At 41.3% G+C, this 97,324-nt stretch carries 91 protein-coding genes, 2 rRNA genes and 2 riboswitches (1 of these 95 only partly in view); of the genes, 72 read left to right on the top strand and 21 right to left on the bottom strand.

The annotated features are described in order from the left end of the window. The 16 genes from I5J82_RS18590 to purD all read left to right on the top strand — a co-directional run. A 23S ribosomal RNA gene (locus I5J82_RS18590) occupies positions 1–188 on the top strand; the annotation flags it as partial. Positions 189–276: 88 nt separating this feature from the next. Beyond that, positions 277–392, top strand: a 5S ribosomal RNA gene (rrf, locus tag I5J82_RS18585). A 571-nt stretch (positions 393–963) separates the two neighbouring features. Beyond that, positions 964–1,491 carry a DUF2179 domain-containing protein gene (locus I5J82_RS18580; RefSeq protein WP_066390813.1) on the top strand — a complete coding sequence of 176 codons (528 nt, stop codon included), beginning with the start codon at positions 964–966 and terminating at the stop codon, positions 1,489–1,491. A gap of 3 nt (positions 1,492–1,494) precedes the next feature. Continuing rightward, positions 1,495–1,698 carry an NETI motif-containing protein gene (locus tag I5J82_RS18575; RefSeq protein ID WP_198769272.1) on the top strand — a complete coding sequence of 68 codons (204 nt, stop codon included), beginning with the start codon at positions 1,495–1,497 and terminating at the stop codon, positions 1,696–1,698. Between the two features lie 83 nt (positions 1,699–1,781). Next, positions 1,782–1,884: riboswitch (purine riboswitch) on the top strand. A gap of 105 nt (positions 1,885–1,989) precedes the next feature. Further along, positions 1,990–2,475: a 5-(carboxyamino)imidazole ribonucleotide mutase gene (purE, locus tag I5J82_RS18570; RefSeq protein ID WP_066390815.1), complete on the top strand. Its 486-nt coding sequence runs from the start codon at positions 1,990–1,992 to the stop codon at positions 2,473–2,475. Next, the gene (gene purK, locus I5J82_RS18565; RefSeq protein ID WP_233096682.1) at positions 2,468–3,622 is read left to right on the top strand and encodes a 5-(carboxyamino)imidazole ribonucleotide synthase; all 1,155 of its coding nucleotides are present in this window, start codon (positions 2,468–2,470) and stop codon (positions 3,620–3,622) included. Before purE ends, purK begins: the two co-directional genes overlap by 8 nt. After that, on the top strand, positions 3,619–4,911 hold the full coding sequence (gene purB, locus I5J82_RS18560) for an adenylosuccinate lyase (protein ID WP_198769270.1): 1,293 nt from the start codon (positions 3,619–3,621) through the stop codon (positions 4,909–4,911). Before purK ends, purB begins: the two co-directional genes overlap by 4 nt. Before the next feature lie 324 nt (positions 4,912–5,235). Next, on the top strand, positions 5,236–5,958 hold the full coding sequence (gene purC, locus I5J82_RS18555) for a phosphoribosylaminoimidazolesuccinocarboxamide synthase (protein ID WP_198769269.1): 723 nt from the start codon (positions 5,236–5,238) through the stop codon (positions 5,956–5,958). Beyond that, entirely contained in the window at positions 5,946–6,200 is a 255-nt protein-coding gene (purS, locus tag I5J82_RS18550; protein ID WP_137791366.1) for a phosphoribosylformylglycinamidine synthase subunit PurS, read from the top strand. The genes purC and purS overlap by 13 nt, the downstream gene beginning before the upstream one ends. Then, positions 6,197–6,880, top strand: coding sequence for a phosphoribosylformylglycinamidine synthase subunit PurQ (purQ, locus tag I5J82_RS18545; protein WP_066390821.1), 684 nt, complete (start codon positions 6,197–6,199; stop codon positions 6,878–6,880). The genes purS and purQ overlap by 4 nt, the downstream gene beginning before the upstream one ends. Next, on the top strand, positions 6,864–9,095 hold the full coding sequence (purL, locus tag I5J82_RS18540) for a phosphoribosylformylglycinamidine synthase subunit PurL (protein WP_198769268.1): 2,232 nt from the start codon (positions 6,864–6,866) through the stop codon (positions 9,093–9,095). Before purQ ends, purL begins: the two co-directional genes overlap by 17 nt. Beyond that, entirely contained in the window at positions 9,071–10,489 is a 1,419-nt protein-coding gene (gene purF / locus I5J82_RS18535) for an amidophosphoribosyltransferase (protein WP_066399607.1), read from the top strand. The genes purL and purF overlap by 25 nt, the downstream gene beginning before the upstream one ends. Positions 10,490–10,503: 14 nt before the next feature. Continuing rightward, positions 10,504–11,544: a phosphoribosylformylglycinamidine cyclo-ligase gene (purM, locus tag I5J82_RS18530; RefSeq protein WP_198769267.1), complete on the top strand. Its 1,041-nt coding sequence runs from the start codon at positions 10,504–10,506 to the stop codon at positions 11,542–11,544. Further along, the gene (gene purN, locus I5J82_RS18525) at positions 11,541–12,131 is read left to right on the top strand and encodes a phosphoribosylglycinamide formyltransferase (protein ID WP_066390824.1); all 591 of its coding nucleotides are present in this window, start codon (positions 11,541–11,543) and stop codon (positions 12,129–12,131) included. Before purM ends, purN begins: the two co-directional genes overlap by 4 nt. Next, positions 12,128–13,666 (top strand): bifunctional phosphoribosylaminoimidazolecarboxamide formyltransferase/IMP cyclohydrolase, encoded by a 1,539-nt coding sequence (gene purH / locus I5J82_RS18520; RefSeq protein WP_198769266.1) that lies wholly within the window; start codon positions 12,128–12,130, stop codon positions 13,664–13,666. The genes purN and purH overlap by 4 nt, the downstream gene beginning before the upstream one ends. Positions 13,667–13,941: 275 nt before the next feature. Further along, entirely contained in the window at positions 13,942–15,210 is a 1,269-nt protein-coding gene (gene purD / locus I5J82_RS18515; protein WP_198769265.1) for a phosphoribosylamine--glycine ligase, read from the top strand. On the opposite strand, the gene I5J82_RS20635 is transcribed toward purD, so the two are convergent. From I5J82_RS20635 to I5J82_RS18505, 3 genes are all read right to left on the bottom strand, one after another. Then, on the bottom strand, positions 15,188–15,292 hold the full coding sequence (locus I5J82_RS20635; RefSeq protein ID WP_328086095.1) for an EYxxD motif small membrane protein: 105 nt from the start codon (positions 15,290–15,292) through the stop codon (positions 15,188–15,190). The genes purD and I5J82_RS20635 overlap by 23 nt on opposite strands. A 66-nt stretch (positions 15,293–15,358) precedes the next feature. Continuing rightward, complete coding sequence (locus tag I5J82_RS18510; RefSeq protein ID WP_198769264.1) at positions 15,359–16,630, bottom strand: MFS transporter; 1,272 nt, start codon at positions 16,628–16,630, stop codon at positions 15,359–15,361. Between the two features lie 18 nt (positions 16,631–16,648). Beyond that, positions 16,649–16,909: a YgaP family membrane protein gene (locus tag I5J82_RS18505; RefSeq protein WP_082861228.1), complete on the bottom strand. Its 261-nt coding sequence runs from the start codon at positions 16,907–16,909 to the stop codon at positions 16,649–16,651. Between the two features lie 92 nt (positions 16,910–17,001). Here I5J82_RS18505 and I5J82_RS18500 point away from each other — a divergent pair, with 92 nt between their 5' ends. The 5 genes from I5J82_RS18500 to I5J82_RS18480 all read left to right on the top strand — a co-directional run bounded on the left by I5J82_RS18500 (position 17,002) and on the right by I5J82_RS18480 (position 21,747). Beyond that, a complete protein-coding gene (locus I5J82_RS18500) occupies positions 17,002–18,750 on the top strand; it encodes an adenine deaminase C-terminal domain-containing protein (RefSeq protein ID WP_198769263.1) in 1,749 nt (582 codons plus the stop codon). A gap of 49 nt (positions 18,751–18,799) precedes the next feature. Next, complete coding sequence (locus I5J82_RS18495) at positions 18,800–19,816, top strand: DUF3048 domain-containing protein (RefSeq protein ID WP_198769262.1); 1,017 nt, start codon at positions 18,800–18,802, stop codon at positions 19,814–19,816. A 17-nt stretch (positions 19,817–19,833) separates the two neighbouring features. Further along, a complete protein-coding gene (locus I5J82_RS18490) occupies positions 19,834–20,139 on the top strand; it encodes a YerC/YecD family TrpR-related protein (RefSeq protein ID WP_066242834.1) in 306 nt (101 codons plus the stop codon). Between the two features lie 354 nt (positions 20,140–20,493). After that, positions 20,494–20,916 carry a MarR family winged helix-turn-helix transcriptional regulator gene (locus tag I5J82_RS18485; protein WP_198769261.1) on the top strand — a complete coding sequence of 141 codons (423 nt, stop codon included), beginning with the start codon at positions 20,494–20,496 and terminating at the stop codon, positions 20,914–20,916. A 300-nt stretch (positions 20,917–21,216) separates the two neighbouring features. Further along, positions 21,217–21,747: an NAD(P)H-dependent oxidoreductase gene (locus I5J82_RS18480; protein WP_198769260.1), complete on the top strand. Its 531-nt coding sequence runs from the start codon at positions 21,217–21,219 to the stop codon at positions 21,745–21,747. Here I5J82_RS18480 and I5J82_RS18475 read toward each other — a convergent pair. Then, positions 21,744–22,283: a GNAT family N-acetyltransferase gene (locus I5J82_RS18475; RefSeq protein ID WP_198769259.1), complete on the bottom strand. Its 540-nt coding sequence runs from the start codon at positions 22,281–22,283 to the stop codon at positions 21,744–21,746. The two genes, I5J82_RS18480 and I5J82_RS18475, sit on opposite strands and share 4 nt — an antisense overlap. A 154-nt stretch (positions 22,284–22,437) precedes the next feature. Between I5J82_RS18475 and pcrB the strand changes: the two genes are divergently transcribed. The 10 genes from pcrB (at position 22,438) to gatB (ending at position 35,295) form a co-directional block, all read left to right on the top strand. Continuing rightward, positions 22,438–23,121: a heptaprenylglyceryl phosphate synthase gene (pcrB, locus tag I5J82_RS18470; RefSeq protein ID WP_198769258.1), complete on the top strand. Its 684-nt coding sequence runs from the start codon at positions 22,438–22,440 to the stop codon at positions 23,119–23,121. 74 nt (positions 23,122–23,195) lie between these two features. Then, positions 23,196–25,436 carry a DNA helicase PcrA gene (gene pcrA, locus I5J82_RS18465; protein WP_198769288.1) on the top strand — a complete coding sequence of 747 codons (2,241 nt, stop codon included), beginning with the start codon at positions 23,196–23,198 and terminating at the stop codon, positions 25,434–25,436. A 21-nt stretch (positions 25,437–25,457) separates the two neighbouring features. Then, the gene (gene ligA / locus I5J82_RS18460; RefSeq protein ID WP_198769257.1) at positions 25,458–27,464 is read left to right on the top strand and encodes an NAD-dependent DNA ligase LigA; all 2,007 of its coding nucleotides are present in this window, start codon (positions 25,458–25,460) and stop codon (positions 27,462–27,464) included. 42 nt (positions 27,465–27,506) lie between these two features. Continuing rightward, positions 27,507–28,718: a CamS family sex pheromone protein gene (locus I5J82_RS18455; protein ID WP_198769256.1), complete on the top strand. Its 1,212-nt coding sequence runs from the start codon at positions 27,507–27,509 to the stop codon at positions 28,716–28,718. Between the two features lie 563 nt (positions 28,719–29,281). Next, a complete protein-coding gene (pruA, locus tag I5J82_RS18450; protein ID WP_198769255.1) occupies positions 29,282–30,829 on the top strand; it encodes an L-glutamate gamma-semialdehyde dehydrogenase in 1,548 nt (515 codons plus the stop codon). 234 nt (positions 30,830–31,063) lie between these two features. Beyond that, on the top strand, positions 31,064–31,420 hold the full coding sequence (locus I5J82_RS18445; protein ID WP_198769254.1) for a DUF3905 domain-containing protein: 357 nt from the start codon (positions 31,064–31,066) through the stop codon (positions 31,418–31,420). Positions 31,421–31,509: 89 nt separating this feature from the next. Beyond that, entirely contained in the window at positions 31,510–31,764 is a 255-nt protein-coding gene (locus I5J82_RS18440) for a YciI family protein (protein ID WP_198769253.1), read from the top strand. Between the two features lie 324 nt (positions 31,765–32,088). After that, a complete protein-coding gene (gatC, locus tag I5J82_RS18435) occupies positions 32,089–32,379 on the top strand; it encodes an Asp-tRNA(Asn)/Glu-tRNA(Gln) amidotransferase subunit GatC (RefSeq protein WP_137791385.1) in 291 nt (96 codons plus the stop codon). A gap of 15 nt (positions 32,380–32,394) precedes the next feature. Then, positions 32,395–33,852, top strand: a complete 1,458-nt coding sequence (gatA, locus tag I5J82_RS18430; protein WP_198769252.1) for an Asp-tRNA(Asn)/Glu-tRNA(Gln) amidotransferase subunit GatA — start codon at positions 32,395–32,397, stop codon at positions 33,850–33,852. Between the two features lie 12 nt (positions 33,853–33,864). Continuing rightward, on the top strand, positions 33,865–35,295 hold the full coding sequence (gene gatB, locus I5J82_RS18425) for an Asp-tRNA(Asn)/Glu-tRNA(Gln) amidotransferase subunit GatB (protein ID WP_198769251.1): 1,431 nt from the start codon (positions 33,865–33,867) through the stop codon (positions 35,293–35,295). Positions 35,296–35,525: 230 nt separating this feature from the next. Here gatB and I5J82_RS18420 read toward each other — a convergent pair whose 3' ends face one another. Continuing rightward, positions 35,526–36,362, bottom strand: coding sequence for a TetR/AcrR family transcriptional regulator (locus tag I5J82_RS18420; RefSeq protein WP_198769250.1), 837 nt, complete (start codon positions 36,360–36,362; stop codon positions 35,526–35,528). 93 nt (positions 36,363–36,455) lie between these two features. Here I5J82_RS18420 and I5J82_RS18415 point away from each other — a divergent pair, with 93 nt between their 5' ends. After that, entirely contained in the window at positions 36,456–39,539 is a 3,084-nt protein-coding gene (locus I5J82_RS18415; RefSeq protein WP_198769249.1) for an efflux RND transporter permease subunit, read from the top strand. 73 nt (positions 39,540–39,612) lie between these two features. On the opposite strand, the gene I5J82_RS18410 is transcribed toward I5J82_RS18415, so the two are convergent. After that, on the bottom strand, positions 39,613–40,575 hold the full coding sequence (locus tag I5J82_RS18410; protein WP_198769248.1) for a glycine-rich domain-containing protein: 963 nt from the start codon (positions 40,573–40,575) through the stop codon (positions 39,613–39,615). Positions 40,576–40,677: 102 nt separating this feature from the next. Between I5J82_RS18410 and I5J82_RS18405 the strand changes: the two genes are divergently transcribed. Next, on the top strand, positions 40,678–41,172 hold the full coding sequence (locus tag I5J82_RS18405; protein ID WP_198769247.1) for a hypothetical protein: 495 nt from the start codon (positions 40,678–40,680) through the stop codon (positions 41,170–41,172). A 55-nt stretch (positions 41,173–41,227) separates the two neighbouring features. Here the strand turns inward: I5J82_RS18405 and I5J82_RS18400 are convergent, their stop codons facing one another. From I5J82_RS18400 to I5J82_RS18375, 6 genes are all read right to left on the bottom strand, one after another. After that, positions 41,228–42,157: an ABC transporter ATP-binding protein gene (locus I5J82_RS18400; RefSeq protein WP_198769246.1), complete on the bottom strand. Its 930-nt coding sequence runs from the start codon at positions 42,155–42,157 to the stop codon at positions 41,228–41,230. Next, on the bottom strand, positions 42,150–43,130 hold the full coding sequence (locus I5J82_RS18395; RefSeq protein WP_198769245.1) for an ABC transporter ATP-binding protein: 981 nt from the start codon (positions 43,128–43,130) through the stop codon (positions 42,150–42,152). The genes I5J82_RS18400 and I5J82_RS18395 overlap by 8 nt, the downstream gene beginning before the upstream one ends. A 14-nt stretch (positions 43,131–43,144) precedes the next feature. After that, on the bottom strand, positions 43,145–44,065 hold the full coding sequence (locus tag I5J82_RS18390) for a hypothetical protein (protein WP_198769244.1): 921 nt from the start codon (positions 44,063–44,065) through the stop codon (positions 43,145–43,147). Beyond that, complete coding sequence (locus I5J82_RS18385; RefSeq protein WP_198769243.1) at positions 44,062–44,880, bottom strand: ABC transporter permease subunit; 819 nt, start codon at positions 44,878–44,880, stop codon at positions 44,062–44,064. The genes I5J82_RS18390 and I5J82_RS18385 overlap by 4 nt, the downstream gene beginning before the upstream one ends. A 172-nt stretch (positions 44,881–45,052) precedes the next feature. After that, on the bottom strand, positions 45,053–45,895 hold the full coding sequence (locus tag I5J82_RS18380) for a TIM barrel protein (RefSeq protein ID WP_198769242.1): 843 nt from the start codon (positions 45,893–45,895) through the stop codon (positions 45,053–45,055). 47 nt (positions 45,896–45,942) lie between these two features. Continuing rightward, positions 45,943–46,155 (bottom strand): hypothetical protein, encoded by a 213-nt coding sequence (locus tag I5J82_RS18375; protein WP_198769241.1) that lies wholly within the window; start codon positions 46,153–46,155, stop codon positions 45,943–45,945. 365 nt (positions 46,156–46,520) lie between these two features. Here I5J82_RS18375 and I5J82_RS18370 point away from each other — a divergent pair, with 365 nt between their 5' ends. The 19 genes from I5J82_RS18370 to I5J82_RS18280 all read left to right on the top strand — a co-directional run bounded on the left by I5J82_RS18370 (position 46,521) and on the right by I5J82_RS18280 (position 69,959). Then, on the top strand, positions 46,521–47,426 hold the full coding sequence (locus I5J82_RS18370; RefSeq protein WP_198769240.1) for a diacylglycerol kinase: 906 nt from the start codon (positions 46,521–46,523) through the stop codon (positions 47,424–47,426). Between the two features lie 136 nt (positions 47,427–47,562). After that, a complete protein-coding gene (gene rlmD, locus I5J82_RS18365; RefSeq protein WP_198769239.1) occupies positions 47,563–48,939 on the top strand; it encodes a 23S rRNA (uracil(1939)-C(5))-methyltransferase RlmD in 1,377 nt (458 codons plus the stop codon). 624 nt (positions 48,940–49,563) lie between these two features. Beyond that, positions 49,564–49,812 carry a phosphopantetheine-binding protein gene (locus I5J82_RS18360; protein WP_198769238.1) on the top strand — a complete coding sequence of 83 codons (249 nt, stop codon included), beginning with the start codon at positions 49,564–49,566 and terminating at the stop codon, positions 49,810–49,812. Then, entirely contained in the window at positions 49,805–51,199 is a 1,395-nt protein-coding gene (locus I5J82_RS18355; RefSeq protein WP_198769237.1) for an AMP-binding protein, read from the top strand. Before I5J82_RS18360 ends, I5J82_RS18355 begins: the two co-directional genes overlap by 8 nt. A 112-nt stretch (positions 51,200–51,311) precedes the next feature. Further along, positions 51,312–52,763 (top strand): MBOAT family O-acyltransferase, encoded by a 1,452-nt coding sequence (locus I5J82_RS18350; protein WP_198769236.1) that lies wholly within the window; start codon positions 51,312–51,314, stop codon positions 52,761–52,763. A 72-nt stretch (positions 52,764–52,835) separates the two neighbouring features. After that, positions 52,836–53,741 (top strand): hypothetical protein, encoded by a 906-nt coding sequence (locus tag I5J82_RS18345; protein WP_198769235.1) that lies wholly within the window; start codon positions 52,836–52,838, stop codon positions 53,739–53,741. Between the two features lie 202 nt (positions 53,742–53,943). Further along, positions 53,944–54,900 (top strand): tRNA dihydrouridine synthase, encoded by a 957-nt coding sequence (locus I5J82_RS18340; RefSeq protein WP_198769234.1) that lies wholly within the window; start codon positions 53,944–53,946, stop codon positions 54,898–54,900. 158 nt (positions 54,901–55,058) lie between these two features. Beyond that, positions 55,059–55,736: a Type 1 glutamine amidotransferase-like domain-containing protein gene (locus I5J82_RS18335; RefSeq protein ID WP_198769233.1), complete on the top strand. Its 678-nt coding sequence runs from the start codon at positions 55,059–55,061 to the stop codon at positions 55,734–55,736. Positions 55,737–56,036: 300 nt separating this feature from the next. Continuing rightward, positions 56,037–57,704: a M4 family metallopeptidase gene (locus I5J82_RS18330; RefSeq protein ID WP_198769232.1), complete on the top strand. Its 1,668-nt coding sequence runs from the start codon at positions 56,037–56,039 to the stop codon at positions 57,702–57,704. A 296-nt stretch (positions 57,705–58,000) separates the two neighbouring features. Then, positions 58,001–59,239 (top strand): serine/threonine transporter SstT, encoded by a 1,239-nt coding sequence (gene sstT, locus I5J82_RS18325; protein ID WP_198769231.1) that lies wholly within the window; start codon positions 58,001–58,003, stop codon positions 59,237–59,239. Between the two features lie 134 nt (positions 59,240–59,373). Next, on the top strand, positions 59,374–59,769 hold the full coding sequence (locus tag I5J82_RS18320; protein WP_198769230.1) for a VOC family protein: 396 nt from the start codon (positions 59,374–59,376) through the stop codon (positions 59,767–59,769). A 175-nt stretch (positions 59,770–59,944) separates the two neighbouring features. Then, positions 59,945–61,048: a sugar ABC transporter substrate-binding protein gene (locus I5J82_RS18315; protein WP_066390871.1), complete on the top strand. Its 1,104-nt coding sequence runs from the start codon at positions 59,945–59,947 to the stop codon at positions 61,046–61,048. Between the two features lie 89 nt (positions 61,049–61,137). Continuing rightward, positions 61,138–62,658: a sugar ABC transporter ATP-binding protein gene (locus I5J82_RS18310; protein WP_198769229.1), complete on the top strand. Its 1,521-nt coding sequence runs from the start codon at positions 61,138–61,140 to the stop codon at positions 62,656–62,658. A gap of 12 nt (positions 62,659–62,670) precedes the next feature. Next, entirely contained in the window at positions 62,671–63,846 is a 1,176-nt protein-coding gene (locus I5J82_RS18305; RefSeq protein ID WP_198769228.1) for a sugar ABC transporter permease, read from the top strand. A 216-nt stretch (positions 63,847–64,062) separates the two neighbouring features. Continuing rightward, positions 64,063–65,040, top strand: a complete 978-nt coding sequence (locus I5J82_RS18300; RefSeq protein WP_198769227.1) for a sugar ABC transporter substrate-binding protein — start codon at positions 64,063–64,065, stop codon at positions 65,038–65,040. Beyond that, positions 65,037–66,500 carry a sensor histidine kinase gene (locus I5J82_RS18295; RefSeq protein WP_198769226.1) on the top strand — a complete coding sequence of 488 codons (1,464 nt, stop codon included), beginning with the start codon at positions 65,037–65,039 and terminating at the stop codon, positions 66,498–66,500. Before I5J82_RS18300 ends, I5J82_RS18295 begins: the two co-directional genes overlap by 4 nt. Next, positions 66,478–67,998, top strand: coding sequence for a response regulator (locus I5J82_RS18290; RefSeq protein WP_198769225.1), 1,521 nt, complete (start codon positions 66,478–66,480; stop codon positions 67,996–67,998). Before I5J82_RS18295 ends, I5J82_RS18290 begins: the two co-directional genes overlap by 23 nt. Positions 67,999–68,021: 23 nt before the next feature. Continuing rightward, on the top strand, positions 68,022–69,116 hold the full coding sequence (gene xylF / locus I5J82_RS18285) for a D-xylose ABC transporter substrate-binding protein (protein WP_198769224.1): 1,095 nt from the start codon (positions 68,022–68,024) through the stop codon (positions 69,114–69,116). Between the two features lie 129 nt (positions 69,117–69,245). Continuing rightward, on the top strand, positions 69,246–69,959 hold the full coding sequence (locus I5J82_RS18280) for a VCBS repeat-containing protein (protein WP_198769223.1): 714 nt from the start codon (positions 69,246–69,248) through the stop codon (positions 69,957–69,959). A gap of 55 nt (positions 69,960–70,014) precedes the next feature. Here I5J82_RS18280 and I5J82_RS18275 read toward each other — a convergent pair whose 3' ends face one another. Next, the gene (locus I5J82_RS18275) at positions 70,015–70,473 is read right to left on the bottom strand and encodes a TspO/MBR family protein (protein WP_198769222.1); all 459 of its coding nucleotides are present in this window, start codon (positions 70,471–70,473) and stop codon (positions 70,015–70,017) included. A 412-nt stretch (positions 70,474–70,885) separates the two neighbouring features. On the opposite strand from I5J82_RS18275, the gene I5J82_RS18270 reads away from it, so the two are divergent. The 3 genes from I5J82_RS18270 to I5J82_RS18260 all read left to right on the top strand — a co-directional run bounded on the left by I5J82_RS18270 (position 70,886) and on the right by I5J82_RS18260 (position 74,134). Continuing rightward, positions 70,886–72,004, top strand: coding sequence for an NADH-dependent flavin oxidoreductase (locus I5J82_RS18270; protein ID WP_198769221.1), 1,119 nt, complete (start codon positions 70,886–70,888; stop codon positions 72,002–72,004). A 119-nt stretch (positions 72,005–72,123) separates the two neighbouring features. Beyond that, positions 72,124–72,909 carry an SDR family oxidoreductase gene (locus I5J82_RS18265; protein WP_198769220.1) on the top strand — a complete coding sequence of 262 codons (786 nt, stop codon included), beginning with the start codon at positions 72,124–72,126 and terminating at the stop codon, positions 72,907–72,909. Between the two features lie 112 nt (positions 72,910–73,021). Continuing rightward, the gene (locus I5J82_RS18260) at positions 73,022–74,134 is read left to right on the top strand and encodes an NAD(P)/FAD-dependent oxidoreductase (RefSeq protein ID WP_198769219.1); all 1,113 of its coding nucleotides are present in this window, start codon (positions 73,022–73,024) and stop codon (positions 74,132–74,134) included. 43 nt (positions 74,135–74,177) lie between these two features. Here I5J82_RS18260 and I5J82_RS18255 read toward each other — a convergent pair whose 3' ends face one another. After that, positions 74,178–74,678: a hypothetical protein gene (locus tag I5J82_RS18255; protein WP_198769218.1), complete on the bottom strand. Its 501-nt coding sequence runs from the start codon at positions 74,676–74,678 to the stop codon at positions 74,178–74,180. Positions 74,679–74,775: 97 nt separating this feature from the next. Here I5J82_RS18255 and I5J82_RS18250 point away from each other — a divergent pair, with 97 nt between their 5' ends. The 6 genes from I5J82_RS18250 (at position 74,776) to I5J82_RS18225 (ending at position 79,327) form a co-directional block, all read left to right on the top strand. Then, the gene (locus I5J82_RS18250) at positions 74,776–75,360 is read left to right on the top strand and encodes a vWA domain-containing protein (RefSeq protein WP_198769217.1); all 585 of its coding nucleotides are present in this window, start codon (positions 74,776–74,778) and stop codon (positions 75,358–75,360) included. A gap of 136 nt (positions 75,361–75,496) precedes the next feature. Next, entirely contained in the window at positions 75,497–75,883 is a 387-nt protein-coding gene (locus I5J82_RS18245) for a GntR family transcriptional regulator (protein ID WP_198769216.1), read from the top strand. After that, positions 75,880–76,782, top strand: coding sequence for an ABC transporter ATP-binding protein (locus I5J82_RS18240; protein WP_198769215.1), 903 nt, complete (start codon positions 75,880–75,882; stop codon positions 76,780–76,782). Before I5J82_RS18245 ends, I5J82_RS18240 begins: the two co-directional genes overlap by 4 nt. Beyond that, positions 76,763–77,506, top strand: a complete 744-nt coding sequence (locus tag I5J82_RS18235; RefSeq protein ID WP_198769214.1) for a hypothetical protein — start codon at positions 76,763–76,765, stop codon at positions 77,504–77,506. The genes I5J82_RS18240 and I5J82_RS18235 overlap by 20 nt, the downstream gene beginning before the upstream one ends. Beyond that, positions 77,503–78,210 (top strand): hypothetical protein, encoded by a 708-nt coding sequence (locus tag I5J82_RS18230; RefSeq protein WP_198769213.1) that lies wholly within the window; start codon positions 77,503–77,505, stop codon positions 78,208–78,210. Before I5J82_RS18235 ends, I5J82_RS18230 begins: the two co-directional genes overlap by 4 nt. A 16-nt stretch (positions 78,211–78,226) precedes the next feature. Beyond that, the gene (locus tag I5J82_RS18225) at positions 78,227–79,327 is read left to right on the top strand and encodes a threonine aldolase family protein (RefSeq protein ID WP_233096692.1); all 1,101 of its coding nucleotides are present in this window, start codon (positions 78,227–78,229) and stop codon (positions 79,325–79,327) included. A gap of 71 nt (positions 79,328–79,398) precedes the next feature. Here I5J82_RS18225 and I5J82_RS18220 read toward each other — a convergent pair whose 3' ends face one another. The 3 genes from I5J82_RS18220 to I5J82_RS18210 form a co-directional block, all read right to left on the bottom strand. Continuing rightward, positions 79,399–80,013 carry a TasA family protein gene (locus I5J82_RS18220; RefSeq protein ID WP_198769211.1) on the bottom strand — a complete coding sequence of 205 codons (615 nt, stop codon included), beginning with the start codon at positions 80,011–80,013 and terminating at the stop codon, positions 79,399–79,401. An 81-nt stretch (positions 80,014–80,094) separates the two neighbouring features. Beyond that, positions 80,095–80,640, bottom strand: a complete 546-nt coding sequence (gene sipW, locus I5J82_RS18215) for a signal peptidase I SipW (protein WP_233096681.1) — start codon at positions 80,638–80,640, stop codon at positions 80,095–80,097. Further along, complete coding sequence (locus tag I5J82_RS18210; RefSeq protein ID WP_198769210.1) at positions 80,609–81,271, bottom strand: DUF4047 domain-containing protein; 663 nt, start codon at positions 81,269–81,271, stop codon at positions 80,609–80,611. Before I5J82_RS18210 ends, sipW begins: the two co-directional genes overlap by 32 nt. A gap of 226 nt (positions 81,272–81,497) precedes the next feature. Between I5J82_RS18210 and I5J82_RS18205 the strand changes: the two genes are divergently transcribed. From I5J82_RS18205 to I5J82_RS18170, 8 genes are all read left to right on the top strand, one after another. Continuing rightward, entirely contained in the window at positions 81,498–83,243 is a 1,746-nt protein-coding gene (locus tag I5J82_RS18205; protein ID WP_233096680.1) for a M4 family metallopeptidase, read from the top strand. A gap of 151 nt (positions 83,244–83,394) precedes the next feature. Further along, entirely contained in the window at positions 83,395–84,636 is a 1,242-nt protein-coding gene (locus I5J82_RS18200; RefSeq protein WP_198769209.1) for a helix-turn-helix domain-containing protein, read from the top strand. Between the two features lie 141 nt (positions 84,637–84,777). Beyond that, complete coding sequence (locus I5J82_RS18195) at positions 84,778–85,788, top strand: LacI family DNA-binding transcriptional regulator (protein ID WP_198769208.1); 1,011 nt, start codon at positions 84,778–84,780, stop codon at positions 85,786–85,788. 103 nt (positions 85,789–85,891) lie between these two features. Next, complete coding sequence (locus tag I5J82_RS18190) at positions 85,892–87,202, top strand: ABC transporter substrate-binding protein (protein ID WP_198769207.1); 1,311 nt, start codon at positions 85,892–85,894, stop codon at positions 87,200–87,202. Between the two features lie 66 nt (positions 87,203–87,268). Continuing rightward, positions 87,269–88,168, top strand: coding sequence for a carbohydrate ABC transporter permease (locus I5J82_RS18185; protein ID WP_197222921.1), 900 nt, complete (start codon positions 87,269–87,271; stop codon positions 88,166–88,168). A gap of 129 nt (positions 88,169–88,297) precedes the next feature. Further along, the gene (locus tag I5J82_RS18180) at positions 88,298–89,074 is read left to right on the top strand and encodes a carbohydrate ABC transporter permease (RefSeq protein WP_231607552.1); all 777 of its coding nucleotides are present in this window, start codon (positions 88,298–88,300) and stop codon (positions 89,072–89,074) included. 15 nt (positions 89,075–89,089) lie between these two features. Then, on the top strand, positions 89,090–90,457 hold the full coding sequence (locus I5J82_RS18175; RefSeq protein ID WP_198769206.1) for a GH1 family beta-glucosidase: 1,368 nt from the start codon (positions 89,090–89,092) through the stop codon (positions 90,455–90,457). A 115-nt stretch (positions 90,458–90,572) separates the two neighbouring features. Beyond that, positions 90,573–90,782 (top strand): hypothetical protein, encoded by a 210-nt coding sequence (locus tag I5J82_RS18170; RefSeq protein ID WP_198769205.1) that lies wholly within the window; start codon positions 90,573–90,575, stop codon positions 90,780–90,782. Between the two features lie 358 nt (positions 90,783–91,140). Here I5J82_RS18170 and I5J82_RS18165 read toward each other — a convergent pair whose 3' ends face one another. Continuing rightward, the gene (locus I5J82_RS18165) at positions 91,141–92,268 is read right to left on the bottom strand and encodes an MGDG synthase family glycosyltransferase (protein WP_198769204.1); all 1,128 of its coding nucleotides are present in this window, start codon (positions 92,266–92,268) and stop codon (positions 91,141–91,143) included. Between the two features lie 126 nt (positions 92,269–92,394). Further along, positions 92,395–92,574, top strand: a riboswitch (cobalamin riboswitch). Positions 92,575–92,730: 156 nt separating this feature from the next. Here I5J82_RS18165 and I5J82_RS18160 point away from each other — a divergent pair. Together I5J82_RS18160 and I5J82_RS18155 are read left to right on the top strand one after the other, a co-directional pair. Further along, positions 92,731–93,213, top strand: coding sequence for an acyl-CoA thioesterase (locus I5J82_RS18160; protein ID WP_198769203.1), 483 nt, complete (start codon positions 92,731–92,733; stop codon positions 93,211–93,213). Positions 93,214–93,235: 22 nt separating this feature from the next. Next, positions 93,236–93,601 (top strand): YbaN family protein, encoded by a 366-nt coding sequence (locus I5J82_RS18155; protein ID WP_198769202.1) that lies wholly within the window; start codon positions 93,236–93,238, stop codon positions 93,599–93,601. A 45-nt stretch (positions 93,602–93,646) separates the two neighbouring features. Here I5J82_RS18155 and I5J82_RS18150 read toward each other — a convergent pair whose 3' ends face one another. Beyond that, positions 93,647–94,324 carry a peroxiredoxin gene (locus tag I5J82_RS18150; protein WP_198769201.1) on the bottom strand — a complete coding sequence of 226 codons (678 nt, stop codon included), beginning with the start codon at positions 94,322–94,324 and terminating at the stop codon, positions 93,647–93,649. Positions 94,325–94,336: 12 nt separating this feature from the next. Next, complete coding sequence (locus tag I5J82_RS18145) at positions 94,337–95,098, bottom strand: ferritin-like domain-containing protein (RefSeq protein ID WP_198769200.1); 762 nt, start codon at positions 95,096–95,098, stop codon at positions 94,337–94,339. A 142-nt stretch (positions 95,099–95,240) separates the two neighbouring features. Between I5J82_RS18145 and I5J82_RS18140 the strand changes: the two genes are divergently transcribed. Next, positions 95,241–96,224, top strand: coding sequence for a spermidine synthase (locus I5J82_RS18140; protein WP_198769199.1), 984 nt, complete (start codon positions 95,241–95,243; stop codon positions 96,222–96,224). Between the two features lie 75 nt (positions 96,225–96,299). Here the strand turns inward: I5J82_RS18140 and I5J82_RS18135 are convergent, their stop codons facing one another. After that, positions 96,300–97,324, bottom strand: the 3' portion of a protein-coding gene (locus tag I5J82_RS18135; RefSeq protein ID WP_198769198.1) for a sodium:solute symporter family protein. It continues 478 nt past the right edge of the window; 1,025 of the gene's 1,503 nt are visible here — the last part of the coding sequence; the start codon falls outside the window, past its right edge; the stop codon is at positions 96,300–96,302.

Genomic DNA, 97,324 nt, shown 5'->3' with positions numbered 1-97,324 from the left:
TAGCTGGGTAGCTACGTGTGGACGGGATAAGTGCTGAAAGCATCTAAGCATGAAGCCCCCCTCAAGATGAGATTTCCCATCACGCAAGTGAGTAAGACCCCTTAGAGATGATGAGGTTGATAGGTCTGGTGTGGAAGCGTGGTGACACGTGGAGCTGACAGATACTAATCGGTCGAGGGCTTATCCTTAAAAAGCATAACGTTTGGAAACGTCGTATCTAGTTTTGAGAGAACATACTCTCTAATTTAATAGATCATGGTGAAAGTCATGGTTAGGTCTAGTGATGATGGCAAAGAGGTCACACCCGTTCCCATACCGAACACGGAAGTTAAGCTCTTTAGCGCCGATGGTAGTTGGGGGTTTCCCCCTGTTAGAGTAGGACGTTGCTAGGCAAAGAAGGTGGGACGAACTTTATGTTCGTTCCATCTTTTTTTGTATTAAAAAGGCTGCTTTTCTTTACCCTTTTATTATTAAATAGCTAGAAATATAAACTTTGGAATCATTTGAAAGTTGAAAACAGTACATTCGGGATATAAATAAAGAGTTTTTATGAAAGAAGAAAGGTCTAACTTACTTGCCTTCATATTTATAAGTCCTCAAATGAATTTATAAGTCTTCAAAAAATTTTATAAGTCTTCACCAAAGTTTATAAGTCCTCAAAAATATTTATAAGTCTTCACCAAATTCCCACCTCTAACCCGGAGCTTAAAACCATCTAAAAAGGAAACTTGGCATCTGCCAAGCTTTAATTCAATTTATAAAGGAAGCTCGGCATTACGCCGAGCCTCGTATTCAAACCCCAAACCCAAAAAGGAAACTTTGGCATCCGCCAAGCATCCGCCAAACTTCCTACTAAACTCCTCTAAAATCTACAACTGTTTTTGCATCAATTCTCCAGTTTCCAACTTGTCCAAAAAGTGTTATCCTTAACGAAGTATTTTTCACCTTGGGAGGCTTGCCATCATGTTAGATAATGCGTTCGTCATGGTTGGGATCATTTTATTGATCAATATTGTATATGTATCGTTTTTTACGATCAGGATGATCCTGACGTTGAAAGGACAAAGGTACTTGGCTGCCTTTATTAGTGTGTTCGAGGTTATTATCTATGTGGTCGGCCTCGGGCTTGTTCTTGATAACTTAAATGAGATTCAAAACTTAATTGCATATGCGGTTGGTTATGGAATTGGTGTTTTAGTAGGAATGAAGATTGAAGAAAAGCTTGCACTTGGATATACTACTGTTAACGTAATTACGACAAATCTCGAAGGCGGTTTGCCGAACGAGCTTCGCAACAAAGGCTATGGTGTTACAAACTGGCTTGCAGAAGGTCGTGAAGGACAGCGTTTGATGATGGAAATCTTAACATCACGTAAATCAGAAATGAACCTATATAATACGGTAAAGGATTTAGATCCGAAGGCGTTTATTATTTCACATGAACCAAAAGCGTTTCATGGTGGATTTTGGGTTAAGGGTATCAGGAGGTAACAGATGGAGAAGAAACCTTCTAAAAAGAAGTTTGCTGTTGAAGTAGGAGAAACGATCTCGGATTGTCTGGATCGTATGGCCGATGAGGGCTATACACCGGTACGACGTATGGAAGAGCCCGTTTTCCATGAAGTGAAACGCAACGGCAGAATGGAACCAGAAGTAAAGGAACAACGAATTGTATTTGAAGGCAAACTCCTTCAATAATGACCAAAACACGAACATTAAATGTAATATACAACTTAATGTTCGATTTTTGTTGACAAAACAAAACAATCATTGCTACAATAAAACCAGAAGAATAAAGCCCTCATATAATTTCGGGGATATGGCCCGTAAGTCTCTACCTGATGACCGTTATTTCATCAGACTATGAGGGAAAGCATCTTTCTGTCTATTTTTATCGGATACGTATGTCCAGTTGGCTGCTTTCTCTCATATTAGGGAGAAGCATACCAACTGGACTTTTTTATATTTTCTGACAATAAGGAGGCTACCATGGCTAAAGTTGGCGTGATCATGGGAAGTGTTTCAGATTGGGAAACAATGAAAGAAGCGTGTGACCTATTAGATGAACTAGAAGTAGCTTACGAGAAGAAGGTGGTTTCGGCACACCGTACACCGGATCTCATGTTTCAATACGCAGAAGAAGCAGAGCATAGAGGAATTGAAGTGATCATTGCTGGAGCAGGCGGAGCAGCTCACTTGCCAGGTATGGTCGCAGCAAAAACGATCCTGCCTGTAATCGGTGTTCCGGTTCAATCCAAAGCGCTTAACGGCATGGATTCACTGTTATCCATCGTTCAGATGCCAAAGGGTGTTCCTGTCGCGACAGTTGCGATCGGGAAGGCTGGTGCAGCGAATGCTGGGCTCTTAGCCGCACAGATGGTAGCCGTACATGATGAAGGAGTCAAACAACGTTTAAAACAACGCCGTGCTACAGCACAACAACTGGCGATCGAAAGTAGTGAGCTTCTTGTTTAAGACGATAAAACCACAACAAACACTTGGTATACTTGGCGGAGGTCAGCTTGGCCGCATGATGGCGTTGAGCGCTCGTGAGATGGGATTGAACGTTGTTGTTTTAGAGCCAGGTGAGAATTCACCATGCGGGCAAGTTGCGGATCAACAGATCACAACAGCTTATGACGACCGAGAAGGCATCAAGAAGCTTGCAGAACAAAGCGATGTCGTCACATACGAGTTTGAAAACATAGATGCAGAGAGTGCGAACTGGTTAGAAGAGAACGGAAACTTACCACAGGGAAGCCGTCTTCTCTCTGTCACTCAGCACCGTTTAAAAGAGAAAGAAACGCTTCAAAAAGCAAGTGTCCCTGTAGCTCCGTACCGCCCTGTGACCGATCTTCGTTCACTCCAACGTGCGGTGGAAGAATTGGGTTACCCTTCTGTATTAAAAACGTGCAGAGGCGGTTACGACGGAAAAGGGCAGTTTGTAATCAAACATGAAAGTGATCTTGAGATTGCAGCAACACTATTAGAAAAAGAGACAGATTGTGTGCTGGAAGCTTGGGTTCCTTTTGAAAAAGAAATATCCGTAATCGTAACGAGAAGTGTGAGCGGTGAGGTTAAATTGTTTCCGATCGCAGAGAATATACACAAAGAGAATATCCTGCATCAAACGATCGCGCCAGCACGCATCACGAACAAAACAGCGGATCAAGCAAAGCTCCTAGCGGGGTCAATCGCAACGGAATTAGAGCTTGTTGGTACGCTTGCCGTAGAGATGTTCGTCGCAAAAGACGGTACGATCTATGTGAACGAACTGGCGCCACGTCCGCATAACTCCGGACATTACACGATCGAGGCGTGTGAGACTTCACAGTTCGATCAGCATGTACGCGCAGTATGCAACTGGCCGCTTGGCAATACAGAATTAATAAAACCAGCCGTGATGATCAACATTTTAGGTGAACATCATGAGACTGTGTTACGCGAGATAGGAAATTTAGGAGAAGCGAAACTTCATCTGTACGGAAAGAAAGAAGCGAAAGCGAAACGAAAGATGGGGCATATCACGGTTTTAGGTGATACGATTGAACAGGCACTAGAAAAAGCAGAAAAAGTGTCCGCACTATTTTTAAGTGATAACAAAACGGAGGTAACACAATGATTGAACGCTATACACGCCCTGAAATGGGAGCGATCTGGACGGACGAAAACAAATATCAAGCGTGGCTTGAAGTAGAGATCTTAGCTTGTGAAGCTTGGGCAGAACTAGGAGATATTCCGAAAGAAGACGTGAAGAAGCTTCGCGAAAACGCGTCTTTCGATATTAACCGAATCCTAGAGATCGAAGAAGAAACACGCCATGATGTTGTTGCGTTTACGCGAGCGGTATCTGAAACACTTGGTGAAGAGCGCAAATGGGTTCATTACGGACTAACTTCAACAGATGTTGTAGATACAGCTCTATCGTATCTTCTAAAACAAGCAAACGACATCTTAGCGAAAGATCTAGATCGTTTCGTTGAGATTCTTGCTGAAAAAGCAAAAGAACATAAATATACCGTGATGATGGGTCGTACACACGGTGTACATGCTGAGCCGACAACGTTCGGATTGAAGCTTGCTCTTTGGTACGAAGAGATGAAACGTAACGTGGTGCGCTTCAAGCAAGCATCTGACACGGTTCGTTTCGGTAAAATTTCTGGAGCCGTTGGAACGTACGCGAACATCGACCCATTCGTTGAAAAATATGTGTGTGAAAAGCTTGGATTAGAAGCTTCACCGATCTCAACACAAACATTGCAGCGTGACCGACACGCTCATTACATGTCAACGTTGGCACTTATCGCAACGAGCATCGAGAAGTTCGCAACAGAAGTACGCGGTCTTCAAAAGAGTGAAACGCGTGAAGTAGAAGAGTTCTTTGCAAAAGGTCAAAAAGGATCATCGGCAATGCCACATAAACGTAATCCGATCGGATCTGAAAACATGACAGGTCTTGCTCGTGTGATCCGCGGTTACATGATGACAGCCTACGAGAACGTATCCCTATGGCATGAGCGTGATATCTCTCATTCATCAGCTGAGCGTGTAATCTTACCAGATGCAACGATCGCACTGAACTACATGCTGAACCGTTTTGGCAACATCATCAAGAACTTAACCGTGTTCCCAGAGAACATGAAACGCAACATGGAGCGCACGTACGGATTAATCTACTCACAGCGCGTACTTCTCAAATTGATCGATAAAGGAATGGCACGTGAAGAAGCATACGACACAGTGCAGCCAAAAGCGATGCAAGCATGGGAAGAAGGCGTACAGTTCAGAACATTAGTAGAAGCTGAACAAAAAATTACTGAAAAATTAACACCTGAAGAAATCTCTGAATGCTTTGACTACAGTTATCATCTGTCACACGTAGACACAATCTTCGACAGATTAGGGCTTTAAAGGGTTTTATTAGAAAGATCTTTTAAGATTGTTGTTTAAGAAGACTTCATTGAAGTTGATTGAAGTGTAAGATGCGAGACTCCTGCGGGACGAGTGGGCAGGTGAGACCCTCAATGGCGCAAAGCGGCGAGTGGCTCACCGCACGCCCCGCGGAAAGCGAGTATCTGAAACGGAAATCAACCTCCCTAAAGACAACAATGTCACACTAAAAAAGCTTTTAAGAAGTACTTCAACTAAAAAGAGAGTGATCTATTGAGCTCTCTTTCTCTTTGCCTTTTTTAAAAGATTGAATATTGGAAATCTTCATATAACGGAGGGGTCAGGATGGAGAAGTTAGAGCAGCTATACGAAGGAAAAGCAAAACGCATCTACCGCACAACAGACGAAGAAGTCGTCTGGGTAAGCTACAAAGATTCAGCAACAGCGTTCAACGGCGAGAAAAAAGCCGAGATCGCAGGAAAAGGAAGACTGAACAACGAGATCTCATCTATCCTTTTTGAACTGCTCAAAGAGAAGGGAATTCACTCCCACTTCGTAAAACGAGTATCCGAAACCGAACAACTCGTGAAGAAGGTGACCATCATCCCCTTAGAGGTGGTTGTCCGCAACATCGCGGCTGGTTCTTTATCAAAGCGTACGGGAATTCCTGAAGGTCAGATTCTTCCACGCACGATCGTCGAATTTTATTATAAAAACGATGACCTCGGCGATCCGCTTATTACGGAAGAGCATATCGACATCATGAACTTGGCAACGCGAGAGCAACTCAGCCAGATTTTAGAACAAGCGATTCAGATCAACGAAGTGCTCACTTCTTATTTTGTTCAAAAGAACGTAAAGCTCGTCGACTTTAAGCTAGAGTTCGGAACAGATGCTAACGGTAACCTTATGCTCGCTGACGAAATTTCTCCTGATACATGCCGTTTATGGGATGCAGAAACGAACGAGAAACTTGATAAAGATGTATTTCGCCGGGGATTAGGAAGTTTAACAGATGCTTATGAAAAAATACTACAACGTCTAGGAGGCCTATCATGTACAAAGTAAAGGTGTATGTAACATTAAGAGAGAGTGTATTAGATCCACAAGGTAAGGCAGTAATGAGCTCGCTTCACAAAATGGGACAGTCAGAGGTTGAAGATGTACGTATTGGTAAGTATCTAGAGTTAACGCTTCAAAAAGGCGATTATGATCTTGATGAGAAAATCGTGAACATGTGCTCGAAACTTTTATCGAATCCTGTGATTGAAGACTACCGCTACGAGGTGGAGGAGGTTGTCGCACAGTGAAGTTTGCTGTAATCGTTTTTCCAGGATCAAACTGTGACACTGACATGTATCATGCTGTAAAAGATGAGCTCGGCGCTGAAGTTGAGTACGTCTGGCACGATGCAACGAACTTAAATCAATTTGACGGTATTTTATTGCCTGGTGGTTTCTCTTATGGAGATTACCTCCGCTCTGGTGCTATCGCACAATTCTCGAACGTGATGACAGAAGTGGTTAAAGCAGCACGTGAAGGAAAACCGGTTCTTGGCGTTTGTAACGGATTTCAGATTTTACTAGAAACAGGACTTCTGCCAGGAGCGATGCGCCGCAATGAATCATTGAAATTCATCTGCCAGCCAGAAGAGCTAGTCGTTGAGAACACATCGACGATCTTCACGACTCAGTACGAAAAAGGAGAAGTGATCTCCGTTCCAGTCGCACATGGTGAAGGCAACTATTATTGCGATGAAGAGACGCTGCAACAGCTAAAGGCAAACAATCAGATCGTATTCACATATAAAAACAATCCGAACGGATCAGTTGAAAACATTGCCGGTATCACGAACGAAGAAGGCAACGTGCTTGGTATGATGCCGCATCCGGAACGCGCGGTCGATGAGCTGTTAGGTAGCAAAGATGGTCTTAAATTATTTCAATCTATTGTGAAGAGCTGGAGGGAACGTTATGTCGCTGCAACATGAACCAACAAGTTCACAAATTAAAGAGCAAAAATTATACCGTGAGATGGGTTTAAGTGATTCAGAGTTTGAACTCGTAGAAAAGATTATCGGCAGATCTCCTAACTGGACAGAAACAGGACTGTTCTCTGTTATGTGGAGTGAGCACTGTTCTTATAAAAATTCAAAGCCTGTTCTAAGCAAGTTCCCGACAAAAGGTGAGCGCGTCCTTCAAGGTCCTGGTGAAGGTGCTGGAATCGTGGATATCGGTGACGGTCAAGCGGTTGTTTTCAAGATCGAATCTCATAACCACCCTTCAGCGATCGAGCCTTACCAAGGAGCTGCGACAGGTGTTGGCGGAATCATTCGTGACGTTTTCTCGATGGGAGCGCGTCCGATCGCAATGCTGAACTCGCTTCGTTTTGGAGAGTTGGAATCACCACGCGTAAAGTATTTGTTCGAGCAAGTAGTAGCGGGAATCGCAGGCTACGGCAACTGTATCGGAATTCCGACGGTTGGTGGAGAAGTTCAATTTGATCCATCGTACGAAGGAAATCCGCTCGTGAACGCGATGTGTGTCGGTCTGATCGACCATAAAGACATTAAGAAGGGGCAAGCGAAGGGTGCAGGAAACTCTGTGATGTACGTTGGGGCGAAAACAGGCCGTGACGGAATCCATGGTGCAACGTTTGCATCGGAAGAGCTTTCTGAAGCATCAGAAGAAAAGCGTCCAGCGGTTCAAGTTGGAGATCCTTTTATGGAAAAACTCGTTATGGAAGCGTGCCTTGAGCTCATTCATAACTGTGATGCGCTTGTTGGAATTCAAGATATGGGTGCGGCAGGTCTTACAAGTTCGTCCGCTGAGATGGCAAGTAAAGCAGGCATGGGAATTGAGATGAACCTTGATCTTATTCCACAGCGTGAAACAGGAATGACGGCATACGAGATGATGCTTTCAGAATCTCAAGAGCGCATGCTGTTAGTTGTTGAAAAAGGTCGTGAGCATGAAGTAGAAAAGATCTTTGCAAAATGGGATCTTGATTGTGTAACGGTTGGAACGGTTATCGAAGAGCAAGTACTGCGTCTTACTCACAGAGGTGAGATCGTGGCAGATGTACCGGTAGATGCTCTTGCAGAAGATGCTCCGGTTTATCATAAGCCATCAAAAGAACCTGCTTATTATGGTGAGTTCCAAGCGCAAGAAGACTACTTCCCAGAGATTACTAGCTTCAAATCTACGTTGCTATCTCTTTTGAAGCAGCCTACGATTGCGAGTAAAGAGTGGGTTTATAACCAATATGATTATATGGTACGTACGAACACGGTTGTAGCACCTGGATCGGATGCAGCAGTTGTAAGAATAAGAGGAACGAAAAAAGCGCTAGCGATGACAACAGACTGTAATTCTCGCTATCTGTATCTCGACCCAGAAGTGGGCGGCATGATCGCTGTTGCCGAAGCAGCTCGTAATCTTGTATGTTCAGGAGCGCAGCCGCTTGCGGTAACAGATTGCTTAAACTTCGGAAATCCTGAAAAGCCAGAGATCTTTTGGCAGTTAGAGAAATCAGCTGACGGTATGAGTGCGGCATGCAACAAGCTCGCAACGCCAGTCATCGGCGGTAACGTATCTCTGTATAACGAAACGAACGGTGTAGCGGTTTACCCGACACCAGTCATCGGTATGGTCGGGCTTATTGAAGATACGAAGCACATCGTGACGCAAGACTTTAAAGAAGCGGGTGACATCATCTTTCTAATCGGTGAGAGCAAAGCTGAGTTTGGCGGAAGTGAGCTTCAGAAGATGAAAGAAGGACGCATCTTTGGTAAAGCGCCTCACATCGATCTAGAAGTGGAAGAAACAAGACAGCGCGATCTTTTAGCGGCGATTCATAAAGGATTGATTCAATCTGCGCATGACGTTGCAGAAGGCGGACTATCTGTCGCACTTGCTGAGTCTGTGATGGACGGTAAAGTAGGAGCGAGCGTTACGTTAACAGATGAGCCGATCGGAAGTCTTTTCGGAGAATCTCAATCCCGTTTCTTAGTCACAGTAAAACCTGAACATCAAGATGAGTTCCAACAGCTTGTAAAAGACGCAAAAATCATAGGTTTTGTTCGTTCTGAGAGCGGTCTAGCGATCGATAATGAGCAGGGTGAAGAGTTGTTATCCTGCACGCTGCAGGAGATGCAAGACGCCTGGAAAGGAGCTATTCCATGCTTGCTGACATCAAAGGCTTAAACGAAGAATGTGGTGTGTTCGGGATCTGGGGTCACCCCGATGCTGCGCAACTAACATATTACGGGCTGCACAGCCTGCAGCACCGCGGACAAGAAGGAGCAGGAATCGTTGTAACGGATGGTGAACGGTTACGCATTCATAAAGGAAGCGGCTTAGTAAACGATGTGTTCAGCAAAGGTGAACTAGAAGGATTGATCGGACATGGTGCAATCGGCCATGTCCGGTATTCCACTGCAGGCGGCAATGAGCTTGCCAATGTTCAGCCACTCTTGTTCCGTTCGCAAACGAGTTCACTTGCTCTTGCTCATAACGGGAATCTCGTAAATGCCAACGCGCTAAAGCATCAGCTGGAATCGCAAGGAAGCATCTTTCAAACAACTTCAGATACGGAAGTACTTGCTCATCTGATCAAGCGCAGCGGTTATTTTACACTAAAAGAAAAAGTACAGAACGCTTTAACGATGCTAAAAGGCGCATACGCGTTCTTAGTCATGACAGAAAACGAGATGATGGTAGCGCTCGATCCGAACGGATTGCGTCCATTGTCACTCGGTATGCTTGGTGATGCGTATGTGGTCGCTTCTGAAACGTGTGCGTTCGACGTAGTCGGTGCAACATATGTGCGTGACGTGCAGCCGGGAGAACTTTTGATCATTAATGAAGATGGATTAACCGTTGATACTTTTTCGACGTCAGTACAACGCTCTATGTGTTCGATGGAATATATTTATTTTTCACGACCAGACAGCAACATCGAAGGAATCAATGTTCATGCGGCTCGTAAAAGTCTTGGGAAAAAGATGTATGAAGAAGCGCCGATTGAAGCGGATGTTGTAACCGGTGTGCCTGATTCTAGTATCTCAGCTGCGATCGGTTATGCGGAAGCATCCGGTATTCCATATGAGATCGGGTTGATCAAAAATCGCTATGTCGGGCGTACGTTCATCCAACCTTCTCAAGAGCTTCGTGAACTTGGTGTAAAGATGAAGCTTTCCCCGGTTCGAGGAATCGTAGAAGGAAAGCGTGTCGTGATGGTCGATGACTCAATCGTACGCGGAACGACGAGCCGACGAATCGTGAAGATGCTGCGTGCTGCAGGCGCTACAGAAGTTCACGTACGCATAACAGCGCCACCGATCGCGCATCCGTGCTATTACGGCATCGATACGTCCGAACGCGCAGAACTGATTGCATCTAAGCATTCGGTTGATGAGATTCGTGAGATTATTGGTGCTGATTCCTTATCGTTTATTTCCGTAGAGGGGTTGATGGAAGGCATCGGACGTTCGAATGCTGAACCGAACTGCGGACAATGTTTAGCTTGTTTTACAGGACGATATCCAACGGAAATTTATCCAGATACTGTTTTACCATATGAAAAAGAGCTTGTTTAAAGGGGGAGAAGACGATGGCAGAAGCATATAAGCAAGCAGGTGTGAACATCGAAGCAGGATATGAAGCGGTCGATCGCATCAAGAAGCATGCACTCAGAACGAAGCGTCCGGAAGTATTAGCGGGTCTTGGTGGATTTGGGGCGATGTTCGATCTATCCGGATTCTCACATAAAGAGCCGGTGCTCGTTTCCGGAACAGATGGTGTAGGGACAAAACTGATGCTTGCGTTCATGGCGGATAAGCATGACACGATTGGTGTGGATGCGGTTGCGATGTGCGTAAACGACATCGTAGCACAAGGCGCGGAGCCGCTTTATTTCCTGGACTATATTGCTTGCGGCACGCTTCACCCTGAGAAGATTGAGCAGATCGTTAGTGGGATCGCGGATGGCTGTGGACAAGCAGGTTGTGCGCTCATCGGTGGAGAAACAGCAGAGATGCCTGGCATGTATAGCAGTGAAGAGTATGATCTTGCCGGGTTTACGGTTGGAATCGCAGAAAAATCAAAGCTGATTAACGGTTCTTCTATCGGTGAGAATGATGTATTGATCGGACTTGCTTCAAACGGTCTTCATTCCAATGGTTTTTCACTCGTTCGTAAAGTTTTATTAGAAAACGCAGGTCTTGATCTGAACGAACAAATCGAAAGTTTATCTAAAACATTAGGTGAAGAGCTGTTAACACCGACTCGTATCTATGTAAAACCGTTGCTTGAAGTGTTCAATCAGTTTGATGTGAACGGTGTTGCTCATATTACAGGCGGCGGATTCATTGAAAACATTCCTCGTATGCTGCCAGAAGGTCTTGCTGCGGAAGTAGATTATGGTTCATGGCCGGTTCCTCCCATCTTTGATCTGATCGAAGAAAAAGGAAATCTGACACGCAAAGAGATGTTCACAACATTTAACATGGGAATTGGTATGGTGCTCTCGGTTTCAGAAGAAAATATGCTCCCGATCATCCGCCTTTTAGAAGAAACAGGCGAGAAGCCTTACATCATTGGTCGCGTGAAACAAGGTGAAGGCGTGATCTTTGGCGGAGGAAACATCGAATGAGAAAAATAGCTGTATTTGCTTCTGGAAGCGGAAGTAACTTTCAAGCCATCGTAGACGCGGTTGAAGCAGGTGAGCTTCAAGCGGATATCGAGCTTTTAGTATGTGATAAACCAGGGGCAAAGGTGATCGACCGTGCGCGCCACTTCGGGATTCCGACGTACTCGTTCTTGCCTAAAACATTTGCATCAAAAGCTGATTTTGAAAAGGAAATCGTTTCTGAACTTCAATCCTATGGAGTAGAATTTATCGTTCTCGCAGGATATATGAGGCTGGTTGGTGAGGTGTTATTAAAAGCGTATGAAGGCTGTATCATCAATATCCACCCGTCGTATCTGCCGGCATTTCCGGGCAAGGATGCGGTCGGACAAGCATTGAAAGCAAACGTTGCCGAAACAGGTGTAACGGTTCATTATGTAGACAGTGGGATGGATACAGGGCCGATCATCGAACAAGTAAGAATCCCCGTATTGCCTGGCGATACAGAGCAAACCTTACAGCAGCGTATCCAAAAAGCAGAACACCAACTATACCCAGCTATCATCAACAAACTATTACAAAAAGACACCGTAGGAGGCATCTTACATTGACGATCAAACGTGCACTCATAAGCGTTTCAAATAAAGAAGGATTACTTCACTTTGCAGAAAAACTAGCTCATCACGGCGTAGAGATCATCTCTACAGGCGGAACAAAAAAAGCGTTACAAGACGCAGGAATTCCTGTAATCGGTATTTCCGAAGTGATTGGTTTTCCTGAGATCATGGACGGGCGTGTCAAAACGCTTCATCCAAAAATTCATGGCGGTTTACTCGCTGTTCGAGATAATGAGACACATCAAACAGCGATGCAAGAAAATGAGATCTCTCCGATCGATCTTGTAGTCGTAAACCTTTATCCGTTCAAAGAGACGATCGCAAAAGAAGGAACAACATTCGCTGACGCAATCGAAAACATCGACATCGGCGGACCGAGCATGCTTCGTTCGGCAGCAAAAAATCATGCTTACGTAACAGTCGTAGTCGATCCGGCAGACTATGAGACAGTAGCGGATGAGCTTGATGGTGCAGGAGCTGTAAGTGAAGAGACGCGCCGAAGACTTGCTGCGAAGACGTTCCGTCATACAGCGGCTTATGATGCGTTGATTGCTGAATATTTAACAGCAGCTGTAGAAGAGGAGCACCCGGAATCCTACACGGTAACATATGAAAAGAAACAGGACCTTCGATATGGTGAGAACCCTCATCAAAAAGCCGCGTTTTATTCGACGCCACTGAAGAACACGCTCTCTTTAACAGACGCTGAACAGCTTCACGGAAAAGAGCTTTCGTACAACAACATCAACGACGCAGATGCAGCACTTTCGATCGTAAAAGAGTTCGTTGATTCAGCTGTTGTTGCGGTTAAGCACATGAATCCATGTGGCGTTGGAACAGGCTCAACGATCCTTGAAGCGTACACCCGTGCGTTTGAAGCAGACCCTGTATCGATCTTCGGCGGCATCATCGCTGCTAACACAGAAATAGATGAAGAAACAGCTCAAAAATTGAGTGAGATTTTCCTAGAGATCATCATCGCTCCTTCATTTACAGTGAAAGCGTTAGAGATCCTAACGAAAAAGAAAAACATCCGTTTATTAAAATTAGATTTTACAGAAGGCAAAGGAATCGCCAAAAAAATCACAACCGTTTCTGGCGGAATGTTAGTTCAAGAAGAAGACGTTTTCGGGTTGGATGATGCGAACGTGACGATTCCTACAAAACGCCAGCCGACTGAGCAAGAGTGGAAAGATTTGAAGCTTGCTTGGAAAGTGGTAAAACACGTGAAATCAAATGCGATCGTCTTAGCGAAAAATGAAATGACAGTAGGTGTTGGTGCGGGTCAGATGAACCGCGTTGGCGCAGCGAAAATCGCGATCGAGCAAGCGGGCGAACGTGCAAAAGGTTCTGCTCTAGGGTCAGATGCATTTTTCCCAATGGATGACACCGTAGAAGCAGCGGCACGCGCTGGTGTTACAGCGATTATCCAGCCAGGCGGATCGATCAAGGATGAAGATTCTATCAAAAAAGCAGACGAGCACGGCATCACGATGGTGTTCACAGGCGTAAGACACTTTAAGCACTAATCATTTTGGCTCAGGAGTGCGTAGAAGGGTTGATTTCCGTTCCAGGTTGCTCGCTTTCCGGGGGGCGTGCGGTGAGCCTCTTAGCGCTCTGCGCTGTTAAGAGTCTCACCTGTCCCGCTGATCCCCCAGGAGTCTCGCACCTTGCACTCCAATCAACTATTCAATGATGAAAAAGATTTTAAAGATCTTCCAACGCTCTGTATTCTATATAGAAAAAATAAACAGAAGCGGTTCATGCGGTCGTTTCTGTTTATTTAAAAAAGGAGGTAGCAACCATGAACGTTCTTGTAATCGGCAAAGGTGGACGTGAACATGCGCTCGTGTGGAAGTTTGCCAACAGCCCGAGCGTCACACAAGTGTTTGCTGCACCAGGAAACCCAGGCATGGCTCAACAAGCAACATGTGTTTCCATCAAAGAAACCAACATCGATGAGCTTATAACTTTTGCAAAAACAAACAAAATAGGGTTAACATTCGTTGGACCTGAAGTCCCTTTACTAGAAGGCATCGTAGATCGTTTCACAGAAGAAGGCCTTGTTATCTTCGGTCCGTCTAAAGCAGCAGCAGAGATCGAAGGCTCAAAATCGTTCGCGAAGGATCTTATGAAAAAGTATGACATCCCAACAGCTGCTTCTGAAACGTTTACGAATTACAATGAAGCTCTAGCATATGTTCGAGAAAAAGGAGCACCAATCGTGTTGAAAGCGGACGGGCTTGCGGCAGGTAAAGGTGTCATTGTGGCAATGACCTTAGAAGAAGCGGAAGAGGGTCTACATGAGCTGATGGTGGACAAACGCTTTGGTTCTGCGAGTGAAACGGTAGTTGTTGAAGAATTCTTGGAAGGGGAAGAATTTTCGTTAATGTCTTTCGTGCATGACGAGATTGTCCTTCCGATGGAAATCGCACAAGATCATAAACGTGCGTATGACGGAGATAAGGGACCGAACACAGGTGGGATGGGGGCTTACTCACCCGTTCCTCAAATTTCTGACGCTGACATCCAAAAAGCGATAAAAGAGATCGTTCAGCCAACCGTTTCTGCGATGAAACAAGAAGGCACTCCTTTTACAGGGATTCTTTATGCGGGCTTAATCTTAACAAAGAATGGTCCGAAAGTGATCGAGTTTAACGCGCGCTTCGGTGACCCGGAAACACAAGTGATTCTGCCGCGCTTGCAAAATGATCTAGCTGATCTTCTTTTATCCCTTTTAAACGGCAAAAAGCCGGAACTTAAATGGTCTGAAGAATCCGTACTAGGTGTTGTTCTTGCATCCGATGGTTACCCGGTTTCTTCTTCAAAACCTCAAGCGATCACGGGGCTAGAAAACATTTCAGGTGATTCTACCGTTTTTCATGCTGGTACGAAAAGAGAAAATGAATCTCTTTTAACTGATGGTGGCCGGGTGTTATTGGTAGTCTCTAAAGGACATTCACTAAGTGAAGCTCAGGACAACGTCTACAGAGAAATGAAGAAAATCACGTGCGAAGGCTCTTTTTATCGAAAAGATATCGGGTTTCGAGCTATTTCGCACGTCTCTTCTTAATAAATACAAACGAGATGGCGATGATTCCGCCGATAAGCAAGATATAAAGAAAAGCAGTATCCATTAAGTATTCATAACTCATATTGCTGCTAACCTCCTATATTGAAATTGAGGGCTGACGGACAATGGTTGATCAAAACCTTGTTTGTCAGCCTTCATTAATTGGATTTGGATGAGATGTGGCTGAATCCGTGTTCGGAGCTGCCGTTGGCATGAGTTTAGGCGGCTGTATGATAGACAACGGATTCCACCGGCGCAACAACTGCATCCCTATAAAAATGACAAATCCTGCTATCACGTATGTTACATAAGGAACAGCACTTTGTCCGCCATCTGCCACTTCAAACAAACGTCCTCCGATTGAATTTCCAATCGCTTCCCCAATCCCTGTGAAAACGCTGGCTAATCCAAAGAACATCCCAAGAAACCGGGCAGCCGCAAGCTGTGAGATCGACGTATCCAACGTTGGCATGATCAGCATCTCACCAGTGATAAAGATGATTCCGGTAAAAACAAAGAAAAATAAAGTGTTCGCAAAATATAAACTTCCGAGAGCTGATCCGATACAGATCGCCCCTATACCAACAGAAGTCAAGGGATGAATGTTTCGGATAATATTTTTTGTTATAAGCGTTTGAGCTAATATGACCGTGATGCTGTTGATGGTCCAGATGATGCTGATGTCTTTTCCATTGGACAGGACATTTTCAGCTCGAAGCGGGAGCACGAGTGCAAACTGTACGTAAAGCGCCCAAACAAAAATGGTAGCCATCACAAAAACAAGAAAAGGTATGTTCTTCAAAGCTTGTCGATATTCACTCCACTTTACTTCCCGGCAATTTTCGTCCCCACACCCTGCAGGCAAGAAGAACCAACTGATCACGCTTGCTCCTAAATAAATAACAGCAGCGGTGATAAAGATAAGTTTCGAACTTCCTGTAAATAAAGCGAACACAGTTAATCCAGCAATGGCCATTCCAATATTGGCAAAAATACCGCGCAACGAAAAAGCAGTAGATCTCATGTCCGCCTTAACGAGTGAAGAAATAAAAGCTTTTGTAGAAGGGGCATTAAGCCCAAGACCTAACCCAGAGATCGCAGCTGTTAAAAGGATCAGTGAATAAGTTGAAAAATAAGCGAAACCTATCAGCCCGCCAGCCCGTATTAAAGCACCAAGTGCGATGATGAAGCGTCTTCCTGTCCGATCAGCGAATACGCCTCCGACCACACTTCCGACTTGCATGAAGATCGAGATAACAGCGAGAGTAAAACCAATCTGTGCCGCTGTTAGTCCGGTTTCCACTTTTAAGAGGATAGGAAGAACAGGCAAGACAAGATACGAGCCAAGATGGGTAATAAAGACAACGACCAATAAACTGAACAGAGGTCTGTTGCCTTTTAGTAAAGAATGAGTGGGCATAGTGGTGCCTCCTTCTTATTATGAAGGGTTGAACGGCGAACCTTCTTCCGCGATGTTACCAAGATCCATGTCGTTCATTTCTTTGCTTTTGTGAAGAAGGTCAGTCACTGGGCAGTAGCGAACGATTCCTTCTGCTACTTTCATCGCACCCATTAAGATCATAAGGATGTATGACTCTTTGTAAGGCTTTCTTGTCAGCTTTGCTGTATAAACAGAAAGCAGTGTCAGACCCGCAATAATACGAATCATACTATTAACTAAACCAATATTTTGTCTCATTGTGATACTCCTTTCAATTTTCACCAATTTACTTAGCGAATATGGTATTCTTGAAAAAACGAAATTTTCAGAGAGAAGACAGGTGATCCAACATGAACCAACACATTGCTTTTTGGACAAAAGCGCAAATGCGCAAACAAGTGGCCGTCATTCAGGGTGAATTGGCACCGTCGCTTGTCTTAACAAACGCTACTTATTTGAACACAGCTCTTAAAAAATGGGTAAAAGCAAACATCTGGATCCTTCAAGACCGCATCGTCTATGTAGGCGAAAAGATGCCTGAACAAACAACAGGAACGGAAATCACAGATCTAGAAGGTAAGTTTGTTGTGCCGGGATATATTGAACCTCATTGTCATCCATTTCAACTTTATAATCCCCAGTCGCTCTCGCGATATGCATTGCAGCGTGGAACGTCCGTATTTTTAGCCGATAACTTTATGCTGCTTTTTGAAATGAGTATTTCGAAAGCGCTTTCTTTTATGGAGGACGTGAACGATCTGCCTTCTAATTTCTTTTGGTGGTGCCGGTATGACGCGCAAACAGAGCTACTAGAAGAAGAGAATTATTTTTCCGAAAAAAGCGTTAGACAGCTTCTCGAGAGCCCATACGTTCTTCAAGGCGGCGAATTAACGAGCTGGCCGCGAGTGCTGCATGGCGATGATACGCTGTTGCATTGGATGCTGAAGACGAAGAAAGCCGGAAAGAAGATCGAAGGGCATCTGCCAGGAGCTTCTGAAAAAACGTTAACGGCGATGACGTTACTCGGTGTGGACTGTGATCATGAAGCGATGACAGGTACGGAAGTCATGGACCGGTTGAATGCTGGTCTTCAAGTGTCGCTTCGTTATTCTTCGATTCGTCCCGATCTGCCGAAGCTGTTGCGTCAGATGAAAGAAGAAGGGATCACGAACTTTGAGCGCATCTTTATGACGACAGACGGTTCTACACCTGCTTTTTATGAAGAAGGGGTTACCGATAAGATGCTAGAGATTGCGCTTGAAGCAGGGCTTGATCCAGTGGATGCGTATATGATGGTCTCTTATAACGTGGCTAGATATTATGGTCTGGATCACCTCTTCGGTATGGTTGCCGCAGGACGAGTCGCACATTTAAATATTTTAGATGACGTAACAAATCCTCTGCCTGAATCTGTTTTGGCAAAAGGAAAATGGATGAAGCGTGACGGTAAGGATGTTAGTGAGGATCGAGATTTTGACTTTGATTGGGAAGGTCATGGTATCCGAAAAAGAGAGATCACATGGGACCTTCAAGACGAGGATTTTCAGTTTTCTGGTCTCGTTGGTATAGAAATGTACAATAGTGTCATCACACGGCCATATAATGTATCGATCAATCCTTTTTCTGAAGAGATTAACGAGGAATCAGACGAGTGTTTCTTAATGCTGATCGATAAAGAAGGAAAGTGGAGAATCAATACGGTCGTAAAGGGTTTTGCGAAAAATCTGTATGGCTTTGCGAGCTCGTATTCCAATACGGGAGATCTTCTGATCATCGGAAAAAGCAAAAAAGATATGGCTGTGGCGTTCGAACGCTTAAAAGAAGTCGGCGGAGGCATCGTTCTTGCGGAGAGAGGCGAGATCGTTGCTGAGATAAAACTTCCTTTAGCGGGAGGAATGTCGAATCTTAGTATAGAAGAACTAGTGGTAGAAGAGAAAAGATTAACGAACGCACTAAGAGAAAGAGGATACCAATACGAAGATCCAATCTATTCGCTTTTGTTTTTCTCTTCCACACACTTGCCATACATCCGCATTACGCAAAGAGGCATTTACGATGTTAAAAAGAAAGGGTTACTCTTTCCTTCGATTATGCGTTAATATAGAAAAGGATTGGGCAAAATAATACGATACAAAGGTAGTGAGCCCAATGAAAAAGTGGTACATCATCTTGATGGCGATGATCACGGTATTAACGCTGTCTGCATGTAAGGACGCAACAGATAAAGTCTTAGAAGACGGTAAAGTAGATAAAGCTGAAGCTACGGATTCAAAAAAAGAGGAGTACTCTTCTGTTTATCCACTCACTGGCTTGGGAACGAATGAAGAGGTAGATCATCGTGCAGTTTCGGTCATGGTGAACAACCACCCGAAAGCACGATCGCAATCTGGACTTCATAAAGCTGACATCGTTTACGAAGTATTAGCTGAGGGAGAACTTACACGCTTCTTAGCGATCTTCCAAAGTGAGATGCCAGAAGTAGTAGGACCAGTTCGCAGCGCGAGAGATTATTACATCGAACTCTCACGTGGCTATCATTCATTATTCGTGGCACACGGATTCAGTCCTGAAGCGAAAGAGATTCTCGATAGCGGAACGATTGATCACCTGAACGGAATGGATTACGATGGTGTTCTTTTCAATCGAGCTGATTTTAGAAAAGCGCCTCATAACTCTTACATCACCTATGAAAATATTCAAAAAGGGATGGAGAAAATCGGCGCAGAGCAATCGGATGATCTGGATATGCTTTCGTTTTTAACTAGTAAAAGTGCTAAAACAATAGAAGGCGCATCTGCAAAAGAGATTATGATTTCCTATCCAGGCGGGGAAACAGTAGGATTTACGTACTCTAACAAAAAGAAGACGTACGCGAGAAGCAGCAACAATGAACCAACGATAGATCGTGAGACCGAAACACCCATTACGGTAAGCAATGTATTCATTGTTGAAGCGGCTCACCGGGTAATCGATGATGCCGGCAGACGAGAGATCAACTTAACGTCAGGCGGAGATGCGATTCTGATTCAGAATGGTGTCGCACAAAACATTTCGTGGAAAAACGAAAACGGAAGAATCGTTCCGGACGGTGGAGCGTTCGTTCCAGGAAAGACATGGATTAACATTGTACCGAGTGGAATGGAAGATTCGGTTAAGATGCAATAAAAAGGAGTGCATGTTTCATGCAAATTGATAAACTACGAGGAAAAGCACTAGATCAGCTTTTTGAATCGGTTTTATCGCTGAAGGATATGGAAGAATGCTATCGATTCTTTGATGATCTTTGTACGATGAACGAGATTCAATCTTTGGCGCAGCGACTTGAAGTAGCGCGCATGCTTCGTGAAGGAAAAACCTATCACAAGATCGAGAGTGAAACAGGAGCGAGCACAGCGACCATCTCACGTGTAAAACGTTGCTTGAATTTTGGAAACGACGCATACGCGATGGTACTCGACCGCGTTCATGAAGAAGAAGAAGCAAAATAATGAGACGAAAACCTGCCTGAGAGGTGGGTTTTTTGTATTTTGTGAGGGTAGTGTATGTAGCGGGAGTAGTTTTAGGCTTGTCGATAGATGTCGAGGATTGTAGACTCGTGGATAAACTGTAAAAACTTTAGGATTCAACCCTAAAACTCGTGGATTGAGCACCCAAACTTGTGGATTGAGAGCATAAACTTTAGGATTCAAGCCAGCACGGTAGACTTACCCCCTTGTAAAACACTAAAATGTAAACTTGGCGACAGCCAAGGACCCTTATATACTTAAAATATTGACAGAAATCACACTACAATTTATAGTTGTATGTACAAACAACAATAATGATGTAAAAGAGGTGCTAAAATGCCCGAAAAGTATCTAGAAAACTGTTTATATTTTACCGTGAACAAACTTTCTCGCGTGATATCGAAAATGGCTGAGGAATCGTTTAGACCAACTGGCATTACGCCTACTCATGGCTTTATGATGATGCTCGTAAACAACAAACCTGGAATTTCTCAATCGGAATTGGCGGAAGAACTACACATGACACCAAGTACGATTACAAGATTTGTGGATAAGCTTGTTGTTAAGGGACTTGCAGAGCGTAAGGTCCAAGGAAAGATGTCGCACATCCATCCGACACAAGCGGGCATTGAGATTCAAACAGATCTCGAAAAAGCATGGAAAGATCTTTACCAAACATACTCCGATCTTTTAGGAGAAGAAGAAGGAAAAGCACTCACAAAAGCCACACATCTAGCAGCAGGGCAGCTCGAGTCATAAGAGCTCTCATCTTTATCATTTGAGTTGTTTGTACAAGCAAATGTCATTTTATTAGTATAAGGCTCCTTTTCTGCAGCATTTGTTGCTTTTAAATCTTTTATACCCTCGTCATTGCAAGTTGATTGTAACGCAAGGTTGCCGACTCCTACGGGACGAGCGGCCAGGTGGAGACTCCTAAAGGCGCGTAGCGGCAGGAGGCTCACCGTACGCCCCGTGGAAAGCGAGCGACCTGGAGTGTAAATCAACTACTTACACAAGCTTCAATGCAAACGAAAACAGCCTAAAAAAGGAGATCTATCAATGAAAAAGACACTCGTCATTATCGCACATCCGAATCTACAGAACTCTACAGTAAATAAAAGATGGGCTGAGGAAATAGAGAAACAGGACCATGTTACGGTTCGAAAACTTTACGATCTGTATCCGGACGGAAAAATCAACGTTGAAGAAGAACAGCGCATGTTGCTTCAACACGATCGCATCGTGTTACAATTTCCGTTCTACTGGTACAGCTCACCTTCACTTTTAAAAGAATGGCAAGATCAAGTACTAGCGTTCGGTTGGGCTTATGGTCCTGGAGGCGACGCATTACATGGAAAAGAGTTAGTACTTGCGATTTCAACAGGAGGACCAGACTTCTCTTATAAAGCTGGCGGCTACAACCACTATACGATCAGCGAATTGCTTCGTCCGTTCCAAGCGACTTCTAACTTGATCGGAACTCGTTACATCTCGCCATTCGTTTTTCATAGCGCGATTCGTGCGTCAGAAGTAGCGTTAGAACAAAGCGCACAAGAATATGTCACTCACGTTTTAAATCCTGAAATTTAATGAAGTTCATTCTTCATCAAGCTCATCTGGACTTGGTCGCGGCAGTTTCCGCGAATCCATTCTGCCTGCCTGACAACGCCTTCCGCTTGGAAGCCTAGTCGGCGGGCGAGCTTGATGCTTTTTTCGTTTTGAACCGCAGCACGCAGCTCCACGCGATTCAGCATCAACGTGTAATAGGCGTACATAAGCATTCCTTTTACTGCCCGCTGTGCGATTCCATGACCTTCGAATCCTGTACCCACCCAATAACCAAGCATACCAGACTGGTTGTGCCACTTAATATCATATAAAGCAACAGAGCCAGCTACTTGTCCGCGATACCAAATAAAAAGAACAACATCTGTCTGGTCTTTCATCTTTTTGTTCACCGTTTTTATGAACTGCCGCATCTCACCGCTAGATTGGGTATAATCGACCCAGCTGATCCACGGTCCAAGATGATGACGTGATTTCTCTAGCAATCTATAGATGTTATCGGATTCTTTAACGTCTGCTTGCTTTAGCATGATTTCGTCGTCGATATGCCACATAAGCATAGCTATTCCTCCCAAAAAGCAGTATGAACTTCACAATCTTTCCACATGATGAATCATAGAGTGAGAACCTTATTTTTGTTATAATGCAGAAGTACAGAACTGGCTTGTTAAAATGGCAGGCACGGGTGTTTCTAAACATGAAAGGAAGAACACAATGTTTGATTATCGAAAATGGAAGCATGTGTTTAAGCTAGACCCTGATAAAGAGATCAGTGACAGTGACCTGGAAAAGATCTGTGAGAGCGGAACGGACGCTGTTATCGTCGGGGGATCCAGTGGCGTAACGCTTGATAATACGTTAGACCTTATGTCACGAATACGCAGATTTGCGGTTCCTTGTGTGCTTGAAGTATCTAATATCGAATCACTTACACCAGGATTCGATTTTTACTATATTCCTACCGTATTAAATGCAAAGGATGCTAACTTCATTACGGGGCTTCATACAGAAGCACTAAAAGAATTTGGCGACATCATGAACTGGGACGAGATTCTTACAGAAGGGTATTGCATCTTAAATCCAGATTGTGCGGCTGCAAAACGTTCGAGTGCCGACAGTGATCTCTCGGCAGATGATGTTGTAGCATATGCCCGCTTGGCCGAAAAAATGTTTAAGCTTCCGATCTTTTATTTGGAATACAGCGGCAAATACGGTGATGTCGAAATCGTTCGCCAAGTAAAGGGCGCACTTGAAAACACGATCCTCTATTATGGAGGCGGCATTCATTCGGCTGAACAAGCAAGAGAGATGGCAGAGTTTGCGGATACAGTTGTTGTCGGAAACGTTATTTACGACGATGTAAACGCGGCGATTGAAACGGTTGAAGCGGTTAAGTAAAAGTTGATAAAATCTCAAAAATGAGTGAGAATAAAAATAAGAATATATGTTCGGGCGGTGAATGAAGAATGAGTATGCATCAAATGATTGAAAAGCTATTATCAGGACTGAATCCTGAGCAGAAAGCGGCAGTAAAACATACAGACGGGCCGTTGTTATTGATGGCTGGTGCGGGAAGCGGTAAGACGAGAGTATTAACTCACCGTATCGCTTATTTAATGATGGAAAAAGAAGTGGCTCCATGGAACATTCTTGCGATCACGTTTACAAATAAAGCAGCACGAGAGATGAAGGAAAGGGTCGCAAAGATTACAGGACCAGTAGCAGAAGAGATCTGGATTTCTACGTTCCACTCCATGTGCGTACGCATTTTGCGTCGTGATATCGATCGAATCGGAATTAACCGTAACTTTACGATCTTAGATGCGACAGATCAATTGTCTGTTGTAAAAGCGGTATTGAAAGATCTGAACTATGATCCGAAAAAATACGAACCTCGTGGAATTTTAAGCGCGATTTCCTCTTTAAAGAACGAACTAAAAACAGCAGCAGATTTTGCGAAAGTGGCGAACGGGCACTTTGAAGGTGTTGTTCAGGAAGTTTATGAAGGCTATGAAAAGCGACTGCGTAAGAACCAGGCGTTAGATTTTGATGATCTGATCATGACGACGATCCAGCTTTTCGCAAAAGTACCTGAAGTGCTCGAGTTCTATCAACGCAAGTTTCAATATATTCATGTGGATGAGTATCAAGATACGAACAGAGCGCAATATATGCTCGTTAAAATGCTAGCTGATCGATTCCGCAACCTTTGTGTGGTAGGAGACTCTGATCAGTCTATCTATGGCTGGCGTGGCGCAGATATCGCGAACATTCTATCGTTTGAAAAAGACTACAATGATGCTGAAGTTATCCTATTAGAGCAAAACTATCGTTCTACGAAAAAGATTCTTCAAGCAGCCAATAAAGTGATCGAAAACAACATGAACCGTAAGCCAAAGAATCTTTGGACAGATAATACGGATGGCGCAAGCATCACGTACTACCAAGGCGATGATGAGCAAGGTGAGAGCTATTACGTAACAGGTAAGATTCGTGAAGCCGTATCATCAGGCAAACGTTCGTATAATGACATCGCAATCCTGTATCGAACAAATGCTCAATCTCGTGTTATTGAGGAAGTTTTGATTAAGTCGAACATTCCGTACAATATCGTCGGCGGCACAAAGTTCTATGATAGAAAAGAGATTAAAGACATCTTAGCGTATCTTCGATTGATATCGAATCCAGACGATGATATTTCACTGCAACGTATCGTAAATGTACCGAAGCGCGGGATTGGTGCGTCTTCTATGGATAAAGTGGCACAGTATGCGGCAAACAATGATCTTTCCATGTATCAAGCGCTTCAAGAAGTTGAACAGATTGGTCTTAGTGCACGTGCAACAAACTCTTTAAGAGAGTTTTCAGAGTTTGTTACGAACTGGACGCGTCAGCAGGAATTTCTTTCTGTGACTGAACTAACAGAAGAAGTGCTTAGCAAGACGGGCTATCGTGATGCGCTAAAAGCTGAGAAAACGATCGAAGCACAAAGCCGTTTAGAGAACATCGACGAGTTTATTTCTGTTACGCAAGACTTTGAAAAGAAACAAGATGATAAATCATTGATCGCGTTCTTAACTGATCTTGCACTTGTTGCAGATATTGATAAGCTCGATGAAGATGCAGCAGATGATAAGCCGAAAGAATCTGTCGTACTGATGACCCTTCACTCTGCAAAAGGTCTGGAGTTTCCGATGGTCTTCTTGATGGGTCTTGAAGAAGGGGTATTCCCGCATAGCCGTGCTCTTTTTGAAGAGAATGAGATGGAAGAAGAACGTCGTCTCGCATATGTTGGGATCACACGTGCGGAAGAAGAATTATTCTTAACAAATGCTAGAATGCGTACCCTTTATGGACGTACGACGACAAATCCGGAATCTCGTTTTATCGCTGAGATTCCAGAAGATCTTATCGAAACCGAAGTTAAAGAGAAACCATCTGTGCCGTGGGGAGCGAGTGCTCGCTCGGGTGGAGGAGCTACGCCATCGTTCATGGCACCGAAAAAGAAAATGGTTACACCTGTCTATCAATCTTCTGGTGGGGAGAAACTGGAATGGAGAGTAGGCGACAAAGTCAAACACCGCAAATGGGAAACAGGGACCGTTGTAAGCATGCGTGGTTCAGGAGATTCAATGGAACTCGACATCGCGTTTCCGCAGCCTGTAGGTGTGAAAAGACTGCTTGCTAAATTTGCCCCGATTGAAAAAGCGTAAGAAAAGAAGGAGTGGAACGGGTTGAACGAAGAACAAGCCAAGGAGCGCATCCTGGAACTCCGGGAAATGCTAGAAAAATATAATTATGAATATCATGTACTAGACAAGCCGTCTGTACCTGATGCTGAATATGATCAGCTTATGAAAGAGCTGATCGAGCTTGAAAACAATCATCCAGAACTTCATGACGAGCACTCGCCTACCTCACGTGTAGGCGGTGCTGTTTTGGACTTTTTTGAAAAAGTAGAACATACCGTACCGATGCTGAGCCTCGGCAATGCCTTCAACGATCAAGATCTGCGAGATTTTGACCGCCGTGTAAGAGATGGTGTAGGTTCGAACGTATCGTATGTTGCCGAACTCAAGATCGACGGACTAGCCGTATCCCTCACGTATCAAGATGGTCGTTTTGTTCGTGGAGCTACACGCGGTGACGGCACAATCGGTGAGGATATCACGAATAATTTAAAAACGATCCGTTCTATTCCATTTAAGTTAAAAGAAGATGTGATGCTTGAAGTACGAGGCGAGGCGTTCATGCCGAAGAAATCCTTCCAAAAGCTGAATGCACATCGAGAAGAAGAAGGACAAGAGCTTTTTGCGAATCCACGGAACGCAGCAGCGGGTTCTCTTCGTCAGCTTGATCCAAAGATTGCAGCGAGCCGTAATCTCGATATTTTTCTTTATGGTGTAGGAAAGCTTGAAGGTCATTCGGTCGATTCGCACGACGAAAGCTTAACATACTTAAACCACTTAGGTTTTAAAACGAATCCAGAATGGAAAAAGTGCGCGAACATCGAAGAAGTCATCGAATATGTGAATAGCTGGCAGGAGAAGCGACCAGACCTTCCGTATGAAATCGATGGAATCGTAATCAAAGTGAACTCTCTGTATCAGCAAGAGGAGCTAGGATTCACGGCGAAGAACCCGCGTTGGGCGATCGCGTATAAGTTCCCAGCTGAAGAAGTGGTAACAAAGCTTGAAGGCATCGAGTTGAACGTAGGACGTACAGGTGTCGTGACTCCCACTGCACTGCTGCAGCCTGTTTTAGTAGCGGGAACGACGGTAAAGCGTGCTTCTTTACATAATGAAGACTTGATCCGTGAAAAAGATATCAAGCTCGGTGATTATGTGGTTGTTAAAAAAGCCGGTGACATCATCCCTGAAGTCGTGAATGTGATCACAGAGCGCCGTACTGGTGATGAGATCGATTTTAATATGCCAACAGAGTGCCCAGAGTGCGACAGCAAGCTAGAGCGTTTAGACGGGGAAGTGGCGTTAAGGTGCTTGAACCCGCAATGCCCGGCACAGATTCGAGAAGGATTCATTCACTTCGTATCCCGAAACGCCATGAACATTGATGGGCTTGGTGAAAAAGTAGTCGCACAGCTATTTAAGGAAAAATTAATTCAAAACTTTGCCGATTTGTTTAAGCTAGAGCGCGAGAAACTGTTAGAATTAGAGCGTATGGGTGAGAAGTCGGTAGATAATTTGCTTGCAGCGATTGAAAAGTCGAAAGAAAATTCATTAGAGCGCCTTCTATTTGGGCTTGGCATTCGTCACGTTGGAGCGAAAGCGGCAAAGACGATCGCACAGCGTTTTGAATCGATGGATGGTTTGATGAGTGCTTCTAAAGAGGAACTCTTAGCTGTTGAAGAGATCGGTGAAAAGATGGCTGACTCTATCCTTCTTTATTTTTCGAAGCCAGAAGTGCACGAGCTCGTAGCAGAGCTAAAAACGTTAGGTATGAACATGGAATACAAAGGTCCGAAGCTTGTAAAGGTTGAAGATCTGGATACACCTTTTGCAGGAAAAACGGTGGTGTTAACAGGTAAACTGTCGATTCTGACTCGTAATGATGCAAAAGAAAAATTGGAGCGCCTAGGAGCGAAAGTGACTGGAAGCGTGAGTAAGAATACAGATATGCTGATCGCAGGAGAAGATGCTGGATCTAAGCTTGATAAAGCGAAGACGCTGGGTATTGAAATCTGGGATGAGCAAAAATTGGTGGACGAGCTTAACAAATAAGATTGGCGAGAGCTAACCAACAATACTAGAGGAGTGTCCGTAATGATGAAACGGGTTGGGCTCCTTTTCTTAAGTACTTTACTGCTTTTGACCGGCTGCTGGGGTGGCGATGAGCTGGAAAAAGAAGAAAAGATCGTGCAAGAAAAGGGCAAAAAAGATGAGAAAGCGATTATAACAGGGGAAATTAACACTGGTGAAAAGTACTATCGAAGTATTTTTCCGTTCGAACCAGGTGGTGCTCGTGGTGTAATTCGTTATGGCGTTGATAACCGGCTTGATATCAACGAGTTTGAGATGGGCTTGATGCGCATCGCTCAAGACACATTCAGTACAGACAAGTACTTTTTCCAAGAAGGACAATATCTCAATGAGCCAACAGTAACGAATTGGCTGAAGAGAGCAGATGAAGAGCCTGGAAAAAGCAAGAGCAAGCTAGACCAAACAGGATTGAATCCTAAGCTAGGTGTAAAAGTAGACGAAGGTGACCCAGGCTACAAAGATAAGATGCTAGAAGCAAACAAGAACAACCCTAAATATCTTTCGTATGTTCTTGAGCATAACTACCTCGTTCAGAGCGGTGATGGAAAAGTAAAGCTTGGCGGTGTGGTAGTCGGGTTATCCTTTAACTCCACGTACTACTATGACGTTAACCAACAAGGCTTGATCTATCCTGGTGAAGTTAAGCTTGAGCGTGAAAAAGTGAAACAAGAAGCACAGAAAATAGCTGGACAAGTGGCAAGCCGTTTGCGCACAGATCCAAAGCTTAAAGATGTGCCGATCGTATTTGCTCTATATCAAGAAGAAGAACGTGATTCTGTAACACCTGGAAACTTCTTTGCTTCAGGCGTTGTGAAAAAAGGAAGCAGCTCAGTAAGTTCATGGGAAGACGTAGATGAAGATTATGTGCTGTTCCCATCTGACGCAGCTTCAAAAAAGAAGCGAAGTGACTACGAAAAGTTCACCACTTTTAAATCAAAGGTTCAGGAGTATTTTCCTAACTATATCGGCGTAATCGGGAAAGGCTACTATAAAGACGGTAACCTAGAGCGTATGACGCTAGAGATTCCTGTTCAGTTCCGCGGTAAAGCAGAGATCATCTCCTTTACCCAGTTCGTGGCGACGTCTGCACTAGGCGAGCTGCCGAATGTGCCAGTAGAAGTATATATCGGTTCAGCTGTCGATCAGCCAGAGGCGCTCATCGTAAAGGACGAAACAACGCAAGAAGAACCGTTTGTGCATATTTATCGTAAATAAAGATTTAAGAAAGCCCACTACCTTTAAGGTTAGTGGGCTTTTGTTGTGCAAGGTGAGAAGTTCCTGGGGATGCAGCCATCAATGGAACTATGGTTTGAAAATTTTACGGTACGTGTTTTTATATTTGTTACGCGTTCGCCGCTAAATTGGCTGTTTCCACCTGAAAATGCTTCTTTTTCACCTGTAAAGTGGTTGTGAGCACTGATAACACGCATGTTACCACTTGAAATTGCATCGCGACCACCTGAAGACAGCTCTGTGCAGTACAAAACGGAACTATATTGAACAAAAGTGAACCACTTTCAAGGACTCTCTTGGAAAAATATACTTAACAGCGACTAAAACTCATATTTATTCGTTTCACACTTTAAATCTTCTAAACAAATCACGAAAAACTTTACTATTCATTCACTACAAAGAAAAAAGATACAAAAATGCACGATATCCCTTGAAAATAAAGAATTCTGACTATTATCAGTTTGTTTGAACAAACCGCTATGTTCATGTAGAATGAACGTGGGAAACCCAATAATGAAAACGCTTTAATAGGAGGGGAATTTATTATGACACGTGAATACCGTCATGAACCATTTATGGATTTTTCAGTTCCTGCAAACAAGGAAGCTTATGAAGCAGGCTTGAAGCTTATTAACTCAAAGCTTGGTACAGAGTTTCCACTTGTTATCGGCAGTGAAAAAATCACGACAGATGAGAAGATTGTTTCTATAAATCCAGCTAACAAAGAAGAAGTGATTGGATCTGTTTCTAAAGCGACTCAAGATCATGCTGAGCAAGCGATGCAAGCTGCATTAACAGCTTTCGAATCTTGGAAAAAGTGGGATCCTGAGCACCGCGCGAACATCTTGTTCCGTGCAGCAGCGATCATCCGCCGCCGTAAATATGAATTCTCCGCTATGCTTACAAAAGAAGCAGGTAAGCCATGGAAAGAAGCAGACGCTGACACAGCTGAAGCTATCGACTTTTTAGAATACTATGCACGTCAAGCGATCAAACTTAAAGCTGGACAACCAGTAGTAAGCCGCGATGGCGAAATCAATAAATTTAACTATATTCCACTTGGAGTAGGTATCGTTATCTCTCCATTCAACTTCCCGTTTGCGATCATGGCAGGTACTGCAGCAGCTGCGTTCGTTTCTGGTAACACAGTATTGTTGAAGCCAGCGAACTCAACTCCGGTTATTGCAGCGATGTTCGTTCAAGTGATGGAAGAAGCAGGACTTCCTGCAGGTGTACTTAACTTTGTTCCTGGAAGCGGAGCAGAGATCGGTGATTACCTAGTAGACCACCCGAAAACGCGTTTTGTATCATTCACAGGTTCTCGTGAAGTTGGTTGCCGTATCTATGAGCGCGCAGCAAAAGTACACCCTGGCCAAATCTGGTTGAAGCGTGTAATTGCTGAAATGGGCGGAAAAGACACAGTTGTTGTTGACCGTGACGCTGATCTTGAATTAGCAGCTAGCTCAATCGTTTACTCTGCATTCGGATTCTCTGGACAAAAATGTTCTGCTGGATCTCGTGCCGTTATCCACCAAGACGTGTATGACGAAGTTTTAGAAAAAGCTGTAGCTCTTACTAAGACTCTAACAATGGGCAGCCCAGAAGAAGTTGGCACATACATGGGGCCGGTAATCGATCAAGCTTCTTTCAACAAAATCATGAAGTACATTGAAATCGGTAAAGAAGAAGGCCGTCTGATGACCGGTGGAGAAGGCGACGACTCTAAAGGTTACTTCATCCAGCCAACGATCTTTGCTGACGTTGATGAAAAAGCTCGCTTGATGCAAGAAGAAATCTTTGGACCAGTTGTAGCTGTGTGTAAAGCGCGTGACTTCGATCACATGATGGAAATCGCAAACAACACAGATTACGGTCTTACAGGTGCACTTCTTTCAAACAACCGTGAGCACATCGAGCGCGCGCGTGAAGAGTTCCACGTAGGTAACTTCTACATTAACCGTGGATGTACAGGTGCAATCGTTGGATACCAGCCATTTGGCGGATTCAACATGTCTGGAACTGACTCAAAAGCTGGTGGCCCAGACTACCTAACACTTCACATGCAAGCAAAAACAACTTCAGAAACACTTTAATTATCAAAATTGTGCCCTTTCTCGCCTGAGAAAGGGTTTTTTATGTAGGGATTTTTCATTTATAAGTCTTCATCAGAATTTATAAGTCTTGAAAAAAATTTATAAGTCTTCAAATTTTTTTATAAGTCCTCAAAAAAATTTATAAGTCTTCACACAATCTGCAAAGAAAAAATGGATTGTACACGCCGCTTCAGGAAAAGTTAATCGTATAACGATATGGAAGCAGGTGTGAAGATGTCAAAAGATAAAAAGCAACAGAAGAGTGTTCCTGAAGTCGATCTGGATGAAACGCTGCCTCATCAGATCAGTTCTCCTGATTTTAAAGGTACAGGAATGAAGATGGAAGCACCGTTTGTAAATGAACACGGTGTCGTAATCGGAGATAGCTTTTACGATTCGTCCAATTCACCACTCAACAACTGGAGCACAGACACAGATCCAGAGGTGATGGCAGGTGAAGAGTGGGTGCATCCTACCAATGATATCGGCTGGAACACGAACATGAACCGGGACTTGATCGAAAAGAAAGCACCGCCAAAAGAAGGGATGCTTCACCATCCTACGAAAGATTCGAGCTACGGAAAAGATTAAGACATCTGGTTTTCCTGACCGGATGTTTTTCTTTTGTGCATGGAGCTGACTATAGTAAGATGAGAGTAACAATGAGGGAGGTAACAAACATGACATATTTCGCAGCAATTTTACATATGGAAAAACCAGAGCTTAATCAAGAGTTCCGTCAGGCACATCTCGATTACCTAGCAGAGCTTGTGACACAAGATAAAGTTCATCTAAAAGGACCATTTTTAGACGGAGCAGGCGGTATGGTCGTTTATAAAGCGGAGTCACTAGACGAGGCGAAACAATTAGCAGAAGAAGATCCTTACGTTAAAGAAGGCGTACGTCGTTTAGAGCTTCATGAGTGGGGAATTTAAATGATTTAAGTATCTATACGGAAGAATCTACGTAAAAGTAGATTCTTTTTTATATCTTGAGAGCTGTTTGTACGGCATTAGTGATGCCTTCAGGTGGTAGCGGTGCATTTTCAGGTGGTCACACGCGTCACATCGGTGCTCACAACCCATTTACCGGCGAACGCGTAAACAAGCGCACCTGCAAACCAAACCCCAAATCCCACAAAAACCCCATAAAAATAACTCAATTTCGTGAATGTTCCGTCCTCAAGTTGCTTATACAGCAAGCTTTTTGTTATCATCAGAATAATACTTTTCGTATAGAAAGTCTTGGAGGTGGCATGCTTGTCTCGAATTTCGAAAGATCAAGTGAAGCACGTGGCGCATTTAGCCAGGTTAGCGGTTACGGAGGAAGAAGCCGAAATGCTGACTGAACAATTAGATAAGATCATCGGGTTTGCTGAAGAACTGAACGAACTCGATACAGATAACGTGGAGCCGACTACACACGTTCTGGAACTGAAGAATATCCTTCGCAAAGACGAAGTGAGAAATTCTGTATCAGTTGATGAGGCGATGAAAAATGCGCCTTCAGAAAGAGATGGCCAGTTTAAAGTTCCGAACATTTTGGAGTAGGAGGAAAGACCACGTATGTCGATTTTAGATAAAAAGATCTCAGAACTGCATCAGTTATTACATACAAAAGAATTGAGTGTAACTGACATTGTGGATGCGACGTTTGACCGCATTCATCAAGTAGATGGTAAAGTAAAGGCGTTTTTAACCTTAAATGAAGAATACAGCCGCATTAAGGCTAAACAATTAGATGAAAAGCTCGTTTCCGGTGCTGACAGAGGACTGCTCTTTGGTATGCCGATCGGAATCAAAGATAACATCGTAACAAAAGGGATTCGTACAACATGTGCGTCTCGAATTTTAGAAAACTTCGAACCGATCTATGATGCAACCGTTGTGGAACGCTTGAATCAAGCGGACACGATCACGATCGGAAAATTGAACATGGACGAGTTTGCGATGGGCTCATCAAACGAGAACTCCGGATTCCACCCAACTCATAACCCGTGGGACCTTTCTTGTGTACCAGGAGGTTCTTCCGGTGCGTCTGCGGCATCCGTCGCAGCTAGTGAAGTACTCTTCTCACTAGGCTCTGATACAGGTGGCTCGATCCGTCAGCCTGCTGCGTTCTGTGGGGTTGTTGGATTAAAGCCGACGTACGGACTGGTTTCTCGTTACGGCTTAGTCGCGTTCGCGTCATCACTCGACCAGATCGGTCCTGTAACGCGTAACGTTGAAGACAATGCATACCTACTGCAAGCCATTGCAGGGAACGACCCGATGGATTCTACTTCTGCAAAAGTGGACATCCCAGATTACTTGGCTTCTTTTACTGGTGATGTAAAAGGACTTAAGATTGCGGTTCCAAAAGAATACCTAGGTGAAGGTGTAGAGCCTGGCGTAAAAGAGCGTGTGATGGAAGCTCTAAAAATACTTGAAGGACTTGGAGCAACATGGGAGGAAGTGTCTCTGCCGCACTCTCGTTATGCGCTTGCAACATACTACTTGCTGTCATCATCTGAAGCTTCTGCTAACCTTTCACGTTTTGATGGCGTTCGTTACGGACTGCGTTCAGATAACAGCGAGAACTTGATCGAGATGTACAAGCAGTCTAGAAGCGAAGGGTTTGGTGAGGAAGTAAAACGCCGCATCATGCTTGGAACGTTCGCGTTAAGCTCTGGATACTACGATGCTTATTATAAAAAAGCACAAAAAGTTCGTACGCTGATTAAAGAAGACTTTACGAACATTTTTGAAAAATATGATGTGATCATCGGGCCGACAACGCCATCTGCATCGTTTAAATGTGGATCTATGACGAAAGATCCTTTAACGATGTACATGAACGATATTCTAACAATTCCGGTTAACTTAGCAGGTGTGCCTGCGATCTCTGTACCTTGTGGATTCTCAGATGGACTGCCGATCGGACTTCAGATCATCGGTAAGCATTTTGACGAGAGCACGATTTATCGCGTAGCACATGCGTTTGAACAAGCAACAGATCATCACACAGAAAAGCCGAAGCTGTAGGGGGTGCAGAAAATGAGCGAATTTGAAACGATAATTGGATTAGAAGTACACGTTGAATTAAAAACGAACACTAAGATTTTCTGTGGCTGTTCTACAAACTTTGGTGCACCGCCAAACACGAATGTGTGTCCGATCTGTTTAGGACATCCTGGCGTGTTGCCTGTTGTGAACCATCAAGCTGTAGATTTTGCGATGCGTGCAGCACTTGCGCTTAACTGCGAAATCAATAGAGAAACAAAATTTGACCGCAAGAACTACTTTTATCCAGATAATCCGAAAGCCTACCAAGTGTCACAGTTTGATAAGCCGATCGGTGAACATGGCTGGATCGAGATCGAAGTGGGCGGAAACAAAAAGAAAATCGGCATCACGCGTATCCATATGGAAGAGGATGCAGGTAAGCTGACGCATACAGCAGACGGATCGCTTGTCGATTTGAACCGTCAAGGAACGCCTCTTGTTGAAATCGTATCTGAGCCGGATATTCGTACGCCAGAAGAAGCTTATGCGTATTTAGAAAAGCTTAAAGCGATCATTCAATATACAGGTGTATCTGACTGTAAGATGGAAGAAGGTTCATTGCGCTGTGACGCGAACATCTCAATTCGTCCAGTAGGTCAAGAGAAGTTTGGAACAAAAGCAGAGCTCAAGAACTTAAACTCGTTTGCTTTCGTACAAAAAGGGTTAGAGCATGAAGAGAAGCGTCAGCGTGAAGTGGTTTCAGCTGGAGGAGAGATTCTTCAAGAGACTCGCCGATATGATGAAGCGACGAAAACGACAATCCTGATGCGTGTAAAAGAAGGATCTGACGACTATCGCTACTTCCCAGAGCCTGACCTCGTATCCATTTTTATCGATGAAGAGTGGATGGATCGTGTGAAATCGGACATTCCGGAGCTACCCGATGCTCGTCAAAAGCGTTATGTAGGTGACTTCGGTCTACCTGAATATGACGCGAAAGTATTAACGATGACAAAAGAGATGGCTGATTTCTTCGAAGCGACAATTACAGCAGGTGCAGATGCGAAGCAAGCTTCCAACTGGATCATGGGTGAAGTGAGCGCGTACTTAAATAATGAAAACAAAGAGCTCGATCAAACGGCTCTAACAGCTGAAGGTCTTGCTGGTATGATTAAGCTGATCGCTGACGGAACGATCTCTAACAAGATCGCGAAGACGGTCTTCAAAGAGTTGATTGAGAACGGTGGCGACGCAGAGAAAATCGTAAAGGAAAAAGGTCTCGTGCAGATCTCAGACGAAGGAGCAATCCGCGAAATCGTCGTGAAGATCCTTGATGCGAACGAGCAATCCGTTGCGGATTATAAAGACGGAAAAGAAAAAGCAGTCGGATTCCTTGTTGGGCAAGTGATGAAAGAAACAAAAGGGAAAGCAAACCCTCCACTTGTAAACAAGCTGATTGTGGAAGAACTTAAAAAGAGATAATTATGACTTGTTTTGGTATGCTTTGTTGATTAGGAGAGTGGTTGATTTCCGTTCCAGGTGCTCCCTTTCCGGGGGGCGTGCGGTGAGCCTCTTAGCGCTATGCGCTGTTAAGAGTCTCACCTGTCCCGCTTATCCCCCAGGAGTCTCGCACCTTACACTCCAATCAACTTGCAACGAAGAAAGTCTAAAACAAAGAAATCCTCCTGTTACTACGGGAGGATTTTTTTGTTTCAATCACTATTCAGACAACCCTGAATCAAAAAAGCAATCTGCTTACATGCTGGATGATTATTCAGATTTAAGATCAACCCTTTTACAATAGCAGGACTGAGACTTGGCTCAATCATCTGTTGTTTCAGGAGATTCAATGACTCTTTTAACGTTGAATCATCCACTTCCTCTATCTTTTGCTCCATCATTTCTAACAGCTGTTCCTTAGTGACATGAACATGAAAAGGCTCATTTATCGTATGGTAAAGCTCTTCTGTGATAAATGTCGTTTCTGAATGTTTGGCGAGCAGTGCTGTTTTCTCTGCAAGTGAACGACTCAATGTATGAAGATCCAGTGGAACGTCAAAGAACAGGATCAGGTGTGAATACGTATGAATGAAGCCCTTCACACAATAAATTAAATCATAACGAGTCTGTGAGATTTCTTCCCCATATATGCGGTCTAACATACCTAGAATGATGTTATCAATGAGTTTATCATACTGATGTATTTTTGAGATAAGCTCTTCATTCAAAGTTTTGGATTGCTCTTTAATAAAAATTTTTGCAAAATCAGAATGCTTTTGAAAAGAATGAAACGCAGCTTGATAGAATTCGTATAAAAGATTAGCATCCGTTTCATGATTTTTGACTACTTGGTCAATATCTGAGATGAGACTCAGCATAAAGTGGTCGATCAGACCGTTGATCAGTTCGTCTTTTGATTTAAAAGATAAATAGAATGCACCTTTTGAGATGCCGGCGTGTTCTGTGATCTGTTGTACAGATGTGGCGTCAAACCCTTGCTGTGCAAAAAGTTCTAAGGCACTTTCCATGATTAATTGTTTCTTACTCATTGTATCGCTCCTAAGTAATTCATTGACAAATGACCAATCAGTCATTAGTATAAATAATTGAGTTGGATAAGTCAATTAGGGGTTGGTGGATGAATGAAAGGTTTAGTTAATTTTGTCTTAATGAATAAATTAGCTGTATGGCTGCTTACCATTATTATAACAGTCTCAGGTATTTATTCTGGAACACGCATGAATATGGAAACGATTCCTGATGTTTCAATTCCATACTTGATGGTGATGGACGTTTATCCTGGAGCTACTCCAGAGAAAGTAATGGAAGATGTTTCGATGCCGATCGAAAAAGCGGTAGAAGGACTTGAAGATGTTAAAGCTGTGTACTCGAATTCTTATTCGAACATGTCTAATCTCCAAGTGGAGTACGAATACGGTATAGACATGGACGAGGCAAAACGTGAGCTCCAATCTGCACTGGATGCAGTCGAGTTGCCAGAAACAGCTGAGGAGCCGACTGTAACAGCGATCAGCATGAATATGATGCCTGTTGCAGCACTCAGTGTAAGTAGTACGAAAGAGGATATCGTTGAATTAACTTCAACAGTTGAAGAGATTATTCTTCCTAAGATCGAGAAAATCGATGGTGTGGCATCCGCGAAAATTACGGGGCAGCACATTGAAGAAGTGGATCTTACATATAAAAAAGATAAGATGACACAGTATGATCTCACAGAAGATAAAGTAAAAGAAATGATTCAAGCAAGCAACATGGCTGTTTCATTAGGACTGTATGAGTTTGAAAAAGGGGAAGAAGCAGTTGCCGTTGATGGAAAGTTCATGACTTCGGATGAACTGAAGAACATGATGATTCCGGTAACACCATCTGCAACAAACCCAACACCATTTGTGAAGCTTAGTGAGATTGCGGATATCAAAACGGTTGGTAAAGTGGAATCCGTTTCTCGAACAAACGGAGATGAAGCGATTGCCATTCAAATCGTGAAAGAGCAGCAAGCCAACACCGTTGATGTCGTGAATGGTGTAAAAGAACTGATTAAAGAAGAAAAATCAAAAGTAGATGGTCTTGTTATTGATGTGTCACTCGACCAAGGAAAACCGATTGAAGATTCAGTAGCAACCATGATTGAAAAAGCATTGTTTGGCGGATTGATTGCCGTGCTGATCATTCTGTTATTCCTTCGTGATTTTAAATCGACGATCATTTCAATCATCTCTATCCCAGTTTCAATCTTCATGGCGTTATTGGTGCTTAACTGGATGGATATCACGTTGAACATCATGACACTAGGGGCGATTACGGTTGCGATCGGTCGTGTAATCGATGACTCTATCGTTGTCGTAGAAAATATTTATCGACGACTGCATTTGAAAGAAGAAAAATTAAACGGACGTGCGTTAATAAGAGAAGCAACGATTGAGATGTTCAAGCCGATCCTTTCTTCCACACTCGTAACGGTTGCGGTATTCGCTCCGCTTATCTTTGTGGGTGGTATGGTAGGCGAACTGTTCGCGCCTTTCGCGTTAACGATGACATTTGCGCTTGGGGCATCTCTCATTGTTGCCATAACAATCGTTCCAGCATTATCACACTTTTTGTTTAAAAAGAAGCTGTATAGCGAAAAGAAAGAAAGCAGCCATAAAGAAACGGGTAAATTAGCAAAATGGTATAAAGGGATTCTTAATAAATCTCTTAATCATAAAATTATCACTTCTATCTTGGCAGTTCTTTTACTTGCAGGAAGTTTAGCTTTAACGCCTATCATCGGTTTCAGCTTCATGGGCAGTGAAGAAGACAAAGTGATGTACTTAACATACACACCAAAAGCTGGGGAGCTTAAAGAAGAAACATTGAAAAACGTTGAGGCATTAGAAGAAAAGATGCTAAAACGTGATTATATTGATATCGTTCAAATCTCTGTTTCAGATAACGCAGATCCAATGATGGCTATGGCCGGTGGAGGAGAAGGCGGGGCACTCATGTACCTCATCTTTGATCCAGAAATGGAAAACTTCCCAGAAGTGCGAAATGAAATAGAAGACTATGTCGCTGACCTTGGTCAATCAGGCGAATGGAAGAGTCAGAACTTCGCTGCATCAACAGGAGCTGAAAATGAAGTCAGCTATACGTTCTACAGTGAAGATTTGAATAAACTCAATAAAGCGGTAAAGATGGCTGAAGACGCCATGAAGAAGAACGATCAGTTAGAGGATGTTACTTCAAGCGCGAAGGATGCGTTCGTCGAGCATACGTTTAACGTCGATCAGAATGAGATTCTAAAATATGGACTAACAACAGGTCAGATCGTGATGATGCTCAATCCGATGAAAGCGGATGATGTCTTAACGACGATCGAAAAAGATGGAGATACACTAGACGTTATCGTTCAGCAGGAGCAAACGAAACAACCTAAGTCTGTAGATGATATTTTAGCAAGACAGGTACCAACAGCTCTAGGCACGACAATGCCGTTATCTGAGCTCGTTACGGTTGAAAAAGGAACAACACTTAATACCCTTGCCCGAAGTAAAGGGGAGTATTATGCTACCGTGTCTGGTAAGGCATTGGGCGATGATATGTCCAAAGCCACTTCGGAAGTCCAAAAAGACATCGATAAACTGGATATGCCAAAAGGAGTTACAGTTGGAGTGGCGGGTGTTCAGGCTGATATGAACGAAACCTTTACACAGCTTGGAGCGGCTATGCTTGCGGCGATCGCGATCGTGTATTTCATACTTGTCGTAACCTTCCGTGAAGGTGTCGCACCATTTGCGATCCTGTTCTCACTTCCATTTGCTGTAATTGGTTCATTTGTAGGTCTATTGATTGCAGGTGAAACCATCTCCGTATCCGTAATGATGGGGCTATTAATGTTGATCGGTATCGTTGTAACAAATGCCATCGTACTTGTAGACCGAATCATTCATATGGAACGTGAAGGAATGAGTATGCGTGATGCGATCCTAGAAGCAGGAGCAACACGTCTTCGTCCGATCTTGATGACAGCTATTGCTACAATCGGAGCATTGATTCCGTTGGCGGTTGGCTCAGGTGGCGGCGGACTGATTTCAAAAGGCCTTGGCGTTACCGTAATCGGAGGATTAGCGAGTTCTACACTATTGACGCTGATCATCGTGCCAATCGTGTATGAAGTCCTCTCCAAAATCTTTAAAAAGAATCGTAAAGAAGTAGAAGAGAATTAAGAAGAAAGCCCTGCAAAGTGATGTTGAATCACTTGCAGGGCTTTTGCTTTTATTTAGAGTGTAATGCTAGGCTTTAACTACTTCCGCATCCACTGCCGCAACTGCTTCCACAGCTACTGCCGCTATCACTGCTGCAGCTGCTGTCATGTCCGCCGTTGTCGTTACGGTGGTTTCCACAACCACTTCCACAAGCGGTCGTGTTACCTGAGTAATAGTTAGAAGCGGGACTTAACTTAGCCATGTGCATGTCATAGTCTTCGTAATGATTATAGGAATAATAAAGCATCGCGCCAGCTAAGATCGGTGCACTATCTATTGAATGTGGCGAAACCTTTAATCCAGTATAAGGATTTTTATCATGCGATACACGCTTTATGTCTCCTTTAATTTTTGTGAGCAGAGCAGTAACGGTTTCTTTATTTGCTGTTTCTCTAAAGTATTTTTTACTTAACTCTTCAATAGATAGTGAGTTCAGCTCTTGTAAAAATCCGTAGTGTAGAGGATTTTGAAAGAAACTACCCCAAGCGATATGTGTAAAATCAGTAAACGTAAAAAGTTTTGCGTACAAAAAATCAAACCAAGCTCTTCCATGTGGATCGGGTTCTACAACATCATTAGGAGCATGATGAATGTGCTCACCGCAAAGTTCGGCAGAAAATTTTTCATATTCCTTCGTATACATTAGCATCTCGTGCCAGATGTCATCGACCTTTTTACTGAACATAGGTACATTATTTAAAAGTGAACACATGATAAAGAAGCGTTGAAGCTCATAAAATACAACTTCAAAGTAGGCTTCGGTTGCCTTCGGGTGTTCTGAAAGATATCTGCGCTTTATTTTTTCTTTAAACTCACGAGGGAGAGCTTTCTCCATGTTCCTTACACTTTTTTGTAAATGTAAATCTTCACGAATCCCCAAGTTCGGTGGCAGTTCCGTTTTTTCTGCAACCTTTTGATAGTTCGGTTTAGTCGTATATTTAATAACAAGGGGAGCAATTACGGCAATGGCAAAAAATAATAAAAATAGTTCAAACATCGATGGCGCCTCCTTTTACGTCTCCTACCAAATAGCTATATTCTAGTTCTCTACTTTAATGATAATATAAGACTAATTTATTGTAAAAAAGTGGGTGTTTATTTGACAGTTTTATTGTTAGCTGGAATTGTTTTTACATTAATCCTTATTACAAAACAAAGGGATGTTGCCTCTATTGGCATTGTAAGAAACATTACGTATAAATTGAAGGAATATCCTATGAGTGCGAACTATTGGCAAGCAGGTATAACTTTATTCGTGGCAAACGCAGCACTATTCGCACTAGCTTTTGTTATTCTTTTCTTTCTTCCTTATGGTGCTATGGCGGGGTTATTGATGTGCATACCGCTTAGTCTTTTTACATGGGTGATCTTTTCTGAAGTGTGGAGGGGATCGTGGAAGGATAAGGTGAAGATGACGTTCATTGGGAGCGCGTTTTTTCTCTTTTTCTTAGGATGGATTTTTTGGTATTATGCAACGCTGGAACCCGCTTTTCCAGGAGACGACCTATTCATGGCATGGATCGGTGTCATCATTGCGTCTATTTTTTCTATAGGAGCGATGAGTGTGAGTATGTTTGTGATTTTGCGAAAATGATAATTTGGCCTAAAAAAGGAGACTGCTCATTTAGGGCAGTCTCTTTTTAAATCACTCAATTACGGATTAGTTTTCTATCATTCTCAATCTCAAACTCTTTAATATTGATCATGTTCGCAGATACGTAATGCTCGTTACCAACATGAATCAACTGTGGAGGATAGAGCGGTTTCTCTGGCAGAATGATAGGTTCTCTGTATGCATTCCGACGCTCAGGGTCTGAGATTGGAATAGATGATAAAAGAGATTTCGTATAAGGGTGGATCGGATTTCGGTACAATTCATCTTTTGGTGCCAATTCGATCAGATGGCCAAGGTACATGACGGCTACACGGTCACTCATATAATGAACCACGCCAAGATCATGTGAGATGAACAAACACGTTAGGTCTAGTTCGGACTGAAGATCTTTTAATAGATTCAACACTTGCGCTTGAACAGATACATCGAGGGCCGAGACAGGTTCATCTGCAATAATAAACTTAGGATCTAGCATCAGTGCACGAGCAATTCCGATTCTCTGACGCTGTCCACCGGAGAATTCGTGAATTTTTTTTAGATAAGAAGTCTTCGGCAATCCGACCTTTTCCAATAGACTGTACGCTTTCTTCGTACGCTCTTCTTTGCTTAACATTTTCTGAATAACAAGCGGTTCTTCTAAAATTTCCCCGACCGTTAAACGAGGGCTGAGTGACTCATAAGGATTTTGAAAGATCATCTGAAATTCTTTGCGGTATGGCCGCAACTTTTTTTCAGGCATATGTGTGATGTCCAGGCCATCAAACGTAATGTTTCCGTGCTCTGGTTCATACAGTCGCATGATCGTTCGTCCGAGGGTCGTTTTACCAGATCCAGATTCCCCAACGATTCCTAACGTTTCGCCTTTAAAAATATCGAGTGTGATTCCATCGATTGCTTTATGGGTCCCCGTTTTCGTCACAAAGTACTTTGAAAGGTTTTGTATACTTATCAAATGTTTATCCAACGATCGTCACCTCACTCTCATCAAAAAGACGAACATAATGACCTGGTTCCACTTCTATTAGAGAGGACGGGGCATGATAGACTTTGCTTTCCATGGAATAAGTCTCTGGTGCGAATTTTCTTCCCTTGTATCCTGCTTCTTCAAACGAATAATCGTAAACACTCTTTAAACGATCGCCATCGCTCTCTAAACTTGGGATGCAGCCGATCAAGCCTTTGGTATAAGGGTGGATCGGATTATTAAATATCGTAAACACATCTCCTGATTCTACGATTCGTCCTCCGAACATGACATACACCCAATCAGCATATTCTGCTACAACACCAAAATCATGTGTGATCATTAAAACAGAAGCGTCTTCACGTATTTTATAATCAGCGATTAAATCCAATACCTGCCTTTGAATCGTTACGTCTAACGCGGTCGTTGGTTCATCCGCGATAATCAGTTTAGGTCTACAGGAGATGGCCATTGCGATTAAGATACGCTGTTTCATGCCTCCTGACAGCTGAGAAGGATATTGATCAAAAATGTGTGCTGGATTATGGAAACCTACTTGTTCAAGGAGCGTGAGGGCAACTGTTCTGAGCTCTGATTTCGGCATCTGTTTATGATATTTCAAGCCTTCTGTAATCTGAACACCCACCTTCATAGCTGGATTCAGTGAGGCGATCGCGTCCTGAAAGATCATGGAGATCTCGTTGCCTCTTATTTTTTGCATCTCTTTTTCTGTCATCTGCAAAATTTCTTTATCGTCAAAACGTATAGAGCCTGATTCTGCTCGTCCGTTAGCTGGTAGAAGTTTCAGGACAGATAGGGAAGTGACACTTTTCCCAGAACCCGATTCGCCGATAAGAGCGGCAGTCTGTCCAGTACTAACGGAGAGACTTATATCTGTAACCGCGTTAAACACGTTCTTTCCACTACCAAACGATATGTTTAGATTGTTTATTTCTAAAAGCCTGTTAGACATGTTTCACACCTCACTTATGATTTGTTAGATTCGAGGCTGTTCTGTATACCTTGTATCATGAGATTGATCGAGAAAATCGTAAAAGCAAAGAAGGATAGCGGCACTAAAATAATCCAAGGCGCCGTTAAGAGTTTTTGATACGATTGGCCGATGATTCCAGCCCATTCTCCGCTCAATGATATGGTAGCTGGCGTTAAGTTGAAGATATCGCCCATCATAACCGTTTTTGATCCACCGATAAAAACGGCAAGAACGCCTAAGTGCGCTAATAGGATTAATGTTTGAATAGCTTGCTGAGCAAAGAGAAGCAATAGTTTAGAGCTGAGTTCAGGCAAAACATGTTTGTAAAAGACATACGGCTTTTTCGATCCTAATGAAAATGTACTGACGATATAGTCTTTTGCTAGGATCGAGCGAATCTCTTCAGAAAAGGTTGATACTAACGGCGGCACTCCGATACCAACAAGTATCAAGCATTGCACGACAATAAGAGTCATCATGCCCATCGGTTCAGTAGCGTCTTTCACAAAGAGCGGAACCATGAACATATAAGCTAAGATCGCTGTTGGAATATAGAGGGTAGCTTGTACGATATCGTCAAAGAATGTACTCTTCGATTTTCTATGAAACAAGGAAAAGAAAAGGGCGAAGAAAATTCTAAGAAAAGCGATAATTAAAGTAATTAGGATCGTATACTTTGCACCTTCTAAAACAAGATACAATAAGTGCTTTCCGTTCATATCCGTTCCAAAAGGAGGCATGTCTTTTGGAGAGAAAGGTGCTACACCAACGATGACTTCATTCTCGTCATATAGAAACTTAGATTCCTTCTGAACATCCATGACGGAAGGATAAAAGAAGCTTAATAAAATTAAACTCACGATAAATAGAAACCCGATTAAGAACTGCGGCTGTTTAAGCAATCGAACGATCATGCTGCATCCTCCTTTTGTACGTTTAAGCCTCCGCGGTATGATTCCATGACCTCAAAAAGAAAGGAGAAAGGAATCGCGATAAACAAGACCGTTATAATAAAAGAAACACCTTGCGTGTTCAGCATGATGGTCATGATTCCGTTCAAGTTAAAGACGTATTCTAGAATGAATAAGTTCGAAAGCATGAAAACAAAGATGGTCTTGGAATATTGAAAGAGACTGGTCATGATATTACGAAACACATGATTGAGCGTGATATAGAGGTTTCCGAGTCCCATCGCTCGTGCTACGGTTATGTATGGTTTGTTTTGTTCTTCTTTCATTAATAGAAAGGTAATCTTAAAGAGTTGAATCGTTGGCAGGACAGAGAGTGTTAGAATCGGAAAAAAGTAGATGCGGTTATCATAGACACCAGACACGTTCGCGATTAATAATCCGGTCTTCTTAAAGATATATACCGCAGAAACTTGTAACGCGATAACGATAAAAAGATCTGGCAAAGATTCTAATAGTGTTAAAAAACCATAGACAGCACGTTTTAATGGTCTTGGCAGCAGTGTTGCTAAGAACGTGAGCAATAACGCTACTAGGAGACCTAGAAGCAGTGCCGTAAAGAAAATCGTCATCGAGTAAAAAAACTTATCAAAAATATCAGGGAAAAGACTGTATTTTCGATTTTCGATGGTATACTCCCAAAGCTTCATGCTTTGCAGTGGTGCGATTCCAAAAAAGATAGAAGGAAGAAAGCTGATAATCAAAACGCCGATTAAGATCGATCGAAGCCTCCTCAAATAACTAGTAAATGAAAAGTTCATATATACACCTCTTTTTTTGTAGCGATAGTTAACAGAATAATCTGTATGTAATAATTGTAAACGAATTGACATGTCTTTGGTATAACATTCTGTATGAAATTTCCAACCTTGCTTTGTTCGCATAAAGTAATAGATTTAATAGTTATGAAAATAAAAAAATACTAAAATAAATTCAGTATTTTTTAGAAAGATTATTTTTTAATACATCATCTGCCAACCAGTTGATTCCTTCTTGAATAAATGTTTGAGAAGGATTTGAGTGAGGGGTGTGTTCGAGCACCCAAATAAGATCACGGTATCCTGATAAAACATGGAGAATTTCATTAATGGAATAATGTTTTCCGTCATCTTCATGTGATGGATGGATAGGGACCCATATGTATTTATCATCAATAAACTCAATGTTATGAAGATGTACAACTTTTATGTGATCTTTCCATTTTTGAATCATGCTTAGAGCTTGTTCATCAGCAGCTAATAGGTAATCACCAATATCAATGCACAGCTTGAGTCCGTATTTTTCCCATAATGAGATAGGGAAAGCATTTAGGTACTCAATTCCTTTTGGCGATTGATCCAATCCAAGCTTTGGTTCGCAGACGATTGGCAAGTTGTATGTTTGCTGCAGCTCAGATAATCGTTTTAGCCCCTGCTCAATTAAGGTATCCGGATTTTGGGCACTTCCTTGAAAATAAGGAAAATGAACAAGGATATACTGAGTGCCTAACTTAACGAGACGCTGAATTTCCTTTTCGAACAAGGTCCATGCTTGTTCAGGTGCATATTGAAACTTCTCTAATAGATCATATTTACTTCCGTTTCTATAGATGGGAGAGTGGATGCCAAACGTTTTATTGCTTGTCTTTAGAAGTGTGAGAAATCTTTGAAAGGCTTCTTCGTTTTCAAATTCTCCAATCTCAATATGTGTGATCTGTTCTTGATCTCGAAACAGATCGTTGAATTTTGTTTCATCAGACATGATGGTACTGCCAGAAATACCGATTGTATGTGTCATATTAACCTCCTAAATAAATAAAAAAGACAGGAATGAGACCCTGTCTTTTATAATCCTCCACCACCGCCACCGCCGGAGTGGTGATTATGTTGGGAAGCGTTCCAGGCTGCTGCATTGTTGATCTTGTTTTGATCACTAACATGCTCTTCAAGCTCGTATTTGTAGTTGTATCTTCTGTACTTTAGCCTTGTTCTCCAGTTTACGATTGCGGCTAGTAAGAATACCGCGGCTACAGGTCCTAAAATGTATAGCCAAAACATAGAAGCACCTCCTTAAAATAGTGATGTGACTCGTTACCGTTTGTTGTTACTTATATATGCGAGTCAATAAAGAGATGAAGCTTGTTCATTACCTAAGCTGCTTTAAATGTATAATTCTACAAAAAATGAAAGAAATCCTTTAAGGGGTCTGTCCCGGGGTCTGACCCCGGGACAGACCCCCTACAATTTAGACACAGTTTTAACACATACTGGGAGATAACTGCTTTGCAATTTAAGACAGGTATCACTATAATATAAGAGGAATCGACAGAAGCAGTCCGGCAGTGGGCTGTTTTTTGCAGTTATACAACAAACAAATTTAGGTTAAAACTTTTATAAGAAGTCAAACAATGAAGGTGAAAGATATGAAACGAGCTCGACTAATATATAACCCAAGTTCGGGAAGAGAAACGGTAAAAAAACAGCTTCCTTACATTCTGGACAGACTTGAAAATGCAGGCTATGAAACGTCTTGCCATGCAACAACACCGGAAGACGGCTGCGCGACTCGCGCTGCACGTGCAGCGGGGGAAAGAGGCTTCGACCTCGTTATCGCAGCTGGTGGAGACGGGACGATCTATGAAGTGGTAAATGGGTTAGCAGGACTTGAAAATCGCCCAATGCTAGGAATCATTCCTGCGGGAACAACGAATGACTTTGCACGTGCAGTGGGTGTGCCGCGTACGATTGAAGGAGCTTGTGACGTTCTTTGCGGTGGTGTACATATGCCTGTTGATATCGGTAAAGTAAACGACAAATTCTTCATCAACATCGCGGGTGGAGGTCGTATAACAGAGCTTACGTATGAAGTGCCAAGTAAACTGAAGACGATGATCGGACAGCTGGCGTATTTCTTGAAAGGAATTGAGATGCTGCCATCGATACGGCCTACATTTGTAGAAATCGAATTTGATGATAAAGAAAAATACGAAGGCGAGATCATGCTCTTCTTAGTGGCTAATACAAATTCTGTTGGAGGCTTTGAGAAGCTTGCGCCATCATCAGAGTTCCATGACGGTCTTTTTGATGTAATCATCTTAAAGAAAACTAACCTTGCAGAATTTGTACGTATTGCATCTCTTGCGATCCGCGGTGAACACATCCATGATGATCACGTCATCTATAAGAAGGCAAAGCGTGTAAAAGTGACGCCTCGCGAAAAGATGCAGATCAACTTAGATGGAGAGCTTGGCGGAATCCTGCCAGGTGAGTTCGAGAACTTACATCATCATTTTGAACTGCTAGTACCAAAAGAGAGACTTAAGCCATAAATCCTTCAAGTCAGAGAACACTTTAAGCAATTTTGCTAGGTGTTCTTTTTAGTTTTTTATCCTTGTAAGCATTTGGTGTCCTCTAACAGTTATGCTACAATCAGAAAAGCATAAGTGATAAAAAGGGACGATGACAATGACAAAGGCTGATTTGCCTGTTCATAAGAATGAAAGTTATGAAGTAGATATAGTGGATTTAACCCATGAGGGAGCTGGAGTTGCTCGTGTAAATGGGTTTACTTTGTTTGTGCCGAATACATTGCCTGGCGAGCGTGCGAAGATTAAGGTTATTGGTGTGAAAAAAGGATTCGGTTTTGGTCGTTTAGAAGAGCTGATTGAAGAGAGCCCTGAACGTGTTGAACCGCCTTGTCCGATCTATAAATGGTGTGGAGGCTGCCAGCTTCAGCACCTATCCTATGAGGGTCAGCTGGAGTATAAACGCAAGCTGGTAGAAGACGTTTTAACGAGAATCGGAAAGTTAGAAGATGTACCTGTTCTGCCCACACTTGGTATGGGAGAAGAACCATGGCGTTATCGCAACAAAGCGCAAGTGCCTGTTGGTGAACGCAACGGCCGCATCATCACAGGTTTTTATCAAAAGCGTAGCCATGAGATCGTAGAGATGGATAGCTGTATCATCACGGGAGATACGAACGACGACGCGGTACAAGCTGTGAAAGAAATCGTGAATCAGTACAACATCAGTGCTTATAATGAAGAAAAACATAAAGGCGTCTTGCGGCATATCATTGCGCGCTACGGTAAAACGACAGGCGATTTGATGATCGTACTCGTAACGAACGGCCAAGAACTGCCGCAGCGTAAGAAGATAGTAGAAGATATTAGGAAAGCACTTCCTGAGATCAAATCTATCGTACAAAATGTGAACTCAAAACGCACGAACGTAATTTTTGGAGAAGAAACACGAGTACTTTGGGGTGCTGAATATATTTACGATTTTATCGGCGACATCAAGTTTGCCATCTCGGCGCGCTCGTTTTATCAGATCAATCCGGACCAGACGAAGGTGCTTTATGATCAAGCGTTACAATATGCGGAACTGAATGGTGATGAAACGGTCATCGATGCGTATTGTGGAATTGGGACTATTTCATTGTTCCTCGCACAAAAAGCGAAAAAAGTATATGGCGTAGAAATCGTACCAGAAGCGATTGAAGATGCGCGCCGCAATGCAGAGTTAAACAACATCCATAACGCTGAGTTTGCTGTTGGTAAATCAGAAGACGTGATACCGGAGTGGAAGAAACAAGGCATCACGCCAGATGTGATCGTCGTCGATCCACCGCGAAAAGGCTGCGACGAGGAGTTATTAAAAACTATCATCGAAATGAAACCGAAGCGTGTTGTCTATGTGAGCTGTAACCCAGCCACACTCGCACGTGATCTGCGCGTACTTGAAGATGGCGGATTTAAAACGCAGAAAGTACAGCCGGTTGATATGTTTCCGCAGACGACGCATGTTGAAGCTGTTGCGCTGCTTGAGCTTAATTAACCATAAAATTAATGCTGACTGTTCGAATTGTAAGGATGTCGAAGAGATGAAGGGAACGTGTCAGCAGTGCGGACAAGGCATCCCAAGATTAATTGAAAATGAGTAGGTAATTATAGTGAGTGAGCCTTCATGGGGGCTCACTTTTTTTAAGATTATGTCTTTGAAGATGCTTTTGCATACTATTCATGAAGTGTGTGACGCAATTAAGGCTGAAGTGAATCTGCAATTATAGCCCTAGCCGTGTGGGTAGGAGTCTTTTCTTCTTTCATCTTAAATTGCTAAGAAGCTTTTCGATTTACTGAAAATATATTTTGAAAACCAGGTAACGCGAAAAGTGATTTAGAGGGGCGGATACCGAATTTTAACAGTTTGCCAGTTATTGTTTTTGAAAAGGCGATATGCTAGAATCATGCTTGGGAATGATAATTATTATCAATAAGAGTTTCTTAGAATAATAATAGTTTGTACTAGTTGTAAAGTTCCCATTTATTTCTTTTAATGATGCTGAAGTTTGTAGTGTTGATAGAAAATCATAATCTCCGAAGTGTCTGGAGAATGGTTAGGTATATAGAAACTGTTTCTCCCTCAAATGCAGAAACAGTCATTATGGAAAGGGTGTAAACGATGAGAAATATCGAAAAATATAAAAATGCTTTTATTCATGTGTTGGAACTAGAGGAAGATGAAGTGGTTGAGAATCTAGAATTAGCAGAATCAGCAGAATGGGATTCCATTGCACATATGGCGCTCATTAGTGAGATTGAGGATGTATTCGATGTCTCATTAGATTCAGAATGGATGACTGAATTCAACTCTTATCAGTCTGGAATTGAGCTATTGGAACGTTTGGGAGTGAACATGATTAATGAATAGCTTCAAAAAAATGGAGCAGTTTGGGAACCGCACCGCTGTATATGCAGACCGAGAATATTCATACTCTGAAATGATAGAAATATCTGATGCCATCTGCGGTAATGTGGGTGAAAGAACGCTCGTTTTTTGTTTGTGTTCAAATAATAAAGAGTCTTTATTTGGCTACGTGGGCTTTATTAGAGGTGGCGTTGTCCCCGTGCTTTTGGATGCATCCATCCATATAGATCGGTTACGAAGACTGGTTCATCTTTATAAGCCTGCATACATCTGGGCAAGTAGTAATAATCAAGAACTCTCAAAGACAATGGATTCTTCATTTGTATATGGAGATTACACATTATATAAATGTCCCACCCATTTTCAACATAATCTTCATGAACATCTTGCTCTCCTCTTAACAACCTCTGGAAGTACGGGGAGCCCCAAATTTGTTCGTCTAAGCTATGAAAATATTTTTGAAAACGCTGTATCAATAGCAAAGTACCTTGATATCCATGAAAACGAAAAACCGATCACTACACTACCAATGAATTACTCCTACGGGCTTTCTATTATTAACAGCCATTTCATATGTGGAGCCACCGTCGTTGTAACGGGGGCTTCTATCATGAGTATGGATTTTTGGAATTTATGTAAGGAACAACAGATCACAACATTTGGTGGAGTTCCTTTTGTGTATGAGATGCTTGACAGGTTGAAGTTTGAAGAGCTTAGTCTTCCAAGTTTGAGAAAACTAACTCAGGCAGGTGGGAAATTGAGCGAAACTCTATCGCTCAAATTTGCTAATGTGTGTAATCAGAAAGGGATTCAGTTTTTTACCATGTACGGTCAAACTGAGGCGACAGCGCGGATGTCCTATTTACCCTATGAAAAAAACATTGAAAAAGCTGGAAGTATTGGTGTCGCTATTCCAGGTGGAGAGCTGATTCTTCAAGATGACAATGGAAACAAAATTACATCACCTCATTTGATAGGTGAATTGATATACAAAGGGCCAAATGTTTCCTTAGGGTATGCGGAGTCGTTATTCGATCTTTCGAAAAAAGATGAGAATAAAGGTGTTTTGCGTACAGGAGATATGGCTTACTTTGATGAGGATGGGTATTTCTTTATATCGGGGCGCATCAAAAGAATGATTAAAGTGTACGGAAACCGCATCGGTCTTGATGATGTAGAAGCGTTTTTACATGAGCATGGCCACGATTGTATCTGTGCTGGAAGTGATGACCAAATGTATATCTACACATTAAGAGATGATTATGTTCAGATAAAAAAAATAGTCAAAGAAAAATTAAACTTGAAGGGCTTTAAGATTATGAGAATAGCGGAAATTCCACGTAATCATTATGGGAAAATTCTCTATTCAGACCTTCCTAAACTGGGCTAATGTATAGTCGGTGATCTCTAAGACCGACCAACGCGTTGTAATGCCATTTGTGCATGATTTCTAGTTCGATTTATCAGAAAAATTATAAGTTGATTTATTATCAGGTGGTTGAATGACTTTTATATCAATTGAGTTTCTTCTATTTCTCGCAATAACCGTTTTGTTGAATTATATAATCCCCCATCGATTGAGATGGATTCTTTTATTGGTTGCGAGTTACGTGTTTTACGCTAGTTTAAGTATTCAATTTATATTATTACTCTTAATTAGCACAGCTTTTACTTATTTTACTGGAATCTTCATTGAAAAACAGGAGACAAAAAAACAGAAGAAAAAAGCCATGGTCGTTGGTATTTCTGTATTGTTGTTTTTTCTTGGTTGGTTTAAATATTTTAATTTTGTGAATGAGTCGCTTCGGTCGTTGGCAACATTCATGGGTTGGAATTATGCAATACCCTACCAAGAGATCGTTTTGCCATTAGCCATTTCATTTTATACATTTCAAGCTGTAAGTTATCTTGTGGATATTTTCTATGGAAAGCAAAAAGCTGAAAGACATTATGGTTATTTTTCGGTCTATTTTGCATTTTTCCCACAACTGGTTGCTGGGCCAATTGAACGTGCCAAAAAATTAATTCCACAATTGAAAGTCGAACAGCGTTTAAACTATGAAAATTTAGTCTATGGAATGAAGCGAATTGCATGGGGTTTTTTTAAAAAGACATTAATTGCAGATCGACTAGCTCCAATCGTTGCTAGTGTATACGATAGTCCTAACCCGACTGGTTCAGAAATCGTACTCGCTACTATTTTGTTCTCGATCCAGTTGTACGCTGATTTTTCAGCGTGCAGTGACATTGCCATTGGTAGTGCAAGAATGCTGGGAATCAATTTAACTGAAAACTTTAAGCAGCCGCACTTTGCCGTTTCGATTGCAGATTTTTGGAGCAGATGGCATATTACGCTCTCAACATGGCTTAGGGACTACATTTTTTTCCCGTTATGTAAGGGGAAAAAGAAGAGAAGCCAAATTTATTTTGCGATCGTGATTACCTTTTTAGTAAGTGGCATTTGGCACGGAGCCGCATGGACGTTTATTATATGGGGTCTCATTCATGGGTTTTATCGCGTGTTTGGAGATGCAACGAAATCTTATCGTGAAAGTATGGCTTCCTTTATTCGATTGGATAGAAGCCCAGTGCTCCATAGGTGGTTGAAAATTGCAATAACCTTCCTGCTCGTTTGCTTTTCCAGAGTTTTTTTTCGATCGGATACCGTAGCACAAGCATTTGATCATGCAAAACTTTTCTTGAGCATCAGCTCTTGGAGCCCGGTGGGAATGATTAAAGCTTTTGAAATTTTTCCGTTATTTGATCTGCTACTTTTCATTTTTTTCTTTATTATTTTACAACTGTTTCAATATATAGAAAGAAACAATGGTTCGACATGGGAATTTTTATCAAAGCGCTCCACATTTACAAGGTTGGCATTTTATATTTTTCTTATTTTTTCAGTTCTTATATTAGGTGTTACTGGTGATGGATTTGTTTATGGTGGATTTTGATACAAATACAACTTCCATGTGTAGTTTAGGTGAATATTTGGTAAAAGAAACACGGTGTTGAAAGGATTTGCTATGGTACGTTTATTCATCAAGTTAACAATTATCATCGGTGTTGTTACCCTGCTTTTTATGCCTATTAATCAATTTGTTAAGGATTCATATGATTACAATATTGACCATGACATACTGGCATTTAAGAAAGAACCACATCCTGTTGATATCATCAATCTAGGTGCATCTCATTCAATGTATGGTTATTATTTTAAGCCCACTGGTTTGTCCCATCTGGACTTAGCGCTTCCTTCTCAGACCATTCAATACGACTATAAATTATTGAAAGAGTATAGCGAGCATCTTAAACCTGGTGGTGTCGTTCTCGTTTCCATCTCTCAAATGACTTTTGTCAATTATGAGGCTAAGAACATCGGGAACTATTATAGGATTTTGGATCGAAGGGATATCGAACCGTTTAATTCAATTGATTATTACACTTACTTAAACTTACCTGGGACAAATACGGCGAGTCTTAGCTCTGCAATCACGGGTAAACTAAAAGACTTACGATGGGATTCTCATCAACCTTGGTCAAATAACGGTAAAAATTATTCGGAAAGAAAGTATGAGAAAATAGAAGACCAGTACCGAGAAGCCGAAGAAAACAATAACATTGAACCAAATGTAAAGCAGTTAAGAGAAATTGTAGATTTTTGCAAAGAGAAAGGCTACCAAGTCGTATTGACCATGGAGCCAGTTCATCAGTCTTACCTAGAATATTTTGATGAAAACGTAATGGATAGACTTGTATATCAGCACTTAGAATCTCTTGATTTAAATGTTCCATTATTAAATTATATGAGTGATCAAAGATTCGTAAACAACAAAGAATATTTCATTGATCCTGATCATTTAAACAGTGAGGGAAGAAAAAAGTTTTCTTGGATCGTATACGAGGAACTTAAGAGAATGGGTTATTTATAAAAGAATTAAATGACCAAATTATTTAGAGTCATACATGTAGCCTTATTCCTTGGGATGAGGCTTTTTTCGCGCATTAACGATTTTCCATAAATTATACATGTGCAGTGATTGATATTGAGCTAAGAATCATGTTATAAGTGTAAAAGAATATTTATTTAACCGGGATTTTAAGTTGCACTATAGTGAGAGGATTTGAGCATTAATGATAGATAATTTTTGGCGTGATCTACCGCGTCCATTTTTTGTACTTGCTCCGATGGAGGATGTAACAGATGTTGTTTTTCGTCATGTCGTAAGTAAAGCTGGGCGACCAGATGTGTTTTTTACGGAGTTTACCAACTCGGATAGCTATTGTCATCCAGAAGGATTAAAAAGTGTTCGCGGTCGTTTGACGTTTACAGAAGATGAACAGCCGATGGTGGCACATATATGGGGAGATAACCCTGAATATTTTCGTCAAATGAGTATTGGCATGAAAGAGATGGGCTTTAAAGGAATCGACATTAACATGGGCTGCCCTGTACCGAATGTTGCACAAAGAGGAAAAGGAAGCGGCCTTATTCTACGCCCAGATGTAGCGGCGGATTTGATTCAGGCGGCTAAAGCGGGCGGACTGCCTGTTAGCGTGAAAACACGACTTGGTTTTAAAGAGATTGATGAATGGGAAGCTTGGCTTACGCATATTTTAGAGCAGGATATTGCGAACCTTTCTATTCATTTACGCACAAGAGAGGAAATGAGTCTTGTAGATGCCCATTGGGAGCTTATTCCTGAAATTAAAAAACTTCGTGACAGAATCGCACCAGATACGCTGTTAACGATCAATGGAGACATTCCGGACCGTCAAGTCGGGCTGGAACTTGCAGAAAAGTACGGTATCGATGGTGTCATGATCGGGCGTGGAATCTTTAAGAATCCTTTTGCTTTTGAAAAAGAGCCAAGAGAGCACAGCAGCAAGGAATATCTGGATCTATTACGACTGCAGCTCGACCTACAAGATCAATACGCAGAAGAAGTGCCGCGCTCCATCACAGGACTTCACCGCTTTTTCAAAATCTATGTAAAAGGATTCCCTGGAGCGGCCGAATTGCGAAATCAGTTGATGAATACAAAATCAACGGATGAAGTGAGAGCGTTGCTAGATAACTTAGAATTGTAATAGCATATAAAACATTTAAAAATAGTATGAGACCAGACGTGTTTCATACTGTTTTTTTTAGTTCTTTATATGATTGTAGTCCGGCATTCAACTAGAGGAAGGTGATCGTTCTTGTAGAATTATAAATCATACTAAAAGATTCGAGGAGGCGTTCCTTTATGAAATTACTGCTCACATCGGGTGGCGTGAATAACAAAAGTATACATGAGGCGCTCGTTGATATGTTGGACAAGCAGATTGCTGAATGCAATGCCCTATGTATACCTACCGCAATGTACGGACATCCCTGGGTAGGACCAGGTGTGAAAGCTTGGGAATTTATCAGCGGAAAAGAACAGAATCCTATGGTTAACCTAGGTTGGAAATCTGTTGGTGTGCTGGAGCTTACAGCGCTACCAAGCCTAGATAAAGAACGTTGGGTACCCCTCGTAAAAGAGACCGACGTCTTATTGGTTTCGGGCGGAGACGCTCTCTACCTTTGCCATTGGATGCAGCAGTCCGGGCTCGCCGAACTCTTACCGACTCTTCGTGCCGTTTATGTGGGTATGAGTGCAGGAAGTATGGTGATGGCGCCTCATATTGGAGAAGCGTTCGTTGGCTGGACTCCACCGAGCGGTGGGGATCAAGCACTTGGATTAGTCGATTTTTCAATCTTTCCACATGTTGATCACGAGATGCTACCGGAAAACACCATGGCAGCTGCAGAACAATGGGCTGCTGAAATCCAGGGGAAAGCATACGCTATTGATGATGACACTGCCATTAAAGTAATCGATGGAAAGGCTGAAGTGATTTCTGAAGGACATTGGAAACTTTTAAGTAAAGTTAGTTCTTAAGTCATATCATTCAGGAAATGAATAGGATAGGAACTAAATTTAAATTATAGATTTCTTAATGAAGAAGAAAGCAGGTGAGGCCGTTGCTTTTTTCTTTTTTTATGGGGCTGAAAAGTAGTGAGAGATTCTCCTTTGAATTTTTGAACACGTTAGTCTTAAATAGTAGATTTCACCTATACAACGCTCATGCCCTTAGTTATTATTGTATTTTTGTAAAATTAAGATAATTCTTAGTGTTCATTCGGAATTTTTTCCTCTCCTATATAATGATAATAACCAATTAATAGGAGGTATAGTTACGTGAAGAAAAAGCTTATAGGACCTGTTATTCTGTCATCTGCATTGCTATTAAGTTCCATTCCGGTTAATGTACTTGCACAACCTATTGATTCAAGAGAGGTCAGCCGTGTTCAAGTGGCTAAAGAATGGAACGATAAAGCCAGTGTACCTTTTTTTGTGAAAGAACGTTCTTCAAAAAAGTTCCCTGCTAGCAGTTCTTCTAATGCAATAGAATATATGAAGCAAAATCAAGATAAAACAGGTATTAAAAGTCCTGAAAAAAATTTAAAAGTAAAAAGTGTGAATAAAGATGAACTTGGAATGACTCACGTACGGTTTACACAAGCAGTCAACGGCGTTCCTGTAGAAGGTTCTGAAGTCGTTGCTCATTTTAATAAAAATCATGAGATCGTTTCTGTGAATGGAAGAACGAATCAAACGATTGTCGATCAACTCGTAGACACAAAAGCTGCCATCAGTAAACAAGATGCGCTACAAGCTGCTTTATCATCGGTTAAAGCCCCTCAAGAGCTAACGTATGAACCAACATCTGAGCTCGTTATCTATCCGTTTGAAAATAAGAATCACACCGCTTATAAAATAAACGTTAACTTTATGGGTGAAGAACCTGGAAACTGGTTTGTATTTGTAGATGCTAAGACAGGGAATGTCATCGATCGATATAATGGGCTCATGCATGCTGATGAACATAAAACGCAAACAGGCTCTGGCCTTGGGGTTAATGGTGAACATAGAAAATTACATATTACACGAGTGAAAGAACCGCAATCTGGAACAAGATTTGCATTAGCGGATTACTCACACGAGAGTCTTGAAGGAATTTTTACGTATGATGCAACAAGTGATTGGGACTCTAGTAATGATAAGATTTATACGGGAAATTCTGCTTCCTTTACGAGTGACTATGACCGGGCGGCTGTTGATGCACACTATAATTCTGAAAAGGTTTATGAGTATTATTTGAATGAGCATGGTCGTAATTCTTTGGATGGAGAAGGTATGGCGATCAATTCCTATGTACACATGGGAGTCGATTACAATAATGCATTCTGGAATGGACGTTATATGGCCTATGGAGATGGTGACGGTGAATTCTTCATTCCATTATCAGCAGGTCTAGATGTTGCGGCCCACGAAATGACACATGGTGTGATTACGCATACCGCGAATCTAGCTTACCGTAATCAATCTGGAGCACTTAATGAATCGTTCGCTGACGTTTTTGGTGCGCTTGTTGATGATAGTGATTGGGAGATGGGTGAGGACATTATGGCACCGGCTGCAAAAGCAGATGGTGTAACGAGATTGCGTAGCTTAAGCGACCCGAACAGTGTTGTGGTCAGCAACCCACAAAGAGCAGCATACGGCAGTGGCGTCTATCCAGCACATATGGATGAATATTATAACATGCCGCTGAATGTAGATAATGGCGGGGTGCATGTTAACTCTTCTATTACGAATCACGCTGCCTATCTGATTGGTGAGGAGCTTGGTAGAGAAAAATTAGGTAAAATATATTACCGTGCTCTTTCGGTCTACTTAACATCAAATTCTAATTTCAGTGAAGCTCGTCAAGCCATCGTACAAGCTACAACCGATCTTTATGGGTCGGGAAGTGAAGAAGTAACGGCAGTTAACGCAGGCTTTGATGCGGTTGGTATTCATTGATAGTCCATTAATAAAAAGAATAGAAATAAAAGCCTTAGGAATTCAATCCTGAGGCTTTATTTCTGTAAAAGAACGCGTCTAATGTTATCTAAATATTCAAATGATTACAACTTTTATAAATACATTGTATTAAGCCGAAATACTTACTATAATACTACTTAATAGAAAGACAATTGTCTTTTTCAGGTGGATGAAACTTGTCGTGATTCAATAGTCCTATCGGTTAAAGCATATCTTACTACAGGTTTATTCAGATTAACAGCTTTACAATTCTAACTAGATTGGTGATGACATCTATGAGACGTATAATGAAAAAGTGGAATCAGCTAAGTCTTGTTAAACAGATCTTTATCGGATTAATTGTAGGTATTATCTTAGCTTTAGCGATTCCGCAAGCAGCAAAACCTGTTGTTATTTTTGGAACGTTATTTGTAGGTGCACTAAAAGCAATCGCACCTGTTTTAGTATTATTCTTAGTTATGTCAGCGATCGCCCAGCATAAAGCGGGCCATCAGACAAACATGAAAGCTATTATTTCTCTATATCTTTTAGGAACTTTTCTAGCAGGGTTGATTGCGGTTGTTGCTAGCTTTATCTTCCCGGTCGGTCTGACCCTTGGTAAGGGAGCTGAAGATGTTACCCCTCCAGGTGGTGTCGTCGAAGTACTCAAAACATTATTGATGAACGTTGTTGATAATCCATTTAACGCTTTAGTTAACGCGAACTATATTGGTATCTTGGCATGGGCAGTACTTTTAGGTCTTGCTTTAAGAAGTGCGCAGGAAACAACAAAAACGATGATCTCAAACGTTTCAGATGCTGTAGCTAAACTAGTGACGTGGGTCATCAAATTTGCACCGCTAGGAATCATGGGGCTAGTCGTTGAATCGATAACGTCGAACGGTATCGATTCATTATTAAGTTATGGTAAGTTGTTAGGACTATTAATTGGTTGTATGGTATTTGTTGCGTTGGTTGTGAATCCACTTATTGTGTTTACAGCAATCCGCCAAAATCCGTACCCACTTGTTTTCAAATGCTTGAAAGAAAGTGGAATTACAGCATTCTTCACACGTAGCTCCGCTTCTAACATTCCTGTAAACATGAAGTTATGTGAGAAGCTTGGTTTGGACAAGGATAATTATTCAGTATCCATCCCATTAGGTGCGACGATCAATATGGCAGGGGCTGCGGTTACGATCTCTGTTTTGACACTTGCTGCCGTTCATACGCTTAACATCCAAGTCGATCTTGGAACAGCAATTCTACTAAGTGTTCTATCCGCTGTATGTGCGTGTGGTGCTTCAGGAGTTGCAGGAGGATCCTTGTTGTTGATTCCTCTGGCGTGTAGTCTTTTTGGAATTCCAGGTGATGTGGCGATGCAAGTAGTTGGAGTTGGCTTTATCATAGGCGTTTTACAAGATTCTTTCGAAACAGCATTGAATTCTTCAACAGATGTACTGTTTACAGCTGCAGCTGAGTACAAAGAATGGCGTAAAGAAGGTAAAGAAATCAATATTCAAAAAGCTGCTTAACAGACGGCACCTGAAACGTTTAACACGTTGAAGGTGCCTTTTTTGTTAACGTTATTTTCTTTGTTAAAAGGAATTTTGACGAAGTGCATGGAATGACATAAGTGGTTTTATTTTAAAAAATTTGGAGGTTACTCATGGGCAGATTAGTGCATTTTGAGATTCATGTGGATGATATGGAACGAGCGATGAAGTTTTATGGTGAGGTGTTCGGCTGGTCGTTCCAAGATTGGAGTGAATACGCCGGAATGCCTTATTACGGTGCAGTGACTGGAGACGAAAAAGAAATGGGAATCAACGGGGCACTCATGCAACGTCAAAGCCCTACGCCTGAACCGAATCAAACATTAAACGGATATGCTTGTACGATGGGTGTTGAAAGCTATGATGAAACAGAAGCAAAGATTTTGGAGCAAGGCGGAAAAGTAGCGATGCCGAAGTACGCGCTCCCAGGAATGGCTTGGCAAGGATACTACATCGATACAGAAGGCAATATTTTCGGCATTCATCAGCCGGATGAGAATGCGAAATAAATAATAGTGAAGAAGACAACGCTGATTTATTGGCGTTGTCTTCTTTGTTGCTAAAAATTATACCCCTTAGTTAAAAAAGTACAGACGATGTTAATAAAGTGCTAATGATAGCGCTTTCAAACCCTCTTTTTTCGTAGCTATAATTAGCTTGTAAGTACTTTTAAAGGGGGAACTAATGATGAAGAAAAGTAAATTACTATCACTGATGCTTGCTGTTGTCATGCTTATGCTTGTTGCAGCTGGTTGCAGTGACAGCAATAGCGAGGTAAGCGTGGGGATCGTCTTACCTACAAAAGATGAGCCAAGATGGGTGCAGGACGAGCAAAGATTTAAGGACGCTTTAAAAGGAACGGATTACACGACAGAGATTCTGTTCAGCCAAGGATCTTCTGCAAAGGAAAAAGAAAACGTTGAAACATTAATCAACAAAGGAATCGACGTACTTATTATCTGTCCGCAAGATGGAGATGCAGCAGCTGCGGCAGTTGAAGCAGCGAAAAAGGATGACATTACGGTTATCGCGTATGACCGTTTGATCACAAATACTGACGCGGTTGATTATTATGTAACGTTTGACAGCTTAGCAGTAGGTGCTGCACAAGGTCAATACTTGATCGACAACGCAAAAGGATCTAACACACCGCTTTACCTATATGCTGGAGCGGCTTCTGATAATAATGCTTTCTTATTCTTTGAAGGAGCTTGGAAAGTGCTTCAACCTAAGATTGCTGATGGTACATTTAAGATCGCTAACTCTAGTGAAGCTGAAGCTTTAAAAGATAAAGCAGAACTTTCTCGCGATGAGCTGAGCAAGATCATCGGCCAAGTAACAACGAACTGGGATGCAAACGAAGCGAAGAACAAAGCGCAAACACATTTGACGGCTGCTAAAGCAGACTTAAAAGGTGATGTTGCGATTCTCGCTCCAAACGATGGAACAGCTCGTTCGATCGCAGACGTTTTTGGATCAGACAGCGCGGTTTCTAGCTACCTCGTAACAGGTCAGGATGCAGAAAAAGCTTCTATTCAATATGTCATTGATGGCAAGCAATCGATGACTGTCTTTAAGGATGTTCGTACACTTGTTAAGGATGCAATGGGAATGGCAGTTGAGATCCTTGATGAGAAGAAGCCAGAAACAACGGGTTCTTATGACAATGGAAACGTTGAAGTAAAAGCAAAACAAACGAATGTAATCGTTGTGAACAAAGACAACGTGAAGAAAGAACTTATCGATTCTGATTATTATAAAGCCGACGATTTTACAGGGCTTGAATAAGAAAATAGCAGGACGAAAATAGTGATAGATTCTACGTCTATCACTATTTTTCACAATGAAGTCAGTGGGTGGCTAATGGAGGGATCATGATGAGCGGATATATTTTGGAGATGAACGAGATCTCCAAATCGTTTACCGGAGTGAAAGCGCTCAGCAATGTAAATTTTAAAGTAAGAAAAGGCGAGATACACTGCTTGATCGGAGAAAACGGAGCAGGAAAATCGACGCTTATGAAAGTACTCAGTGGTGTTTATCCTTATGGAACGTATGAAGGAGACATCGTGTTTGAAGGAAGTGTTCAGCAGTTCAATAAGATTAGTGACAGTGTTCAAACCGGTATCGTTATCATCTATCAGGAGCTAGCTTTATTTCCGGATCTCACGGTTTATGAAAACATTTTTGTTGGTAACGAGGTCAAACGTGGAAACTTGGTGGACTGGAATCAGACGATTGCCGAAGCAAAGAAAATGCTGAAGCGGGTGGGGCTTGACGTGAATCCAGAAACACTCGTAAAGGACTTGAGTGTAGGAAAGCAGCAGTTGGTGGAAATCGCTAAAGCGTTAAGTAAGGACGTTAAGTTGCTTATTTTAGATGAACCGACTGCCGCGCTAAATGAGGATGACAGTGAGAATTTGTTAAAACTTCTAGGTGAGTTAAAGAAACAGGGCATCACAAGTATCATGATTTCACACAAGCTAAAAGAAGTCATCTCTATTGCCGACCAAGCGACGGTGCTGCGTGATGGCAAAACAATCTGTACGCTCGATGGTTACAACGGAGAAATTTCAGAGAACATGATCATCAAGAATATGGTCGGCCGCGATATTGATGATATTTATCCAAAGAGACCCGATAAGAAAATCGGTGAAACGATACTTGAGCTTAATGATTGGTATGCGTATAGTACTGAGCTTGCTAGACATGTTTTGAAGGATATCGATTTTCATGTAAAAAAAGGAGAGATCGTCGGGATCGCTGGACTAATGGGATCTGGACGGACCGAGCTTGCACTGAGTGTGTTTGGTAATCCGAAAAATTACAAATTAGAAGGTCAGCTTAAAGTCTTAGGAGTGGAAAAGACGTTCAAACATACGAGTGATGCGATTAAGTCAGGCATCGCTTACGTAACAGAAGACCGAAAAGGTGACGGACTGTTCCTCATTCAAGATATTAAGAACAACATAACGGCTGCCAATCTTAACGCTGTCGCTGATAAGGGAGTCATCAACGAGAATGAAGAGGTAAAAAGAGCAACGGAATATAAACGCTCGATGTATATTAAAGCTTCCTCACTAGAGCAAACGGTCGGTAACTTGAGTGGAGGAAACCAGCAGAAGGTATCGCTCGGAAAGTGGCTGTTCGTTGGTCCGAAGCTATTAATTCTGGATGAACCAACACGAGGTATCGATGTAGGTGCTAAGTTTGAGATCTATACGATTATGAACCAATTAATCAGCGAAGGCATGAGTATCATCATGATTTCCTCTGAACTTGGTGAAGTACTTGGAATGAGTGATCGTATCTATGTTATGGCCGAAGGAAGAATGAAGGGTGAGCTGCCGATTGAAGAAGCCAATCAAGAAAACATCATGCAGCTTGCAACGCAATAGGGGGTTAACACAATGGAATTTATCAATGAAGCAAGAACGTTAGTGAAAGAGAATATCCGTGATTATGGGATGTATATCGCTCTGTTTGTGATTATGCTTACCTTCTCCATCATGACGGATGGGCTGTTCATGTCATCTCGAAATATTAGTAATCTATTAGATTCTACGGGTTATATCGCTGTACTGGCAGTCGGAATGACACTCGTCATCGTTATTCGTCATATTGATCTATCTGTCGGGTTTGCCGCAGGATTTCTTGGTGCAATCGCGGCCATACTTTTAACAAAGATGGGCTTGCCTGTTTATGTGACGATTCCGGTGATCCTTGTGCTTGGAATCGTTATTGGCTTATTTAACGGTTTGTTAATCGCCAAATACGCCATCCCTTCGTTCGTAGCTACGCTTGCAGGGATGTTGATCTTCCGTGGTGCGCTATTGCAAGTAACGGAGAAAACAGGAACAATTATTATCAAAGACGATGCGTTCAACGCGATCGGCAACGGATTTATTCCTTCTCTTATGATCGTAAATGGTTTGCATCTTTTATCTCTAATCCTAGGTTTACTATCCATCTTATTTTACATTTATAGCGAGATCTCTACGCGCCGCAACAAGATTAAGTATCAGTTCGATGTTGTATCAAAAGGGATCTTCACAATAAAACTTGTTTTTGTTTCAGCGATCATTGCCTATGTAACTTGGATTCTAGCAGGTTATAACGGCTTTTCTTGGACGGTTGTGATCATGCTTCTTGTCGTTGTAGCGTATCATTTCTTAACGACGAAAACGGTGCTTGGCCGTCACATTTACGCGGTCGGAAGTAACCCAGAAGCTGCACACTTAAGTGGAATCAATGTAAATAAGATTACGTACATGGTGTTTGGTTCTATGGGAATGCTTGCTGCTCTATCAGGAATTCTTTTTACTTCACGTCTTCAATCGGCTACGACAACAGCGGGAACACTTTTTGAGCTTGATGCCATCGCTGCAGCCTATGTGGGCGGTGTGTCCTCAGCTGGGGGAGTTGGAAAAGTAACGGGCGCCATCATCGGTGCCATTGTTATGGCTTCTTTATCAAGCGGGATGAACCTTCTTGGCGTTGGGGTTTCCATGCAGTACATGATTAGAGGTGGCGTGTTAGTCGCAGCTGTACTCTTTGATGTGATGACACGTAAAAAGAGAGGATAGCCAAACTCCTTGATGTTAACGGAAGTCAAAAGCCAATTCACAATCTTCTAAAGAAAAAACAATAAAAGTGGAGACATCAAGCTAAAGATGCCTTCACTTTTTTAACTCTTAAACACCCAACGTATACCTATAATTGGTAAAGAGCTGAGCGTCTGGATCAAGTTTCTTATGATAAAATAAGATTAGTAAATTTTCGGAAAAAAGGGGATACTTCACTTGCGCAAAGCTGGATTAATCATTCTGATTTTTATATGTATCTTCCTAAGTTATTTAACGTTTATTACAGCTCAAAAAGCGTTTCGATCTGATTGGAAACTGCCTGCTGAAGCTTCTCAGAAAGAAAATCGTTTTCGTATTGTTCTTATCACGCAAGAATTAGATACACCTTTTTGGGATAAGGTTGGAAAAGGTGCGGAACAACAAGCTCAAAAAAGCGGTGCAAGTCTTGAGGTATGGGGAAGTTACGGCAAGAACCAGGATGATTTTTTGAAGAAGCTCGAGATTGCTATTCAATCAAAAGTGGACGGCATTATTGTACAAGGTCTCGATACTGATCGTTTTAAAGAATTGACGAAAGTGAAAGCGGCTTTTTATGGCATTCCTATTATTACGGTTGGAAATGACGTGCCTAAAGCAGAGAGCCTCCGAAAAACATATGTTGGTTCGAATCAGCACTTAGCTGGAATAATGATTGCCAAACTCATGCTGTCAGACATGGGACAAGAAGGGCAAGTTATTTTATTAGGTGATAGTCAAAAAGAGTATTATCAAGAACAACGGCTTTCAGGCATTAAAGAGGTGTTTCAAAGCTTTCCGAACGTAAAAACGATTTATGCAGAAACACCTGAAGCGAGAGAGGAAGTTATCGCTAAAACAAGAGACCTTTTAAATCAGTATCCCGAGGCGAATGGGTTTATTGCAGTGAACGCTAATATTGCAGGAGCTATGATTCAGGAGATTGGTAGACGCGGGCAGGTAGAGCCCTATTTTATTTATTCTTTTGATGATGGCTCAGAATCGATGACATTGCTTAACCAAAAAAAGTTGGATGGTGTGATTGAGCAATCACCTGCGATGATGGGAAGAAAAAGTGTAGATGTTATGATGCAATGGCTTAATAACGAAACCGTTCCTCTTAATGCGGATGGTTATTTAAGTGAAATTCGAATGATAAAGGCGATGGACGAGAGATGAACAGAATACAGAAAAAAATATGGATGCTCGCTTCAGTCGTTCTGATCATCATGGCCATTATTTGGATAACGCTTACATACTATAATCAAAAAACCCAAAATCAATACAATGACATCTTACAACGATATTTAAGCATGAATGAAGTGACGAGCACGAGTCAACAAGTGGTGACAGATCTTAATAACTACTTGCTTGAACCAACCGAGAACCATTTGGATAACCTTGATAAAAGCAAAGATAAACTTAACGTGGCAAAAGAGGAAATTGCGAAACTAAGAAACTCAGAAAACGAATTTGCACTCATGAATTATATGAATCTTATTGACAGTTTGATTGAAACTACAGACCGTTCACTCATGTTTTATGCGGAATCTGACACTGAGACCTCAAACAAAGAGTTCACAGAAGCGACGCGTCTTTCAAAATACATTTCAGAAATGACACTTACGTTGATTGATACAGAGCTGAAGACTTACGACGTTTTTTATAGAGGGATTATTGATCAATCTACTGAATTCAAGAAACTAGGAATCTGGCTGATGCTTCTGATTACACTTATGTTACTAGTGATTACTTATTGGTTTAGTTTAAGTATTACAAGACCTGTGCAACAGTTGACACTTGCGGCGAACGAGCTGTCTGCAGGAAAGTTTGATAAAGAGATTAAAGTTGAATCCAATGATGAAATCTCATTTCTCGCTCAAACCTTTAACCGCATGCGCATTAACATCAATAATCTGTTTCAGGAAATCCAGCAGAAGGCGCAGCTTGAACACGAATTGCAGCAAAGCAAGCTTCTGTTGCAAGAGAGTCAACTTAAGAATTTGCAAAGTCAGATCAATCCACATTTCTTATTTAACACGCTGAATACGCTCTCGAAAAAGGCTTATTTGGAAGGGTCAGAAGAAACGAGTGATTTACTTGTAAGTGTGGCTGGTCTTTTAAGATACAACTTAAAGTGGTTAGACAAATCCGTTACGCTTCAAGATGAAGTGATGGTGATTCAGCAATACATGAACATTCAAAAAGCAAGGTTTACTGATCGGCTAACCTTACACCTTGAGATTGATCAGTCCTGTTTAGATGTTCAAATACCTGGTCTGACTCTGCAACCGATTATTGAAAACGCGGTGATCTATGCGGTTGAGCCAAGAGAAGATGGCGGGCAGATCTGGCTGCGAATTAAGGATGACGATGACATGGTAATGATTGAAGTGGAGGACGATGGCCCTGGCATTTCTGAGAATATTAGAAGACAGATTTTAGATGGAGAACTGGTTGAGACAAACAGTACTTCTACAGGCATAGGATTTACGAATGTTCTGAAGCGACTCCGACTTTTTTATGGTATGGAAAACTTGATGGATATTCAGAGTGAACTGGGTGAAGGAACGAAGGTGTTAATAAGAATTCCTAAGACGAGGGGGATTGAACAGCATGCTCAAACTCTTGATCGTTGATGACGAGCAGATTGAACGAGAAGGGCTGCAAGTTATTCTGCAGAAGGCATTTCCGGATATTCAGATTCATCAAGCAAAGAATGGAAAGATCGCTGTGCAAGTAGCTGCCGAATTAAAGCCTGACTTAGTGATGATGGACATTCAGATGCCTGGAATGAACGGACTACAAGCGATTCAGGAGATTACATCCAGAAATCCTCTCATTAAGTTTGTGATGATTACGGCTTTTGATATGTTTGATTATGCTCGTCAGGCGATCAAACTAGGGGTGAAGGATTATTTATTGAAGCCAAGCAGAGTGAGTGAGATTGAAGAGACGGTCGGGAAAGTTCTGAAGGAAATAACAGAAGAGCGTAGATCTCTTAAAGTTTTAGAAAGAACGCTACCGCTTGTTGAAACAGACGTCGTTACTCAGCTGTTGTTCGATCATGTACATGATGTCCATTTGGATATGCTTGTTGATATGCTCGACATTTCTTCAACTCATGAATCATTTGTGATGAGTATTCTACTTCCACAAAGCGGAGAAAAACTTTATTCATTGATCAAAGATAAAGTCAGAAAGTCAGCGAGTGGATGGGTTGGTGCAAGGTATGGCCGTCAGCTCCCTATAATCGTTTTTCGTAAACCAGGATGTTCGTTCCGTTCCCAAGCAATTTCCCTTGCAAAAGATATTCTCTCTTTGAAAAAAGTCAGTTCTGACGATGGATGGTTTATAGGAATCGGGAATGTGTGTCATTCTTTAGATCAAGTTCGGCAGTCCTATCAAGAATCTCTTATTGCCACGATGGATCCCTCCTTGCCTGTGAAATATCGGTTTTATCATGATGTTCCAGTGCTTGGGAGTACAGAGAACAAACCTCAATCCAAACAGCGTGAAAAACAGTTTTTAGATGAAATCAGGTTAGGAAAGTGGGATGAAGTTCAAAAGAGTGTAATGGATTTGATTCAACGATGTGAGAATGAAGGGGCAGATTTACTCCAGACGCAGCAACGTGTTCTCGAATTGCTCTGGGTCGCGGCAAGAGTGATGAGCGAAATGGGAGTGGAGACTGAAACGCCTTTCTTTTCCTATCAATCTCAAGATTACCGTCAGCTTCGTTCTGAATCAGAACATCTATTAAAACAGATGCAGACTTCATACGAAGAACATTATGAACAGCTTGAAGCCGATACGATTCATCAGATCAAACAATATATCGTACAACACTCGCATGAAGACATCTCCCTTGAGACGTTAGGAAGAAAAGTAGGTTTGAGCCCGATCTATATCAGTAAGATGTTCAAAGAAAAGCTAGGGATCAACTATATTGATTTTCTGACAGAATGTCGAATTGAAAAGGCGAAGAAACTGATGGCAGATCCAGAAAAAAGCTTAAAAGAAATTACGTATGAGGTTGGCTATCACGAACCCAATTATTTTAGCAAGGTGTTCAAGAAAATGGTTACGCTTTCACCTACAGAATACCGTAGGACTGTTCTTGGAAAAAAAGGATGAAGGCACGTAAAGGAGCATCGTTCATGAGAAGAATCATAAATCGTGTAAGCCTCATTTTGTTAATCATAAGTTTGATATGTGTCACATCAGGGTGTGAAAAAAACAGTCCGAGTAATGAGACACTAGGAAAAGCGATTCCTTCTAAAAGTGAAAAGCTAGACAGCGCGTCAGTAAACGAGGAAAAGATTAAGATTGGTTTTTCCATGGATACTTTGTTGGAAGAACGGTGGCTAAAAGATAAAGAGCTCTTCAAAAAAGCAGTAGAGAATCTAGGAGCAGAGGTAGAGATTCTCGCTGCTAACGGTGATGATTCTTTGCAGATTGCACAAGCTGAAACGCTTATCCATAATGAGGTCGACCTTCTTGTTGTTGTTCCTCATAACGCTGAAGCTATGGCGACGATCGTCAAGAAAGCACACTCAGCAGGGATAAAGGTGATGGCATACGACCGCCTAGTCAAGAATGCTGACCTTGATATGTATGTATCATTTGATAACGAAAAGGTAGGCGAGCTACAAGCCCGAGCGATAACTAAGCTTGTTCCGAATGGAAAGTACGTATATATAGGAGGAGCTGAAACGGATAACAATGCTCATCTGTTCAAAAAAGGCGTATTTCGAGTTCTGCAGCCTTTAATTGATAAAGGAGTTATCACGGTTGTTTACGATCAATGGTCTAAAGACTGGACGCCTGCTAATGCCTTTAAGAATATGGAGTCTGCACTAAAAGCTAACAAAAATGAGATCAATGCTGTAATTGCAGCAAACGATGCCACTGCGGGTGGTGTCATACAAGCGCTTGAAGCACAAGGTCTCGCTGGGAAAATTCCGGTCTCAGGACAAGATGCGGAGCTTGCTGGGGTGCAGCGGATTGTACGAGGAACGCAAGTGATGACGGTGTATAAACCGATTCAGGCTTTATCAGAAAAAGCGGCAGAATTGGCAGTGAAGATGGCAAAAGGTGAAACGATAAAAACAGAACGAAAGATAAACAATGGTAAAATTGAGGTTCCGTCTGTTTTGTTGTCTCCAATCGCGGTGGATAAAGAGAATATTGACGAAACGATTATTAAAGACGGATTTCATTCTAGAAGTGATGTTTATCAATATCAGCAATAAACCAGTCTCCGTGAAGTAGTGGAATGATCTCCATAGGTCCCGGGGCTTTTTTTGTTGAATAAAGTATTGTGTCATTCTCGTCAGGTGCCCATAACATGGTAGTAAACTCTATCTAACAAGGAGCATGTTATGTATAACCCTTACAATCATCGAGTAACTCCGAGTGTTGTTGCGTTCGCTAAGGGAGATGTGACTGGAGATCGTGTACCAGATGATGTATATCTAACAGGTACAAAGAGTCAGGACAGCCCATTTATTGAAAACATTACGCTTTATGTGAAGAATGGAAGAACAGGGGCTCAGACAAGAGTACCTCTTTCTGACAATGCCGGATACAATCCCACTTTGTTTTTAGGAGATTTTACAGGTAACGGTGTTTCAGATGTGTTGGTCAGCATCAATTCTGGCGGCAGCGGGGGATTCATGTATCATTATGTGTACTCGTTTTTAGGGAACACACCGCAGGAAATGTTTAATTTCAATGCTTACAATGCTGCTTATGAATATGATGTGATCTATGAGAATAACTACAAAGTTCGAGTTGTAAGTAAGCGTAATAGGCAGACGTATATCATTGATATATCAAAGCGAGATAAAGCGTATTTAAATGAAATATATGATGTGAACGGAAAACTGAAGAAACCAATTACCGGCTTTGTGAATCCATTAAGCGGTCTATATCCCATCGATTTTGATTATAATGGCGTTTACGAACTTTCTGCTTATCAAAAGATCGCAGGGTTATATAATGCAGACGCTCTAGGGTATGTGGTGAACACGCTAGGATGGAAGAACAATCGATTTGTTCTTCAGAATCAATACGTGGCGATTTCTGGAACATAATAAAAGAGAGCTAGCCTTCTGAAAAAGGTTAGCTCTTTTTTGTTTACACTTTTGTTTAAGCGTTCATGCTGTAGATCGTCCATGATAAGTAGGTAGCAAATGAACTCCAGAGAAGATAAGGGATAAGGAGCCATCCTGAAACTTTTCTTAAACGATATGCATAGATGACTAAAAGTAAAGTGGTCACCGCAATCAATAGTGCATCGATGCTCGCTGCGAATAAATCTTTTTGTGTAAACTGAAAATAACCGAAAGCTTGGTTGAAAACATAGTTGATGGCAAATAGAACCCAATAGCCAATTGGTTTAAAGCCATATTGATTGTAGATAAGTGTAGCTGATAGTGCGATTAAAAAGAACAAAACAGCCCATATAATGCCGATTGTTTGTCCTGATGGAGTCCATGAGGGTTTATTTAATGCATCATACCACTCGCGATCGACCGGAAATAGAAAACTGGAAACATAGAACAGGGCAAAGATAATGACAAAGACGACTATACTGGATTTTTTCATGACTTACCTCCTGTGTTGTAGTGGAAATCGTGCAAGTAGTTGTCTATATTTCTTAGAAGTATACTGTTCCCTTTTTAAATTATTCTTAAAACCACAAGCGTATTTTTTGCATTTGGAAACTGAGGGTATTATTATAATAGTTACTTTAAAAAAGAAAGTTATAATTAGGGCTATTTCATAGATAGTAATGTATGTAGTTGATTTCCGTTCCAGAATGCTCGCTTTCCGGGGGGCGTGCGGTGAGCCTCTTAGCGCTCTGCGCTGTTAAGAGTCTCACCTGTCCCACTAATCCCCCAGGAGTCTCGCATCTTGCACTACAATCAACTTTCATAGAAGTTTTAAGAAATAATGATAAAAGCATAAACTATTTGAAAAAACAGCCCAATAAAAATAAAGAGGTGGAAAGACTAACATGAATAAAAAGTATGCACCATTGTTTGAATCTTATCGTTTTAAAAACGGCGTTGAACTTAAGAACCGTGTTGTCATGGCACCGATGACAAATTTTTCATCAAACGAAGATGGTACTGTGACAGATGAAGAAATTCGTTACTACGAGCGCCGTTCTGAAGGTGTTGGAATGGTTATCACGGCTTGTACGAACGTGACGGCTAACGGTAAGGGATTCCCTGGAGAATTCGCTGGAGATAATGATGACATGATTCCAAGTCTTCGCCGCTTAGCGTCTGCCATAAAAGCAAAAGGATCAAAAGCAATTCTACAAATCTTCCATGGTGGTCGCGAAGTGCCGCCTGAGCTTGTTCCAAACGGAGATGTTGTGAGTGCGAGCAATATTCCTTCTGCAGAAGGAAAACCCGTGCCCCGCGAACTAACTTCAGAAGAAGTATCTTCTATCATTCGTGATTTTGGTGAAACAACAAGACGTGCGATTGAAGCAGGTTATGACGGTGTTGAGATTCACGGAGCAAACGGCTATCTGATTCAGCAGTTCTTTTCTCCACACGCAAATCGCCGTGAAGATCAATGGGGAGGCTCATTAGAAAAACGTATGGCGTTTCCTTTAGCGGTTTTAGACTCAGTGAAAAAAGCAGTAGCTGAATATGCAGATGACTCATTCATCGTAGGCTACCGCTTCTCACCAGAAGAACCTGAAACACCAGGAATTACGATGTCTGATACGTTAGCGCTTGTTGATGCACTTAGTGCTAAGAAATTAGATTATCTTCATGTTTCAGTAATGGATTTCTGGTCTGAACCTAGACGAGGCGTTGAAGATACACGTTCACGCATTGAGATTATTAACGAAAGAGTGGGCGACCGTGTACCCGTTATGGGAGTAGGCTCTATCTATACGGCAGATGATGCGATAAAAGCATTGGAATCAGGAGTGCCATTCATTGCTTTAGGGCGTGAACTGATTATTGATCCAGACTGGGTACAGAAGATTAAACAAGGCAAAGAGTCTGAAATCGTAACGAAACTTGATAAATCAAAGCAAGATGAACTTGTAGTACCAGATCCGTTGTGGAACGCAGTCTTGAACGCACCAGGATGGTTCCCAGGGGTTTAATAAAAGATAAGAAAAAGCAGGAGCTGATCCTGCTTTTTTTGTTTGTGAACACAACAAAGTTTACTTTCAACAGGTGTGGGAAGACATAAGAGTAGACATTCAACTAGGAGGCAGATTTAATGAGCAAAACGATTTTTATAACAGGTGCAGGAAGCGGATTAGGAAAAGGTACGGCTATCGGACTCGCTAAAAAAGGACATGCAATTATTGCTACAACTGAAACCACTTCACAAAAAACAGCACTTTTAGAAGAATCAAAGGATCTAGGTCTTGAAATAGAGGTGTTCAAACTTGATATTACAAATGAACGAGATCTAGAACAGATAGAAAAGTATGACTTTGATATATTTGTAGCCAATGCAGCGATTAATGAGGGAGGTCCATTAGCTGAAGTTCCGATGGACCGTGTTCGTGCTTTATTTGAGGTGAACGTATTTGCTACGCTAGAATCCGTTCAGCTTGCAGCGAAAAAATTCGTCGAAAAACGAAGCGGGAAAATTATCTTTTTGAGTTCTATGGCAGGTATATCAGCAACACCATATGTTGGACCATATACGGCAACAAAGCATGCGATTGAAGGAATTGCTCAAACGATGCAGGCTGAACTCCAAGAGTTCGGTGTCAAAGTGGCAACGATCAATCCAGGTGCTTATGCGACAGGCTTCAATGATCGAAGTGCAGAAGAAAAATACAAATGGTATGATCCTGAAAAGAATTTTACAAGAAAAGAAGATATGAAGAAGCAAGAAGAGCAGCTGAAGAATCAATATGATCCAGAGGACATGATTGAGAAAATGATTGAAATCATCCCGGCCGAAGAACACCATTTCCGAACTGTTCATCCACAAGAAGTAGAAGAACAGTTAAAGAAAACGGAGAAAGAACGTTGGGAACTGAAAATATAAAGTAGTCCATATCTTATGAAACCCTGATGAAAAGTCAGGGTTTTTTGAGTTTTGTTTAAGAAAATACTATAGTTAGATACATATATATACGGGATAGTAGGGATGTTGAAATATGAAAAAAATAATTGTTATCGGAGCTGGAATTTTAGGAGCGTCTACCGCTTATCATCTTAGTAAATCTGATGTAGAGGTTCTATTAATCGATAGAAAAGATAAGGGACAAGCGACGGATGCAGCAGCAGGCATCGTGTGTCCGTGGCTATCTCAGCGCCGTAACAAAGCCTGGTATCAGTTAGCAAAAGGCGGAGCGCGGTATTATCCTGAACTCATAAAGATGCTTGAAGAAGACGGTGAAACCGATACGGGTTACAAACGTGTAGGTACACTGAGCTTACATGCAGATCCTGATAAACTTGAAAAAATGGCAGAACGTGCTTTGAAACGTAGAAAAGAAGCACCGGAAATCGGGGAGATCACAATTCTTTCTCCTGAAGAAACGAAGAAACGCTTTCCACCCTTATCAGTCGAATTCGGTTCGGTCTTTGTAAGTGGTGGTGCTCGTGTAAACGGAAGAGCGATGCGTGACGCTCTGTTGAATGGAGCTAAGAAAAATGGAGTGCAGATTTTTCAAGGTAATGCCGCCCTTTTTCATGAAGGAAACAAGGTTTCTGGTGTTTCTGTTAACGGCCAAACAATCCTTGCTGATCAAATCATCATAACAGCAGGAGCATGGTCGAATGAGATTTTAAAGCCACTCGGGATCAACTTTAAAGTAACTCCACAAAAAGCGCAGATTATCCACTTGGAGTTGCCAAAAACAGAAACAGCTGATTGGCCAGTGGTGATGCCGCCTACAAATCAGTACATTCTCACTTTTGATGATCGTGTAGTCGTAGGAGCTACACACGAAGATGAGGCAGGTTTTGATAACCGGGTAACGGCAGGCGGTATTCATGACATACTCTCAAAAGCTTTAGCTGTCGCACCTGGCCTGTCAGAAGGATCACTTCTTGAAACAAGAGTAGGTTTCCGACCGTTCACGCCAGGTTTTTTACCAGTAATCGGACCGCTTCCTAATTTTAATAACATCTTGGTCGCGAACGGCCTTGGTGCATCAGGGCTTACAAGTGGACCTTACTTAGGTGCTGAACTTGCGAAGCTTGCATTAGGAAAATCTACAGAACTAGATATATCTAACTATGATGTATCTGGTGCAATTGAATAATGGCTATGAAAAAAGACAACTTCCACTTAAGTGAGTTGTCTTTTTATATGGTACTCCCAATTGGCTTTAAGCTGAAATACACCAGGTACTCATTGACAGCATCTATATCATAGATTTTTTTATTAATAAAAAACTTAAAGATTAAGTCGTTTGTATCGCTGAAAGATAGTGAGTATCCTGCACTTTCCAGAAGCTCTTCTGTGTCATCTTCGTCCAATTCCAAACCAAGAGCCAGCGCAAGAATCGTATTTTTCTTTGGTCGGTAATCTGATTTAGAGCGAATCTTAGAAAAGTGCTTTCGATCTAAACCGGCTTTCTTATAAACATCTGCGTCGGTCACACCTTTTTCATCAATCAGTTGAAAAAGTTTTTCCTGTAAAGTTGGCTTTTTGTTTTGATGAATAAACGCATCTAACTCAAAGCGGAGACTGTTTTCTTCTAAACATTCCTCCATCATTTTGGGAGAATGACAAACTTCTAATTCCATTATGAAATAATCATTCAGGTAGCTTTCTAATTCTAACAAAAGCTTTTGATCAAGCATATCCGACCACCTCCTAAAATGTCGCTTCACAGGCGACCATTTGCTGAATCATTCTAGCTATAATTATAGCATGACAAATGTTGGGAGATGGTTAAGGGTGAACAAAAATGTAACAGAAATCGTATCTTTGCTTGATCGAAGCGGTTCGATGTCAGGGCTGGAGAAGGACACGATTGGAGGATTTAACTCATTTGTTGCGAGGCAAGTTGAACGGAAGGGAAAAACACTTCTTACGACCGTTTTATTTGATGATCAGTATGAAATTCTATGGAACGGTGTACCAGCAGAACAAGTCCAGTTAACGAGCGAGGATTATTATGTACGTGGAACTACAGCGCTTTTGGATGCTGTAGGCAAAACCATTTTGGATGTTGGCTACAGGCTATCACGCACTGAACAAAACGATAGGCCAGGTAAAGTGATCTTTGTTATTACGACAGATGGAATGGAAAACGCGAGCTCTGAATTTACACACGAAAAAGTAAAGAAGCTTATTGAACATCAGCAAAAGAAATATAATTGGGAATTTATTTTTATGGGTGCAAATATTGACGTTATAGCTGAAGCGCAAAATCTCGGTATTAAAGAAGAAGACGCGTTTAGTTTTGATGCTACTCATGATGGTGTAGAAAATTTATACTCTATGATGAGTGAAGAAATTATAACGAGAAGAACTAAATAATCTGACCCTCTGACAGTCTCCATATACAGGAGATTGTTTTTTTATGTCATCCTAAACAACATATTGCATATATTGGAAATATATAGTACATTACATATGTAATGCACTATAGTGGTAAGTTGGAGGTGAGGTACATTTGCTGCTAAATGCTGATAGTATGAAACCGATTTATGTTCAAATCTCAGAATGGCTCGAGAACGAGATCTTGAACGAATCGATTTCAGCAGATGAAAAAATATATTCGCAATATCAACTAGCTGAGATGTTTAATGTAAATCCAGCTACCGCTGGTAAAGGCATAAATTTGCTAGCAGACGATAACGTTCTTTATAAGAAAAGGGGATTAGGGATGTTTGTTGCAGCGGATGCAAGAAAAATTATCCTCGGTAAAAGAAAAAGTTCTAAGCTGCATTCACTTGTTACCGAGTTAGCGCAAGAAGCTGTACAGCTACAAGTCGAAGAAGAAGAACTAGTATTGATGATCAGGGATATGCACCAAAGAATAAAGGAGGAGCAATCATGAATGTTGTCGTTTGTCATGACCTGACTAAACAATATGGTCGATCCAAAGCACTTCAAAATATGAACTGCACAATAGCCGAGAACAAGATTACCGGTTTGATCGGAAGGAACGGAGCAGGTAAAACAACATTATTAAAAATAATTGCAGGTTACCTTCATCATTCTGCGGGTGACATACAGGTTTTCTCTGAAAATCCGTTCAATAATTTAAAGGTTTCGGCAAATACAATCTTCATCGATAACGAGATGAGTTTCTCACAAGGGTTAACATTAAAAGAACTGCTCGAAACAGCGGGAAGTTTTTACCCAAATTGGAACCACGACTTAGCTTTAAAATTATTTGATTATTTTTCTTTTAACCCTAAACAATATCATGGAAATCTCTCAAAGGGGATGAAAAGCACGTTTAATATAATCGTTGGTTTAGCTGCACGCTGCCCACTGACAATCATGGATGAGCCAACAAGCGGAATGGATTCTGCAACTCGTAAGGACTTCTACCGAGCATTATTAAAAGAATACATCGCCTATCCAAGAACCATTATTCTCTCTAGCCATCTGTTAGATGAAGTAGAAGATCTGTTAGAAGAAGTTCTGCTCATTAAGTCTGGTGAAAAGTGTCTTCACTTACCCATCGATCAGTTAAAGGAGTACGCAATTGGCGTGAGAGGAAAGACGGTTAACGTGGCGTCATGGACAGAGAAGATGGAACTCATTACCATGCAAGAGATCGGCGCAAATATGTCATACGCGGTCATAAGAAACAATCGTTCCATAAAAGAGTTAGAGGATGCTAGACAGTTAGGGTTAGAAGTCACGTCAGTTTCTGCAGAAGATATTTGCAGTTATCTAACAAGTAAAACAAAAGGTGGGATCGATCATGTATTTAGCAGAGGTTAAGGCTTGGGACATCGTGAAGAAACAATACCGCTATAAACTGAAATCATACTTCGGTGTGTTTACATCGTTAATCGTGATCCAGCTGCTGGCGATTCTTTTTTCTTTTAATGGAACGGGCATGAGTGGTGGCTCCTCAAATTCAATACAATATGATTTTTACTATTACACAAGTGATATCATTCTCGTTTTTATGATGATTTGGGCGTTCATAACAGCCATCATCATAACAACGAGAGCGTATCGGTATGATGATTTTTCTTTTGTCACGAACCGTACCATCAGCCAAGTTTCTAACATTCTATTTCTCTTATCCGCTAGTATTTTTGCAGGCATAACGGTTTATCTTTCTACACATCTATTTCAGATCTTAGCGTTTTACTTCAAAGATAATTACTCAATTATCGTTGATTCATTATCGGTTACTGAATTCGTCATGGGAATGATTACTTCAATTCTATATATTTTTCTGTTTGCTAGCGCAGGATATCTTTTTGGAATTTTAGTTCAGCTGCATAAAGGCTTTCTCTTAATTATTCCGACCATTTTGTTTGGCGGCTTAATCTTGGATGGAATCGGCGGCGATGCTAAAGTTTTTGTAAATGTAACCATGTTCTTTGGACAAGAAACATCATTTATTCTGTTCATTTGTAAAATAGCTATCGTCTCGTCAATTTTACTGCTGACTAGCTTAGGGATTTCTAACAGAATGGAGGTAAGGAAATGATAATTATGTCTTTCTTGCCAATTTTAATTGTGTTTATTATCGTCGCATTTGGAATTGCAATTATGAGATCCAACACTAAAGTAAGCTTCGGAACAAGAAATATTCGCTGGATCCTGGGTGGATATACAATTATTCTAGCGATTGCTACAGTGATTTCATTAAGCGTCCTTCCAAACTACAAAAATGATCAAAAAGTAGCTACGGCTGCAGAAATGACTAAAATAGAAGACGCACAGACTAAAGCGATAGACAATTTGTATTCGGGAAATCTAGTCGATCTAGATAAATCATTTTCTGAAAAGAAAAAGTGGTCTTTTCCCTTTAATGAAAAGTCGTTAGACATTATTTTAACAGAGGGAGAAACAGGCAACATGAGTGTTTTTGCTGAGCGGAAAAGCGAAAAAGATGGTGAGATTGAGGCTACGTATCATGTAGGGAAATCTTATATTGATGGCGTAGATTTCACAGACAAATTGCATTCGCCAGAGCTTCTATTGAACGGACAAAAGCTAACCGTAAATAATCCAGCTTTAGTGACAGTAAGCTTCTCAAGGTTTTCGCCAGGCTTTGCATACAGTCAGTTCTCTAAGGGTGGACATTTTACTCAAGAAAATCGCAGCTCTGTAATCGGCCGTGATTTTATCCTTTTAAAAGTACCTAAGGATATAGAGATAAATGGTGAAATTAGCTGGATAAACGAATAGAGGGGAGCTTGTTATGTTGTACAACAAAAACATTCTACTAGATGCCTATAAAAATGCAAAATACCAAGTAACCGGACACGGAAAAAGAGATGTCTCTGTGTTGTTAGATTCTTTCTCAAACCAATCAGGGCTGGAAGAAAGTGATATGTATGGCAGCGGTCACATCATTGATAGCTTTCAAGAAAAGATGGCTGCTTATTTAGGGAAAGAATCAGCTATATTTTTCCCTAGTGGGACAATGGCTCAACAAATCGCCATGCGGATTTGGTGTGATGAAAAGGGTATCCAAAAAGTGGCGTATCATCCGCTATGCCACTTGGAAATTCACGAAGAAGATGGTTTGAAAGAACTTCACCACATTGAACCTGTGCTGCTTAGTGACCCTAATAAAATTATTAAACGGGATGACGTAGTCAACATGAAGGAAGACGTTTCTTGTTTATTATTGGAACTTCCTCAGCGAGAGATCGGTGGCCAGCTGCCGAGTTTTGAAGATTTACAAGCTACTTCTGATTACTGCAGAGAAAAAGGAATTAAACTTCATCTGGATGGAGCAAGACTGTTTGAAATTCTCCCATTTTATAATAAAACTGCAGCTGAAGTTTGTGCACTTTTTGATAGTGTTTATGTTTCTTTTTATAAGGGGATTGGCGGAGTCGCAGGTGCAATCTTAGCAGGGCCAAAAGACTTTACTGAGAAATCAAAGGTGTGGAAAAGACGTCATGGTGGTGACTTGATCAGTCTTTATCCATATATCTTAAGCGCGGATTTCTATTTCGATCAACGAGTTGAAAAAATGGAAGAATACTATGAGGGTGCAAAGGAATTAGCAGCACTCTATAACGCGTGTGAAGGTATACGCACACTTCCGATAACGCCTGTTTCAAACATGTTTCATGTCCATGTCCAAGCACCAAAGCATGAAATGGAACGCATTTTGGCAGACACTTATGCTGAGAGTGGAGTTGGATTAACAGGACATCTTCGCGAGAATGGTGAGAATCGTTGTTTCTTTGAGGTAAGCCTAGGTGACAATTATCTAGCAGTACCTAATAGTGCTTTGAAAAAGACGTTCACACTGCTGAATAAGAAGTTGAAGACAAGAACTTTAGTATAAATAATAACGTTGTAACTTAGGATAGAAAAGCAAAGAACTGCTAATTCTAGCAGTTCTAGCTTGTTCTATATTTAGTTATTCTCTGGATCCGTATCGTCGTTATAAGCACCTGGAGCTTGTTTCGCGTTGAACGTCCAATCCACTTGAAGCTTGTCTCCTTGGAACTGGTTTTGATCTTCGCCATTATCTACGAACTGGAACAACACGAACATTTTTTCTTTCTCACCTGGAGGAATTCCATCAGGACGCTGTGTGGTGCCAACAAACTCGTCAATTGCTGTAAGGTCGGGTTGTTTTTCTTTCAGTTGTGCCAACGTTGTCTCAACGACAGGTACAGTTGCGCTGCTCGTGTTGTACATGATGGTAACTTTAATGTGGTTTCCAAGATCATCTGTATTATCAGATTTTGCATCTTCAACTGTATATTTTGTATCTAGCAATACTTGATAAATGTCTAGAGAGCCCTTGTTCTCAAACGTAAATTCGCGATATACTTCATCGCCAGGCTTAATGTTATTGATGTTAACCACAGCGTTTGGATTGATGGAAAGATCTAACGTACCTGCAGCGAAGGTGTTCTTCGTTTCGAACGTGTCACTAAAGTATGCGAACGTTCCCCCTCCCATTAAAGATAAACCTAGTGCAGCTGTCATGACGCCTTTGCTAATTGTCTTCGTAAACCCCATTCTTCTCAACCTCCATAGATATGTAATCTAGATTTATTAAACTCGTATGTATGGTTATATACATAGAGAGCTAACCATGTTTTATGCTTTTTCAACACTTAGTTTTCTAGCCGCTTTTACTATAGAAAAGACAGCCGAACTAAATAATAAGAACCCTGGAATAAATAACAAAAGCGCAGATGCTTCCTTAGATTGAGTCACATTTAATGCATATCCGACATATGGAATCGTAAATCCCGTGTAGCTACCAATCACGTCATTTGAAGGAACTGACCACATATCAGGTCCGTCATTGTTATCCCCTTTGGTGTTATAAGAAACTTGTCCACTTTTATTTTCAACATCGATAATTCTATGAGTAATCAGCTTATCTTCCATTTGAAAAGTAATAATATCGCCTTTTTTAAAGGTAGTGGTATCGTCTGCCTGTTTGATAGAGATGATAGATCCTGTTTGAAAGCTAGGTTCCATTGACCCGGACAAAACCGCTTTAATTTGATAGCCAAAAAAGGAAGGTTCTGCTCCTGAGACACGTGACGATAGGATGATAAAAGCAAGCAAACAGAGCAATATGATAAAAGAGGAGCTTGCTAGTTTAGTGGTAATTTTCAACAGTCTTTTCATCATGTTTTGTTTCTCCTTCGTTTTGTTTAGGATCTTGTTTCGGTACTTCTCGTTCTGTATGATCAGCAGCACTTTCCACCTCTGTTGGTTCAACAGGATCAGCAACATTCTTCTCTGCATCTTCCAACTTGTTGATGCGACCTTCAATTGAATGACGTAATTGTGTAATAGATTGAAGGTTCACTGTCTTTTTTATTTTTTTACTTAATTCGTTTGCTTCATTACAGCCTTCATAGACGAATTCATATGTATTTGAATCTAATTTCTTCACCTGATTTTCATAGTTTGAGAGCTCATTATGTATATCTTTAAAATCACGGTAAAGTGAGTGAAGTGTTTGTTCTATTACTGTAATCTCCTCTAACGCTTCTTTTTGCTCTTGTAAACTTTCATCTTCAGCAGCGTTCGGAAGGTTATTGTAGAGAGATTGCATGTCCGTATAAATTTGTTGAGCTCTGCGGTTAAGATTCTCCACTGTGTCTGGAAAAACAACTGCTGCAGACAGTTCAACTGGTTTTATTTGAGCTTGGCTTGAAAAGGCCGCTTCGGTTTGACCAGTAATTTGAGCACCACAATAAAAAGAAAGAGAACATAACCCCAATAGAACAGTCCCTTTATGAAGCTTGCCTTTCATATCAGCCCTCCTCGTCTAGTGATTTGACCCTATTATTACAGAATTGGTAAGGGATTGTTATTGGGTTAATTATTCATGAAATATGGACATTTTTTGTCGAACAAAGTCCTCGAAGGCCATTAACACTTGAGAAACTGAGTATAAAATAACCCAATTGACCACTTTTGAAATGTTCTTAATAATTGGAATTATTCCGGAATCACAATTTGATGAAGAGGTGAATGGGTTGAAAAAGAAAAGACAAAACCGATTGAACAAAAAAGTGGTAATCCCAGCAGTTCTAGCATTGTCGGTTACACTTGGAGGATTTTCTTTACCTGGATACAATGCACACGCGAATTCTTCAACTGTTTTATTCCAAGCTCCTGAGGGATTGAGTAAAACTGAAATCGTTAAAGCGTATCTGCAATCACAGGTCGTTTCTGAGGTTGGAGCGAAATCAACATCTACAATAGGAGAACAGTTTAAGATCATAAAAGAGTTTGCGGATAGTAGCACAAATACATACCACGTGCGTACTGTTGAGCAATATAACGGAATTCCAATCTACGGCAGTGGACAAACCGTATCGTTAGACGCAAACAACAATGTGTATGCGTCATTTGGAAAGGTGACTCAAAAACTAAGTCGATCCATCATTCCTACAGATCCGTCTATCACGAAGGAAAATGCAGAGAGAACAGCTAAAGAGGACGTAGTTGCTGAGATTGGAGAAGTTAAGCATTTTGACGGAGTAGAGACAGAATTAACAATCTACCCTCATGAAGGAAGAAATTACTTAACGTACTTAGTAAAAGTTTCGACATCGGTTCCTGCACCTGGGTTTTATCATTATTTTATTGATGCAACATCTGGCGAGATCGTGGATCAATTTAATGCAGTCCATGAAGCGGATGCGCCAGCGGTCACACCAATAACAGGAAGAGGGCTAGATGTATTTGGTAAAGTTCAAAACTTTATCGCTGTAAAAGATAGTGTCTCTGGAAAAAGCTATCTGCATGGTGCGGCAATTGAAGGAGGAACAACGACAAATCCAAACATCGTACCGGTTCATACGTATAAAGCAAACCGCATGGGTGAAACACCTTTCATCCTACTATCTGGACTTTTTGGATTCTCAGGATTTGAAGTAGAGACAGGCACGTCGTTCTTTGCGGATCCAGCAGCTGTTTCAGCTCATACAAATTCCATTAAAGTGAATACGTATTACCAAAATATTCATAAACGAAATAGTCTGGATGGAAAAGGGATGCCGATCATAAGCACGGTTCACATTGGATCTAAATGGAACAATGCCGCATGGAACGGAAAACAGATGCTCTACGGAGATGGTGATGGTATTCTGTTCAGTTCATTAGCAGGTGCGATGGACGTTGCGGGCCATGAAATGACACATGGTGTAATCTCAAAAACTGCAAACTTAACCTATCAAGGAGAATCTGGTGCAATTAATGAATCACTAGCTGATATCTTTGGTGCATTGTCTGAAATGCATTCACACGGGTTGACAAGTCCATCTGAATGGGAGATGGGTGAAGATATTTTTACACCAAACGTACCAGGTGATGGCGGACTTCGTTCTATGAGCAATCCAAAGTCCAAGAAGCTTTCTGCAGCTTACGGGTTAAAGGATAATGCATACCCTGATCATTATGAAGACCGTTACTTAGGTGAGCTGGATAAGGGTGGGGTTCATATAAACAGCTCCATCAACAATAAAGCAGCTTATCTCATTTCTGAAGGAGGAGAGCACCATGGTGTTAAAGTCACGGGTATCACACGTTCGAAAACAGAGAAAATCTTTTACCGTGCTTTAACGAACTATCTTGTACCGTCATCAGGATTCCAAGAGATGCGTGCTGCAGCGGTTCAGTCCGCTCGAGATCTTTATCCAGACCGTAATGGAGCTCCATCTGCCGAAACAAAAGCTGTAATGGCAGCATACGATGCGATTGGTGTACCGGCTCAATAAGTCAGTATGATCCACGAGAGATTTTTCTTTCGTGGATTTTTTATGGAAAAATAGTAGGTATTAATACTTAAAAACATGACTATAGAAGGAAAAAAAACGATTTAGAAAGAAACTTTTATCATTAAACATTTGTTCATGAGGAGAGACACATATGATTGAGGGAGAAATTATAAAATTTTATCGTAAAAGAAGAGGACTTTCTCAAGAACAACTGGGCAAAGATATTTGTACGACAACACATGTTAGTAAAATCGAGCGAGGGCAAACGAAGTATTCAACGGAGATAATCGCGTTATTCTCAAAACGGCTTGATATCGATATACAAAGGGAAATACAGTTCTTTCAGGATATGGAGAAGAAACTCCATCAATGGCACAACTCTATTATCATGCAAAGAATGAAAGAAGTAGAGAAGACAAAAAGTGAATTAGATCAATTTCCGATTGTTCAATCCTCAAAACATGCAACACTGTATCAGATGGTGCTTGCTCGATATTACCTTTTGAAAAATGACTCGAAAAAAGCAGCAGAAATATTAAAACGTATAAAAACTGATCACCTGACTCCTTATGAGGACAACATGTATAAGCATGTAAAGGGAATCTATTATTTGCAGAAGTATAACAATTTTCATGTTGAGAATCGGAAGAAGGCGATTGAGCTCTTGAGTACGATTGATAAGATTTCCTATGGAAATGAAGAATACTGTTATCATTTAGCGATGGCTTATCAGTGGGTTGAATCCAAAACGATGGCTTATATCAATGCTAAAAAAGCTATGCACTATTTTAAGAGAAATAACAACTTCTCAAGAGCTATCCAAGCAGAATCAGTCATGCTGCTTCAAATAGAATGTGCAACACAAGTTGAATTTGAACAAAAAGTTGACCGTTACCTTCAGTTGATTCAGGATAGTGAAACGTTAAACGAAATTGGTATTATCGGAATGCTTCTACATAATTTAGGACTTGAATTTTTCAAAAGAAAAGATTATGAGAATGCCCACATCTATTATCAGAAAGCATTAAAGATGGCTGATAAAAAAACAGCGATTTATTTAAACCGATTGTATAATTTTTTGGACAATAGTATCGATGGAAAACTTCAGTCTCAAAAGCAGAACTTAAAAAGCGCAGAAGAAGGATTAACAGCCGCCAAAATGTTAAAGCACCATTTATATCTGCACTTGTTTCAACTTCACCTGCATATCTTAAAGGGTGAATTGGATGCTTATTTCAGTTACTTAGAAAAGGTAGCTCTGCCATTTTTTCAAGCTCATAATCAATTCAGCAGGATCGATAAGTTTGGAAAGCAGCTATATCACTATTATGCCGATACGAAACAGTACGAGAAAGCAGTTAAAATTTCCGCTTTGTTTTTAGCGAGAGATTAAATAAACCCATGCAAGATAGGTTGGATATTATTTCCCCTGTCTTTTTTTGTTCAAAAAAATTAGAAAATTATATTGAAACTTATTTTCTTGTCAGTTATAATTTTCATTAACGAAAGCGCTTTCGGTAAAGAGGAGATAACAATGGCTACAATCTATGATATTGCAAAAAAGACGGGTTTTTCAACGACTACCGTCTCAAAAGCACTCAATAATTATTCTGATGTGAGTGAAAAAACGAAGCAGAAAATTCTACAAGCAGTTGAAGAAATGGGATATCTGCCTAATGCACATGCTCAATCGCTTTCAACTAAAAAGTCTTGGACGATTGGTGTGATGTTTTCTGAGTCAAATGAAGTCGGAATGAAACATCCTTTCTTTAGTGCCATAATAGAAAGCTTCAGAAAGAATGCAGAACGAGAGGGATATGATCTTATTTTCGCTTCAAGGAATCTGCGTAATCGGGATATCAGTTATTTGGAACACTTTTCTTACCGTGCCGTTGATGGCATTGTAGTAATCTGTTCTGATCCACAAGATCCGCAAGTACAAGAGATGATAAACAGCACGATTCCTATCGTGGTTATAGATATGAACAAACAGAACTGCAGTCTTGTCTTTTCGGATAATATTGAAGGTGGAAAGCTGGCAGTTAATTACTTGCATTCACTTGGTCATACAAAGATCGCTCATATCGCTGGCGATGCTTTAACTGATGCAGGTGCAGAAAGAATTAAAGGATTTAAAAAAGCGATGAATGAGTTGAACCTGCCGATTCATGATGGCTATCTTATCAATGGTGGATTGTTCTCAATCGGTGAAGGCAAAGCGGCTATGGAAAAACTTTTGATGCTGGATGATGTACCTACGGCAGTATTTGTTGCAGGAGATCATATGGCCATCGGTGCAATTGAGGCCATAAAAGAGAAGGGTCTATCTGTACCCGAAGATATTTCAATCATCGGTTATGATGATATTGAAATGGCAGCATACATTACACCGAAGTTAACGACGATTAAACAAGATACAGATATGATTGGGTATCAAGCAGCAAAGTTGTTGATGAAACAGATAATTCAAAAGAAAAAACTGATTACATCCAAGCGTATTCCAGTCGAACTAATCATTCGAGAATCATGCGCACCCAAAAAATAAAAAATTTTTTTAGGATAATTCGAAAGCGGTTTCGAATATTTATTTTGAAACAAAACGAAACCGCTTTCGCTCTATAAATTTTAAAGAAGGAAGGGGTTTGTACATGAAAAGGAAATTAAGTATCTTTTTGGCAGCTATATTGTTGGTGGGATTATTTGCAGGTTGTTCAAGTGATTCAAAGACATCAGGTAATGGAAAAAAAGATGTTGATTTAAGAATCTGGTCGTTTACGGATGAATTAAAAAAACCGATCAAAACATTTGAGGAAAAGAACGGTGTAAAAGTGGAGTTAACGATTGTTCCGATCGCTGACTATCCGACAAAATTAAAGCCCGTACTTGAAAGTGGCGTTGGAGCACCTGACGTATTCACGGGTGAGATCGCCTTCTTAAAGCAATGGGTAGATGCAGGTTATTGGGAGAACTTATCTGAGAAGCCTTATAACGCTGATAAACTTTCTGATAAGTATGTACCTTATGTATTTGACCTTGGTAAAGATAAAGATGGTAATGTACGTGCCCTCTCATGGCAAACAACGCCTGGAGGCATCTATTATAAGCGAAGCATCGCTAAGGAAGTATTAGGAACAGACGATCCAACTCAAGTTGGAGAGATGATGAGCTCGATGGATAAGGTGTTTGAAGTAGCAGATAAGATGAAGTCAAAAGGCTATAGCATGTTTCCAGATGAAGGAGCGATCCGCTGGTTCACACAAGGAGACAACCCACAGCCTTGGGTAAACGATAAGAATGAGCTTCAGCTTACAGATGAAAAAATGGATTACATGGACTACTCAAAAAAGCTTCGTGATAATCAATACACAGCTTTAGCACCTGAATGGTCACCATCTTGGTTCGAAGGCATGGATAAGCCGATCAAGGTAAAAGAGGGTGGCAAGGAAAAAGAAACGCAAGTGTTTTCCTATGTTCTTCCTACATGGGGATTACATAGCGTTCTGAAAACGAACGTTAAGGAATCTGTTGGAGACTGGGCAGTAACAAGCGGTCCGAGCCCTTATTTCTGGGGTGGAACATGGCTTGGGGTTTACAACAAATCGGATAACAAAGAACTTGCTTATAAATTTGTGAAAATGATGACGCAGGACGATGAGTTCTTAACATCTTGGAGTAAAGAAACAGGTGATGTCCTTTCTTATCTACCTGTAACAGAGACGATTAAAGACGACTTTAGCGATAAGTTTTTAGGTGGACAGAACAACTATCAATTCTTCCTAGATCAATCTACTAAGATCACACCAGGAATTGTGACGAAGTACGATCAACAGCTAGATACGCTCTACGGAAATGCCGTTCAGCAATATGTGACAGGGAAGAAATCTAAAAAAGAAGCAATTAAAGAATTCTATCAAAAAGCACAAAATGCTTATCCAGACATAAAAGTACCGAAAAAATAAGTTTTATGGACGGTGGCGGGAAACATTTCCTCGCCACTGGCCTATCTATTGAAAGGGGGAGGAGAGATGAAAAATTTAAACCGTTATGGCTATTTTTTTATTGCTCCGTTTTGGCTCGTCTTCTTAGTGTTCAGTATATATCCCGTCGCCCTAACCTTTTATTATAGCTTTACCAATTATACAGGGAGTGGTGAAGCTCAGTTAGTAGGGCTAGCAAACTATAAACGACTCCTCACAGACACCTATTTTGTTGAAGCCTTTTTTAACACATGGAAAATATGGGGTGTGAACTTTGCGCTTCAAATGGGACTTGCTCTCATCTTGGCTATGATTTTTTCAGATATGAGAATCAAGTTAAAAGGAATCGCATTTTTCCGATCAATCTTTTACCTTCCGAATCTAATTACGATCAGTTCCGTTGCTCTATTATTCGGTATTTTACTAGATTGGCAGCACGGATCGTTAAACATGATGTTAATGAAGCTAGGAATTATCTCAGATCCAATTAACTGGCTGAACGAACCAACGAGTGCACAGCTATCTGTGTCACTGATCTTAACTTGGATGTGGTTTGGTCACTCCTTTATCGTCGTAATGGCAGGTGTATCTGGCATATCGAAGGACTACTACGAAGCAGCATTAATCGATGGTGCAAATCGCTGGCAGACGTTTTCAAAGATTACGATTCCGCTCTTAAAGCCTATCCTGCTTTATATCATGATTACCTCGCTCATTGGAGGTCTTCAATTGTTTGATCTACCGATGCTTTTAACAGATGGAATAGGATCACCAGATGGCTCATTGAATACGATGGTGCTCTATTTATACAATCAAGCCTTCAAGTATAACAATTACGGGTACGCTGCTGCAGTAGCATACGGATTATTTGTTATAACGCTCATCTTCTCTGCTTTTATTTTCAAGGGGATGTATGGGAAAGAACGTAAACAACCAAGGCAGGTGTAAAGCATGATAGGAAAAACAGCCGTAGATAATAGCCTTTCAAATTCTGTTCAAAAGAAAAGTGTTATAGAAACAAAACCGAAGCGAAAAATCAGCATACCAAAACTTTTGATCTATGCTTTATTGATCGCTATGGCCATCGTATGCTTCATTCCGTTCTTAATGATGCTTGTAAACGCTACACGTTCAAATGAAGCAATCCTCTCAGGCTTTACTCTAATTCCTGGGAGTGCGTTAGTTGAAAACTACCAAACGATGATGAGCTACATCAATATTTGGGCGGGCTTTAAGAACAGCTTATTCATCTCAGTTCTCGTGACGTTATTGTCGGGGTACTTTTCAGCGTTAACAGCTTATGGATTTGCGTTCTACGTGTTCAAAGGTAAGAATGCGATGTTCGTTTTCATGCTAGTGATGATGATGGTCCCTGGTCAGTTAGGGTTAATCGGCTTTTATGAACTTTGTAAAAACTTAGGAATATTGGATACGTATATTCCGTTAATCATCCCAGCTGCAGCAAGTCCTTTCGTGGTGTTCTTTTTGCGCCAATACATCTTAACAACGTTGCACCCGAGTTTAATTGAGGCAGCACGAATTGATGGTGCAAGTGAATTTAAAATCTTTCATACGATCGCAATTCCAATCATGATGCCTGCGATCGCAACGATGTCTATCTTTACGTTTATCGGATCATGGAACAACTACATCATGCCGTTAGTCGTTTTATTCTCACCTGAAAAGTTCACTCTTCCAGTATTGATGGGCTTCTTAAAAGGCTCGCAAGTGGCTCAAAACCTGGGTTCCATGTATTTAGGGATTGCGATATCAGTAGTACCGATCATGGTAGCTTTTCTATTTTTATCAAAATATATCGTCAACAGCATTTCAGCAGGTTCTATCAAAGAATAGAGGAGAGAAACAGTTATGCATTTTAATAAGTCATTCGTGTTTGGTACAGCAACATCTTCTTATCAAATTGAGGGAGCTCGACTTGAAGGCGGCAGAACACTTTCAATTTGGGATACGTTCTGTGATACGCCTGGAAAAGTATATCAACAGCATAATGGAAGCGTAGCGTGTGATCATTATCACCGTTTTGAAGAAGATATTCAGCAGATTAAGAAGCTTGGCGTAGAAACGTATCGCTTTTCGGTTTCCTGGCCACGTATTTTTCCTAAGAAGGGCGTTTTGAATGGAGAAGGAATGGACTTCTACAAAAAATTGACGCAACGTTTACGTGAAGAAGGAATCAAACCTGCTATCACGCTTTATCACTGGGATCTTCCACTATGGGCTCATGAGGAAGGCGGATGGGTAAACCGTGAATCGGTTGATTGGTTTATGGAGTTGGCAAAAGTTTGCTTTCAAGAGCTTGATGCAGAAGTGGATTCTTGGATTACACATAACGAGCCGTGGTGTGCCGGTTTCTTAGGCTACCATCAAGGTTTCCATGCGCCAGGACATACGAACATGGACGAAGCCGTTAAAGCCGTACACCACATGCTTCTTTCTCACGGAAAAGCTGTACAATATTTAAAGAACGAACTTCAATCTAAAACGCCGATCGGTATCACGTTAAACCTATCGCCGATGTATGCAAAAACAGATTCTGTGAACGATCAGCTTGCAGCAAATAATGCTGACGGTTATTCTAATCGCTGGTTCTTAGATCCTGTCTTTAAAGGACAGTACCCTGTTGATATGATGAATCTGTTCTCTAAATATGTTCATTCGTATGACTTTATCGAGCAAGGAGATATGGAGATTATCTCAACGTCTTGTGATTTCTTTGGCATCAACTATTATAGCCGAGGCATTGTTGAATTCTCTGCTGCGAATGACTTCTTACATAGAGGGGCTCATTCTGATTATGAGAAAACCGGCATGGGATGGGATATCGCGCCAGAAGAGTTTAAGGATCTCATTAGAAGGCTGAGAAAAGAGTATACAGATCTTCCTATCTATATTACAGAGAATGGTGCAGCCTTTGATGACGTGCTAGAGAACGGACGAGTCCACGATCATGGCCGTGTTGATTATATCGAAAAGCATCTTCAAGCGGTTTCTGATTTAAATGATGAAGGTATGAATATTGAAGGCTACTATCTGTGGTCTCTAATGGATAACTTTGAGTGGAGCTTCGGTTATGACAAACGATTTGGAATCATCTATGTAGACTTTGATTCTCAAGAGCGAATCTGGAAAGATAGCGCCTACCGTTATGCGGAGATCGTGAAGAACAGAGGAACCAATAACAGCAACAAAGAGACGGATACCATTTCCGTAAGCTAATTTATTTTTAAGATAGTAATAACCATTGAAGTCCCTGGCGTATGTTAGGGGCTTTTTTGTTTTTGTGTAAAATTTTCCTGAGTGGGGAAGCTAACAACGTATAGGAGGGAAAGTTATGAAGGATAAGAATGAAGAACGAATCGACGAAGAAACATCAGACGGAATGAATGAGTTAGTAGAGATCATTAATGCAAAAGGTGATACTGGTGAACTAAAGGAAATCGTTGAGAGCTATGATAAAAAGGAACACTCTCCATTATGCAATGATGATTTTTTCTATGCTGACCTGCGCGCGATTGCGGAAGATGGTGCTAAGGAAGATTGAAGTTTTATAGAACGGGCAGAATCGCTGATAATAGCGATTTTGCCCGTTTATTTGTTTGGAGTGTGTATCAAGGCATGAACCCTTGAATATGTTAACTTTGCTTTGCGAGATTGGGGTGGAGGGTATTGGGCTAATTTGTACTTGTCGAGGTATGTCGACTACCCGATTTATGGGCGAGAATCGCCTAAAAATCGGAAAAATTCAACGGAATAAATCCGATATTTCTAGGATTATTTCAAAAAATTCTCGAAATAGTAATCGTTATACCCCGCCAGGTATAAGTAATGTTTATTAACTAACTTCTTTCACGAAACCTTTATCTAATTAACCGCTGTGAGATGTTGTATCCATTAAAAACCTAACGTGTAACTTGATACAGCTCTTGTACTTCTTCCATAACATAGTCAGCAATTAATGAGGAAGAGTGAGAATGGTGAATAAGCTCTAAATTTCTCTGCATGCTACTCAGCAAAGCTTCGTTATCAAATAACTTCTGAACATTACTTACGATTTCGTCTACAGTATGAACGACAAAAGCAGCGCCTTTTTCTTCAAAATACTTAGCATTTTCTCCTTCTTGACCAGGAACTGGCTTATAAAGGAGGAGGGGGACTCTTACTGCGGCAGCCTCAGTAATAGAGATTCCTCCTGGCTTTGTTACTAAGCAATGTGAGATCTTTAAAATCTCATGAAGCTTCTCTACGTAACCAAATAATCGGAATGAGTCTGAATATTGTTCAGCAAGCGGTTTTAACTTTTGGTACAACGTTTTGTTCTTGCCACAAACGACAATCACCCGCAATGATGGATCTTTCAGCAAACGCTGTGCGAGCACCTTAACGTTTTTCAGCACACCTTGAGCACCAGCTAAAATCGTAACTACACGACTACTTGGCGTAACTCCGTATTCAGTAAACACTTCTTCTCTATTAATCGGACGGTAAAAGTCTGCACGGATCGGGATGCCACTAGCTGTAATTTTATTTTTATCTACACCGTGTTTGATCAATCCGTATTTAACTGAGTCGGAGGCAACAAAATACCGATCAATCGATGGATTGATCCAAAAAGGATGAGCGAAATAATCTGTGATCACGGTATAGATGGGAATATTGAACCGTGATTTTTTTATAAGAAATGGAGCAGCATGAAGGGGAAAGGTTGTTATCACAAAATGGGGTTGGTGTTCATTGATCAATTCTAAGAATCTTTTTCTTCCTAAATACCGAGAAAATTGTGTAATCGTATTTGCATTTAATTTATTTGTTCCATAATAGAACCATTTATAAAAAGAAGAGCCGTGTGAAAAACTCTTGATAAATATAGATTGTGTGACTTGAGACATGATAGGGTGAGCCTCACCAAATAAATCAGAGATAACAGGTTGATATCCTTTATTTTTTAGTTCTTCAGCGAGAACATTAGCGACTTGAACGTGACCGCTGCCATAGTTAGCTGTAAGGATTAATGCTGTTGGACGTATCATTTGAAAACCTCCCCAGTCTTTTGAGATAAGCATAGCAGGTGATTTTAAACCTCATATGAAGAAGAATAAAAGGTTTTGTAAAAAGTAAAAATTGTTAGTGGTACAATAAGATAGATTCATAATTTCATAAGATCCGATAATTATGGTGTCTGTTACAGACTTAATAGGGAATCTGGTGTAAGACCAGAACTGTACCCGCAACTGTAAGTGCTGACGAAATAAGCAAAACCACTGTCTATCTGGCGGGAAGGGCTTAGAGTAGGCTGATGCACGAGTCAGGAGACCTGCCATCTTTATAGCGTTGATCTTCTTCGGGAGTTGGGAAGATAGGACGAGGGATATTTAATAGATGATTCTGTTATGTATTCTTACGTACCCGTCTTTTGTGATGGGTTTTTTTCTTTGTTCACTAACTCCCTCAAAAAAAAGAGGAGCTTGCAAGCTTCAGAAAGAGGGAATGGTATGGAACAGCAGTTATCAGCAAACGTCTCAAGAACGATTCAAACAAAGTTGGTATTGCCCCCTGATACGAATCACATGGGAACAATATTTGGCGGTACCGTTTTATCGTACATTGATGAGATCGCAGCGATTGCCGCCATGAAGCACAGCAAGAAAGTGGTTGTCACCGCATCCATTGATAATGTAAACTTCTTATCGTCAGCTAAAGTGGGAGACATCCTCATATTAGAAGGTGTAGTGATCTCAACTGGAAGAACGTCGATGGAAGTTTACGTAAAAGTAGAGTGTCAAAATCTAGAGACGGGAAATAGAACGCTGAATACCACATCGATCTTAACGATGGTCGCCATCGATCAAAACGGTAAGCCGTTTCCGGTACCAAGTGTCATTCCTGAGACAGAAGAAGAAGTAGCATTCTTTAAAGGAGCTCCACTAAGGAAAGAACGGCGTTTGTTATATAAAAACGTAACAGGAACTTTATAAGAAAAAGGAAGTGAGAATTCCAATGAAAATAAAAAACATCATATTTGTAGCATTGGGGTTCTTTTTCCTTGGTTTAGGTGTGATTGGAATTGTGTTGCCGTTGCTTCCTACAACACCACTCTTATTACTCGCGTCTTATTTTTTCGTAAAAGGTTCAAAAAAGTTTGAAATGTGGTTTAAAGGAACCGACATTTATAAAAAACATCTAGATGATTTTGTAAGAAATCGCTCACTGACAAAAAAGAAAAAGATCATGATTAGCCTGTTTTCAGACTCGATGATCTTGATTACTTTTATCCTTACAGACAGCATGGTCGCAAGAGTGATCTTAATCCTTGTTGTGATGTATAAGTATTATTATTTTATCGTTAAAATTAAAACTGCATAGTGAATATGTGGACATAAAGAGAGCAGCCTTACTCAAGGCTGCTCTTTATCTATCATGAAGAGGTTTTGTGCATAACCACCAATCGTAGCATTCGATCTCTCCGGCCTGTGCTTGTTCTGCCCGTTTTTTCGCTTCTTGTACGGTTGTAGGTGCGGGAACGATCAGACGGTCTCCGACTAGTTCATTTTTCGGCCAGTTTGCAGGTGTTGCTGCTTTATTTCTATCTGCTGTCTGCAACGCCTTCACCGCTCTTAGAATTTCGTTGATATTACGGCCGACATTTTCGGGATACGTAAGAATAAGACGAATTTTACCTGTCGGATCAACGATATAAACACTTCTCACCGTTCTTGTTCCCATGGTAGGATGGATCATTCCAAGTCTAGTAGCAATCTTGCCAAGACTATCCGCTATAATCGGAAAAGTAATCTCTACTTTCAAGTTCTGCTGTATCCATTCAATCCACTTTATGTGAGAGTACACTTGTTCTACAGATAATCCGATTAAGTAAGTGTTTAGTTTTCTAAACTCTGGCATGAGCTTTTGGAACGCAACAAACTCTGTTGTACACACGGGTGTAAAGTCACCTGGATGGCTAAAGAGGACAAACCAATGACCTTGATAGCTTGTTGGTAGGACAAGATCCCCAAGGGTTGTATGAACCGTCATTTCCGGAAATTGATCGCCAATAAAAGGCTTTGAATATATTTGTGTAGATTCCATCCCTCTCTTCCCCTATCTTACTTGGTTTCCCATCATCTTGCTCTTTTTCAATAGCTGAGATTCTCCTGTTTTTTCCCACTCTTCTACTTGTTCAATTGCTTGTTGAGGTGTGAACCCTTGACCAACAAGAACACCAGATAAAATAAATTCCTGATAGAGATGAGTAAGATTAATGCCTTCTTCCGTCTCTTTTAACGCTCTTTTGACAAGTGGGTCAATGTACGAAACCCATTGATCCGCTATGCTCTCTGTTTGTGGCATTCGGTGTGCTTGTTGAACAGAACGAGGAGAACTTGGTTGACTGTTTAACGTATATAAATAGTTGTACTTTGCACTGTGTTTGATCTCATCTGTAATGATGTTAAAAAGAATGTCTCGATAATACGTATTAGGAAGTCCTTGGCGAATGACACGATATTTTTCGACAGCAGCAAGTTCCCCAAACAAAGCTTTTACAAGACCGTCTTTATAGGTTTTTGGTTTTTGAAACTCTTCTCCGTTCACAGGTGGAACTTCTTGACCGGTGAGATCTTTGTAGATCATTCTGAAAAGCTTGTTATGTCGTTTCTCATCATCGCGAATGGAAGCAATGATTAATTTTTCTTCGTTCGTAGGTGCTTCAGAAATTAAGTATTCGTAAAATAATTGATCTTCTCTTTCGCCAGCAACGGCTTCTTTAATGAGTTGCAGAGATAGTTGAAGAGCTTGCTGCTGCCCATCACTCTGCTGTTGACCGCTGCCTTGCTGCTGTTGTTGTGGATTCATATAACTCATAAGATAACCTCCAAAAAGTGATTGTCGCATTAGTCTATGCAGATGCCTAAATTTTGCTTATGTACAAGTTTTTCAACACCACATGCCGGATAAATGAATAAGAATGAGAATAAAGCTTGTTGAAAAATAAGGAGTGTTCATAGTGGATGAACTCATGTGGCTAACGGTTGGTGCAGCCGCAGTTTTTATAATAGAAGCAAGTGTCTACTTATACTGGATTCTATGGGGAAACGGGTCTGTTATATCTTATATAAATGATGGTCAGAGACCCAACCAAAACTTTAGAGTGATTCAAACGTTTCATACATCTACACAAAAAATTGCATTAGTCGAAGTAGGAGAAGAAGTATGGGTCTATAGCAATGGTGAAATCATGTTTGGTACGAAAGAAGATGAGAATGAGTATGCCGAAGTGATCGTACATGTTCCGATGGCAGCTGCAAAAGAGGTTAGACGTATCTTAATCATCGGTGGCGGAGGCGGAATCAGTGTCCGAGAAGCTTTACGCTATGAAGAAGTTGACGAAATTATTGCAGTCGATATTGATGCAGAGATGATGGACCTTGGAAAAAGCTTCGATCGTTTGGTGGCATTCAATGAAGGTGCATTAAATCATCATAAAGTGAGAACTATGATTCAAGATGGTAGAAGTTTTGTGGAACAAAGCCTAGAAGCTTGGGACGTAATCATTGTGGATATACCAGAGCCCACGGAAAAGTGTCCAAGTCTATCCCGATTGTTTTCTTTAGAGTTTTATCATGAGTTAAAGGAACACTTAAACCCTGGTGGTGTTCTATCCATTGCTTGTTCGACCGTCAACCTGATGCCAGAATATATGTGGAGCATTGAAAAGACGTTAAAAGAATGTGGACTTTTCACGATTCCCTTTCATAATTTCTCAAACAAGACGGGTGTGGATTGGGGTTATATCCTCGCTTCAACACTACCTTTACAGCGTGATGATATCCAATTAAAAGTGACTACGCCATTCTTAACGGAAGGAAGACTAAAGGATGTGTTGGAACTGCCTTACTATCTAAATAATAGAGAGAATAAAGGGATGGTTCAGACCGATCAGAACACGGTGCTTTTAGATATTGTAAAAAAAGAACTGAATGATTTATAGCTCTGCCGATGTTACTAAAAAAGCTTGAGTCTGAAAAATTTCGGACTCAAGCTTCTTTCATTTATAGAGTAAAAGTCATGCTCCTTTTCGTACAAGTTGTTCTTCTTTTGATGACTGATCAAACAAGTAATCTTTTACAGCGTTTGATGAATGCTTCGCCTTTTTAATGAAGATTGGATTCAATACGACTACCGTTGCAAAGTTAGCCATCAATCCCCAGAAACCTTCATAGATTCCGAGACTTGTACCTGTTGAGTAGACTGTGAAGGTAACAACAAGTCCGACAATCAGACCGATAATGGTAGCTTCTCTAGATTGATTTCTCCAGAACAAACTGATAACGATCGCTGGGAAAATCTGTACCATTCCCGATACACCAAGCAACTGTAGGGAAACGAGAGCTTGCGGAAACACAAGACCGAACAATAAGGCGAGTCCGATGACAACGAAAACCATGCCGCGAGTAATCATCGTTAGTTTTGCGCCTTTTACTTTTGGATTGATGAGGTCGCGGTAGATGTTGTTTGCGAAAAGGTTCGATGCACCAATCGCCATGATGGAGCATGGAATAAGTGAAGCAAGTGCAATTGTTGAGTACGCTAATCCCTGACCAATTCCACCATAAGACGTTTGGATCAATGCAAGAAGAGCAAACCTTGGATCCGTACCATCTGGTAAAACTAGAAAGGCGATGAAACCAAGGAATACGACTAGAATTAAAACGATATTATAAAGCGGCAAATACAGTGCGTTTTTTCGAATGGCATCTGCACTTTTTGCTGTGAAAACACCTGTAGCTGCATGTGCCCACATAAAAAGAGCGAGTGATGACACGAAAGCTGCTGTAATGAACCACATCACACCTTTTGGTCCTGATTCTGGAATCGTTAAAAGATGAGGAGCCTCTGTCACGATTTTATCAACCATGGGGTTCCAGCCACCAAAGTGCATGATTGGAAGAGATACAACCATGAATAACATGATCGCCCATACTAGAACATCTTTTATGATTGCTGTATAAGTCGGTCCTTTGATTCCACTGAAAAATGTATATAGTGCAACAAGCAAGAAAGAGGTGATCACGACCACTTTAACATTTA

The sequence above is a fragment of the Fictibacillus halophilus genome, from assembly GCF_016401385.1.
GTDB classification, from domain to species: Bacteria; Bacillota; Bacilli; order Bacillales; family Fictibacillaceae; genus Fictibacillus; species Fictibacillus halophilus.
This window is presented reverse-complemented; position numbering and strand designations above follow the sequence as displayed.

What these genes read in the sequence shown, in the direction of transcription:
- I5J82_RS18495 (WP_198769262.1), top strand. Translation starts at nt 18,800, where the DNA reads ATGAAAAAGTGGTACATCATCTTGATGGCGATGATCACGGTATTAACG.
- I5J82_RS20635 (WP_328086095.1), bottom strand. Translation starts at nt 15,292, where the DNA reads ATGAGTTATGAATACTTAATGGATACTGCTTTTCTTTATATCTTGCTT.
- I5J82_RS18180 (WP_231607552.1), top strand. Translation starts at nt 88,298, where the DNA reads ATGGCCATCGTATGCTTCATTCCGTTCTTAATGATGCTTGTAAACGCT.
- I5J82_RS18235 (WP_198769214.1), top strand. Translation starts at nt 76,763, where the DNA reads ATGTATTTAGCAGAGGTTAAGGCTTGGGACATCGTGAAGAAACAATAC.
- I5J82_RS18275 (WP_198769222.1), bottom strand. Translation starts at nt 70,473, where the DNA reads ATGAAAAAATCCAGTATAGTCGTCTTTGTCATTATCTTTGCCCTGTTC.
- I5J82_RS18370 (WP_198769240.1), top strand. Translation starts at nt 46,521, where the DNA reads ATGAAACGAGCTCGACTAATATATAACCCAAGTTCGGGAAGAGAAACG.
- I5J82_RS18290 (WP_198769225.1), top strand. Translation starts at nt 66,478, where the DNA reads ATGCTCAAACTCTTGATCGTTGATGACGAGCAGATTGAACGAGAAGGG.
- I5J82_RS18500 (WP_198769263.1), top strand. Translation starts at nt 17,002, where the DNA reads ATGAACCAACACATTGCTTTTTGGACAAAAGCGCAAATGCGCAAACAA.
- sstT (WP_198769231.1), top strand. Translation starts at nt 58,001, where the DNA reads ATGAGACGTATAATGAAAAAGTGGAATCAGCTAAGTCTTGTTAAACAG.
- I5J82_RS18485 (WP_198769261.1), top strand. Translation starts at nt 20,494, where the DNA reads ATGCCCGAAAAGTATCTAGAAAACTGTTTATATTTTACCGTGAACAAA.
- I5J82_RS18295 (WP_198769226.1), top strand. Translation starts at nt 65,037, where the DNA reads ATGAACAGAATACAGAAAAAAATATGGATGCTCGCTTCAGTCGTTCTG.
- I5J82_RS18335 (WP_198769233.1), top strand. Translation starts at nt 55,059, where the DNA reads ATGAAATTACTGCTCACATCGGGTGGCGTGAATAACAAAAGTATACAT.
- I5J82_RS18475 (WP_198769259.1), bottom strand. Translation starts at nt 22,283, where the DNA reads ATGCTTATGTGGCATATCGACGACGAAATCATGCTAAAGCAAGCAGAC.
- purB (WP_198769270.1), top strand. Translation starts at nt 3,619, where the DNA reads ATGATTGAACGCTATACACGCCCTGAAATGGGAGCGATCTGGACGGAC.
- I5J82_RS18350 (WP_198769236.1), top strand. Translation starts at nt 51,312, where the DNA reads ATGACTTTTATATCAATTGAGTTTCTTCTATTTCTCGCAATAACCGTT.
- I5J82_RS18375 (WP_198769241.1), bottom strand. Translation starts at nt 46,155, where the DNA reads ATGTTTTGGCTATACATTTTAGGACCTGTAGCCGCGGTATTCTTACTA.
- I5J82_RS18385 (WP_198769243.1), bottom strand. Translation starts at nt 44,880, where the DNA reads ATGAACTTTTCATTTACTAGTTATTTGAGGAGGCTTCGATCGATCTTA.
- I5J82_RS18185 (WP_197222921.1), top strand. Translation starts at nt 87,269, where the DNA reads ATGAAAAATTTAAACCGTTATGGCTATTTTTTTATTGCTCCGTTTTGG.
- I5J82_RS18270 (WP_198769221.1), top strand. Translation starts at nt 70,886, where the DNA reads ATGAATAAAAAGTATGCACCATTGTTTGAATCTTATCGTTTTAAAAAC.
- purE (WP_066390815.1), top strand. Translation starts at nt 1,990, where the DNA reads ATGGCTAAAGTTGGCGTGATCATGGGAAGTGTTTCAGATTGGGAAACA.
- I5J82_RS18175 (WP_198769206.1), top strand. Translation starts at nt 89,090, where the DNA reads ATGCATTTTAATAAGTCATTCGTGTTTGGTACAGCAACATCTTCTTAT.
- purL (WP_198769268.1), top strand. Translation starts at nt 6,864, where the DNA reads ATGTCGCTGCAACATGAACCAACAAGTTCACAAATTAAAGAGCAAAAA.
- purM (WP_198769267.1), top strand. Translation starts at nt 10,504, where the DNA reads ATGGCAGAAGCATATAAGCAAGCAGGTGTGAACATCGAAGCAGGATAT.
- I5J82_RS18165 (WP_198769204.1), bottom strand. Translation starts at nt 92,268, where the DNA reads ATGATACGTCCAACAGCATTAATCCTTACAGCTAACTATGGCAGCGGT.
- pruA (WP_198769255.1), top strand. Translation starts at nt 29,282, where the DNA reads ATGACACGTGAATACCGTCATGAACCATTTATGGATTTTTCAGTTCCT.
- I5J82_RS18445 (WP_198769254.1), top strand. Translation starts at nt 31,064, where the DNA reads ATGTCAAAAGATAAAAAGCAACAGAAGAGTGTTCCTGAAGTCGATCTG.
- I5J82_RS18240 (WP_198769215.1), top strand. Translation starts at nt 75,880, where the DNA reads ATGAATGTTGTCGTTTGTCATGACCTGACTAAACAATATGGTCGATCC.
- I5J82_RS18415 (WP_198769249.1), top strand. Translation starts at nt 36,456, where the DNA reads ATGAAAGGTTTAGTTAATTTTGTCTTAATGAATAAATTAGCTGTATGG.
- I5J82_RS18355 (WP_198769237.1), top strand. Translation starts at nt 49,805, where the DNA reads ATGAATAGCTTCAAAAAAATGGAGCAGTTTGGGAACCGCACCGCTGTA.
- I5J82_RS18580 (WP_066390813.1), top strand. Translation starts at nt 964, where the DNA reads ATGTTAGATAATGCGTTCGTCATGGTTGGGATCATTTTATTGATCAAT.
- purN (WP_066390824.1), top strand. Translation starts at nt 11,541, where the DNA reads ATGAGAAAAATAGCTGTATTTGCTTCTGGAAGCGGAAGTAACTTTCAA.
- I5J82_RS18210 (WP_198769210.1), bottom strand. Translation starts at nt 81,271, where the DNA reads ATGAAAGGCAAGCTTCATAAAGGGACTGTTCTATTGGGGTTATGTTCT.
- I5J82_RS18505 (WP_082861228.1), bottom strand. Translation starts at nt 16,909, where the DNA reads ATGAGACAAAATATTGGTTTAGTTAATAGTATGATTCGTATTATTGCG.
- purS (WP_137791366.1), top strand. Translation starts at nt 5,946, where the DNA reads ATGTACAAAGTAAAGGTGTATGTAACATTAAGAGAGAGTGTATTAGAT.
- I5J82_RS18480 (WP_198769260.1), top strand. Translation starts at nt 21,217, where the DNA reads ATGAAAAAGACACTCGTCATTATCGCACATCCGAATCTACAGAACTCT.
- I5J82_RS18145 (WP_198769200.1), bottom strand. Translation starts at nt 95,098, where the DNA reads ATGAGTTATATGAATCCACAACAACAGCAGCAAGGCAGCGGTCAACAG.
- gatA (WP_198769252.1), top strand. Translation starts at nt 32,395, where the DNA reads ATGTCGATTTTAGATAAAAAGATCTCAGAACTGCATCAGTTATTACAT.
- I5J82_RS18170 (WP_198769205.1), top strand. Translation starts at nt 90,573, where the DNA reads ATGAAGGATAAGAATGAAGAACGAATCGACGAAGAAACATCAGACGGA.
- I5J82_RS18230 (WP_198769213.1), top strand. Translation starts at nt 77,503, where the DNA reads ATGATAATTATGTCTTTCTTGCCAATTTTAATTGTGTTTATTATCGTC.
- pcrB (WP_198769258.1), top strand. Translation starts at nt 22,438, where the DNA reads ATGTTTGATTATCGAAAATGGAAGCATGTGTTTAAGCTAGACCCTGAT.
- I5J82_RS18155 (WP_198769202.1), top strand. Translation starts at nt 93,236, where the DNA reads ATGAAAATAAAAAACATCATATTTGTAGCATTGGGGTTCTTTTTCCTT.
- I5J82_RS18440 (WP_198769253.1), top strand. Translation starts at nt 31,510, where the DNA reads ATGACATATTTCGCAGCAATTTTACATATGGAAAAACCAGAGCTTAAT.
- I5J82_RS18315 (WP_066390871.1), top strand. Translation starts at nt 59,945, where the DNA reads ATGATGAAGAAAAGTAAATTACTATCACTGATGCTTGCTGTTGTCATG.
- I5J82_RS18510 (WP_198769264.1), bottom strand. Translation starts at nt 16,630, where the DNA reads ATGCCCACTCATTCTTTACTAAAAGGCAACAGACCTCTGTTCAGTTTA.
- I5J82_RS18490 (WP_066242834.1), top strand. Translation starts at nt 19,834, where the DNA reads ATGCAAATTGATAAACTACGAGGAAAAGCACTAGATCAGCTTTTTGAA.
- I5J82_RS18310 (WP_198769229.1), top strand. Translation starts at nt 61,138, where the DNA reads ATGAGCGGATATATTTTGGAGATGAACGAGATCTCCAAATCGTTTACC.
- I5J82_RS18340 (WP_198769234.1), top strand. Translation starts at nt 53,944, where the DNA reads ATGATAGATAATTTTTGGCGTGATCTACCGCGTCCATTTTTTGTACTT.
- I5J82_RS18395 (WP_198769245.1), bottom strand. Translation starts at nt 43,130, where the DNA reads ATGTCTAACAGGCTTTTAGAAATAAACAATCTAAACATATCGTTTGGT.
- I5J82_RS18390 (WP_198769244.1), bottom strand. Translation starts at nt 44,065, where the DNA reads ATGATCGTTCGATTGCTTAAACAGCCGCAGTTCTTAATCGGGTTTCTA.
- I5J82_RS18410 (WP_198769248.1), bottom strand. Translation starts at nt 40,575, where the DNA reads ATGTTTGAACTATTTTTATTATTTTTTGCCATTGCCGTAATTGCTCCC.
- purF (WP_066399607.1), top strand. Translation starts at nt 9,071, where the DNA reads ATGCTTGCTGACATCAAAGGCTTAAACGAAGAATGTGGTGTGTTCGGG.
- I5J82_RS18150 (WP_198769201.1), bottom strand. Translation starts at nt 94,324, where the DNA reads ATGGAATCTACACAAATATATTCAAAGCCTTTTATTGGCGATCAATTT.
- I5J82_RS18320 (WP_198769230.1), top strand. Translation starts at nt 59,374, where the DNA reads ATGGGCAGATTAGTGCATTTTGAGATTCATGTGGATGATATGGAACGA.
- pcrA (WP_198769288.1), top strand. Translation starts at nt 23,196, where the DNA reads ATGCATCAAATGATTGAAAAGCTATTATCAGGACTGAATCCTGAGCAG.
- I5J82_RS18360 (WP_198769238.1), top strand. Translation starts at nt 49,564, where the DNA reads ATGAGAAATATCGAAAAATATAAAAATGCTTTTATTCATGTGTTGGAA.
- xylF (WP_198769224.1), top strand. Translation starts at nt 68,022, where the DNA reads ATGAGAAGAATCATAAATCGTGTAAGCCTCATTTTGTTAATCATAAGT.
- I5J82_RS18190 (WP_198769207.1), top strand. Translation starts at nt 85,892, where the DNA reads ATGAAAAGGAAATTAAGTATCTTTTTGGCAGCTATATTGTTGGTGGGA.
- sipW (WP_233096681.1), bottom strand. Translation starts at nt 80,640, where the DNA reads ATGATGAAAAGACTGTTGAAAATTACCACTAAACTAGCAAGCTCCTCT.
- I5J82_RS18195 (WP_198769208.1), top strand. Translation starts at nt 84,778, where the DNA reads ATGGCTACAATCTATGATATTGCAAAAAAGACGGGTTTTTCAACGACT.
- I5J82_RS18265 (WP_198769220.1), top strand. Translation starts at nt 72,124, where the DNA reads ATGAGCAAAACGATTTTTATAACAGGTGCAGGAAGCGGATTAGGAAAA.
- I5J82_RS18200 (WP_198769209.1), top strand. Translation starts at nt 83,395, where the DNA reads ATGATTGAGGGAGAAATTATAAAATTTTATCGTAAAAGAAGAGGACTT.
- I5J82_RS18160 (WP_198769203.1), top strand. Translation starts at nt 92,731, where the DNA reads ATGGAACAGCAGTTATCAGCAAACGTCTCAAGAACGATTCAAACAAAG.
- I5J82_RS18575 (WP_198769272.1), top strand. Translation starts at nt 1,495, where the DNA reads ATGGAGAAGAAACCTTCTAAAAAGAAGTTTGCTGTTGAAGTAGGAGAA.
- purD (WP_198769265.1), top strand. Translation starts at nt 13,942, where the DNA reads ATGAACGTTCTTGTAATCGGCAAAGGTGGACGTGAACATGCGCTCGTG.
- purC (WP_198769269.1), top strand. Translation starts at nt 5,236, where the DNA reads ATGGAGAAGTTAGAGCAGCTATACGAAGGAAAAGCAAAACGCATCTAC.
- I5J82_RS18280 (WP_198769223.1), top strand. Translation starts at nt 69,246, where the DNA reads ATGTATAACCCTTACAATCATCGAGTAACTCCGAGTGTTGTTGCGTTC.
- I5J82_RS18455 (WP_198769256.1), top strand. Translation starts at nt 27,507, where the DNA reads ATGATGAAACGGGTTGGGCTCCTTTTCTTAAGTACTTTACTGCTTTTG.
- I5J82_RS18260 (WP_198769219.1), top strand. Translation starts at nt 73,022, where the DNA reads ATGAAAAAAATAATTGTTATCGGAGCTGGAATTTTAGGAGCGTCTACC.
- I5J82_RS18345 (WP_198769235.1), top strand. Translation starts at nt 52,836, where the DNA reads ATGGTACGTTTATTCATCAAGTTAACAATTATCATCGGTGTTGTTACC.
- I5J82_RS18420 (WP_198769250.1), bottom strand. Translation starts at nt 36,362, where the DNA reads ATGAGTAAGAAACAATTAATCATGGAAAGTGCCTTAGAACTTTTTGCA.
- rlmD (WP_198769239.1), top strand. Translation starts at nt 47,563, where the DNA reads ATGACAAAGGCTGATTTGCCTGTTCATAAGAATGAAAGTTATGAAGTA.
- gatB (WP_198769251.1), top strand. Translation starts at nt 33,865, where the DNA reads ATGAGCGAATTTGAAACGATAATTGGATTAGAAGTACACGTTGAATTA.
- I5J82_RS18255 (WP_198769218.1), bottom strand. Translation starts at nt 74,678, where the DNA reads ATGCTTGATCAAAAGCTTTTGTTAGAATTAGAAAGCTACCTGAATGAT.
- I5J82_RS18380 (WP_198769242.1), bottom strand. Translation starts at nt 45,895, where the DNA reads ATGACACATACAATCGGTATTTCTGGCAGTACCATCATGTCTGATGAA.
- I5J82_RS18305 (WP_198769228.1), top strand. Translation starts at nt 62,671, where the DNA reads ATGGAATTTATCAATGAAGCAAGAACGTTAGTGAAAGAGAATATCCGT.
- I5J82_RS18220 (WP_198769211.1), bottom strand. Translation starts at nt 80,013, where the DNA reads ATGGGGTTTACGAAGACAATTAGCAAAGGCGTCATGACAGCTGCACTA.